Annotated in this window: 82 protein-coding genes and 1 tRNA gene (1 of these 83 running past the window's edge); 53 read left to right on the top strand and 30 right to left on the bottom strand. The window is 45.4% G+C overall.

The annotated features are described in order from the left end of the window. Window positions 1–681, bottom strand: the start of a protein-coding gene (locus VNM22_10345) for a sodium-translocating pyrophosphatase (GenBank protein ID HWP47550.1). It extends 1,386 nt beyond the left edge of the window; the window shows 681 of its 2,067 coding nt (coding positions 1–681); the start codon lies at window positions 679–681; its stop codon lies beyond the left edge, outside the window. A gap of 473 nt (window positions 682–1,154) precedes the next feature. Here VNM22_10345 and VNM22_10340 point away from each other — a divergent pair, with 473 nt between their 5' ends. Then, window positions 1,155–2,438: an AMP-binding protein gene (locus VNM22_10340; GenBank protein ID HWP47549.1), complete on the top strand. Its 1,284-nt coding sequence runs from the start codon at window positions 1,155–1,157 to the stop codon at window positions 2,436–2,438. A 62-nt stretch (window positions 2,439–2,500) separates the two neighbouring features. Here VNM22_10340 and VNM22_10335 read toward each other — a convergent pair whose 3' ends face one another. The 7 genes from VNM22_10335 to VNM22_10305 all read right to left on the bottom strand — a co-directional run bounded on the left by VNM22_10335 (window position 2,501) and on the right by VNM22_10305 (window position 10,023). Further along, window positions 2,501–4,063 (bottom strand): DegQ family serine endoprotease, encoded by a 1,563-nt coding sequence (locus VNM22_10335; protein ID HWP47548.1) that lies wholly within the window; start codon window positions 4,061–4,063, stop codon window positions 2,501–2,503. Window positions 4,064–4,149: 86 nt separating this feature from the next. Then, window positions 4,150–5,205: a sigma-E factor regulatory protein RseB domain-containing protein gene (locus VNM22_10330; GenBank protein ID HWP47547.1), complete on the bottom strand. Its 1,056-nt coding sequence runs from the start codon at window positions 5,203–5,205 to the stop codon at window positions 4,150–4,152. A 59-nt stretch (window positions 5,206–5,264) separates the two neighbouring features. After that, window positions 5,265–5,834 (bottom strand): zf-HC2 domain-containing protein, encoded by a 570-nt coding sequence (locus VNM22_10325; protein ID HWP47546.1) that lies wholly within the window; start codon window positions 5,832–5,834, stop codon window positions 5,265–5,267. A 4-nt stretch (window positions 5,835–5,838) separates the two neighbouring features. After that, on the bottom strand, window positions 5,839–6,432 hold the full coding sequence (locus tag VNM22_10320) for a sigma-70 family RNA polymerase sigma factor (protein ID HWP47545.1): 594 nt from the start codon (window positions 6,430–6,432) through the stop codon (window positions 5,839–5,841). A gap of 270 nt (window positions 6,433–6,702) precedes the next feature. Next, a complete protein-coding gene (locus tag VNM22_10315) occupies window positions 6,703–7,002 on the bottom strand; it encodes a hypothetical protein (GenBank protein ID HWP47544.1) in 300 nt (99 codons plus the stop codon). Window positions 7,003–7,083: 81 nt separating this feature from the next. Continuing rightward, window positions 7,084–8,319: a molybdopterin-dependent oxidoreductase gene (locus tag VNM22_10310; protein HWP47543.1), complete on the bottom strand. Its 1,236-nt coding sequence runs from the start codon at window positions 8,317–8,319 to the stop codon at window positions 7,084–7,086. 84 nt (window positions 8,320–8,403) lie between these two features. Next, window positions 8,404–10,023: an AAA family ATPase gene (locus VNM22_10305; GenBank protein HWP47542.1), complete on the bottom strand. Its 1,620-nt coding sequence runs from the start codon at window positions 10,021–10,023 to the stop codon at window positions 8,404–8,406. Between the two features lie 245 nt (window positions 10,024–10,268). Here VNM22_10305 and VNM22_10300 point away from each other — a divergent pair, with 245 nt between their 5' ends. From VNM22_10300 to VNM22_10290, 3 genes are all read left to right on the top strand, one after another. Next, window positions 10,269–11,714 carry a 4-hydroxyphenylacetate 3-hydroxylase N-terminal domain-containing protein gene (locus tag VNM22_10300; protein ID HWP47541.1) on the top strand — a complete coding sequence of 482 codons (1,446 nt, stop codon included), beginning with the start codon at window positions 10,269–10,271 and terminating at the stop codon, window positions 11,712–11,714. A gap of 65 nt (window positions 11,715–11,779) precedes the next feature. Continuing rightward, on the top strand, window positions 11,780–13,864 hold the full coding sequence (locus tag VNM22_10295; protein ID HWP47540.1) for a PAS domain S-box protein: 2,085 nt from the start codon (window positions 11,780–11,782) through the stop codon (window positions 13,862–13,864). A gap of 80 nt (window positions 13,865–13,944) precedes the next feature. After that, window positions 13,945–15,306: a sigma-54 dependent transcriptional regulator gene (locus VNM22_10290; protein HWP47539.1), complete on the top strand. Its 1,362-nt coding sequence runs from the start codon at window positions 13,945–13,947 to the stop codon at window positions 15,304–15,306. 48 nt (window positions 15,307–15,354) lie between these two features. Here the strand turns inward: VNM22_10290 and VNM22_10285 are convergent, their stop codons facing one another. Further along, entirely contained in the window at window positions 15,355–17,019 is a 1,665-nt protein-coding gene (locus VNM22_10285; protein HWP47538.1) for a PEGA domain-containing protein, read from the bottom strand. Window positions 17,020–17,032: 13 nt separating this feature from the next. Further along, the gene (locus VNM22_10280) at window positions 17,033–18,355 is read right to left on the bottom strand and encodes a hypothetical protein (GenBank protein HWP47537.1); all 1,323 of its coding nucleotides are present in this window, start codon (window positions 18,353–18,355) and stop codon (window positions 17,033–17,035) included. Between the two features lie 440 nt (window positions 18,356–18,795). On the opposite strand from VNM22_10280, the gene VNM22_10275 reads away from it, so the two are divergent. Next, window positions 18,796–18,924, top strand: a complete 129-nt coding sequence (locus tag VNM22_10275) for a hypothetical protein (GenBank protein ID HWP47536.1) — start codon at window positions 18,796–18,798, stop codon at window positions 18,922–18,924. 303 nt (window positions 18,925–19,227) lie between these two features. Here the strand turns inward: VNM22_10275 and VNM22_10270 are convergent, their stop codons facing one another. From VNM22_10270 to VNM22_10255, 4 genes are all read right to left on the bottom strand, one after another. After that, window positions 19,228–19,755 carry a hypothetical protein gene (locus VNM22_10270; GenBank protein HWP47535.1) on the bottom strand — a complete coding sequence of 176 codons (528 nt, stop codon included), beginning with the start codon at window positions 19,753–19,755 and terminating at the stop codon, window positions 19,228–19,230. An 8-nt stretch (window positions 19,756–19,763) separates the two neighbouring features. Continuing rightward, a complete protein-coding gene (locus VNM22_10265; GenBank protein ID HWP47534.1) occupies window positions 19,764–20,618 on the bottom strand; it encodes a protein phosphatase 2C domain-containing protein in 855 nt (284 codons plus the stop codon). A gap of 123 nt (window positions 20,619–20,741) precedes the next feature. Beyond that, entirely contained in the window at window positions 20,742–22,343 is a 1,602-nt protein-coding gene (locus VNM22_10260) for a tetratricopeptide repeat-containing protein kinase family protein (GenBank protein ID HWP47533.1), read from the bottom strand. Window positions 22,344–22,418: 75 nt separating this feature from the next. After that, the gene (locus tag VNM22_10255) at window positions 22,419–24,317 is read right to left on the bottom strand and encodes a hypothetical protein (GenBank protein ID HWP47532.1); all 1,899 of its coding nucleotides are present in this window, start codon (window positions 24,315–24,317) and stop codon (window positions 22,419–22,421) included. Window positions 24,318–24,798: 481 nt separating this feature from the next. Between VNM22_10255 and VNM22_10250 the strand changes: the two genes are divergently transcribed. The 10 genes from VNM22_10250 (at window position 24,799) to VNM22_10205 (ending at window position 41,608) form a co-directional block, all read left to right on the top strand. Continuing rightward, on the top strand, window positions 24,799–26,880 hold the full coding sequence (locus VNM22_10250) for a radical SAM protein (GenBank protein ID HWP47531.1): 2,082 nt from the start codon (window positions 24,799–24,801) through the stop codon (window positions 26,878–26,880). A gap of 135 nt (window positions 26,881–27,015) precedes the next feature. Then, a complete protein-coding gene (locus tag VNM22_10245) occupies window positions 27,016–27,987 on the top strand; it encodes a radical SAM protein (GenBank protein ID HWP47530.1) in 972 nt (323 codons plus the stop codon). A 149-nt stretch (window positions 27,988–28,136) separates the two neighbouring features. Further along, on the top strand, window positions 28,137–29,939 hold the full coding sequence (locus VNM22_10240) for a hypothetical protein (protein ID HWP47529.1): 1,803 nt from the start codon (window positions 28,137–28,139) through the stop codon (window positions 29,937–29,939). A gap of 76 nt (window positions 29,940–30,015) precedes the next feature. Further along, window positions 30,016–33,672 (top strand): BadF/BadG/BcrA/BcrD ATPase family protein, encoded by a 3,657-nt coding sequence (locus VNM22_10235; protein HWP47528.1) that lies wholly within the window; start codon window positions 30,016–30,018, stop codon window positions 33,670–33,672. Window positions 33,673–34,540: 868 nt separating this feature from the next. After that, window positions 34,541–35,623, top strand: a complete 1,083-nt coding sequence (locus VNM22_10230) for a substrate-binding domain-containing protein (GenBank protein ID HWP47527.1) — start codon at window positions 34,541–34,543, stop codon at window positions 35,621–35,623. Continuing rightward, window positions 35,620–36,171, top strand: coding sequence for a molybdopterin-dependent oxidoreductase (locus VNM22_10225; protein HWP47526.1), 552 nt, complete (start codon window positions 35,620–35,622; stop codon window positions 36,169–36,171). Before VNM22_10230 ends, VNM22_10225 begins: the two co-directional genes overlap by 4 nt. Window positions 36,172–36,372: 201 nt before the next feature. After that, a complete protein-coding gene (locus tag VNM22_10220; GenBank protein ID HWP47525.1) occupies window positions 36,373–37,497 on the top strand; it encodes a porin in 1,125 nt (374 codons plus the stop codon). A 69-nt stretch (window positions 37,498–37,566) separates the two neighbouring features. Then, window positions 37,567–38,427, top strand: coding sequence for a substrate-binding domain-containing protein (locus VNM22_10215; protein ID HWP47524.1), 861 nt, complete (start codon window positions 37,567–37,569; stop codon window positions 38,425–38,427). A gap of 670 nt (window positions 38,428–39,097) precedes the next feature. Further along, window positions 39,098–39,868 (top strand): heme-binding protein, encoded by a 771-nt coding sequence (locus VNM22_10210; GenBank protein ID HWP47523.1) that lies wholly within the window; start codon window positions 39,098–39,100, stop codon window positions 39,866–39,868. 447 nt (window positions 39,869–40,315) lie between these two features. After that, window positions 40,316–41,608 (top strand): divalent metal cation transporter, encoded by a 1,293-nt coding sequence (locus VNM22_10205; protein ID HWP47522.1) that lies wholly within the window; start codon window positions 40,316–40,318, stop codon window positions 41,606–41,608. 6 nt (window positions 41,609–41,614) lie between these two features. Here the strand turns inward: VNM22_10205 and VNM22_10200 are convergent, their stop codons facing one another. Continuing rightward, on the bottom strand, window positions 41,615–42,760 hold the full coding sequence (locus VNM22_10200) for a radical SAM protein (protein ID HWP47521.1): 1,146 nt from the start codon (window positions 42,758–42,760) through the stop codon (window positions 41,615–41,617). Between the two features lie 129 nt (window positions 42,761–42,889). Beyond that, on the bottom strand, window positions 42,890–44,320 hold the full coding sequence (gene pyk, locus VNM22_10195; protein HWP47520.1) for a pyruvate kinase: 1,431 nt from the start codon (window positions 44,318–44,320) through the stop codon (window positions 42,890–42,892). Between the two features lie 175 nt (window positions 44,321–44,495). Between pyk and VNM22_10190 the strand changes: the two genes are divergently transcribed. Next, window positions 44,496–44,768 (top strand): hypothetical protein, encoded by a 273-nt coding sequence (locus tag VNM22_10190; protein ID HWP47519.1) that lies wholly within the window; start codon window positions 44,496–44,498, stop codon window positions 44,766–44,768. Window positions 44,769–44,818: 50 nt separating this feature from the next. Here VNM22_10190 and VNM22_10185 read toward each other — a convergent pair whose 3' ends face one another. Continuing rightward, entirely contained in the window at window positions 44,819–45,238 is a 420-nt protein-coding gene (locus VNM22_10185; GenBank protein HWP47518.1) for an EamA family transporter, read from the bottom strand. A gap of 643 nt (window positions 45,239–45,881) precedes the next feature. Here VNM22_10185 and VNM22_10180 point away from each other — a divergent pair. The 15 genes from VNM22_10180 (at window position 45,882) to VNM22_10110 (ending at window position 71,476) form a co-directional block, all read left to right on the top strand. Continuing rightward, window positions 45,882–49,046, top strand: coding sequence for an efflux RND transporter permease subunit (locus VNM22_10180; protein ID HWP47517.1), 3,165 nt, complete (start codon window positions 45,882–45,884; stop codon window positions 49,044–49,046). A gap of 249 nt (window positions 49,047–49,295) precedes the next feature. Beyond that, window positions 49,296–49,973 carry a uracil-DNA glycosylase gene (locus tag VNM22_10175; GenBank protein HWP47516.1) on the top strand — a complete coding sequence of 226 codons (678 nt, stop codon included), beginning with the start codon at window positions 49,296–49,298 and terminating at the stop codon, window positions 49,971–49,973. A gap of 138 nt (window positions 49,974–50,111) precedes the next feature. Further along, window positions 50,112–50,993, top strand: a complete 882-nt coding sequence (gene aroE, locus VNM22_10170) for a shikimate dehydrogenase (GenBank protein ID HWP47515.1) — start codon at window positions 50,112–50,114, stop codon at window positions 50,991–50,993. 217 nt (window positions 50,994–51,210) lie between these two features. Next, on the top strand, window positions 51,211–53,025 hold the full coding sequence (gene pilB, locus VNM22_10165; protein ID HWP47514.1) for a type IV-A pilus assembly ATPase PilB: 1,815 nt from the start codon (window positions 51,211–51,213) through the stop codon (window positions 53,023–53,025). Window positions 53,026–53,027: 2 nt separating this feature from the next. Continuing rightward, window positions 53,028–54,122, top strand: a complete 1,095-nt coding sequence (locus tag VNM22_10160) for a type IV pilus twitching motility protein PilT (protein ID HWP47513.1) — start codon at window positions 53,028–53,030, stop codon at window positions 54,120–54,122. Window positions 54,123–54,194: 72 nt separating this feature from the next. Further along, entirely contained in the window at window positions 54,195–55,409 is a 1,215-nt protein-coding gene (locus VNM22_10155; GenBank protein ID HWP47512.1) for a type II secretion system F family protein, read from the top strand. A gap of 181 nt (window positions 55,410–55,590) precedes the next feature. Then, complete coding sequence (locus tag VNM22_10150; protein HWP47511.1) at window positions 55,591–57,324, top strand: ATP-binding protein; 1,734 nt, start codon at window positions 55,591–55,593, stop codon at window positions 57,322–57,324. Window positions 57,325–57,400: 76 nt separating this feature from the next. Continuing rightward, window positions 57,401–58,795: a sigma-54 dependent transcriptional regulator gene (locus VNM22_10145; protein HWP47510.1), complete on the top strand. Its 1,395-nt coding sequence runs from the start codon at window positions 57,401–57,403 to the stop codon at window positions 58,793–58,795. A gap of 199 nt (window positions 58,796–58,994) precedes the next feature. Continuing rightward, a complete protein-coding gene (locus VNM22_10140; GenBank protein HWP47509.1) occupies window positions 58,995–60,809 on the top strand; it encodes an O-antigen ligase family protein in 1,815 nt (604 codons plus the stop codon). A gap of 247 nt (window positions 60,810–61,056) precedes the next feature. Continuing rightward, window positions 61,057–61,524: a prepilin-type N-terminal cleavage/methylation domain-containing protein gene (locus VNM22_10135; protein ID HWP47508.1), complete on the top strand. Its 468-nt coding sequence runs from the start codon at window positions 61,057–61,059 to the stop codon at window positions 61,522–61,524. Between the two features lie 161 nt (window positions 61,525–61,685). Then, the gene (locus VNM22_10130) at window positions 61,686–64,115 is read left to right on the top strand and encodes an STT3 domain-containing protein (protein ID HWP47507.1); all 2,430 of its coding nucleotides are present in this window, start codon (window positions 61,686–61,688) and stop codon (window positions 64,113–64,115) included. Further along, window positions 64,060–66,279: a YfhO family protein gene (locus VNM22_10125; protein ID HWP47506.1), complete on the top strand. Its 2,220-nt coding sequence runs from the start codon at window positions 64,060–64,062 to the stop codon at window positions 66,277–66,279. Before VNM22_10130 ends, VNM22_10125 begins: the two co-directional genes overlap by 56 nt. 68 nt (window positions 66,280–66,347) lie before the next feature. Continuing rightward, window positions 66,348–67,775, top strand: coding sequence for a 30S ribosomal protein S12 methylthiotransferase RimO (gene rimO / locus VNM22_10120; protein HWP47505.1), 1,428 nt, complete (start codon window positions 66,348–66,350; stop codon window positions 67,773–67,775). 90 nt (window positions 67,776–67,865) lie between these two features. After that, window positions 67,866–70,811 (top strand): hypothetical protein, encoded by a 2,946-nt coding sequence (locus tag VNM22_10115; protein ID HWP47504.1) that lies wholly within the window; start codon window positions 67,866–67,868, stop codon window positions 70,809–70,811. A 77-nt stretch (window positions 70,812–70,888) separates the two neighbouring features. After that, window positions 70,889–71,476, top strand: a complete 588-nt coding sequence (locus VNM22_10110) for an NUDIX domain-containing protein (GenBank protein ID HWP47503.1) — start codon at window positions 70,889–70,891, stop codon at window positions 71,474–71,476. Window positions 71,477–71,509: 33 nt separating this feature from the next. On the opposite strand, the gene VNM22_10105 is transcribed toward VNM22_10110, so the two are convergent. Then, window positions 71,510–72,187, bottom strand: coding sequence for a response regulator (locus tag VNM22_10105; GenBank protein ID HWP47502.1), 678 nt, complete (start codon window positions 72,185–72,187; stop codon window positions 71,510–71,512). A 282-nt stretch (window positions 72,188–72,469) separates the two neighbouring features. On the opposite strand from VNM22_10105, the gene VNM22_10100 reads away from it, so the two are divergent. From VNM22_10100 to VNM22_10075, 6 genes are all read left to right on the top strand, one after another. Continuing rightward, window positions 72,470–73,057 carry a hypothetical protein gene (locus VNM22_10100; protein ID HWP47501.1) on the top strand — a complete coding sequence of 196 codons (588 nt, stop codon included), beginning with the start codon at window positions 72,470–72,472 and terminating at the stop codon, window positions 73,055–73,057. An 85-nt stretch (window positions 73,058–73,142) separates the two neighbouring features. Next, window positions 73,143–74,216, top strand: a complete 1,074-nt coding sequence (locus VNM22_10095) for a type IV pilus twitching motility protein PilT (protein HWP47500.1) — start codon at window positions 73,143–73,145, stop codon at window positions 74,214–74,216. A 162-nt stretch (window positions 74,217–74,378) separates the two neighbouring features. Next, window positions 74,379–74,452 (top strand) — tRNA-Arg (locus VNM22_10090). 347 nt (window positions 74,453–74,799) lie between these two features. Continuing rightward, on the top strand, window positions 74,800–76,164 hold the full coding sequence (locus VNM22_10085) for a sugar ABC transporter substrate-binding protein (GenBank protein ID HWP47499.1): 1,365 nt from the start codon (window positions 74,800–74,802) through the stop codon (window positions 76,162–76,164). A 72-nt stretch (window positions 76,165–76,236) separates the two neighbouring features. Continuing rightward, complete coding sequence (locus VNM22_10080; GenBank protein HWP47498.1) at window positions 76,237–77,103, top strand: sugar ABC transporter permease; 867 nt, start codon at window positions 76,237–76,239, stop codon at window positions 77,101–77,103. A gap of 6 nt (window positions 77,104–77,109) precedes the next feature. Then, window positions 77,110–77,979 carry a carbohydrate ABC transporter permease gene (locus tag VNM22_10075; protein ID HWP47497.1) on the top strand — a complete coding sequence of 290 codons (870 nt, stop codon included), beginning with the start codon at window positions 77,110–77,112 and terminating at the stop codon, window positions 77,977–77,979. Between the two features lie 19 nt (window positions 77,980–77,998). On the opposite strand, the gene VNM22_10070 is transcribed toward VNM22_10075, so the two are convergent. Continuing rightward, window positions 77,999–79,612, bottom strand: coding sequence for a ParB/RepB/Spo0J family partition protein (locus VNM22_10070; protein ID HWP47496.1), 1,614 nt, complete (start codon window positions 79,610–79,612; stop codon window positions 77,999–78,001). Window positions 79,613–79,615: 3 nt separating this feature from the next. Next, window positions 79,616–80,932 carry a histidinol dehydrogenase gene (gene hisD, locus VNM22_10065; GenBank protein ID HWP47495.1) on the bottom strand — a complete coding sequence of 439 codons (1,317 nt, stop codon included), beginning with the start codon at window positions 80,930–80,932 and terminating at the stop codon, window positions 79,616–79,618. Between the two features lie 377 nt (window positions 80,933–81,309). Between hisD and VNM22_10060 the strand changes: the two genes are divergently transcribed. From VNM22_10060 to VNM22_10050, 3 genes are all read left to right on the top strand, one after another. Beyond that, on the top strand, window positions 81,310–81,792 hold the full coding sequence (locus VNM22_10060; protein HWP47494.1) for a ThiF family adenylyltransferase: 483 nt from the start codon (window positions 81,310–81,312) through the stop codon (window positions 81,790–81,792). A 75-nt stretch (window positions 81,793–81,867) separates the two neighbouring features. Further along, the gene (locus tag VNM22_10055; GenBank protein ID HWP47493.1) at window positions 81,868–85,098 is read left to right on the top strand and encodes a WD40 repeat domain-containing protein; all 3,231 of its coding nucleotides are present in this window, start codon (window positions 81,868–81,870) and stop codon (window positions 85,096–85,098) included. 414 nt (window positions 85,099–85,512) lie between these two features. Next, window positions 85,513–86,277 (top strand): class I SAM-dependent methyltransferase, encoded by a 765-nt coding sequence (locus VNM22_10050; GenBank protein HWP47492.1) that lies wholly within the window; start codon window positions 85,513–85,515, stop codon window positions 86,275–86,277. Between the two features lie 76 nt (window positions 86,278–86,353). On the opposite strand, the gene VNM22_10045 is transcribed toward VNM22_10050, so the two are convergent. From VNM22_10045 to VNM22_10010, 8 genes are all read right to left on the bottom strand, one after another. Next, a complete protein-coding gene (locus VNM22_10045) occupies window positions 86,354–87,169 on the bottom strand; it encodes a vWA domain-containing protein (protein HWP47491.1) in 816 nt (271 codons plus the stop codon). 5 nt (window positions 87,170–87,174) lie between these two features. After that, complete coding sequence (locus VNM22_10040; GenBank protein ID HWP47490.1) at window positions 87,175–87,975, bottom strand: hypothetical protein; 801 nt, start codon at window positions 87,973–87,975, stop codon at window positions 87,175–87,177. 20 nt (window positions 87,976–87,995) lie between these two features. Beyond that, window positions 87,996–89,651 (bottom strand): phosphate ABC transporter substrate-binding/OmpA family protein, encoded by a 1,656-nt coding sequence (locus VNM22_10035; protein HWP47489.1) that lies wholly within the window; start codon window positions 89,649–89,651, stop codon window positions 87,996–87,998. Window positions 89,652–89,804: 153 nt separating this feature from the next. Beyond that, window positions 89,805–90,881, bottom strand: a complete 1,077-nt coding sequence (locus tag VNM22_10030) for a glycosyltransferase (protein HWP47488.1) — start codon at window positions 90,879–90,881, stop codon at window positions 89,805–89,807. 69 nt (window positions 90,882–90,950) lie between these two features. Further along, window positions 90,951–92,015, bottom strand: a complete 1,065-nt coding sequence (locus VNM22_10025; protein ID HWP47487.1) for a glycosyltransferase family 4 protein — start codon at window positions 92,013–92,015, stop codon at window positions 90,951–90,953. 108 nt (window positions 92,016–92,123) lie between these two features. Continuing rightward, window positions 92,124–93,317, bottom strand: coding sequence for a glycosyltransferase family 4 protein (locus VNM22_10020; protein ID HWP47486.1), 1,194 nt, complete (start codon window positions 93,315–93,317; stop codon window positions 92,124–92,126). A gap of 82 nt (window positions 93,318–93,399) precedes the next feature. Continuing rightward, window positions 93,400–93,876, bottom strand: coding sequence for a hypothetical protein (locus VNM22_10015; protein HWP47485.1), 477 nt, complete (start codon window positions 93,874–93,876; stop codon window positions 93,400–93,402). Window positions 93,877–94,306: 430 nt separating this feature from the next. After that, window positions 94,307–95,218 (bottom strand): decaprenyl-phosphate phosphoribosyltransferase, encoded by a 912-nt coding sequence (locus tag VNM22_10010; protein HWP47484.1) that lies wholly within the window; start codon window positions 95,216–95,218, stop codon window positions 94,307–94,309. A 322-nt stretch (window positions 95,219–95,540) separates the two neighbouring features. Here VNM22_10010 and VNM22_10005 point away from each other — a divergent pair, with 322 nt between their 5' ends. From VNM22_10005 to VNM22_09985, 5 genes are all read left to right on the top strand, one after another. Further along, a complete protein-coding gene (locus tag VNM22_10005; protein ID HWP47483.1) occupies window positions 95,541–97,379 on the top strand; it encodes a glycosyltransferase family 39 protein in 1,839 nt (612 codons plus the stop codon). Window positions 97,380–97,537: 158 nt separating this feature from the next. Continuing rightward, the gene (locus tag VNM22_10000) at window positions 97,538–100,588 is read left to right on the top strand and encodes a DEAD/DEAH box helicase (GenBank protein ID HWP47482.1); all 3,051 of its coding nucleotides are present in this window, start codon (window positions 97,538–97,540) and stop codon (window positions 100,586–100,588) included. A 250-nt stretch (window positions 100,589–100,838) separates the two neighbouring features. After that, a complete protein-coding gene (locus tag VNM22_09995) occupies window positions 100,839–101,189 on the top strand; it encodes a hypothetical protein (GenBank protein ID HWP47481.1) in 351 nt (116 codons plus the stop codon). 224 nt (window positions 101,190–101,413) lie between these two features. Continuing rightward, on the top strand, window positions 101,414–101,968 hold the full coding sequence (locus tag VNM22_09990; protein HWP47480.1) for a TlpA disulfide reductase family protein: 555 nt from the start codon (window positions 101,414–101,416) through the stop codon (window positions 101,966–101,968). An 85-nt stretch (window positions 101,969–102,053) separates the two neighbouring features. Next, on the top strand, window positions 102,054–102,767 hold the full coding sequence (locus VNM22_09985) for a pyridoxine 5'-phosphate synthase (GenBank protein ID HWP47479.1): 714 nt from the start codon (window positions 102,054–102,056) through the stop codon (window positions 102,765–102,767). A 74-nt stretch (window positions 102,768–102,841) separates the two neighbouring features. On the opposite strand, the gene VNM22_09980 is transcribed toward VNM22_09985, so the two are convergent. Then, window positions 102,842–103,099 (bottom strand): hypothetical protein, encoded by a 258-nt coding sequence (locus tag VNM22_09980; protein HWP47478.1) that lies wholly within the window; start codon window positions 103,097–103,099, stop codon window positions 102,842–102,844. A gap of 296 nt (window positions 103,100–103,395) precedes the next feature. On the opposite strand from VNM22_09980, the gene VNM22_09975 reads away from it, so the two are divergent. From VNM22_09975 to VNM22_09960, 4 genes are all read left to right on the top strand, one after another. Further along, on the top strand, window positions 103,396–104,124 hold the full coding sequence (locus tag VNM22_09975; GenBank protein ID HWP47477.1) for a TlyA family RNA methyltransferase: 729 nt from the start codon (window positions 103,396–103,398) through the stop codon (window positions 104,122–104,124). Window positions 104,125–104,354: 230 nt separating this feature from the next. Next, window positions 104,355–105,647: a glycosyltransferase N-terminal domain-containing protein gene (locus VNM22_09970; GenBank protein HWP47476.1), complete on the top strand. Its 1,293-nt coding sequence runs from the start codon at window positions 104,355–104,357 to the stop codon at window positions 105,645–105,647. A gap of 10 nt (window positions 105,648–105,657) precedes the next feature. After that, window positions 105,658–106,404 carry a DUF3943 domain-containing protein gene (locus VNM22_09965; GenBank protein HWP47475.1) on the top strand — a complete coding sequence of 249 codons (747 nt, stop codon included), beginning with the start codon at window positions 105,658–105,660 and terminating at the stop codon, window positions 106,402–106,404. Next, a complete protein-coding gene (locus tag VNM22_09960; protein HWP47474.1) occupies window positions 106,391–107,761 on the top strand; it encodes an MmgE/PrpD family protein in 1,371 nt (456 codons plus the stop codon). The genes VNM22_09965 and VNM22_09960 overlap by 14 nt, the downstream gene beginning before the upstream one ends. A gap of 87 nt (window positions 107,762–107,848) precedes the next feature. On the opposite strand, the gene VNM22_09955 is transcribed toward VNM22_09960, so the two are convergent. Continuing rightward, the gene (locus tag VNM22_09955; protein HWP47473.1) at window positions 107,849–110,488 is read right to left on the bottom strand and encodes a methyl-accepting chemotaxis protein; all 2,640 of its coding nucleotides are present in this window, start codon (window positions 110,486–110,488) and stop codon (window positions 107,849–107,851) included. 199 nt (window positions 110,489–110,687) lie between these two features. Between VNM22_09955 and VNM22_09950 the strand changes: the two genes are divergently transcribed. From VNM22_09950 to VNM22_09935, 4 genes are all read left to right on the top strand, one after another. Continuing rightward, window positions 110,688–110,945: a 2-hydroxymuconate tautomerase gene (locus VNM22_09950; protein HWP47472.1), complete on the top strand. Its 258-nt coding sequence runs from the start codon at window positions 110,688–110,690 to the stop codon at window positions 110,943–110,945. 94 nt (window positions 110,946–111,039) lie between these two features. Further along, window positions 111,040–111,594 carry a type 1 glutamine amidotransferase domain-containing protein gene (locus VNM22_09945; GenBank protein HWP47471.1) on the top strand — a complete coding sequence of 185 codons (555 nt, stop codon included), beginning with the start codon at window positions 111,040–111,042 and terminating at the stop codon, window positions 111,592–111,594. A gap of 135 nt (window positions 111,595–111,729) precedes the next feature. Then, on the top strand, window positions 111,730–112,989 hold the full coding sequence (locus VNM22_09940) for an MFS transporter (GenBank protein ID HWP47470.1): 1,260 nt from the start codon (window positions 111,730–111,732) through the stop codon (window positions 112,987–112,989). Window positions 112,990–112,992: 3 nt separating this feature from the next. Next, on the top strand, window positions 112,993–115,242 hold the full coding sequence (locus VNM22_09935) for a radical SAM protein (protein ID HWP47469.1): 2,250 nt from the start codon (window positions 112,993–112,995) through the stop codon (window positions 115,240–115,242). Window positions 115,243–115,343 lie beyond the last annotated feature (101 nt).

Below are 115,343 nucleotides of genomic sequence, written 5' to 3'. Positions count from 1 at the left end.
ATCTCCCACGTTATCCCCGACCAGATCTGCAATAACAGCCGGATTTCTCGGATCATCCTCAGGAATTCCGACCTCTACCTTTCCAACCAAATCTGCTCCAACATCCGCAGCCTTGGTGTAAATACCTCCTCCCAATTGAGCAAATAAGGCGACAAAACTGGCCCCAAATCCGTAACCCACTATTAAAAAAGGAACCTTTTGAGGATCCGATAAACCGCCATAGAGAAGGAAAAGCCCCCCGACTCCCAGAAGACTCATGGCAACGACCGTAATTCCAGAAACCGCTCCACCTCTCAAGGCAATAATAAGCGCATTATTTAAACTGGTCAACGCCGCATTGGCCGTACGGATATTGGCACGCACTGAAACATACATCCCAATATACCCGGCCAGGGCGGAACACCCGGCTCCTAAAAAAAAGGCAAAGGTCGTTTTAACCGCCAGGTTCCAGTCCTCTTTCAAGAATCCATAGAGCAGAAGGATCAGCAGGCCTAAAGCCCCACTGAGAATTGCAATGGTTTTATACTGCCTCTTCAAGAAAGCTTCTGCCCCTTCACGTATAGCATTAGATATTTCTTGCATTTCATACTTGCCAGTACCCTGAGCTAAAACAAACCGGGCCAGATACCAGGCAAAACCTAATCCAAGGATACTAATGGCTAAGACTATCACCAAGGTCATAATAATCTCCTTATGTTTCTCCTTATGTTTCTCCTTATCGTTACTACGATATGTGAGTAGCTATTGAGTTTTATTTAAATTAGAAGATTTTTGAATTTAAACACCCAGGTTATTTTAAGACACCCGACGCAGGACAAGAAACAGAGCAGCTTTGTGCAAAACCCCTTATATTATACATCCTTTACCTATAAGAGTCTAGAATTTTGTTTAAGAATTTTGTACCCCCCTTTATGGGATTATGGAAAGACTCCATCTCTTACCACGCCTGTGGAAGCCTTTGTGAAAAACCTTGACTTCAAACAGAGATTTGGATACACCTATCTACAGGCTGAAACCGTTTTATTTTGTAATCATGGAAAAACGCCGTGGGAACGACTCGAAAATGGGAATCAGGTATATTTTTTAATCTTAATTAAATCGAAGAAATCATTTTTTCTTTGAAAACTGGTTTCAAAGATGGGAAAAGAAAAAATATGTTAAAATCCGATCGAACTACAGGTTTCTATGACCCGGCTTTAGAAACTCTTCCCCCCAAAGAGCGAGAAGCTTATGTGGTTCAGAAGCTTCGAGAAATTATGGGTTATGCCTACACCCATGCACCGGCTATCAGGGCCAGATTTGAAGCAGCTCGTCTGACTCCGCAGCATATCCAGACGGTAAAAGACCTGGAGAAGGTCCCAATTACAAAGAAAGATCAGCTTCCCCAACTTCAAAGGGAAAATCCTCCTTTTGGGGGATTTACAACCGTTCCGTCTCATCAACTCAAACGGATTTATGTTTCTCCAGGACCTATCTATGATCCTCAAGGGCCTGAAGAGAGGTATTGGAGGTGTGAAAAGGCCTTGTATGCAGCCGGGTTTCGGAAAGGAGATCTGGTTCAAAACACATTTGCTTATCATTTAACGCCTGCCGGACTTATTTTAGATGAGGCTTTGGTGGCAATGGGGTGTACGGTTATTCCGACCGGAGTAGGAAATACAGAACTTCAGGTTAAAATTTTATACGATCTGAAGGTTACCGGTTACACCGGCACCCCCAGTTTTCTGATGACCCTTCTCAGAAAAGCAGAAGAATTAGGTTATCAACCCCGAAAGGATCTTACGCTGGAAGTTGCTTTTGTTGCCGCCGAAATGCTTCCGGAATCTCTGCGGACGGAGCTGGAAGAAGGCTATCATCTTCTGGTTCGACAGGGATATCTGACTGCAGATGTGGGAACCATCGGATATGAATGTCGGGAAAAATCCGGTATGCACGTACCTGAGGAACTGGTGGTAGAAATCGTAGATCTGGAAGCCGGGAATCAGCTAGGGCCTGGAGAGGTTGGCGAAGTGGTGGTAACCAACTTCAATAAAACCTACCCCCTGATCCGATTTGGAACCGGAGATCTCTCTTATTTTACCGATGAGCCCTGTCCCTGTGGGAGGACCTCCCATCGCCTGGTTAAATTGGTAGGGCGCGCCAGTGAAACGACCAAGGTGAGAGGGATGTTCATTAGACCCGGTCAGGTGGATGAAATCTTAGCCAAACACCCGGATATCGCCAGGGGACAGGTAGTCATTACGCGTGTCCATCATCAAGATGAACTGAAACTTCGGGTAGAGCTTAAACCTGGCATACTGGAATCGGACACTTTAAAGAGTCAATTGGAACAAACCGTACGGGAGGTCATGAAATTGAGGGCTACGATTGAGTTGGTACCTGGAGGGACCCTTCCTGAGGGAGGAAAAAAAATTTTAGATGAAAGAAAATGGGATTAAGTTCAACAGAGGGAAAGAAGGAAGGGGAGAACGGGTCTTTATTCTCCCATTCTCCCCTATTTTTACTTCTTCTCCTCTTTGGTTCCTTCTTTCAGGCCTTCATCGAGTTTGATAACCCGATAAATGCTGTTTTCTCCCCGTTTTACCAGCAAGAGGATCATGTTATCTTTGGAGGATTTAAGGGCTTCTTGATACCCTTTAAGGTCTTTAACTTCAATCCGATTAATTTCCTTGATAATATCACCCCTTCGGATTCCGGCCTCTGCGGCAGGTCCCCCTTCCTCAACCTCGGAAACCAGAACTCCCTTTTCGTCTTTGGGTAGGTTGAGTCCTTCGGCCAATTCCGGAGTCAATTCCTGTACGGCCATACCGAGCTTTTCTTCTTCAATGGTATTACCTTCCTGGCTTGTAGCAGCTTCTGCAACTTCTTCGGGGAACTCTCCAATATTTACTTTGAAGGTTTGTTCTTTCCCATCCCGATTAACCTTTACCTCGACACTCCGACCGGGCTCGGCCCGGGCTGCCAGTTTAGGCAAGTCACTGTATTCGTTAATCTTTTTGCCGTCAAATTCAATCACCACATCCCCGCGCTTAATCCCTGCTTTATCTGCCGGGCTATCGGGAACCACATTAGCCACCAGAGCTCCCTTATGTTCGGCCAGATTAAAGGATTCTGCTAACTCGGGAGTGACCTCTTGGATCATAAGTCCGAGCCATCCTCGGGTTACTTTACCCTTGGTTTTTAGATCCTCAATGATATGCTTGGCCTCATTAATAGGAATGGCAAATCCAATCCCCTGCCCACTGGCCATAATGGCGGTATTGATCCCGATAATTTTCCCTTCCATATTGACAAGGGGACCTCCACTGTTACCAGGGTTAATGGAGGCATCGGTCTGGAGAAAGTCATCGTAGGGGCCTGCACCAATAACACGTCCCTTTGCACTGATAATCCCGGCAGTAACGGTATAATTCAATCCAAAGGGATTTCCCACGGCTATGACCCATTCACCCACTTGAATGGCATCGGAATCCCCAAACTCTAAGACCGGAAGATCTTTTTTAGTATCGATTTTAAGAAGCACAATGTCCGTTTTCGGATCTTTCCCGACGACTTTAGCCGTATACTCCGAATCATCTGCCAGCTTAACCTTGATTTCATCGGCATCTTTAACCACGTGATGATTGGAGACGATATAGCCCTGCTTGTCAATAATAAAACCGGAACCTAAACTTCTCTGTTTGAACTGCTTGGGAGGGTTCCCCCCAAAAAATCGGTTAAAGAAATCCTCACCGAAGAAATCTTTAAATTCTTCTGAACCCCGGAATCCTCGGAATTCTTTCCGTTTCAGGGTATGGCTGGTACTAATATTAACCACGGTAGGTTTAACCTTATTGGCAATCCCTACAAAGTCATGGGGAACCAGGACTCCGGCCATAGATTTTGTTCCTGCATCCGGGGTGGGTTTATCTGCAGCCGGCGATGTGGCCGGTTTGTCGGATTTTGATTCCTGAGCGATACTTAGCAAGGGGAGACTATTAACAGTCAGAATAGCCGTCGTTACACTGACCACGAAGCATAAAAGACCGATTAACCAAATTTGTTTTAAATTTTCCTTATTCATAACTTCCTTGTCTATTAACTGTTGTCCGTTGCCCCTCTTAGGAACTTATACCCCCTGAACAACGGACGACGGGTAGTAGACAGCTTTTAAGGCAAAACTGATCGAGCCACTTTTAATAACTCATCTTCTGAGATTTCTCCTATTAAAGTAACATAGGTGTCCTGTAATTTCCAATTTAAGATCTTTAGTAGTCCTTGGTCATATAATACTCCTTTTTTGTCATTAATGTTCACTTCTCTGGTAGGGAGAGGGGTACCGGAAAAAGATAGTACAGACTTGTCCTGGAAAATGGATAGAGAGCTCAATCCGTCGGAATAAAGTAAATGGACCCGCTCTCCTTTATCCACTTTAATATGGGTGATCCCGGTGAGGGTAAACCCTTCAGGAACATAACCTAAGGGGTGCAACTTAAAATCGATATGTTTTTCTGCTTCAGCCAGATTGGCATATCTGGCTTCTACAAAGGTCTTAACAGGAGTCCCTTCGGGAATTTTGAGAGAGAAAATGTCATTTCCAAGAACAGATCCAAATTTAATTTCCGAGAAAGTCGATAACAGAATGAGATTTCCATTCAGGTCGTAAATCTCAGTCCTTAGGGGGATTCCATATTCTCTATCCACCCATACCTTACGAGCCGGCCGATTGGTATCCTTGGGTTCGAAGAAAATACCGATACTATTTCTGTTAATGATTTGTCCTTGCCTCTCTATGTAAATCTTGTAGTTCTGTTCGATGAGCTGCTCCTTTTCCTTGAGATCTTTCACCACATCCTCGAAAACAGGGGAATTTTTACGAATGACAAAAGCTTCCGATGGAATATAGTGCCAGATATGTTGTCCGTCATCCAGAATGACCTGGGTTTTCTTTTCCTTCAAGGAGAAGATTTCTCGCTTTTCCTTGTTAGCGGGTCCATGGATTACCTGAATACTCTTAACATCTGGTTGACAGGAGGAGTAGTTAACCACAATTTTGACCCCCATATAGCTGATATCCTTAGTTCTGGACTCCCCCAGGGTTTGAATAATGCTATCCAGTTCTTCCCTTTCCTCAGCCCATACCTTATCGGCAATGAAAAGGGTTATTAACCAACTGATCAAGAAAAAGAAAGCGTTTAAAATCGTTAAATCCCATTTCCACTTCATGGACTCAATCTGTCTACCGTATATCTTAGAAGTACCTGGTAATCTCTCCAACATCTGGCTCATCGGTTCATATATCCCACGAATACGGTGTTATCCGTTAGAGGAGTTCGCAACCCCTCCATGGCATGCTGATAGAGATAATCATCAATATTATTGAAATCCGTATTTCCCGATTCGTGGGCAGGCGGGGAATCTAGTTTAGCCTCGACATAATATATATTCTTCTGAGTCTTTGGTTTCATCTCAACATAATAGGTGTTCTTTGAAGGTTCCTGAACTCCCATTTGCTGAAAGTAAAAGATTCCGGCAAGGAGAATCAGAAACAGAACTGCCGCCGTGGCCCAGACAGAAAGAGGATATTTCGAAGTCCATGATAAACCTTTCTTTCCAAAGACCGGAATTTCCTTGTGGACACTCTGCAGGATTTTTTGGGAAAATCCTAAAGAAGGGACCAGGGCTTTCGTTGCTGCATATTGTTTTAAAAGATTTTTTAAGGCACTGATTTCCTTAAGATGTTGATGACACTTTGCACAGGCAGTCAAATGCTGGGTAAGCAATACCACCTCGGCCTCTCGTAACTCCCCATCTGCATATCCGGTTATAAGCTCAAAATATTCCTCACAGTTCATACTTCTACTCCGTAAAATAATCCTTGAGCCTTTCTCTTAAAGCTGCCCTGGCTCTGGCTAATCGAGACCGCACAGTCCCTATGGGGCAATTCAAAACCTCTGCAATCTCCTGATAAGATAAGCCTTCCAGATCATACAGAACCAGGGCCTCTCTTTGATCGTCTGGAAGACTTCCTAAAGCTTCATCAACCTGCGCCAATAACTCCCCTGTTAACAAAGCAGTCTGTGGATTCACTCGCTGGTCCGCTATCTCCAACAAAGAAGGCTCAGCCTCCGACCTCCTATCTCCTATAGGTATAAGAGACCCACGAGAAGAGGCTAAATAGTTCTTACACTTATTGATGGCAATCCGATATAGCCAAGTAAAAAAAGAAGAATTTCCCTTAAATTCTCCTATTGCCTTGAAAGCCGAAATAAAAACCTCTTGAGCCAAATCCTCAACAATCTCAGGATTATTGGTCATACGATGAATCAGACTAAAAATCTGCCTCTGATATCGAATGACTAAGGTCTCAAAAGCCAGCGAATCTCCAGCTTGACATCTCTTTACCAGGCTCTCATCGGTTACCGGCTTTGTGGGTTTCCTCGAATTCAACACGTACGCGATCCTTTTTTCTCGTACTAACTATGGTGAATTCATTAGATTAGACCTGGGAACCAGGCTAAAGTTCCTGTAGCCGAGAAACTTTTAAAGATTTGTAAAGGTTACTTACATCAACCTGTCCGACCGCATTCAAGGTCATTATTATAACAGTATACAACACCTGGGGATACTTATCAACAAGGGTAGCTTTGACCCGATCCTCAATCCTGAATCTTTATCCCCGGAAAACAACCTTAAAATCCCTTAATGACCGATTGGCTTAACTTATGGGGATGACTCCTTCTTTCCATAATAGGTTGTCAAATATTCTATAATCTGAGGGACATCGTCTTTATTGATGGGTGCTCCCATGACCTGAATCATTTTATTAACCGAAGCCTCCCACCCTTTTTTATCCAGGAAAGGTGAATTGATCAGGATATAATCCAGGCTATGGCAGATATTACAATGGGCTTCCACAAGCTTTTTTCCGGGCCCTTCTTTAAGTTTTATTTTTTCCTCTTGAGCCAAAACGGGAGCAGCGAGAATGATCCATAGAATCAAAAGAAAAAAAAGACTTTTCACAGGATCCTCCTTTCCAGAAGTTCGTTTTCCACCAGAAAACGAAGTTTTTATTCCGCGTAAAAACCGCCTCCCATGGGTTTTTTAAATGACTTCTATGTTTATACGCTGAATGACGTTATGGTGATAGCCGGCCGGATTCAGGATGAGTTCAAACGTTTGTGTCTGTCCCAGACGGTTACTGGCCTTGGCCATAACGGTATATTTACCCTTCTCAGTCGGTATAAAGGGATAATTCCAGGGTCTCCAGGAAAACCTTCCGGCGTCGGTCCCCAATTCAGCCTCTTGCCAGGTCTTTCCTCCATCGGTGGAGATCTCTACCCGTTGAATACCGTAACCCCCATCCCAGGCTATTCCTTTAACTTCGATGGGTTGTCCTGACTTGAACTTCTGTCCTTCTTCCAGATTTGTTATCAGGGAGCTGACGACCATCTCGGTGATGGGAGTATTAATCTCTGTTTCTTGAGAGATAAATCGATCTACAATGGGAAATTTACCTTTGGGAATTCTGTAGGCTGCCTTCATCCAAAAACCATCAAAGGGTCGGGTTATAGCCTGAATCTCCGTAAGCTGTTTAACCCAATAGGTACCGGTCCAGCCGGGGACTATTAATCGGGCAGGGAATCCATTCCAGTGGGGAAGCGGTTCCCTGTTCATCTCCCAGGCAATAAGGGTATTTTCATCCAGGGCTTTCCAGACCGGGAGACTCTTCTTAAAATCCGGAGTTTTTTCCAAAACGGCCCCATCGGCACCGTTAAATGTAACTTCGAGAGCTTCTTTTTTAATACCGGCTTTGACCAAAATATCTTTAAGCCGGACTCCCTTCCACCTGGCGTTTCCCATGGCGCCATAACCCCATTGAACTCCCGGCACGTGGGGCTTGAACAATCCCCTTCGATTGCCCGAGCACAAACATAAAGCCGCCATCTCCACCTGCTCAAAATCTCGTTGGAGGTCTTCCAGGGTTAATTCCATGGGTTTTTCTATGGCTTCCCCTCCGATGCTGAGTTTCCATTGCTTGCTATCCACTTGAGGGATATCGGCCAGATGGTATCTTACGAAAAAGACCTCGCTGGGGGTAAACAGTTCATTAAAATATTGAACAGGGGTTTCATAGTTAGGAGGACGGTAGGTTCTCTTGATAAGAGGTTTTTTCCCGGGTAGAGCTTGAAGTATGGCCTCCTCCAAAGCTCCTTGTGGAAGCTCCGGCGGCCCCATCTGAGAACTCTGGGCCAGAAGGGTTTTTGGCAGGAGGATACCGCTTTTAGCCAGAACTAAACTTCCCGCAATACTTTTCAGGAACTTTCTTCGGTTGATCATAGAACGGTTCTTACCACCAGGATACCAGATTCATCAGCACCCAGAGTTCCCATGATAAACCTGGTGCCCAGGGGGTATCTCCTATTAACTACGAGGGATCTTTCCCATCTGCCGGGTCAACTCGATGGCCTCCAAAAAATGAGCCTGGGTAATACGCAAATCTGGATGTTGAACAAGGATTACTTCGGAATCCTCAAAAAACTGCTCCAGAGCCATCAATCGCGCTTTTTTACAAACGGCTTCGATATCCGATCCCACGAAACCTTCAGTCTGCTCGGCCAGTTGATGCAAATCCACATCCTTCAGATGAAGTTGGGCCAGGTAGATTTTAAAAATTTCCTCCCGCTCTTCCAGAGTTGGAATGGGAAACTCCAGAATATAGTCAAACCGGCCTGCCCGTAAAAGAGCAGGATCTACCAGGTCAATCCGATTGGTAGCCGCCAGGAAAATAACCTCATTAAAATCCTTGAGGGTATCCAATTCCCGGAGGAGCTGGTTAACCATTCGTTGCGTGACCCCACTTTCGTCTCCTCCGTATATACGCCGAATCGGGGCAATGCTATCAATTTCATCGAAGAATAGAATACACGGAGAAGTATGCCGGGCCATCTTGAAGACCTCTCGGAGTCCTTTTTCAGATTCTCCCAGCCATTTAGAGAAAAGCCTGGGTCCGTCTACCGTAATCAAGGTAAATCCACTTTCACCGGCCAAGGCCCTTGCCAGGAGGGTTTTTCCCGTACCGGAAGGGCCCGTAAAAAGTAGACTTTTGGGAAAAGCTATTCCGCTGGTTTCATAGAACCGATGATAGCAAGAGGAAAGTCGGATGATGGCCTTGAGCGTCTTCTTCACGTAGGTTAATCCTCCCACGTCCTTGAATTGAAGTACGGGTCTTTCGGCCAGAAACTCTCGTGTGGCTCCGGGTTCGATCTCCTTGAAAGCTTCGATGAAGTCTTCCATGGTAACCTGAAAATCCAGAGCGGGACCCTCCAGCCGAGAAGGGGCCTGGCTATTAATCTCCGGTAAAATCCTGCGAAGGGCAATCATACCGGCTTCTTTGGCGATAGCTTCCAGATCGGCCCCTACGTATCCGTGGGTAATCTCGGCCAGTTTATCCAGATTGACATTGGGAGCCAGAGGCATGGATCGGGTATGAATCTCCAGGATCTGGCGCCGCCCGATTCGATTGGGAACCCCGATGACCACCTCCCGATCAAATCGCCCCGGACGTCGCAGGGCAGGATCCAACACCTCCGGGATATTGGTTGCGCCAATCACCACCACCTGACCCCGGGTTACTAAGCCATCCATTAAAGCCAGAAGCTGAGCCACGACCCGCTTTTCTACCTCTCCCGCGACATTAATCCGTTTGGGGGCAATGGCATCGATTTCATCGATAAAAATTACACTGGGCGCATTACGGCGGGCCTCTTCAAACCTCTCCCGGAGTCTGGCCTCGCTTTCTCCATAATACTTGTTAATGACTTCGGGACCGTTGATGTGGATGAAATGGGCTCCTATCTCATTGGCAATAGCTCGAGCAATGAGGGTCTTTCCGGTTCCCGGTGGGCCATGAAGCAGAACCCCTTTGGGGGGTTCAATCCCCAATCGGGCAAAAACTTCGGGATATTTCATGGGAAACTCGATAATCTCCCGAACCCGCTGAAGCTCTTTTTCCAATCCACCAATATCTTTAAAAGATGCCATAACCTTTATGTAATATGCCGGGTTTACATGGAACAGGCAAGAAAAATCGTTCGTGGATTGATTATTTCCTTGAGAACCCTTAAAGAGTCTGTAAAAATTACTTCATAGCGGTTTTTTAACCTTTACTCCAGGTAATATTAAATTGACAGGATGAAAGGGCTTTGTTAAATAAAAAGCTTAAGTGGAAATTTCAGGTCATTGTTATCACTTCATAACCTGTAAGGTAATTAGAAGGAGAAGAAATCATGGCACTTAGATCTGCTGAACAATATATAGAAAGTTTACGGGATGGTCGTATGGTTTATTACCGGGGGGAACAGGTTAAAGATGTAACGACCCATCCCGATATAAGAGTGGCTATTGAGCATGCTGCCGGGGATTATCACCTGGCAGAAGATCCCCGATACAAAGATCTGATGACCTATCAGGATCCGGAAACGGGAGAAATCAGCAGCCGATATTTTAAAATCCCCAGGAATGCAGAGGATCTTCTGAAACGGCATGAAATGATTTTAACGGGAACCCGAGCCGGTCATGGAGTGGTTCCCATCATCAAGGAAATTGGAACCGATGCCATTTTTGCCCTTTATATCATTGCTAAAAAGATGGACGATCAGCTCGGGAGTCACTATCTTGAACGGGTTCAAAAATATCATCAATACTGTCGGCAAAATGATCTAAGCATGGCTACGGCACAGACAGATGTAAAAGGAGATCGAGGTCTGCGGCCTTCAGAGCAGGAACACCCGGATTATTATGTTCGAATCGTCGATGAAACCAAAGACGGTATTATAGTGCGGGGAGCAAAGGTTCATACCACCTCGGCGGTTGCCGTAAATGAGATCCTGGTAATCCCTACCCGGGCTCTAGGGGAAGGGGATAAAAATTATGCCGTGGCCTTTGCCATCCCGGCCAATACCAAAGGACTTAAGATGATTGTGAGTCCCTTTGGCAGTGTACCTCCCAGTGACTTCCATCATCCGGTAAGCACCCATCATCGGTTGATGGAATCTCTGACCATTTTCGATGATGTCTTCGTTCCCTGGGAACGGGTCTTTATGAAAGGAGAATGGCAGTTTGCAGGACCTTTAGCCACAACTTTCGTCCAATTCCATCGTTTTACGGCTATTTCCTATAAACCACCACTCTGTGAACTGTTCATTGGCGCAGCCGAGCTTATGGCCGAAGCCAATGGGGTTAAAAAGGCTTCTCATATTCGAGAAAAAATCACCCAGCTCATCAGTTATACAGAAACGGTTCGGGCCCTTACCCGGGCTTCTGCCTACGAATGCCATGTGGTAGATCCGGGAATTGCAGTTCCAGATACCCTCATTACCAATATCGCGAAATATTATTTCGCCAGTCATTACCACCAGGCGGTCAGCTGGCTTCAGGACATTGCCGGGGGTCTTCTGGTAACCGGACCTTCTGAAGAGGACTGGCTCAACCCGGAAACCCGTCCCTATATCCAGAAATACCTGGGTGGGGCTAGGGGAATCTCTACCGAGAACCGATTAAAACTATTTAATCTGATCCGAGACCTCACGGCCTCTGATTTTGGGGGGTATCATGAAGTCCTGGCCATCCATGCAGAAGGCTCTTTGGAAGCCCAAAAAATAACTATTTATCGGGAATATGATCCAAAACCCTGTATTGAATTTGTTAAAAGGGTCGCCCAGATTCGAGACTAATACCTGCTCAAAGTCTAAAGTCCAGAGTCAAATTCATCTAGGATTTTAGACTTTGGGCTTTTATAATGAAAAAGTCCACCAAAGGATTTAAGGACCTGGTTAAAGCCTATGAAGAGCTTAGCAAGGAGTATCTGGAAATCAAGAAGTCCGTGGAGAAGTATCGGATTTTGGCTGAGCAACTGGAACGCGAGGTTAAGGAGGAGAGCAAACGACTCAGGGAATTTGAAGCCAAGTATAAAACCCTGGTAGACAGTGCGGGAGATGCCATCTTTACCGTAGACTCGGAAGGAAATTGTATATCCATGAACCGTATAGCAGCCCGTATTATTGGCGGGAATCCCACCGATTTTGTAGGAAAAAATATCTATGAACTCTTCTCCAAAAAAGAAGCTGATTTATACATGGCCCATATTCAAAAAGTTTTTGGAACCGGAGAAGGCACTATTCACGAGCACACCTATAAGATTCCGGGTAAAGAATTCTGGTTTAGTACCAGCTTGGATCCAATCCGGGACGAGACGGGTCAGGTTATTTATGTTTTGGGGATTTCCCGGGATATTACAGAACGCAAGCGAATTGATAAGGAAAAAGAGGTTATCAGCAATGTAAATAAAATCATCGCCTCAAGTCTGGATATTAAAGACGTTTATGAAGCCATCGGGGCCGAGTTAAAAAAAGTTTTCGATTTCGATCGGATGACCGTGAGTCTTTTAGACGAACAAAAAACGGGCTTTCAGATTTATGCCCTGGTCAAGTATTATGAAAGTTTAGAATCCGGTGACTTGCAAGAGGGTACTTTCATTCCTAAAGCCGAGACCCATCTGGGGGAAGTGGTCGATACCGGTAAACCTGTTTTGATCCAGGATGTGGCGGAGAGCCCCTATTGGGGGATGACCAAGTTGTTGAAAGAAGGGATTCGCTCCAGTGTCACGTATCCCCTCTTTTGTCGAGGAGAGGTCATCGGTACCATCAGTTTTGCCAGCCGAAAGGTAAATAACTTCTCAGAAGATCAATTTGACCTGGTTAAACAGATAACCCCCCAACTGGCCATTGCTATTGAAAATACACGCCTGTTCAATAGAATTAAAGAATCCGAGGAGAAGTATCGATCCCTCATCGAGAGTACGAAGGATTTTATTATCTATATTGTTTCTCCCGATGGAAGCATTACCTATCTCAACCCTGTCGTGGAGAAGATATTGGGATATCGACCGGAAGATTACTACCGGAACAAGAATTTATGGGTTAGCCAGATTCACCCAGAGGATCGGGATCGCGTTTTTGATGCCCAGAGAAAGGTCTTTGAAGGAAAGGGGAGAAGCCTTGAATTTCGAATGATTCACCAAAACAAACGAGATGTCCGATGGTTATACTCTTCGGCCACCGTTCTTAAGAATGACCGGGGTGAGAAAGCTTCCCTGGTAGGATTTGCCATGGATATCACCGAGCAGAAAAAATTACAGGAACAGGTTCGAAGATCGGAATGGCTTGCGTCCATCGGAGGACTGGCCGCCGGTCTCGCCCATGAGATCCGAAATCCTCTGGTCGCCATCTCCAATTCGGCCAAGCTTCTTAAACGCGATGTAGATTTAAACGAAGAAGATCTGGAATTAATGGGAGTGATCGTGGAGGAAACCGACCGTCTCAACAAGATTGTTACCAATTTCTTACAGTTTGCCCGTCCTCGAGAACCTGTATTTTTGGAAAGTGATATTCGGGAGGTTATGGAAGAGGTTCTTCGACTCCTCAAAAAGGATACCCGATGGAATGATCGTATAAAAATCCACCTGCGGTGTGAGCCTGAGTTACCCAAAGTTCGTTTAGATGCCGATCAGATGCATGAAGTTTTCTGGAATCTGCTGATTAATGCACTGGAAGCAATGCCGGATGAGGGAGTTATCAAAATCGAAATACTGACCGTTTCCACGCGAGATTTCCAGGGGCTTCAGGTGAGAATCTCTGATACCGGTATCGGGATTGCTCCAGAGGAAGTTGCCAATATTTTTGAACCTTTTCACACCAGTAAACCCCAAGGTACCGGTCTCGGTTTACCCATCGCCCATCGGATTGTAGAAGCCCATAAAGGAATACTGGAGGTAGAGAGTGAAATAGGGAAAGGGACGACCTTTATCGTAACCCTTCCTTTATAAGACCAGAGGCGAAAGGTAAAAGATAAAATAAAAACCTTTGTTTTTTGTCTTTCACCTTTCGCCTCTGGTCTTCTTAAAGCGTGGCAGAAATTTTACTGGTTGATGATCAAAAGAGCATCCGAACGACTCTGAAAATTACCTTAAAACGGGTAGGTTATCAAGTCGAAGAGGCTTCTTGCGGAGAAGAAGCCCTCCGTCTTCTGGAAAGGAAAACCTATGATCTGGTTATTACAGATTTGAAAATGGAAAAGATCGATGGGATTAAGGTTCTCCAAAAGGTCAAAGAGATATCCCAACAAACGGAAGTCATTGTGATAACCGCTTATGGTACGGTGGATTCTGCCGTGCAGGCCATGAAAATAGGGGCTTATGACTATATTGCAAAACCCTTCGAGCCCGAGGAAATCGTACTGGTTGTTAATAAGGCATTGGAACGGAAGACCTTGACCGAGCGGGTCAAACTCCTGGAAGAGCAGGTTCGAGAGCGATATAAATTTGAAAATATTGTGGGGAATTCGCCTAAAATGCTGGATATCTTGAAGCTGGTCACCCAGGTTTGTCAAACCGATAGTACCGTTTTGATCCTGGGAGAGAGTGGTACAGGTAAAGAGCTTATTGCCCAAACCATTCACAATAATAGTCCCAGGAAAGACAAGCCTTTTGTGATCGTCAATTGTAGTGCCTTACCCGAAGGGCTTCAGGATAGTGAATTTTTTGGCCACATCAAAGGGGCTTTCACCGGAGCTATTAAAAATCGAAAAGGTCTTTTCGAAGAAGCCCACCAGGGAACCATTTTTTTGGATGAAATCGGAGAAATTTCTCCGGCCATCCAGGTCAAACTACTTCGATTTCTTCAAAGCGGAGAGATCCGTCGGATTGGAGATAATAAATCTTTCCATGTAGATGTCCGGCTTATTGCGGCTACCAATAAAGATTTACAACAGGCCATTCAAGAAAAAACCTTCCGAGAAGATCTCTTCTACCGACTTAACGTCATTCCCATCAAACTTCCAGCTCTACGAGAGCGTAAAGATGATATCCCGCTCCTGGTAAATCACTTTCTAGAAAGATATCGTAATAAGATGCATAAACCGATTCGGTCTATCTCCCAAGAGGCAGTGGATCTATTGGTTAGATATGACTGGCCGGGCAATGTTCGGGAACTGGAAAATGTGATAGAACGAGCTGTGGCTCTGGCTACCGGGGAAATTATCCTACCTGAAAATCTCCCCCGGCATATTCAGGGCCTGGAACAGACCTTCCCCTCAATCCCCTCTAAGCCTTCAAGTAAGCTGGTGTCCCTTGCAGAGAATGAGAAAAACTACATCCTGGAAGTTCTTCAACAGTGTGGTGGAAACAAGAAAAAAACGGCCCAAATTTTACAAATTTCTAAGAGCACACTATGGCGGAAGTTGAAGGAGTATGGATTACAGGAACGGTGAAAATCTAGAAAAGTCCCTATTGCCTTTGAGCGGGAAGGCCACAAAGAGTCATTTATCTCGAAGATCCATTTTCATTAAAAATAAGGTTTCATCTTCTTCCTCTAGAATTTCTGATTTAGATTTTTCGAGGGGTCCCGCCGGGGGATTTTTCCTGATCCCCTCAAAAGGCGGTCTGGGTCTGGACGGATATCTGGATTTTGATTTGAGGGTCATCACAATCGCCACAAAAGCCAGACAAAACGCGACGGAAGCCAGAGCCAGAAGAGCATAGGGAATGGTAATGGAAATCTCAGGCCATTGGGTGTTGGGTCTGGACTCTTGAACGGCTTGTGCCGTTGGGATTGGGAGCGGCGTAGAAGTTGGAAGGGGGGTTGGCGTTAGAGCAGCTACAACGGGAGTTTCAACTAAAACGACTTCTTCCGTAAGTTCATACATGGGTTTATACAGGGCCCGGTCTCCCCTACCCCTGGCATGAATCCTGAGATAGTAAAGGCCGGGGGGTATAAAAGTCTCGGGGGTAAAACGAATCATTTCCGTATGATTGAAGTCTCGGGTCCCTGTACCCAGAAGTTTTGTACTGTTATCCGGACCATAAACCCCCACTTCGATATTGGCTTTCAGGTTATCGAGGAGTTGAATCTCAAAGGTCCATTTTCCCTCCCTGGGAATTGTTACACTAAACCAGTCCGTGCAATCCCCTTTGTCATAATCCACCTCCGCGGCCTGATCTGATTTCATAAAAGTTTCCAGATTAATAGCCCGGGCGGGATTTCGATCTGCCGAGGAATCATAATCGCAATCATATTCCCCCAAGGCGTAGAGGTACTTATTCAATTGATTAGGTTGAACGGTTATCCTGGTTCGATACCCGGGATACCCTCGTTTTATAATCTCTACCTCGTAAACACCCTCTTTTACAATGAGGTTTAACGGAGTTTCCCCTCTTTTTTGACCATTTAAGAGAACCGTTCCTTCAGAAGGAACACTATCGATAAATAAGGTTCCTGTCAGTACCAGGGGTGTAGGAGTTGGAATGACAGTCTCTGGAATCCGGGGGGTGGGAAGGGGTGGAACCATAGGAGGGGGTTTTTGAACCGGGGTTAAATCCACTTCCAGAATCGTAGGAGTTGGAATCTGGGTTGGAACCAGAGTCGGAACCGGAGTGGGAGTTGGAACCTTGATGGGTACCGGTGTCGGGGTCTCCGGAAGAGGTAATCCACGCTCCGGGCTATTTTTTTCTTCCTTTAAGTCCGTATAGCGTCTCTCCAGGGAGCGCTTCTTTATCTCATCTACTTCGGCTAAATACCGATAAACCTCCACCCTGGGTTCTACCTCAAAGGCTAAGGCTTTATTCAGGTATTTTTCAGCTATTTCCGGCTGTCCAAGACGAAGGTAAGCAATCCCCAGTTGAAGGTAAGGATAATAATCGGTCAGAATCCAATTCCCCGGCGTTACGACCCGCTTTCTTGGCTGTGGGTTTTCGGCAACGGCTTTCTCAAAATTTTCTACGGCCTCCCGCCATCTCTGATTTTTCATGGCCTGAAGCCCATCTTGGTAATAGTCATACCACTCCTTGGCGGCCTTTGCCACTTGCCCCCAGGTTATTAAAAAAAGGACGATCAGGAAAGTTGCTTTACGCATTGTTTTTATCCGTTGCTGTTGTAGACGATTTGGGTCTATGGTTTGGAGTCTATGAGAAGTCACAACGGACATGGACCGGAGGTCCTTAAAACCGATAAAACGCCGTGATAACCCCTTCAGAAATAGAATTCGCTAAATTAACGGCTCCATCAATACGGAGTCTCCCCAGAGAAATTCCCCCACCAAAAGTAACGTGGGTTTGATCCTCCCGTTCTGGAAAAAGAACCAGAAAACGAAGATCATTTCCCTGGAAGGTAATGCTATGATCTGGATCGGTAAAGAATCCTCCCCTCAAAGAAATAAGGGTTGTTCCGGAAAAAAAGCTATACTCCACCCCTCCGTGGATTTGAGTGGCATCCTGAACAGTAAATTCTTCAGGACTGGCACCGGCCAGCGTAATTTGGAAATTTTCCAATAAATCCGAATATTGAATGTGAATAATATCCAGGGAGAAGGTGATGGTATCATCTGAAGTTAACAGACCTCCTTGACGATAAGAAGCTCCTGCCCCATAAACATCCGGCACCTTGACCGTATAATCTACAGTGGTACCTGTTTGCCCTGGAACGATACTAAAATTGATGGATTCGGTTAAATCGAATCGAGGTCCACTTCGAAATACCCCTCCTACCGACAATTCTTTGAGGGGTGTTTGGGTTCGGTAAAGCTTCCATAAGCCACCCAAAATAAGGCTCGGGGCCGTAGCGGATTCATCGACTGTTGAATTAAAAACCTGATTGATCCGGGTGGGATCAAATCGGGTTAGCTCGGAATCTATATTGAGCGTCGATGCCTGGATCGTTACCCCAATGGAAAAACCCCGGGCCAGTTCGACTCCCATGGAACCCCCCAGGTTGGTTATTTTGAAATCCAGGTGGCTGCTGACCGGAAATATCTCAACATCGCTGGCTCCCGTGATAGGAATCACAATGCGACCTATTTCAAAATCCTGGGTAAAATTTGCCAGCTCTTGCCGAAATACAGCCAGAGAAAAGCGCTGGGTTGAAGCTGGATAAGCAAAGCTTAAAAAGGAAGGAGAAGTAATCGTTCCGCTGGTGAAATCTTCTGTAAAAATCTGGATTGTTGGTTGACCATTGGGATTTAAGGTTGGAGTCCCTTCCACAGGAACATCTAAGGTTGTAAAACGGGTGAATCGAATTTCGGTTAAAAATTCGGGTCGTCGGGGTATGACAAGCCCGGCGGGATTCGCCGCCGAAGCCGTGGCATCATCTGCCGTGGAAAGAAAGGCACCACCCTGTCCCAAAGCCCTGGCTCCGGGAAGATTAAAGTTAAATTGAAGTTGTGAAGAGGTCTCTTCATTGGTTAAAGCGAAAGCCTGAACGATAAAACCGGCTATAATTATCCCAGGAAAAATAATACCACCCCAAAAGTTTTTCACGTATCCCATAATGTTTCCTTTCACCTTATCCTACTTTTAAAATGGTATCAATTTACCTTAAAGGCAAATTTCTTTTTCGATACTTCTACAGATTGGTATTACCCCTGCCGGAGCCGGGGGATTTTTAGATTCTGGGATGGCCGCCCATAGGCCACTTCCCTGAAGCTTGAGTAAATCCCACTAGGGTCAAAGACCGATTTTTTGAAGAATATGGGGAACAGACCCCGGTCGATTAAAGTTTAAGTAAATTAAGAAGTACTAATTATTACTGCGACCGGGACCATTATCTTCTTCCCCTTCATCGTCCTCATCATCTTGGGGGGTTTCGGAGTTTTACTGGGTTTCGGAGTCTTACCCGGTTTAGACGTTTTGGTGGGATCTGGAAGGATTACAGGTGTTGCCGATGGAACCGGAACAGGCACTTTTGAGGGTAGAGAGATAGGAGTCGGTTGGGTAAAACCGTCGGTGTAGCCGTTGGCAGAGTCACGGGAGTTAAAGTAGGGAAAGGGGTTGGCTCACCGGAAAGAGTGGAGGTTGGAACGGCAGTGGGCATCATGGGGGGTACAGATGTCGGATGAGGAGTTGCAGTCGGCGTGGATGTGGGAATTGGAGTTGAGGTAGGAACCTGGTTGGATTGGGAACCGGGATCGGAGTTGAAGTGGGGGTAGGTAAAGGAACTTCAATGGGACCTGGAACCAAAACCGAAGTAGGACTTGGCATGGGGGTAGGAACAGGGGTTCTTCGGGGTATGGGAGTTGGCCGGGGCGTGCTAACCGGAGGAGGAGTAGAAGAAATTCGGGGGGTTGGTGTAATTCCGGAACTGGGTGTTTCCCCCCTAGGGGATGTAAAGAGAGGCGCCGAGGATTCAACGGGCGTGGGAGTCAGTAAGCCAACCTGGGAGCTTTATTCAGGAGCTTTCTCTCTTCTTTCTCCTGGGAGTCTGGGGTGGGGGTTGTTTCAGGAGAAGGGGTAAGCGAAGGAGTTGGAGATCCGGTTGGTGTCGGCGTAGGCCTGGGTATTATCATCAGGACAATATTTCCCGTTGCAATAACCTGAGTTCCTACCGGTGAACTCGCATCGATGACCTGGACCGATACCGTATCCTCTCCCGGGGTAGTCGGGGCCTGATAAAGGACTGTACTTTCGTTTCCCGTAATCGTTCCCCGTTGGGCAGACCAATTAAAAATCAGATTCTGGGGAGGTATCGAAATAGATTCTAAAGTGACACTGATCACAGAAGTTCCTTCGGCTTCTACAGTTCCCGGATTTGCCGTCAGAATACCGGAAGATATGGGAGCCCCGGGGGGTATGGGTATGGTAAAACTATTTTTATCCTCTCCACAACCATTCAGAAAAAGAAGAGGAAAAATCAGGCTGGATAAAGTAGCTAAAGAGAAAATGCGCATCATGTGAGATTTTATTCGATTTTAATCGCCACAATGGTCACATCATCTTCCCGCCCCATCTTATCCGCAGCTTTTACAAGCCTTTCACAGGCTTCCTTTGGACTCATAGAAAGCAAAACAGGGGCCTGTACGTTTGAAAAGGCCCTTCTATTTTCCTCCCTGAGGATCTGGCCTCTAAATAATTCTTCCATTGCCCCTTCATCCAGCACATCGGTAAGCCCATCGGAGCAGAGCAAGATCCACTCTGGAGGAGAGAGCCTTTGCTGACCGACTTGAACTTCCAGTTGGGGACTTACGGCAATAGCCTGGTAAAGTGCTCCTTTATGATTTTTTGTAATATCTTCCTGGTTTAAAAAACCTTCCCGGATCCCACGGGCTATTAACGTATGGTCCTCGGTAAGCTGTTGGATTCCCAGGGAATCATTAATTCTATAGAGGCGGCTGTCTCCAATATGGGCCCAGTAGAGGGTTTCCTCCTTTAAGATAGCGGCGGTAAGGGTCGTACCCATTCCCCGGTATTCAAATTTAGAACGGGAAAGGATCCTGATCTCTTCATGGGCCTGGCGAAAGATTTCCCTGAGCCGATCCAGGATATCCGGGGAGGGATCCGGGTGACCGGAATAATACCGCTTCCAAAGAAGCCGAATGGCCTGGTTACTGGCTACTTCCCCGGCATTATGGCCACCAAGCCCATCGGCAATGGCAAAAAGATATCCATACCGGACATACTCCTGGGTTCGAAGACTAAAAAAGCCATCTTCCCATAAAAGAATTTTATCTGAGATCTCTTTAAAACACAAAAATCGATCTTGATTGATCACCGTGTCCTTACCAGGACAGGATATGGCAAAACAAGAAATCTTCATGGATCCATCCCTCGTTGTCCGTTGTTTTGTAGAAGTCCTCCTTTCCTCGCCCTGAAGCCCGGCTATAATCTGTGCAAACAAGCCATCCGGATCTTTACTACAAAGCTATGACAGACAACTTACCTAAATCTCATCTCCCAGTGGCATAGAAGTCATTTTTCTCTCCATTTTCATCTGTTTAAAGCACTGTTCGGCTTCATCGGTTTTTCCAATTTGTTGATAAAGCGAGCCCAGATTATTGAAAAAAATGGGCTGTAGAGAAGGATGTAAAGGTCTTCCCACCTGACACAGGATTTCTATGGCTTCCTGGTGTCTGTTCAACTCAGATAAATAAAACGCGTAATTGATGGCTGCTTTAGCCCCTATATCTTTCTTCTGAGAAATCGAAAGGGTATGATCAAACAGGTTAAAGGTAAACCAGGCTTTTTTGAAATGGGTTCCCCAGGAGGGATCCTTTAAGAGATAATAACTCTTTCCAATCCCCAGCAAAGCCTCTATATAAACTTTCAGGTTACGTTGAATATGGTTGAGCATGGGGTTATCCCGAAGAGATATAAAGTCATTACTTTTTGCCTCTTGCTCTACTTCTCGAAAGTGGCGGGTGATCCGTTCAAGCCAGTAAAGGCACTTGGTATAGCCGGCAGGTTCTCCTATTCGGAAGAGACTTTTTCCTTGTTTGAGGAAGTAATTACAGAAAATGGTTAGAAGGGTCTCGATATCCGGGCGATGGGACGGTAAGAGGTGGAGGCTGTCAGCAATGCGGGTGTCCAAACCTACCTCCTGGAGCAGATCTTTAAACTTCTCTCTTTTTTCTTCATGCTTGGGAATGAGGCCTCGCTTATCGTACTTCTCGAAGCAAGCCCGCCAGTTTTGGGAAAGATCCGGGTCGCTTGTTTCAGTATACGTTTCATAAAACAAAATAAAGAGTTCGAAAGACTCCGCAATATCTTTAAAAAAAGTAAAGGGTCCTCCGCGGTCATCTGGATGCTGAGCCAGTTGAAGCATTTCATAGAAAAGGGCCCCCAAGGAAAAAATATCGCTCCGGTCGAAGTATCGAATCCGTTCATTACGGATGGAGGTGAATTTTTCGAAACCACTATAAATGGTTTCAGGAGGATGGTACATACCGATATTGGAGAGGGCACTGTGGGACTTCCGTTTATAAGCCCGGACATGACCCAGGTCCAATACCACCAGATGATCTTTTTTCCCTGAAGGACCCATGCTAACCCGAAGGTTATCGGGAAACAGATCTTGATGGTATTGACCTCGAAGGTGGATGCTATGGAGGGCCGAACAGAGCTGGAATATAAGATGAATGGCCAATTCGGTATGGTCTATTCGGAAGTTATCAATGGCACTTTTTTCATAACCTAAATCTTCCCCCTCTACAAATTCCATGGCCAGGAAAAGGTAAGGATCTCCTTGAGAAAACTGAAAAGTTTCATCTTCATAAAGGGGTGCGTATAAATGGGCGATATTGGATTTAAACCGGTAGGCCTCTAGATTTTGAATTTCCTGTTCGTAGAACTTCAGGCGCTGTTCATCTTTTCCTAATCGGTTAAACAGATCATTACTTAGAACCTTTACGCAGACCGGTTGCTGGGTGGCCGTATCCTCGAATTGATAGACGGTTCCAAAGCCACCCCGACCCACTTCCCTTACGAATTTGAGTCGATTATGGGATTTGCGTCGGATAAATTCTTCCGCAGTAATACCGGTCATTAAAACCAACAGGAGGGTGTAGAAATGTGAGGGGGATTTCTATCTCCCCACACTTCCTCACCCCTCTGTTCCCCGCTAGTTCTCCCACGGATCTTTCAACTTCGCTTCGGCTTCATCGTACCCCAGGAGTGAAGAAGGACCCGGTCCATTATACTCGAATTCATAGGGTCCGATGACAATTCGTTGGTTTTTGCGTAGTTCCATAGACTCCCCGGGTAAAATGATATTTCCATGGACATCAGGTTTTGCCCATAGAAGTTCTTTTAAAAAAATCCCACCGGGAGACAGGATCCAGATAGGTCGGGAAGTACTTAAGTTTGTTATCTCGACCAGTTTCCGGCTTTTAGCTTTGAACTGGGCATGTTGTTCCGATATCACATCCATATCATCCTCTAACCAAAAGCTATTACGGGTCAAGGAAGGCCCATCTCCCAGAATACACTTATTTTCTTCATAACTTTCCTGAAGGATATTGGCCAGCGGATAAATCCTTCGTTGATCCCGGTTAATCAAGGTAAATCGGGCTTTCCACCGGGGGTGGAGAGACGTCCGCATAATTCGCAGGATCGATTGGCCCAGTTGAATTTCCTGCCCGAAGGCCAACTTTTCCGGTTTTCTTTGACCGATCTCGATCCAGAAATAGGGTTCTTGATAGTAAATTTGTGCGGCCACATCTGGAAGTTTAGGATCCTGGAGAGAAATAAACCCGGGACCACTCTGACTTCCCGAAAGGGTAATAGGACGGAGCTTCGTAACCTGTTTGGTTAACCGGTAAGGGGGATGCTCTACCAGGGGGGAGAGGATTTCCAGACGTACGACCCCCTCGCTTTGAAACTCTTCAAAAAGTAGCTCCGTGGTTCCAATTTGCAGAACATCCCCATGGGTTAAATGTTTTCCTACGAAGATTTCCTCTGGTCCTATCTTAACCGGAACTTTTTCGGATAAGGTTTTAAGATAAAACCTTTTCTTGGTCGGTTCATAAAAAATGACCACGGGGGAGTTTTCATTTTCAAACTCTGGGAGAAACCACCGGAGAAAGGGACCTGCCTGATACGAACCGGAGGGAATTTCCCCCAAGAATACGCGGGGGTATTCATAGGTATCCTGGGTGACGATATAAAAAGCTCGTTCTTCGAGATAGGCAACTCTCCGCTCCCGGTATGAGGGGACTTCCAGATCGGTAAATTCAAACACATAGGTTGTTCCCCCATAATAGGCCAGGATTCGATCTCCGTGGATTAATCGATCCCCCTTTGAAGAAAGGGAAATAATTTTCCCCTCCCGTTGAATTTCGGTTTTTCCCTCAGATCCGGTGTGAAAAACCTGGAAGTTCTTTCCTATTCGGTTGATGGAAAAATGATCCCTGGCCAGGGTCTCAATTTGAAAATTATTCTCCCCCACGTCTGCTCCTACAAAGAGATTTCCCTGGGATTTCAAAATAGGATATTCATTGGTTTCCAACAAAACATCTTTAGGCTCTATAAGCCGCAATTTTGCCGCAACCTCCTCGTCGGAAGGAGACCTTCGAACGGCTGCAGTAAAGCCCGTATCGGGAAGGTAGAGATTAAGTTGCCAGTGAACCTGAATCCCCTCTCGATGATCCTCTTCGCGATACTGGGCATGACCCCGGACAAAGGCCTGATATCTTTCTTGAATGGCCCTTTCAGCATCCTCTTCGAGTAAATTAAGGTGCTTGCGGATTTCTTTACCTACCGAAATGGTCACACTATCCGGAAGTTGATAGTAAACCCTGGGGAGATTCTGATCCCGCTCACGCTCAATTTTGGTTTCTCGTTGATTGGCCCGTAAGAACTGTTCTAACCCCCGCTTCCAGATTTCTAATCCAATATAGTAACCCCCCTTTTGAAGATGTCGGGGCCGAATTTTACCCAGAGGTCTGATCTTCTTGATCTTTACTTTTTTTTGATCGGGTTCTCGAATCAGGCTTTTTAGAAATTTCGTAAGGAATCCCATGATATTTTGAATTTAATCACAGCAAACCGGGGATGTCAAATGATTTAACACAGGGATTTGGAGAGAAAGAGAGGATTTCATTTTGAAACCCATTCGGTTTTATTTTGAACTAAAAATTGAAAAATAAGGGATTTAAAACCAGGCTGGTTCCTTCACTTAATTTTAGAAACTAACCTAATTCCGGCCCTCTTATACCTCTTTTTATATTTTAATCTAAATTTGGCACAGTATTTGAGTATAAAAGAGTGGGGGAATTTTTGTCTTGACAAGATGAGATAGATTACGTCGATAATTACGATGATGATGAGGAATCCTTTCCAAATCATCGCCGTAATCATAAGCGTAATTTTATTTGAATCGTCAAGTAAGTACTTACCATTTCCGACTTGTGGCACCTAGAAGTCGCAAATCGGTTATGAATTTACCCCACGTCCCTACGTGGGAGTAAGCAACTAATAATAATATAATAAGGAGAAAAAATATGATTGTTGCCCATCAACGTAAGCATAAACCGGTGAAGTATGTAGAAAAGGGATTAACCTATGTGGCCAATGCAGCCTGGTTTGTGTTTGAGAGGCTTAATCGTATCAGACCTAACCCTTCCTTCATTCCCCGGTGGTCTGACAAGCCGCTCTTAAAGTCTTATCAAAAAACCAGACCGACCCTGGGATGGCCGAGAACCACGGATTCTTTATGTCCGAGATGTGTTCCTGAAATCAGGGAGCAGATTCTCAACGGTAAACTTCCTCAAGAAATTCTGCGTACGGAAAGGATTGGGGAGATTAAGGCTCAGATTATTGAGCGAGATGGTAAGATTTTGATGGTTAAAGATTGTCCAAAGCATGGGCACTTTGAAGATGTCCTATCCATTGATCCCGCCTTCACCCGGCATCTGGAGGAGGTATTCCCCGGTCGAGATATTCGGGCCCATAATGATGAGGCACTTCATAATCATGGAAGCAGTACCATCAAGAGTGGGCGTGGGGCCGTTTTAACCATTGACCTGACCAACCGCTGCAACATGATGTGTGATCCCTGCTTCATGGATGCAAATCAGGTGGGATTTGTCCATGAATTGACCTGGGAAGAAATCAAAACGCTTCTGGACAATGCTATTTCTATTAAGCCCCGTCGTCAGTTATCGGTTCAGTTCTCGGGTGGAGAGCCGACGTTATCTCCCCACTTTATTGAAGCCATCCGTTATGCCCGCAAGTTAGGGTATAACAGTGTACAGGCCGCCACCAATGGGATTGAGTTTGCCAAGAGTCCGGAATTCTGCAAGCAAGCCGCAGAAGCCGGTTTACGGTATGTTTATCTACAATTTGATGGAATCGGCAATGCCGCCAACTCACACCGGCGGGTGGGTAATCTTTTTGATGTAAAATTGCGAGCGATTGAGAATCTGCATAATGCAGGGGTTGAGATTATCCTGGTGGTTACCATTGTGAACGGCATCAACAATGAACAGGTGGGAAGGATCATCCAATTTGCCCTGGATAACCCGAAAAAGATCGCATTTTGTGCCTTTCAACCGGTATCTTTTACCGGTCGAGATGAAAACATTACCGATGAACGGCGCATGGCCCAACGGTATACCCTGTCCCATCTGGCACACGATGTGAAAAATCAACTGGGTATTGGAGAACCTGCCCGGGATTGGTTCCCCATTTCGTTTATAAGTACCTTTTCTGATTGGTCAGATCTGGTGCATGGACCTCAAGCAGACTGGGGGCAGGTGAGTTGTGGGTGTCATCCCAACTGTGGGGTTGGAATGGCCATCATGGTAGATAAGGAAACCAAAGAGGCGGTACCGGTTACGGCTTTCTTGAACGCAGATCGTTTAGCCAGAGACATAGCCAAGGTAAATGATGCAGCCCGAGGGAAGTGGTTATCGATTTTGGGGATGGCCCTGTCCCTGATCCGGAACTACGATCCCTTCCAGGCTCCTACCCATTTCAAGCTGACGGATCTGCTGGTGAAGTTCGATAAGTCCTTCGGGGCAACGGGAAGAAATTACGGTAAGGTAACCGCCGATCGGACCATGGAAGACATTCAGAAGCGGCGGAGCGATCGTTGGAATTTCCTGTTTATAGCCGGAATGTGGTTCCAGGATTTGTTTAATTATGATTTTCGACGAACCGAGCAATGTATTATTCCCTATGCTACGCAAGAGGGAGAGATTTCGTTTTGTGCTTATAACACCGGAGTAGGCTGGCGGAAGATTGTCGAGAAAATGCATATGACAGCCACATTGGCCAAATGGTATGAGGAGCATGGGCGGCATGAAATTTTTACCGGTGGGAGAAAGGTGAATCTGGAGAGTACCGAGCACTCCCTGGTTGTAAATCCAGAACATGTGGCAGCAGGGGCCCAGACCGACCTGGATGAATTAGGTATTGCCAAGAATGCCCGGGAAGAAAAGCGAAAGGCCCGGGAAGAGAGACTGCGCCGGGAGAGGGAAAATGCACAAATGGCCAAACTGTACCGCCAATACGTTCTGAAGGAACCCGTGGCGCCAGAAGTTGGAACCTCCTCGTTAATTCAGATTGAGCTCGACCAATAAAATAAGGGAGAAGTCAGCTCAGGGGGTTAAAGTTTACGGGGAACTAAAAGGGGAAGGTTTTGAAGGTTAGTTCACTTTAAGAACTTTAACCTACCTTAGCCACTTTTTACAATGAAGGGTGAGTTATCGCCGTTTGTGAAAAAGCTGCGTCTGGTCTGGAGTTACTTGAAAGGAAACCCGGTTTGGTGTTCATGGCAGGTTACCTATTGGTGCAATTACAAATGCTCTTTTTGCTATTACTGGCAGGAACGCCCCAAAAACGAGGCAACCTTAGAGGATTTTCGAATAGGAGCGGAAAAGCTGGCGCAGTTTGGTTCTCTCATGATCAACATTGCAGGTGGAGAACCTTTTCTTCGGAAGGATCTACCTGAAATTATTTCCATTCTGGCGAAGTATCACTTTCCCTTTGTAACCACCAATGGATGGATGATTACCCGTGAATTGGCCCGAAGGGTTTATGAAGCCGGTTTATGGGGGGCCAGCGTCTCGATCGATTATCTGGACCCCAAAAAACATGATGCCATGCGGGGGCGAGAAGGCTCCCATGAACGGGCCGTGAGGGCTTTGAAGTTTTTCTCTGAGGAACGTATTCGGAGATACCAACGGGTTAATCTGATGACGGTCTTGTTCCATGATAACCTGGACGATATTGAAGGATTGATCCAATTAGCGGCCAAGCACAATGCCTATTTCATGGTTCAACCCTATAGTACCATGAAAACCGGGGAACAGAAATATCGTTTCGGAAAGGAGGCCACAGAACATCTGCTGAAATTGAAGAAGAAGTATAAAAACTTCCTCTCTAACCCGGTGTTCTTAGGTAACTTTGATCAATTCCTGACTACCGGAGGTATCTCGGGATGCCACGCCGGAAGATCCTTCTTCAATATCGATAATTTCTCTCAAGTATCTAAATGTGTGGAACATCGTCAGGCTTCTATAGGTAAAATTACGGAGTTACCCATTGAAAAAACCCTGGCTGCCTTGAAGCGAGAAAATGAAATGAATACCTGCGACGCTTGCTGGTATAACTGCCGCGGTGAGGTTGAAGTCCTTTACTCGATTAAGGGTTTGTGGAGCTCCCTTCCTACGTTGTTATTTACATGATCCAACCGGAGGTATGGGAGTATGAAAGTATGGGAGTAGGGAGGTATGGGAGTATGGGAGCATAGAAGTTTTATCTCCCCCACTCCCCCACCCCCACACTCCCATACTTCCTTCCATGCCCCCATACCTTCTCTTTTTAGAGGTGTAGAATGGCAGATTCTTCTCATATGAGCTTACCGGTCATAGAACAAAACGGAAATCCCAACGGTCACCCCTACAAAAAGGACCCTGCTCCAGGTCATTCTCTGGAAGATTTAATTCAACAAAGGTTGAATGAAGAAAGAGCCCGGTTAGAAAGGGAAGCAGGTATTCAGAAAAAGACCGTTCAACACTTTACAAGACCCCAAGAAAACCCCTTTACCCGGGACCAACGAGGTCATACGACCATTCTTTTTGGTGGATTAACCTGGAAGCACGAACACCTGGTCCATGGAGCCCTGGAAGGACTGGGCTATAAACCCAACTATCTACCCACCCCGGATGTAAAATCCTTCCAACTCGGGAAGGAGTATGGCAACAACGGTCAATGCAATCCCACTTACTTTACCGTTGGAAACCTGGTGAAGTATCTCCAAAATTTAGAAGCCCAGGGTCTGTCCAAAAAGGAAATTATCGATAACTATGTGTTCATTACCGCCGGGGCTTGTGGACCTTGCCGGTTCGGAATGTATGAGGCCGAATACCGACTGGCGTTACAAAATGCAGGATTTGATGGGTTCCGGGTTTTATTGTTCCAGCAATCCGGTGGGTTAAATCAGAGTGAAGTGGAAGCCGGACTTGAGATGAACGTTAAGTTCTTTATGGGATTGCTAAACGCCTTCAATATCGGGGACTTAATCAACGAGGTCTCCTACCAGATTCGGCCTTTTGAGGTCAAACCAGGCGCAACCGATCTGGCTCTGCGGGAAATTATGGATTACATGCACGAGGTTATGAAAAAGAAGGAATATTGGGAAATCAAGGGGATTTTGGGAAAAATTCTCAATAAAATGCCCAATTTGATGGATACCGCAGAGATGATTGGAAAGTTTTTAAACCAATTGTTCAGTGATTACTATACCGGTGCACTTAGAAACGTTCGGGATCGCTTCAACCAGATCGAAGTCGATCGTACCCGGGTGAAACCCATTGTAAAAATTACCGGTGAATTCTGGGCCCAAACCACGGAAGGCGATGGAAATTTTAATATGTTCCGATTCCTGGAACGGGAAGGTGCAGAGGTTCTGGTAGAACCCATTGCTACCTGGATTAATTATATGATCCATCAAGCCAAGCAAGGGATTCGGGACCGGAAGGGCCTGATAGAAGGGGAACCCACTCCAGAGTGGTGGGAATATCATAAACGGGTCAAGGCGCTCAAGAATTGCTATAGCAAGCTGGCCCAACTGACCATCGCCGAGAAAATCTTTGCCCGGGAATACAACCGACTCCGGGAAGCTTTGGGCGGAACGGCCCACGGGTTAACGGATCAATACGAACTCCAACGAATTGCCCATCCCATGTATAATTCCCGTGCAGGCGGAGGAGAAGGTCATTTGGAAGTGGCTAAAAATATCTACTACCATAATAAAGACCTCTGTCACATGGTTCTCTCGCTGAAGCCTTTTGGGTGTATGCCCAGTACCCAAAGTGATGGGGTTCAATCCGCCGTGATGGGTATGTACAAGGATATGATTTACCTCCCCATTGAAACCTCCGGTGAAGGTGAGATCAATGCCCATAGTCGGGTTCAAATGGCCTTGGGTGAAGCGAAAGTCAAAGCCAAAGAAGAATTCAAACGTGTTTTGGAGGCTACCGGCTATACTTTGGAAGAAATCAAAGCTTATGTAGAAGACCATCCCGAACTGAAACGGCCTATGTACAAGATCCCCCACTATAAAGGGATCATCGGTACGGCAGCTCGGTTCGTTCACCACGTTGCAGAATTGATGAGGGGTGAAGGTCGGAAGTAGATGGAGGAGTCTAGGGGTATGGGATCTAAGACCCGTGCTCCCTATACTCTCTAACAGGTTAGAGGAGGAAAAAATAATGGGCGGCTGCTGTTCTCAGGAATCCAATGGAGCCAGCAAACTTCTACAAATCGAAGGTATAGAACCTGGGCCCACAATCCAGGCGATTCCCCCGGATAAGAAAGAAAATATATCGGATCGCCATTTAATGATTGGTTTAGATGTCGGCTCTACAACGGTCAAAGCCGTGGTTGTAGATGTTGCTACGGATGAGATCGTCTGGAGCGACTATCAACGCCATGAAACCAAACAACCGGAAAAAGTCCTGGAATTCTTGAAACGAATTGAAGCAGAATTTCCTATTCCGACGGAGAATTTTCGTATTTTTGTTACCGGAAGTGGGGGGGCCAACGTAGGTCGTTTTATCGGTGCCAAGTTCGTTCAAGAAGTCAATGCCGTTTCCCTGGCCGTAGAAAAACTTTACCCAGAGGCCGGATCTGTGATCGAGTTGGGGGGGCAGGATGCTAAGATTATCATTTTCAAAGAAGATCCAGAGACTGGAAAAAAGAAAAAAATCCCTAGTATGAACGATAAATGCGCTGGAGGTACCGGGGCGGTCATCGATAAAATTAATGCTAAGCTTAGAATCCCACCGGAGAAAATGGCTGAACTGGAATATTTCGGACTAAGACTTCATCCGGTAGCCGGTAAATGCGGAGTCTTTGCAGAAACGGACATTAACGGCCTCCAGAAATCGGGGGTTCCTCCAGACGAACTCATGGCCTCTCTCTTTGAAGCCATTGTCCAGCAAAACCTCTCGGTCTTGACCCGGGGCAATACGCTCCGTCCCCATGTTCTACTGCTGGGGGGTCCCAATACCTATATCAAAGGGATGCAGGATTGCTGGAAAGCCAATATTCCCAAAATCTGGGAAGAACGAAAAGTTCCTCTCCCGCCCGGCGTGAATCCCATGGACCTGATCAAAGTTCCCAAGAATGCTCAATATTTCGCCGCCATTGGGGCCGTTGAGTTCGGAAAACAAGAAGATCCCCAGGTTGGGGTTTATAAGGGAACCAAAGAGCTGGAGTATTACATTAACTACGGACGGAATGAAGAGAAAGCCAAAAAAGCCGGTGGGGGTGGACTTAGTAAGAGCCCGGAAGAACTGGCGGCCTTCAAGGAAAAGTACAAGAAGAAAAAGTTCGTACCTAAAACGTTCTCTGCCGGTGAAATCGTCGAGGGATTTCTGGGTATTGATGGAGGATCTACCTCTACCAAAGCGGTTCTCATCGATAAAAATAAAGAAGTTTTGGTCAAGGCCTATCAACTCTCCAAGGGAAATCCTATCCAGGATACCATAGAGATCATCGGGAAGATTCGAAATCAGGTGGAATCCCAAGGGGCTACCTTGAAGGTCCTGGGAGTTGGAACCACCGGCTATGCCAAGGATATTCTGAAGGATGTTCTGGGTGCCGACGCTGCCATTGTAGAAACTGTTGCCCATACTGAATCGGGTCTCCACTTTTATAAGAATGTAGACGTGATCTGTGATGTGGGGGGACAGGATATCAAGCTCATGATCCTGAAAGACGGTCGTGTAAAGGACTTTAAGCTGAATACGCAATGCTCCGCCGGAAATGGATATTTCTTACAAAGCACTGCAGAGGGTTTTGGCTTTCCAGTTGAGGAATTCGCTGACCTGGCCTTCAGCGCCAAAGATTTTCCGGAGTTTGGATATGGATGCGCCGTATTTATGCAATCGGATATTGTGGACTTCCAACGACAGGGATGGAAAGCCGAAGAAATCATGGCCGGACTCGCCAACGTCCTTCCCAAGAACATCTGGCTCTATGTCTCCCAAATTCCCAATTTGTCTTCCCTGGGAACCCGCTTCCTTCTCCAGGGTGGAACCCAACATAACCTGGCCGCCGTAAAAGCCCAGGTGGATTTCATCGAATCCCGATTCAAAGATAAAGGGGTCAAGCCGGAGGTCATTGTCCATGAACATACCGGAGAAAGTGGGGCTATCGGAGCCGCTTTGGAAGCCCATCGGCTCTGGACAAATGGCCGACAGACTACTTTTATCGGTCTGGATAAAGTTGCCCAAATTACCTATAAAACCACCCGGAATGAAGATACCCGATGCTATTTCTGCAAGAACAAATGCCTCCGGACCTTCATCGATGTCAAGACCGGCCTGACAGAAAAGGATCCCTTAACCCAGGAATCTGGAAATGAGATGGGCCCAAAAGTTGAAAATAAGAAACCTTCCAAGGTGAAATCCAAAGTTCCTCTGGAACCGGGTACCCAACGGCTCATTATCGCAACCTGTGAGAAAGGAACGGTCGAAGACTTGAATGAGATGAAGGAAATCAAGAAGGGCCTGGATGCTGTTAAGAAAGAAAATCCGAATCTCTGCGAAATAGCCGCCGAAAAGGCCTGGGAATCTTTCAAACCTGAGATTGTAGCCGATCCGATTCCCATCTATGCTTTTACAGAGAAAACCCGGAAACGGATCCGGTTGATGGAAAACCGCCGAAATATTCGAATTGGTATTCCGAGGGTCCTCAATCAATACTCCCAGAATCCGCTGTTCAGCGCTTATTTTGAAAGCCTGGGAATTTTACCGGGTAATCTGGTCTATTCCGATTATACCAGTGAGCAACTCTACAAGGAAGGAGCCAAGCGAGGTTCCATTGATCCCTGCTTCCCCAGCAAGGTTGCGATTCCCCATATCCATAACCTGCTCTATGTACACCATAAGAAGAAAAAACTGGATTATATTTTCTTCCCCATGATCGATTCCCTCACCTCGGATTTGAAGTATACCCAATCTAACCGGGCCTGTCCCACGGTTACCGCAACGCCTGAGGCTGTCAAAGCGGCCTTTACCAAAGAGGGGGATCTCTTCAAGGAGATGGGGGTCGTATACCTGGATACCTTCCTGAATATCCCAGAAAGAAAGCTCTTTACCAAACAGATGTACGAGCAGTTTAAAGATATCCTAGGTCTCTCCGAAGAAGAAAATGAGCGTGCAGTGGAACAGGGATTTAAGGCTCTGGATTACTTCAATAATGTCATTCTTCGAGGAACAGCCCGGGAGGTCCTTAAGCGGCTGGAAGCAGAAGATAGACTGGGTATTGTGGTTCTCGGCCGCCCCTATCACAATGACCCCGGCATTAATCACGATATCCTGGAAGAGTTCCAAAAACTCGGTTATCCGATTCTGACCCAAGATTCTCTCCCCATCGATGAGGATATCCTGGAGCGACTCTTCGGTGAGGAAGTCCGCAAAGGTATTATCAAGCATCCCATGGATATCTCCGATGTATGGAAGAACTCCTATAGCGAGAATACGAGTCGTAAGATCTGGGCCGCTAAGTATGTGGCCCGTCATCCCAACCTGGTTGCTCTGGAACTCTCCAGCTTCAAGTGTGGCCATGATGCTCCCATCTATACCGTTATCGAGCGTATCGTGGAGAAATCCGGAACCCCTTACTTTTCCTTTAAGGATATCGATGAAAATAAGCCTACCGGCTCTATCAAAATTCGAGTGGAAACCATCGCCTACTTCTTAAAACGTTATCGGGAAGACATGATCAAAGAAAAGCAGAAGCGGAGGAAGATCGAAGAGCAGTTGAAAGCCTATGAAGCCAGACTACGGGTCGAGCTAAGCCAACAACATGCCCCAGAGGAAACTCCGGTGGAAAGGGAAACGACGGTCATGGTGGGATAATGTAGACGACCTTTCTCCAGGGGGAGCCAGCGCTCCCCCTTCTTTTTCTATTCCTCTAAAAAGTAACCAAAACAAACCTTTTCAAAGCCCTCCTGCCCATTGACACCCATTTACCGTTATATGGGATGCGTGCTCTCCAAACCCCTCCATTTCTTTCTCGGGATAAATTCCGTAAAGTCCTCTTTTTCCCTATCGATAGCTCCATCGTTTTGTTTCCGGTGAGTTTTACTTTCCATAAATCCCTACAGGGGTTTATAGTATATTGATTGTTACCTTGTTATCCTTATTTTGCTTAACGTTTAAGGGGCCCTCACCCCCCAACCCCCTATACATGCCAGGATAAGAAGATTAACCCCGGCGGAGCAACCTGTTTCACAGGCCGCCACCTGAGAGCGTGAAAAAAATTCTGAATGACTGAATCCCCTGGCTTGCGTCGGGGGCTACTCCCTGTTGGCCCCTGACAGGGTTTTTCAGCTTAACCTGGCGCGTATGCCCTGGACCCCTCTCCCACGCTACGGGAGAAGGGAGTTTCGGAGGGTCCATCTTCTTTGATTCTCTGGGCGCATGCCTGCTTTCATCTCGTCTTGAAAGTATTACTCACCTGGGTCAGCCTGGTCGGTAAAGGTTTTTAACCGCTTCCGCCTCTTTGGGTTTTTTGTCCTCAATTTCAATAAAAAACGGTCTGATCTGGGGGCCCTGGGTTGGCATTTTCGGATCGAATTGATATGCTTATATAAGCATATTAAATTTTTTATAAAAAACACTTGATAATTGATTTTTATTAACCTTCTATATAGCAATAGAGGGGAAGAAATTAATATGCTTTTTAAAGCATATATTTCATAACCCTTTGAACCCTGAGAAAGTTATGGAAGCTAAATCGGATATCTGGCTTGAAATGGGAGGGAAGATCATTCTCAATGATCGATCTGCAAAGCTTCTTACAGCAATTGAAGCGTCGGGTTCTTTAAAGGAAGCCGTGGAACAATGCAAGATGTCCTATCGGAACGCCTGGGGGTTACTTCGAAAAATGGAGGCGGCGTCGGGGATTAAATTCGTACAGATGCGATGGGGTGGAGGTGGAGAGGCCCACTGCCGACTTACCCCAGAAGGTAAAGAATGGCTTTCCAAATATCTGGTCTTTAGGGAAAAGGTGGAGAATTTTGTTCAGGATGAATTTACCCGCATATTTAAACGCCTCAAACTCTCCACGACTACCAGTGTGGTTAGTTCCGGGTTGTTGTCCGTCCTGCTTTCACCCTTTGAAAGGCAATTTAACATAAAAGTAGAGGTCTATCCGGTGGGTACCGGAAAGGCGCTAGAGTTGGCTGCAGCAGGACAGGTGGATGCCGTACTGGTTCATGCCCGGAAGTTAGAAGAGCGATTTCTTCAAGAGGGTCATGGGGTTAATCGTCGAGATATCATGTACAATCAGTTTGTCTTAGTAGGACCTCCTCAAGATCAGGCCCAGGTTAGCCTGGCTAAAACGGCCGTAGATGCTTTCAAACGGATAGCCAGGCAACAGGCCCTTTTCCTATCTCGAGGGGATGATTCCGGAACCCACTGTAAAGAGAAAGAAATCTGGGAGTTAGCCCGGATAAATCCTCAAGGTAAGTGGTATGTAGAGACTAAAAAGGGTATGTTAGAGACCCTTCAAATGGCCCAGAAGCAGGGAGCTTACACCCTTACAGATCGAGGTACCTTTTTAACCCTCCCACAACAGTCCAACCTGGCCCTCCTCTTCGAAGGAGATCCTGTCCTCTTCAACCCCTACAGCATCATAGCTGTTAACCCACTCAAACATCCTCAGGTTAAGTATGTGATGGCTATGGCTTTAATCGGCTGGTTAACCTCCCAGGAACAGAGAATTATCCAGGAGTTTGGGAAAGATAAATTCGGACAGCCGTTATTCTATCCAGTTCTTCTTTCCCAGGCAGAGCACCATCCATGAAACAGACAAAATTCAAATTTATCTCTTTGTATGGTTCCTGTTTTATTATCTGTCTGATCATTTTCCTTTACCCCATTATAGCCGTTGGACAGACCCCGGAGCCGAATTCACCTGTGGCCAATTCCCTTCTGATGGTGGTCGGCGAAGTAGAACATCCCCTTAGGCTAGAGGAATCTGATTTGGCAAAACTCCCCCGTCGTACGGTACAGGTCAGGGATCATGAAGGGAAAGAGGCAACCTATGAAGGAGTTCCCCTGGTAGACATTCTGCAACTTGCAGGTGTGAAATTCGGCAGGGAGTTACGTGGTAAACAGCTTGCCAGATATTTGCTTGTTCAAGCCGCAGACGGGTATCAAGTAGTTTTTGCATTACCCGAACTCGATCCGTCATTTACGGATCGTCTGGTCCTTCTTGCAGACCGACGAGATGGTCGGCCACTGTCGGCTCCAGAAGGGCCTCTACATATCGTTATTCCCGATGAGAAACGTCATGCCCGTTGGGTGAGGCAGGTGACCACCCTTAGGATTCTTCCCGCAGGTCGAGAGTAGGTGATAGGGAATAGCAACCTGCGGTTGGTAGGATCGGATAAAATTCAAACGACTTGGCCTGAATTCGATCCCAGATAGTTCACAAGTCAACAGCTCAAATTGAGTTTAGTCGGGGGAGTCTTGAAAACAGACCTCAGGATTTCGCGTACTTTTTCAGACTGCTCCAGGTTAAGCTCAATATAAGATATAAAAAGGACAGACATGCAAAGTAAATGGATTCCCCTTGCTGTACCGGTTGTTTTATGGATTACCTCTTTACTGGTTCTGGCTGCAGAGGAGCCCAAGCCAACGATTAATATCTTTCCAAATCAAGCAGTTAAACTCACCATTGGAGGATATGCCCATTTTCAATTTTCCACCAGTTCCGTAGAAGATCAGGTAGACAGCTCTTTTGAAGTTCGAAGGGCTCGATTGACTGCAGATGCCGTCCTGAGTGATTGGCTATCGGGAAGAATCATGATTGATGCAGCTTCAAGCACGGATATACTCCGAGACGCCTACCTACTCCTTAATTTCGATCCCCGGTTTAATATCCGCATTGGTCAGTACAAGCGGCCCTTTTTTTTACTTGAAATCCTCTCTGCGACAACTCACCTCCCCATTGAGCGGGGGGTTCGTATCCGAGGTTTAGGAAGAACCGCGCTGTTCGATTTACTGGATATTCTGAACTATACGAACCGGGATATCGGGGTTCAGTTTGAAGGAAAGTTCGAAAGCTCAACGCCCATCCGCTATGCTTTAAGCATTACCAATGGAGGACCTGCCAATAGATTAGACACGGACAATGGCAAAGAGTTAATTGCTCGGGTGGTCGTCTCCCCTCTCAAGAAGTTCGATGTGGGCTTTGCCTTCGCCAATAATAACTACGAAGGCGTTCCAATTGCTTCAAATCCCTTGCCGCCCACTGAATCGGCCAATGCCCAGGCCTTTGGAATTGATTTCCTTTATGAACAGGGAAAAACTAAAGGGCTCTATGTGCAGGCGGACTTGGATGTTGCCGATAATTACCAGGGACCCAAAGTAGGAAATACAAACGTATTCCTGACCCAAGATGTTCCTACCTTATTTGGATTTCAAGTCAACGCAGGATATCGGTTTGAGCTCCATAACAGATGGATGAGCTTCATAGAGCCACTTTTTCGGTTTGATTATGCAGACCCCAATCGAGATAAAGACGATGATGCGTCTTATCTTATAACCCCGGGGGTTAATCTATATTTACAGAAATCGGTTCGACTCATGTTTAACTATGATATCGTCTCGTTTCAATCGGAAGCCCAGGAGACAGAATCTGCCTTCCGATTCCAAGCCCAGTTTGTATTTTAATGTTTAAAGTGTAAAGCAGAAGCAATCCCTACCTGCTTCTGCTTTATATATTTCCAGGAGGAAGTTCCTATGCGTAGACGTCGTACTTTCCTCTTCCCCTTAATTACAGTCTTTATTTTCCAGATTCTCATAGGATTTTCCCAGGCTCAACCTTATCCGGAGCAAAAGGATCTTATCCTGGCCACCACTACCAGTACCCAAGACTCCGGACTCTTAGACGTCTTAATCCCCGTCTTTGAAAAAAAGACGGGATACAGGGTAAAAACCATTTCGGTCGGTTCAGGGCAGGCCATGGCTCTGGGAGAGCGGGGAGAAGCTGATGTGTTGTTGGTTCATGCTCCCGAGGCCGAGAAGAAGTTTATAGAAAACGGATTTGGGGTGAACCGACGCCTGGTCATGTATAATGATTTCATCTTTGTAGGGCCTCCGGAGGATCCTGCCGGACTCAAAGGCACTTCATCGGCTTCGGAAGGGTTGAAAAAAATAGCCGATACCGGAGCCTTGTTTATCTCCCGAGGGGATAACTCCGGAACCCATCAGTTAGAGAAAAAACTCTGGAAAAGCATCGGAATCACTCCGGCAGGCCAGGCCTGGTATCAAGAATCCGGCCAGGGAATGGGCCAAACGCTGGGAATTGCCTCAGAAAAAAAGGCCTATACTTTAACGGATCGAGGAACTTACCTGGCACTGAAGAAAACACTCAATCTGGATATCCTTCTACAAGGGGATAAATCCTTGCTAAACATTTATCATGTTATCGAAGTTAATCCGATGAAGTGGCCTAAAGTAAATGCAGCAGGAGCTAAAGCTTTCAGTGATTTCATGGTTTCTCCTGAAGCTCAAGACCTGATCAGAACTTTTGGAGTAGAGAAGTTCGGTCAGCCTCTTTTTTTCCCTGCCGCAGGAAAAAAAGAAGAAGAACTGGGATAAACGCAAGGAATGGTCTTCTCCTGGTAAAAAAGATATTCCTAAAAAGAGCTCTCCCGGTGGAAATAGAAGGCTTTCTTTCTAACCTTTCTAGAAAGAAAAGATGAATCCTGTCCGGGGAAACGACATATTCCATCGGTCTTTCCGGCATGTCTTTATGAGAAAGAATTTTGTCTCCCGGCAGAGTTAAGCGTTAAGTCATTAATAAATCAGAGGATCAGGTGAAAAAGTCCGGTATTTTGTCTCTTTTAGAAAGACAAAAGGGAGGGAAATGGGACAGGCTAAATTCCACAGACCTATTTTAAAATCCCCTATCCATGGGTTGTTTTTATCAAGGGGAGATTTTTTCAGTTCCATGGCCTGAAACATGCAAGAAAGCGTAGAGAGTTGAACAGAGAATCCGGTGGAGATATTTTGTCGTTAGGGTTCTGCAGAATTAAGATCCTGAAAACATGCCGGGGTTTGTGAAGGGGACCGATGTGTTATTTTTCTGACTATAGGTCCAGATAGGGAATCCGGAAACCCGGGGCGAAGCGAGAGAAACAAAGTCGTCTCTGAACTTCAAGGGATTGCTTCGTGGAAGCTACCCTGGGATATCCAAGGGCTCGTAAAGACAACTTTAGAGGGATCAAGATTAACTTTACAAGGTAGTAAATACCAGGAGGTAAAGGCCATGATAGCAAAATTATTTATATTCAATTTTGTCTTTTTCTTGTTTGTCTTTTTCTTGATTAATTTCATCACACCCGCAGGGATTCCAGATGCCTTTGCGGCTCCACACGTGGAGCTTACAAAGGCAGATTGTGACTTGATTATAGCAGCCGCAGAGGCACAGGCCAACGTTGAAGCTTCTGCATTGCGAGTACCCTCCGGTACAACCACGAAAATGCATATTGCCTGTGTAGATAGGGATGGGAAGATCATTGAATTTAGATCTATGCCCGATGCCTGGGCAGGAAGCATTGATATTGCACGGGCTAAAGCAAACACGGCCCGGGCCTTCAGCAGTAATGAAAATGCTCTTTCCAGCCGGAGTATTGGATGTTTATCCCAGGCAGTAACTGCCACCAATCATCCCGGAGCGACCCCTGCTTTAGGCGTTCTATGGATGATTGGAAACAGTAACCTGGCTCCTGCCGTTAAAGGCAATGCAAAAACAGAAGGATTTGTGGGGGGAATCATTCAGTTCCCAGGAGGTCTTCCTCTATACAAAGACTCCAACGGAGACGGTATTAATGATACCTTAGTAGGTGCCATCGGGGTGAGTGGAGATGGAGTTGAAGAAGATGAGGACGTAGCCGAAGCCGGGACGAAAGCCGATCAACCAGGCGCTGCATCCGATTATCAGGCTCCTTCTGCCTTACAGACCGCAGCTCCTTTCTTTATAGATCCTGCACCGGCTACTACCAGCACGGACGGCGATCCCTGCACCCTGGGCAAATAGTCAACCCTGAAACGTAAAACCCCGGCCAGGGGGAAGTATTTGCTAAGGGCCAGGACACCATCCGGTGACCCACCGGCAAAAACTTCCCCCTACCTCATCCTCCCGGGTCCTTTGAGCAAAACCATCCTTTCCGGATTTTGGGATGGCTTCGTCGACCATAACCGTTAATTCTCTTAATTGCAAAATAGCTTCAGAGGATATACCCTACCCTATCCCCACTTTTTCAAGTTTCAAGAAAAGATGATTTGAGACGAAGACTTCTCCTTGAAATCCCAGACAATGACCGCGAATCGACCTGCCTCCTAGCTTAGGTTAAAATTTCCCTCGTCAGAGAGACGGTTTTGTTTTAAAATATGGTAAAATATAAAAATAGTAGCAACTGTTATTTTATCTTCCAGGGGGAAGGTTTTTTTAAAGTCAAGGGCCTGTTTTCGAGGGTGTTTTCAAATGGCCAGGAATAAAAATAAATGGATAAAAGCCAAAGCGATGGGTAAAAGCTTTTTCCAGCAATTGGGTCCAGGGCTTATCACCGGGGCTTCAGATGATGATCCCAGTGGAATTGTTACTTATTCTAAAGCGGGAGCCCAGTTCGGTTGTGGGATGCTATGGACAATGTTATTTTCCTATCCCTTGATGAGTGTAGTTCAGGAGATTAGTGCCCGGGTTGGTCGGGTTACCGGTCGGGGGATAGCGGGAAACATCCGTCATTATTATAGTCCCTGGTTCCTATATACCCTGGTGCCTTTGCTCTTCCTGGCCAATGTCATTACGTTGGGTGCAGATATCAGTGCCATGGGAGCTACTCTACAACTTGTGATCGGTGGACCTTTGCTTTTATATGTGCTGGTTTTCTCTTTAATCTCGCTCATCCTTCAAATTTTTATACCTTATACGCGATATGTTAAATACCTCAAGTGGCTTACCCTGGCTTTATTTTCCTATATTGCCACCGTTTTTGTCGTCCCTATTCCATGGGGTCAGGCAATTCGGGCAACCTTCCTACCATCTCTTTCCTTTGAACCTGGAAACATTACCATGTTCATTGCGGTACTTGGTACAACGATCAGTCCCTATTTGTTCTTTTGGCAGGCTTCTCAAGAGGTTGAGGAGGTAAAGAATACTCCGGGGGATCGACCGCTTAAGAAGGATCCCCGGCAGGCTCCAGAGCAACTGAATCGGATCAGGTTCGATACTTATATGGGAATGGCAGTTTCCAACGGAGTGGGGTATTTCATCATGCTGACCGCTGCAGTCTCCCTTCACACCCAGGGACAAGCGGATGTTGAGACGGCGGCCCGGGCGGCTCAAGCCTTAGAACCGGTTGCCGGTCGTTTTGCTTTCCTCCTTTTTGCAGCGGGTATTATAGGTACAGGTTTATTGGCAGTCCCGGTTCTAGCAGGCTCGGCGGCCTATGCAGTCGGAGAGGCCCTTAAATGGCCGGTGGGTCTTGAGCGAAAGCCTTTGGAGGCAAAGGGATTTTATGGAGTTCTCACAGTTGCAACGCTCCTCGGTCTGGTTATGAATTTCTTTCATATTAATCCCATTAAGGCCCTGGTTTGGGCCGCAGTCATCAATGGGATCATTGCCGTACCGATCATCATAGTGATGATGTTTATGGCCTCAGATCCTAAAGTAATGGGCAAATTTACCCTCTCCTTGCCCCTCAAAATCTTAGGGTGGATAACAACCCTTATCATGCTCGCAGCTACCCTTGGTCTGTTGGCAACCTGGGGGAAATAGTCAGGTTTAATCCCGGGAAGCCCGAAGCCAGGAGAATGCTTCACCCGCCCGTTTGAATTTAAAGTAGTTCTTAGGAATCTCCCAATATAAGGCTCTGGGACTCGTCTTAAGCGTGTTGTACAGAAAGCAAATATGTGTACAATCACAGTGATCTTTTTTCATTTCAGATACTTCATCCTGTCGGATTTGAGATTCCCAAAGCCGACGGAAGTTACAATCATAATCCCGCAGATTGCCTATAGGTTCTCGCAGTTCACAGATCCTGAGTCTTCCATCAAAATCCAGGACGGCAGAGGTTGTGCCTGCTAAACACGGTATTTTCCAGCGTTCGTTATGATCAGTATTGTTAAATTGAGTCTCATACGTGAAGAGATAAGTTCCCAGATAGTACATATTAAAAACAGACTGGGGCAACCAACCCGGCTTTTGTCGAGACCGGGCTAAATAATAGCGGTGGAGTTCCATGGCGTTTTGATAAATTGCCTTCAAACTTTCCATGGGCACATCCCGTAAACTGGTTTCCATAGCATTTCCTCGAATAATCTGAAAATAATGACCGTCTACCTCAAAATGGTCCCGAATGAAATAACCCAATTCAATGAGCTGATCATGGTTTTCCTTGCAGATAACGGAATTCACAAAGAGATGGAAACCGGGATATTTATGGCGGAGAGGAGAAAGGGCCTGAAGACTTTCCAGGGCTTTTTTGAAATTACCCGGAACCCCTCGAATCCGATCATGGGTTTCACCGTATCCATCCAGGGCCATGTTGATATGCAGGCTAATCTCCGGATTTAAGGCAAACATCTGCTCCACCAAATGTACTAGGCGATGGGTTAGAAGCCCGTTGGTTGGAATTCGTACTGAACGGACCTGATTGTTTTTACAAAACAGGTCGGTAATTTCCACCAACTCTTCCCGCAAAGTCGGCTCACCACCGGAAAACCAGAGATCACTAAATTCGGGCATGGTTGCAGAAATTTTTTTGATCTCCTCAAAGGTCAGGTCACCTCGTTGGTTAAGGCTATCCCAGTAGAAACAGGTTCGGCATACTGAGTTACAACGGGATGTTACAAAGAAGATGAGCATATTAAAGATTTTTTTCGAGGTTATAGTTTGAGTGAACTGGGAAAGGACTTTGAGAGGTTTCATGGATTTCGATTACCCCTCGCAAATGCGCAAAGCCTGCCTTGTGCTTATGGAAATGGTAGGGATTTTTCTTTATCCTCTCCACGCCTCTGCGAGAAGCTTTTTGTGAGCTGAGAGATACTTATAGACTGCTCAGGATAATACTTTCACTTTGATCAGATTGGTCGTACCCGGGACTCCTACGGGTACTCCCGCCGTGATAACAACTTTTTCTCCAATTTGGACGAGCTGAGATTTCAACGCCGCCAGGAATACCTTTTCGATCATATCGTCGGTGTTTTTCATTTCCTCCGTCAAGATAGGTTTTACACCCCAGACCAGGGATAATTGTCGATAGGTTTTTGCTACGGGAGTCGGGGCCAGGATCTGTTGTCGGGGTCGATATTTGGCAACCAGGCGGGCGGTATTACCCGTCTGGGTAAACGTAATAATAGCACTGGCGTCAATATCTTCCGCCAGGTGACAGGCGGCGCGGCTTACCGCTTCGGGTAGTGATGGGGTACTCTCTTCTTCCAGGCAGTGTGACAGCCGTACATCGGGCCATACATCGGAGAGAAAACCTGATTCCACATCTTCGGCAATCTTTACCATCATCTCTACGGCTTCAATCGGATAATTTCCACTGGCAGTCTCTTCGGACAACATAACGGCATCGGTTCCATCTAAAATAGCATTGGCTACATCGGTTACCTCTGCACGGGTTGGACGGGGACTATCGACCATGGAACGTAACATCTGGGTGGCTGTGATGACCGGTTTACCCAACCGATTTGATTTTTTAATCAACATTTTCTGTACCATAGGTACCTTCTCCAAAGGGGTCTCCACACCTAAATCTCCCCGGGCCACCATAATCCCATCTACGACCTCCATAATCTCATCAATATGCTTTAGGGCCTCATGTTTTTCAATCTTGGCAATAATGGGAATCGTGGCACCATGTTGTTGAATGAACCGTCGCGCTTCCAGCACATCTAGGGCACTACGAACGAAAGAAAGCGCCACGTAATCAACTCCCTGCCGAATTCCAAATATCAGATCTTCTTTATCTTTTTCGGTTAAACTCGGGGCCTGGATGGAACTGGTTGGAAAGTTAATCCCTTTGTGGGAACTGAGGGGCCCCCCTACAACGACTTGGCACTTGATATCCGTGTGGGAAGTTTCCAGAACCTTTAACTCCAGAGAGCCATCGTTGAGTAAGAGGGTATCTCCCGGTTTAACTTCATGGGGTAAATCAGGATAAGTAATGGAAACCTCCCGGGCATCTCCGGGGACTTTTCGGCTTGTGAGGGTGAATAGGGCCTGTGGTTTGAGTTGGACCACTCCGTCTTTTAAGGGACCAATTCGAATTTTCGGTCCAGCCAGGTCCTGGAGAATGGCAAGGGGTCGCTCCAGCAACCCGGCAAGATGTCGAAGATCCTGGATAACCTTTCCATGCTCGGCTTGGGTACCGTGGGAAAAGTTCAGGCGGGCCACATTCATCCCGGCACGGAGCAATCGCTCTAACACAGCCGGGGAACTAGAGGCTGGACCGATGGTACAGACGATTTTTGTCCTGGGCATATCCTTCTCCTGAGCAAAACTATCTTGACATTTATACGCTTGTTGATTACCTCTTAATTAATAATACCCTTAACTTTATTTTGACAATAAGTTTTCCCTTATAGAGGACAGGTTAATGACTTTCTTTTTTCAAGGATTATTCATCCCAGATCAATAAAAGGAGTTTGATAGGCTTATGGAATCGGATAAAACTTTATTCGAAATTTACCGCGAGCGCAGTTATGATAAAAAATATCGGGTTGTTTATTTTACAGAGCTTAATGAGCATAACAAAGAGCAGGAGATCAATCGGGCCCTGGCAGGAGATTCTTTTTACGAAGGTTTCCTTCGCAATTACCGGAAAGAAGAAGCCAAGGCAATTATCAATCAATTCTTACAAAGGCTAAACAATGGAGAGCAGGTAGACCCGGCAGAACTCGATACGGCTCTGGCCGAGTACATGCCTTAGGGAAATGGGTTCGCTTCCACAGGAAAAGGGGTCTTTCCGGGCTTAAAAAATCAGAGGGAGAGAAGAAACACCGAAATAAGAGCCAGGATAATTCCGATCCCCTGGGTTAGAGAAATGGTCTCGTTGAAAAGGATCAGACCCAGAATAATGGAAATAACCGGATAAAGCGCCGTAAAAGGGACGATGATCGAGGCTTTTCCCCCCTGGGATAAAGAAAGGAGAAAAAAGAAAACTCCCAAACTCCCGGAAATCCCGGATAAAATACCGAATAAAGCACCTGCCGAATGGATTTCTGTGTGGGAAGAGCGAAAAAAAAGAAACAGGAGGAAGGTCGTTGCGGTGGCTCCTACGGTACTAAATAAATAGGCCCACACAGGATCCACCCATTTAAGCGAAGATTTTTGAAAAATGGGAAAAACACCCCAGAGTAAGCAAGCCAGAATAGAATAAATAACCCATGCTTTGATCATATGGTAGTTTCTTAACTTTACCTGAGAAATTTTTCAGACTTTTAAACCATTTCCAGGTACAAGTCCTTATGAAGATAAGACTCTCTCTCGCCGGCCATCCATAATACTACTTTCCATTACATTTTTCAATAAAATAAACCCAACCGTAACTGTAACAAGTTAGTAGATGTCACTTTTTCTGTCTGAATACCCTCTGGCTCCCTCCGGGGGAGGGGCTGACGTGGGATTGCTGCTGCTGAAGTCCCCCCTGGAGGGGGGGATAGGGGGTGTTTCTTTTTCCACCGACTAAATTGATACGGATACACCTAATCCGGCTATTTAGAGTTAAAAACTTACCCCTTGACTTTCAAATTAAAACTTCCTTTATTTTAAAAAGTACCTGATAAACCGGAAAAAACAAAATAGAGCTATTAAAAATATCAAACAACCGGCCGGAAGAACCTCACCGGCTGAGGAAGACGGGGTTTATAAATTTCTCTTCCTTTAGGCTTGAAATCCTAATACCCTTTCTAGGTAGAAACATTGCCTACCTCTCCCCTTCCCCCTCTCCTGAAGGAGGGTGAGAGGGGTGGCCCTGTTTAAGGGCGATTCGGTCTGATCGCTCTGCAGATTAATGTTTATTGAGTAAGAAGGAGTTTGAGTTATGCAAAAATTGGCTGAGATCTGCATTCACCGTCCTGTTTTTGCGACCATGTTGATTTTGTCCTTGACGGTGGTTGGGATCTTTTCGTTTTTTACGTTGGGGGTTGATCTTTTTCCAAAGGTGGATTTACCGATGATTACCGTGACCGTGTCTAATCCTGGAGCATCGCCTCAGGAAATTGAAACCGAAATCACAGAAAAGATCGAGGCAGCCGTCAATACCATCAGTGGAATTGATGAACTACGCTCGACCTCGGTGGAAGGGGTTTCTCAGGTTTTTATTTCCTTTGTTCTGGAGAAGAATGCAGATGTTGCAGCCCAGGAGGTGCGTGACAAAGTAGATTTAGTTATTCCCGACTTACCGGATACGGCTGAACGTCCGGTAGTACAGAAGTTTCAGACAGATGCTTCACCGATTCTACGGGTGGCCATTTCGGCACCGCGTTCACTGCGAGAAGTAACCGAAATTGCCGATAAACAGATCAAAAAAAGGATCGAGAACGTCAATGGAGTGGGTGAAGTTCAGATTATCGGTGGAGCAGCCCGGGAAATCCAGATCTGGGTTGATCCAGATAAGATGCGGGCTTACAATCTAACCGCTGCCGAAGTCGCCAATGCTGTACGCAGGCAAAACATCGAGATACCCGGAGGACGGGTCGATCAGGGTGCACGGGAGTTGACGGTACGAACCATGGGGCGTATTACCAACCCGGCGGACTTTAATAACCTTGCCATTGCCACCCGAGGTTCTTATGTGGTTAAATTAAGCGATATAGGATATGCCGAGGATGGAACAAAGGAACAACGAACGGTTTCGCGTTTGAACCAACAGCCTGCGGTAACCCTCCTTGTTTTGAAACAGTCAGGTACTAACACCGTCGCCGTAGCCAATGCTGTTAAAGAACGATTAGCCGAGATTTCCCCCACACTCCCTCCTGATGTGCGGGTTGAAATCGTCGGGGACCAATCTGTTTTTATCAAAGCAGCCGTTGAAGCCATCGAAACCCACCTGGTGGAAGGGGGACTCCTGGCAGCCCTGGTTGTTTTTCTCTTCCTTTGGAATCTACGCTCGACCTTGATTGCTGCCGTTGCCATTCCTACCTCTATTATTGCGACTTTCGGTGCCATGGCGGCCATGGATTATACCCTGAACCAGATTACCATGCTGGCACTCACGTTGATGGTGGGTATTGTGATTGATGATGCCATTGTCGTGCTGGAAAATATCTACCGATTCATCGAAGAGAAAAAGCTTCCCCCCTTTCAGGCTGCCATCGAAGGGACTCGGGAGATCGGCCTGGCCGTTATGGCCACCACGCTTTCGCTTTTGGCGGTCTTTTTGCCGGTGGGCTTCATGGGAGGTATTGTCGGGCGGTTTATGTCCTCGTTTGGATTGACCTCGTCCTTTGCTATCGCCGTTTCCTTGCTGGTCTCGTTTACACTGACGCCTATGCTCTGTGCAAGATTTATTAAATCTTCGGAGAAAGCCCAACCCCCGGGGAGTGGATCCAAGGAGTCCTTTTTTTACCGTCCCATTGATCGAAGTTATATGGGGTTATTGAAGTGGTCCCTACGACATCGATGGGTGATCATAGGGTTGTGTTTGCTGGTAATTGTCAGTATTGTTCCCTTGTTTAAAGCGGTCGGCAAAAATTTCCTGCCGGTAGATGATCAATCTGAATTTGAAATAACCCTGCGTACCCCTGAAGGATCTTCCCTGAGCTACACGTCCGATATTGTTGAAAGCATTGCGACAGCGGTACGTCAGTTACCCGGGGTTACCCATACCTTAACCACCGTGGGGGGTGGAGCTCAGGAGCTGGTCAATACGGCTACGATCTATGTGAAACTCAAACCGATCCAGGCGCGGGAACTTTCGCAACAGGAACTCATGGAACAGGCCCGCGAACTCTTAAAGAATTACCCCGGCGAACTCCGTACGAGTGTACAGCCGGTCTCCAATATCGGAGGCGGGGGAGCGCGTAATGCCGACATTATGTTTGTCATTTACGGTCCGGAGCTTCAAAAACTGACGGTTTATTCAGAAGAATTACTTCAGAAGATGAAAACCATTCCAGATGTGGTAGACGTGGACTCCTCACTGATTGTCGGTAAACCCGAATTGCGTGTGGTCATAGATCGGGAGCTTGCAGCCGATTTAGGGGTGAGTGTTAACGATGTGGCCCAGGCCTTGAACTTACTGATCGCCGGACAAGTGGTTTCTACCTACAATGAAGGAACTGATCAATACGATGTGCGTCTACGTGCCATGGGAGAGTATCGGACAAGTGCCAGGGATCTGGAACGTATAACGGTCCCTTCCAGCAAGCTTGGCCCGGTAAGTCTGGACCATGTGGTACGGGTTGTGGAGGCTACAGGACCCTCGGCCATCGATCGTCAAAACCGGGAACGCAATGTCACGCTTATGGCCAATGTTAAACCGGGCGGGTCTCAGGCTGCGGTAATTGATCAGATGAACCAGTTCGTGAAGCAGATGAATCTGGAGCCCGGTTATACCACAGGTCTGGCCGGTCGGTCCCGGGAACTGGGACGCACCGGTTATTACTTTATGCTGGCCTTTGCCCTATCCTTCATCTTTATGTACATGGTATTGGCCGCACAATTTGAATCGTTCATCCACCCGGTAACCATCCTCCTTACCTTACCCCTTTCGATTCCCTTCGGGATCCTTTCTTTGCTGGTCATGGGACAAACGGTAAATATTTTCTCCGGCCTTGGAATTTTGCTCCTTTTTGGAATTGTGAAGAAAAACGCCATTTTACAGATAGATCATACCAATGAACTCCGGGCAAAGGGTATGAAGCTGATGGATGCCATTCTGCAGGCGAACCGGGATCGTCTACGTCCTATTTTAATGACAACTATCGCCCTTGTGGCTGGGATGATGCCTTTAGTCCTTTCAACTGGACCGGGTTTAGGCACTAACCGGTCTATTGGCGTCCTTGTGGTGGGAGGTCAATCCCTCTGCCTGTTGTTAACCCTCTTAGCCGTGCCGGTCTTCTATTCCCTCTTTTCCCGCTCCAGGGATTTTGGCAAAATCCGGGTTCGTGAACGTGTGAGCGAGCGAATCAAAGCCTTCGCCCAGGCTCAGATAGAAAAGGTGGGAAAGAGCGAACCGCACCTGAGACCCTACAATGAATCTTGAGAAGTGTTGGAACTTTTGAAAACTTCTTTTTCTTCGTCGGTCTAAGGTTAAATCTAAATAGAAATGCCCTATAACATAACTGGCAGGGCGACCCCTCCCAGGTCGCCTCGCCGGGGTTAACCTTCTTATCCTGGCGCCTGTGGGGATGGAAGGTGAGGGAGGGGTTTCTTCTTCTACCTACTGAAGAGGTACAGATACCACTAGTCTAGAGGATTGACTTCTTTTAAAGAATCTCTTAAGATGAATACTATGGACCCCAAATTGTACCGGGAATATGTAGCCTTACTTTCTCAAATCAAAGACCATCTCATTTTCCATAAAAATATGGGACTTACCCATCTTCAGATTCGGCGCTCTCCAGTTTCCTCACAGGTCCGTCTCTCTTTAGAGGAGGTGGAACAACGTTTAGGGGACTGCCGGCGATGTAAACTTCATAAGGGACGGCATCACATTGTCTTTGGAACCGGAAATAAACAGGCAAAGCTGGTTTTTATCGGTGAAGCTCCCGGTTATGAGGAAGATATCCAGGGCAAACCCTTTGTAGGTAAAGCCGGACAACTTCTTACCAAAATCATAGAATCCATTGGGTTGACCCGTGAAGAGGTTTACATAGCCAACGTAGTAAAATGCAGACCTCCTGGAAACCGAAATCCAGAGCCCGATGAAATTGCTTCCTGTGAACCCTTCCTCATTCAGCAGCTAGAAGCCATTCGGCCTAAGCTCATCTGTGCCCTGGGAACTTTCGCTGCCCAAACTCTTCTCAAAACCAAAGTACCTATTTCTAAACTACGTGGGAAATTTTATTCATACAAAAATATGAAACTTATGGTCACCTTCCATCCGGCTTATCTGCTCAGAAATCCTCAAGATAAACGATTAGTTTGGGAAGATATGAAGGCCCTACGGCGGGAATATGATAAACTCTAAAGTCCAATTATTTGACGCCCAGGGGAAAGGATCGAAGAATCGTCCGGGAAGGAATCCGGTTCTCCCCCCTTTTTCAATGGCCCTTAGTTTGCATAGGCGATTTTACGAAGAGGTTTTGTTTAAATTTGGTAATGAAACATGGGAGACATCTCTGGTTCTACAAAAATTGTAGGAATCTTCGGGGATCCTATTCATCATACTCTCTCTCCACAGATGCATAATGCTGCCTTTCAGGCTTTAAAGTTAGAGTATGTGTATCTACCTTTTCGGGTAACCCCTGAAAATCTATCAACCGCGATAAGATCCTTGCCCAGTTTAGGGATCCTGGGGGTTAATATAACTATTCCCCATAAGGAGAGAATCTTAGATTATTTAGATGAATTGGATCCCGAGGCTCAGGTCATTGGGGCTGTAAATACCGTTGTGGTTCAAGGTCAAACCCTTAAAGGTTATAATACAGATGGTAAGGGTTTCATCGAATCCCTTCGGGTTGAAAATGTCGAACCCAAAGGAAAGAAAATCCTCCTTCTAGGAGCCGGCGGAGCTGCCAGAGCGGTAGGGATGCAATTGGCTTTAGAGGGGGTTTCGGCTATTTTTATTAGCAATCGGACGTCTGAAAAGGCTGAACGTCTGGCTCGTGATATCCAAGACCGGACTTCTCTGGCGCAGGTACAGGTTCTGGAGTTTAACCCTCGGACCTTAAAACCCTACCTCAACCAGGTGGATATCATTGTCCAGACGACCTCGGTAGGCATGTCTCCTCCAGGAGTCTCTCCGGTAGATATTATCGGGGTTTCCGAGAAACAAACGGTATGTGATCTGATCTATAAACCTCCTAAAACAAAATTCCTGGAAATGGCGGAAAGTCAAGGAGCAAAAATCATCAACGGGTTGGGTATGTTGGTTTACCAGGGTGCGCTGGCCTTCCAACTATGGACCCAAATCCCTCCTCCCATAGAAGTTATGAAGGCAGCTTTACTCAAATCATCAAAAAATCCTTTGTCATCCCCGGTTATCTGAAGATGAAAGGCATCTTAAAGAAGACCCGGGGTGTAAGGGGGGAGAAATTTTCTTGACAATTCAGCTTAATTACAGTAATAAAAACGACCAACTGTCTTTCAATTATCTTTCTCTAAGTTGGATTAAAAACTCTCATTCCTTCAAAAAGATAACAAACCTAACAGGTCAGTAAAGAACCTGTCTGTATTTTATTCTGATTAAAAGGGGTAATACTTAAATGGCCGAGAAAATTGGAGAAATTCTCTTAAAAGCAAATTTAATTACACGACAACAATTGCAACAGGCTGTGCAGGAACAAAAGAACTCGGGAGGTCGTCTGGGTTCCGTTCTGGTTAAAATGGGGTTTGTGAATGAAGACTCGATCCTTTCCTGTTTAAGTAGTCAGTTTGGAGTTCCTGCCATCGATTTAGATACTTTTCATATTGAAGAGTCGGTTCTTGAGACTATCCCGGTTTCCGTAGCTAAGAAGTATATGGTCATTCCCATCAGTCGTGTGGGAAATATCTTGACCCTTGCTATGGCAGACCCCTCCGATGTTTTCGCCATGGATGATATCAAGTTTATGACGAATTACAACATCGAGCCGGTCGTTGCCTCTGAAAGCTCTATCATAGAAGCAATTAATCGACATTACGGTAAAAAGGATAAAAAAGCAGCCGCCTCTGAAGGACAAGAAGAAAAGAAGGTCGAAGCGATTAATTATAAGGATTTCTCCATGACGGAAGATGAGATCGAGGGGGATACCATAGAAATGGAGATGAGTCCCACCGTCGATATTAATGAATTTGATAAAATTGTTAAGGGAGCCATAGAAAATGTCGAGGTGGTAGAAGAAAAAGAGGAGGAAGGGGTTATTACCGAGGTGGATGCCCCCATTGTAAAGCTTGTGAACGGGATCCTTCTCAATGCTGTACAAAGGAAAGTCAGCGATATCCATATCGAGCCTTATGAAAAAGTTTTCAGAGTTCGGTATCGACTGGATGGGGACCTGTATCCGGTCATGAGTTTACCGCTTACTTTAAAGAATTCCGTGGTCTCCAGAATTAAAATTATGTCCAACCTGGACATCGCGGAGAAACGGCTCCCCCAGGATGGGCGTATCAAATTGAAACTGGGTAAGAAAAAAGAGATCGATTTTCGGGTTTCTACGCTTCCCACCCTGTTTGGAGAAAAAATTGTTTTACGGTTACTGGATAAATCTACCTTACAACTGGACTTAACCAAACTCGGGTTTGAACCTCAATCCCTGGAAGACTTTAAGGAGGCAATTCGTAAACCTTACGGAATGATCCTGGTAACCGGACCCACGGGAAGTGGTAAAACAACGACCCTTTATTCGGCCTTGCAGTCGTTAAATACCACCGATGTAAACATTGTGACGGCTGAGGATCCGGTAGAGTTTAATCTTATGGGAATCAATCAGGTGCAGATGCGGGAAGATGTGGGTCTTACCTTTGCCAGTGCCTTGAGGGCTTTCCTGCGCCAGGATCCGGATATTATTCTGGTTGGGGAGATACGAGATTTTGAAACGGCTGAAATAGCCATCAAAGCCGCTCTTACCGGGCATTTAGTCTTGAGTACCCTTCATACCAATGATGCCCCCAGCACGGTGAATCGCCTTTTAAATATGGGGATAGAGCCTTTTCTGGTAGCGTCTTCGGTCTTATTGATTGTGGCGCAAAGATTGCTGAAGAAAATATGCCAAAAATGTAAGGAACCTGAAAAACTTCCTATGGATGTCCTCATTCGAGCTGGATTGAGTGAGGAAGAAGCCAGAACCATTACGCCTTACAAGGGTAAAGGGTGTGAAATGTGTAATAAGACGGGGTATAAGGGGCGTATTGCTCTGTATGAGGTCATGGTCGTCAAACCCAATATTCGGGAGTTAATCCTGAGGGGAGCCTCGACCGATGAATTGAAAGCTCAGGCTATTCAAAACGGAATGTTAACCCTGAGGGCCAGTGGACTTGCCAAACTTAAAGAAGGGATTACCTCTCTGGAACAGGTTTTAAGTGTTACCTTAGGAGATTAAGTATGTCCGATCTGCATGAGTTACTCAGAATAATGTTTGAACGGGGTGCTTCGGATTTACATATTACCAGTGGTTCTCCTCCCCAAATCCGTATAGATGGGAGCCTGATTCCCATCGATGGGGAAGAACCTCTCACCCCGGCAGATACCAAGCGGCTGGTCTATAGCGTTTTAACCGATTCACAAAAACATACCTTTGAGGAAAATAATGAGTTGGATTTTTCTTTTGGTGTGAAAGGACTCAGTCGCTTCCGGGGTAATGCCTTTCAACAACGGGGGGCCGTAGCGGCTGCCTTCAGAACGATCCCTTATAAAATCCCCTCTTTTCAAGAGTTGGGACTCCCCCCCTCCGTTTCCAAATTAGCTGAAAAACCCCAGGGTCTTGTCCTCGTGACAGGTCCTACAGGAAGCGGTAAGTCGACCACCCTGGCGGCTTTGATTGATAAAATCAATACCGAACGCCACGATCATATTATAACTATCGAAGATCCCATCGAGTATTTACATGAACATAAAAATTGTATCGTCAATCAACGAGAGGTTCAGGCTGATACCAAATCCTTTAAGGCAGCCCTTAAATACGTATTAAGACAAGATCCAGATATTATCCTGATCGGCGAAATGCGGGATCTTGAAACTATTGAATCGGCTTTGGTTATCGCCGAAACCGGACACCTGGTTTTTGCTACCCTGCATACCAATTCCTGTGCCCAAACTATCAATCGAATCATCGATGTGTTTCCACCTTATCAACAATCCCAGGTCAGAGCTCAACTGTCCTTTGTCCTGGAAGGGGTTATCACGCAGCAACTGATCCCTAAGGCCAGTGGGCGAGGTCGTGTCTTGGCCGTTGAAGTCATGATCCCTAACCCGGCTATTCGAGCCCTTATTCGGGAAGATAAAGTCCACCAGATTTATTCCCAGATGCAGGTTGGACAGGAAAAGACCGGGATGCAGACCATGAATCAATCCCTCCTCAGCCTGTTCAAAAGACGCTTGATCAGTAAAAACGAGGCTTTTAAGAGATCACCTAATCTAGATGAATTCGAGCAAATGATGGCTCGGGAAGGTGCCGTTATGGATCGTTTATCCGTATAGGTTCTAAGATCTAAGTTCTAAGTTCATAGAATCCCTATAAAACTAGAACCCGACCTTTAGAACTTAACAACTATGCCGGAATTTACATATAAAATTAAAATAGCGGGTAGGAAGATTAAAAAAACCATTGAAGCTCCCAACAAGGAAGCTGCCATCCGGCTTATAAAAAATAAAACAGGGGCAGATGTCAACTCGGTTAAACCTAAATCGAAGCCTATCGAAATTCCTTTCCTGTCGTCGATGATGAAGCCTAAAATTAAGACGAAGGACGTGGTTATTTTTACCCGGCAGTTTGCAACCATGATCGACGCAGGGCTCCCTCTGGTCCAATGTCTGGAAATTTTAGGGAATCAGCAAGAAAATCCAACCTTCGCCGAAGTTATTAAAAAACTCCGTGTGGATGTGGAAGAAGGCTCTACCTTTGCAGATGCCTTACGAAAACACCCGAAGGTTTTTGATAACTTGTTTACCAACCTTGTAGAAGCTGGAGAAGCCGGTGGTATTCTGGATACCATCCTGAACCGATTAGCCGGATACCTGGAAAAAGCCCAGGCTTTAAGGGCCAAAATCAAATCGGCCATGATTTATCCCATTACCGTGATCACCGTAGCCATTGTCGTCGTGGTGTTCTTGCTTATCTTTGTGATTCCTACCTTTGCTTCGCTGTTTACAGGATTAGGAGCTCCCTTACCGGGTCCCACTCTGTTTGTGATGGCCTTAAGTCAATTTTTAGTCAGATTCGGACCTTTCCTGGCGGTTGGTCTGGTTGTGGCCGGCTACCTCTTCAAAAAATACTATGCGACCGAAAATGGTCGCCGCACGGTCGATGCGTTTATTTTGAAACTCCCCATATTTGGAGACCTGGTTACCAAGGCTTCCGTTGCCCGATTTACCAGAACTCTGGGTACCCTGATTAGCAGTGGGGTGCCTATACTGGATGGATTGGAGATCACAGCCCGTACCGCAGGTAACGCCATTATCGAGCTGGCCGTAATGGAAACAAGAAACAGTATTAAAGAGGGAAAAACTATTGCAGAACCCCTGGAACTGACCGAGGTTTTTCCACCTATGGTCGTTCAAATGGTCAGTGTGGGCGAACAGAGCGGGGCTTTAGACAGCATGTTGGCTAAAATCGCCGACTTCTATGAGGAGGAAGTAGATCGCGCCGTAGAAAATTTAACCTCCTTGTTGGAACCTTTGATGATTGTTTTCCTGGGAATTACCGTGGGAGGGATCGTTATCTCTATGTACCTGCCTATCTTTAGTCTGATTAAGCATATCGGATAATAAATCCTTTAGATTTCTTTCTGCAAGTCATAGAAAAAAGATGATTCTCCCTTCTCAGATTCATGGGGGTACAACAAACTAAGTTTATAAATTCTTCTCATCGAAGAAATAAATTGATTTTTTATGGTGAGCATAGCCCACCCTCTAAGGAGGGTGAGTGTAATTGCTCTACCCAATATGAATGAGCCGGAATATAGATGACTCTAAAAATGAAACAGGATTTAATAAAATAAAATGGCTGATTTTTCTTCGAATCGTGGTCATTACGTTAACTTTGGGTTCTGCCCTGCTGTTTCAACTTCAAAATGCAAACCCGGCTGCACTGGATCCTCTCTATAACTTCATTATCTTTGCTTACCTCTTCGCAGTTTTTTCAATTATTCTTCTAAAAATCATTCGAAATTTTTACATTCTGGCCTACTTTCAAATTATCAGTGATTTACTTTTTGAAACCGGATTTGTTTATGTAACCGGTGGAATTAAAAGTTTTTTCTCTTTTACCTATATTTTTTCGATTATCGCCGCCAGCATTATCTTGTTCCGTAAAGGCGCCTTTGTGATGGCTTCCCTGAGTAGTTTATTGTACGGGACTTTAGCGACCCTCCAGTATTATGAAATTATCCCTATCTATGGACCTCCAGGATTCCCCTTTACAACCTTAAATATCAGTTCCTTCTACTATAATATCTTTCTCAATGTCTGTGCTTTTTATCTCGTAGCTTTCCTGAGTAGTTACCTGGCCGAATCCCTAAAAATAACCCATGAACAACTGCAAGAAACTTCCAGTGACCTCAACGAACTTCAAGTATTCCACAAAAATATCCTGCAGAGTATGAGTAGTGGTCTCTTAACAACCAATCTTGTAGGGAAAATTACCTCCTACAATCGAGCTGCCGAGGAAATAACCGGATATAAATTTGAAGAGGCCTATGGGGCCGATCTGGATCAGATATTGCCCGGAGTCTGTGTTAAAGAAATCTTTGACATGATGGAAAAAACGAACCAATCCTCGTACCGCTTTCAAAAAATGGTTAAGTCTAAGGACGGCACTACTATGTATCTGGGGATGACGGCCTCTATTCTTAAAAATATTCGGCGGAATGAAGTAACAGGGTTAACCATTATCTTTCAGGATCTTACAGAACTCCGAGAAATGGAAGAGCAGGTTAGGCGGTCCGATCGTCTGGCTGCATTAGGAGAGTTAGCCGCAGGAATAGCCCACGAAATAAGAAATCCCCTGGCTTCTATTAAGGGATCCGTTCAGATGCTAAAAGCCGATCTTAAGCTGGAAGAAGAAAGCCGAACCCTCATGGATATTATTATTCGTGAGTCCACCCGCCTCAACAATATCATTACCGATTTTTTGGTGTATGCCCGTCCGACTCCTTTAACCCTTAATAAATTTGACATCATCCGCGAGATCATTGATCCTACACTCGTTCTCCTCAAAAATAGCCCGGAATGCTCAGATCTCATTCATATCGAGAAAATCTATCCCCAGGAACCCCTCTGGGTCGTATGTGATCGACAACAAATGCGTCAGGTTTTATGGAATTTGTGCCTCAACGCTGTTCAAGCCATGCCAAGAGGAGGAATTCTCCTGATCTCTGTAAAGAAAATCGAAGGAAACCTGGATGGAAAAGATATCTCTCCATCTAAAAAATTAGCTCCTCCTGAAATTAAAAATAGCCGACGCTCCTGGTGTACAATTACCATTCAGGATACCGGTTATGGAATAAAGTCGGAAGACTTAGAAAAGATCTTTGTTCCGTTTTTTACCACTAAGGAAAACGGAACAGGGCTGGGATTGGCTATCGTACATAACATTATCGAGAATCATCAGGGGATTATTAAAGTAAAAAGTAAAATTAACGAGGGTACAATTTTTGAAGTAAGTTTACCTTGTTCTGAATAAATACGATTCCCCCTTAGCAATTCTTGAGGATTCAACCGTGATGAATTGCTAAGAAGGAGTTGTTCACCGAATTTCCATGGATGAGACCTTTTCAATTCTAGTCGTAGATGATGAGCGGAGCATGAGGGATTTCCTGGCCATCATGCTAAAAAAAGAGGGTTACCAGGTGACGGTGGTGGAAGATGGAAATCAGGCCATCAAAGCCATTCAAAAAGACATTTTCGATCTCGTCATTACCGATATTAAAATGCCCGGGGTAGATGGACTCCAGGTCCTACAAACCATTAAAGAGTTATCTCCTGAAACCCTGGTCATTATGATTACGGCTTTCTCTTCAACCCAAGACGCGGTTAAAGCTATGAAACAGGGGGCCCTTGATTATATCTCCAAACCTTTCGAGGTGGAAGAAATCAAGCTCATCGTTCGAAATGCTTTGGAACGCAAAAGGTTATCTGAAGAAAACAGGTACCTTAAACGAGAACTGGAGTCCAAGCATACCTCGGCAGCTATCATTGGTGAAAGCCCGGCCCTTCAGCGGGTTCTAAAAATGATTGAGAAGGTCAGCTATAATCGAAGTACTGTACTGATCCTGGGAGAGAGTGGGACCGGAAAGGAACTCGTAGCTAGAGCCATTCATCAGAACAGTCCCCGACGAAACAAGCCTTTTGTTACGGTAAATTGTGGAGCCATTCCAGAACACCTTCTAGAAAGCGAGCTTTTTGGACATATGAAAGGTGCCTTTACAGGAGCCATTGCAAACAAGCAAGGGTTATTTGAACTGGCAGATGGAGGAACCTTCTTCCTGGATGAAATTGGAGAGACAACCCCAACCATCCAGGTAAAGCTCTTGAGGGTTCTGCAAGATAGACAATTTAAGCGGGTCGGGGGAACCGTAGATATTAAAGTAGATGTCCGAATTATCGCTGCATCCAATAAAGATCTGGAAAAAATGGTTCAGGAGGGCACGTTCCGGGAGGATCTTTTCTACCGACTCAACGTAATCCCCATCTATATTGAACCCCTCAGAAACAGAAAGGAAGACATTCCCTTGTTGGTTAATCATTTTCTGAGAAAGTATGGTGAGGAACTGGGTAAAACCTTTTCAGGCATAACCGATGAGGCTATGAAGGTGCTCATGGATTACGACTGGCCCGGTAATATCCGAGAATTAGAAAATGCCATTGAACGTGCCGTTGCTTTGGAATCCGGTTCTGTCATCTCGGTAAATAGTCTACCGGATAGTGTACGGGGATTATCCACCCGGATTAAACCTTTCATTCCGGATATCCCCCCGGAAGGGGTCGATCTGGAAAATATTGTAAATGAAGTCGAAAAGGGCCTTTTAATGAAGGCTCTGCAAAAATCCGGTTGGGTGAAAAAACAGGCTGCTAAAATGCTCCACTTAAGCTTTAGATCCCTTCGGTACCGATTAGATAAGTTCGATATCGATAAGCCTGAGAAACCTTTTTAAACTCCAGACTTATAGAAATTCATCGATGGGTATGAGCGACTACAGGTTGCTCTTACGTTAAAATCTACACGTGGAAGGTTTTACATCGGAAAATTTGCCGGCTACCCGGCCCTCCCCCACAGATCCACTCCTGATCCTTTTGGTTTTAATCCCCATAGGAATCCTTCCCCTATACCCTTCCGAAGAAATCGGCCCCTTCATGGTACGAGCTTCTATCTTAGGATATGTCTGTATAAGAGGAATGCGGGGCTTAATTCAACCGGATACCTCAAAGGATCCTATCCTTTGGAATAAATTTCTATTCCTGGGGTCAGGATGGGGGCTTCTATCCTTTCTCTGGAGCCTAAGCCCCTCTACCAGTCGATCGACTTTTCTCGATTTTTTCCTTTACTGCGTCCTCTACGATTTGATAAACCAATCTTATTTTTCTAAACACCTAATAAAAAGGATTTGTCAGTTCCTGGTTATTATAGCCGTCCTGGTATCCTTAGATGGCCTTTTTCAAAAATTCTATCGCTACCCTGCTTACCTACCTTATCTGACCGAATATGCTCAAGAGTTCGATCCCTTCACTCTGGAGATGATGAAAAATCGGGTGGCCGATTTATCCGGGAGAATCTTTTCTCATTTTTTATTGCCCTCCCATCTGGCCGGATATCTTATCCTGATCATTCCGGTTAATTGGGCCTTGATCCGGCTGACGCCAACTCTATGGAAACGCATCGGTTGGATTCTTGCTCTGGGAGTTAATTTTATCGGATTATTTTTAACAAAATCCTATGGAGCCTGGCTTTCTTTGCTATTTGCCCTGACCTTGACTTTATCCTATTCTTTCCTGGGTTCCCCGGCAGGGTCCTTTCTAAACCTCAAAAAAGAATCCTTTCTACCCCTATTTAAACCAACAGGGATCGATAAAAAGGGGATTCTTAAAAAGGCTGTGAATCTTATGGTTTTTTGTCTGGGGATCTTTATGGTCCTGACCTTAATTGGCTATAGCCGGGGCATCTATCTTTGGGATTTAAACGACCCTCGTCATCCGGCCTATTTAAGGCTTCTAAACTGGAAAAGCGCCCTTTCTATCCTTATGGATTATCCATGGACCGGAGCCGGATTGGGTACTTTTAAAATTATATACCCTCAATACATGCTCCCCGGCGCCAATGAGGCTAACTTCGTCCATAATTCTTACCTCCAAATCGGGTCAGAACTCGGCCTGCCCGGACTCTTAGCCATCTGTTATGCTGCCGGAGTCTGGATACTCCGAGGACTTACCAGATTAACTGCTCTTGGCGATGGGGATAACCGGATTTTAGTTCAGGGTCTTTTTCTGGCCGGACTATGCTTTTGTTTTCATAATCTTATGGATTACGATCTCTATGTGCCTTCCCTGGGATTGATGGGGTTTATGCTGCTGGGGCTGGGGGGGAACAGGAGTGTGGGAGGATGGGGGTGTAGGAGGATGGAAGTATGGGAGGGTGGGAGGATGGGAGGATCTTCTACAGATCTTCACCCCCCCATCCCTCCACACTCCCATCCCCCCATCCTCCCACCCTCCCATACTTCCATACCCCTTTATATTCTTCATCTCTCCCTCGTCGGTCTGAGTTTGTATCTTTTCACCGTCAACACCCAACTCTATCTTACCCGGGGTTACCTCCAGCAGATTAAGGAGAGTTGGGAGCAGAAGGATCTTGGAAAGGCTTATGAGACGGCTCAAAAAGCCCTCTTTTATAATCCGAAAAGTCCTTCGTTGCAAGAAATCTCCGGGGTGTTACTCCTGGAGTTGAAAAGACCCGAAGAAGCTACTCAGGCCTTTCAAAAAGCTATTGAACTGGACCCTAGAGTACCCAGGTTTCATGCTTATCTGGCAGAGGCGTACCTTCTGAAAGGAGATCTGGCCGGTGCTTACGTTGAAACGAAAAGGGCCGTGGAGTTATTTCCCTTACGGATTTCTTATCAGAAGAAATTAGAAGAGGTAACGGCTCTTTTAGAGAAGTATTCGATCAGGAATTAGATGGAGTCGAAAGTCGACAAAATACGTCACTCAATTTCTACAATAATTGTCAGATACCCTCCCCTTATTCCTTCAATTCTTTTTCCTTTAACGCCTATCTCTTCCCCGTGAATTCCCAAAGGAGAGCTTTTCCAGGAACCCTGCTACAGATCTTTTTTCCCCTGGCATATATTCTGCACTCCATAAAGCTGTGTTGTTATCGGTGAGAAATTAACTTTGTTCCCTTTTGATAAGGAGGAAATATTGTATGCTAATGAAATTGAGAAAGAACGAACACGGCTTTACTTTAATCGAATTGTTGATTGTCGTGGCCATTATCGGTATCATCGCAGCTATAGCGATCCCTAACCTCTTGGATGCCACCCAAAGGGCCAAGCAACGTCGAACCATGGGTGACATGAAGACGATCGCCAATGCAGTGGGTCAGTACATGCAGGACGCAAGCATTGCCATTCAATACTCCGGTAACCCGGCTGCTTCAGGTAGTGCTTTTATCTCGAGCTTAGTCCCCACATATATAGCTGCGATTCCCGATCAAGATGGATGGGGGAATACATTCGTCTATACGACCACAGCGAAAGATGCCTACACCCTTATAAGTCCTGGGCGAGACGGTGCCATCAATACTCCGTCTACTCGTAATGATCGGAACTGGGACCATGACTTGATGATCAGTAACGGAATCTTCATCGCATCCCCAGATTCAGGAACTTAATTTTATATCTTTATATCCGGCACAGCAGGTTTTTGCTGCTGTGCCTTCTTTAAATTTTGTTAGAATGATCTATCCAATAACAACTAAATACTCTTTCTGGTAAAAACGCCATGTACGACGTTTCTATAGATGATACGGAGCCATGACGTAAACCCAGGTTTTTGAAACGCACTGTTCAAGAATCTATAGATGACTTCTTAATCTCCCCCAGACCTCCTTCCTTTTCTCAAAGGAAGTTAGCGACAAGACTCGTTTTAGTTTTTATCCTGGCCCTCTTCATCCGACTTCTTCCCTATCCCGCGGTTTTTAAAGGGAATACCGTATTTTTTGATGGACCGGATGCTTACTATCACATGAAACGGGTTCTCTTGACGGTCCAATACTTTCCAACGGTACCTGCCTTTGATCCTTATACCAATTATCCCCATGGCGGATACATTATCTGGCCGCCTCTCTTCGATTTTTTTATTGCCTTGATTGCCAAGGTAGTTGGACTGGGAAATCCTTCTACCTATCTTACCGAGGTTGTTGGAGCTTTGGTCCCTCCGATTATAGGTGCTCTGACCATTTTTCCGATTTATCTATTAGCCCGGGAAATTTTTAATTCTACCATCGGCCTCTACAGTGCTCTATTTCTCGCCGTACTTCCGGCTCATGTTACCATTTCGACCATCGGAATGACGGATCAGCATCTGGCTGAGGTTTTTTGTTCAACCTTTACGTTTGTAGCACTCCTCAGACTGATCTCTCGCTTCGAAGACCCGGAGGTAGGGGGACGCGTCCCCGCGTCCCGACTCCTGGGGATTGGAATGGCCGGTTGCATTCTGGTCTGGCAGGGATCCGTAGTTTTTATAGGGTTTATAACCCTTTACCTTCTGATCTATCTGGGATATCAAGCTTTTAGAAAAAAGCTTGATACCTCTCTTCTCCGTGAAATCGTCAAGGCTTATCTCCTTGCCCTTCTGTTCATAGGTACCGTAACCTTCTGGTATCTCTGGAATTCAGGTCGGTTTACCATCCTCTCCTATGTCACGTTTTCCTGGTTCCATTTCTTTTTTACCCTCCTTTGCCTGATTCTGATCCTCCTCCTGTCCCTGATGGGTTCTTTTAGACAGAAGCCAAAGGAACAGAGGCGAAGGATGATTTTACCGGCTATTTTGCTAAGTCTTTCTCTCCTGGCCCTTACGCTGCTCCTGGGATCATCTATTTTGAAAGGAGCTATCTATCTGGCCAATAGAACCGATGAAACCGTTTTAAGGGAGAATGAAGTTATCCAGTCTTCTTCAAAGGCCTGGATACAAACTATTTCAGAATACAAACCCCTTTTCTTTATCGAAGGTTCCTTCGATACTTCCTATGCAGAAAAAGTTCTCTCTCGAATTTTTTATTTGGTACCCTTTTTCTGGGTCTATTTCGCCGTAAAGGTTAAAAAAAGCCCTTCAGGTGATTTTTACAGACTTTTTTTTCTCCTCGCCTGGACACTTTTGAGTGGATTCATGGCCCTCTTTCAGCATCGTTATACGTACCTGTTTTCTGTAGTTTGTTCTATTTATCTCGGATTTTTTGTTGAAAAGTTTTTTCGCCTTCTGCAAGCCTATGGGAATTTATGGAAAACAAAGAGTCCCTTTTTTCAGATTTTGGTTGAACAAAAAACAGGTCTTGGGGTACTTTTTGCTATGGTTATCTGGATTCTTTTCCCGGGTTTGCAATATCTGTCCGGGCTTTCTAAGTTGCCTGTGGGGCCTCCCCGAGATATCTATCAGACCCTTCTCCAACTCAAACAACTCTCTCCGGAACCTGGGGATTTTTACAGTTTGCGCCAACAACCTCAATATGGAATTCTGGCCAATTGGTCTTTTGGTCGTTGGATTAACTACATTGGACACCGACCTGCAATAGCCGACAATGACGGTTACGCCTTTGAAGAATCCACCCGGTTTTTTTTGGCAGAGGATGAAGATACGGCCAATCAAATCTTGACCGAAAAAAAAGCCCGTTATATCCTGGTTTCTGATCTTCTTCGGGCCTTTCCTCGTTATGCAGCAGCCATAGGGTTAAATCCGGCCACCTATTTTGAAATGAAAACGTTGCCTCAAGAGTCCGGGCAGACCCAGCTCGCTATTCCCACTGAACGATTTTATTCTTTGATGCAAACAAGGCTCTATGAGTTTGATGGAACCGCCATTAAGAGAGAAAAATGGATTCCTGCGCTGGAACACTACAGGCTCTTATACGAGTCCGACACGATTTTATCTGAAGGAAGGCCACGACCGGTTCACTGGATTAAGGTGTTTGAGTATGTACCAGGCGCTCGTATTATCGGTAAAACCAGGGCAGAGATTCCTGTATCCATCCTTCTCAAGGTTCAAACGAATCAACAACGGATATTCTCCTATTTGAATGTTACCAGGAGCGATATGGCGGGAAATTTCAAGTTTACCGTTCCCTATTCAACCGATAAGTCCATAGCTTCTATTCATACTTCTGATTTTTACCTGCTAAAATGTGACACAGGACTTCAGCAAGTTCAAGTCGATGAAGAAGCCATTAGACGTGGAAAAGACATTATTTTGGAAAGGGCCTGTGAATAGACAGGGCTCTCCTTTAGCTTTTTTCCTTTTACTCTTTACCCTCCTTTTGTTTTTTCACAAACCTCTTTTTTTGGGGAAAGTCTTCCATCAAAAAGATATTCTTCCCTTTTTTTATCCTATGGTTTCCTTTAATAAGGAAGCGATTCAAGCCGGATACCTTCCTCTCTGGAACCCTTACGTCTTATCTGGTGTTCCCCATTTAGCTACTCTGGAACCGGCCGTTTTCCACCCTGTAAGTTTTATTTTCTATTTCTTATCTTTTCCCTATGGATATACCTTACTCCTGGTACTGACCTACTTTCTCTCCTCAATGTTTATGTACCTTCTGGCCAGAAATTGGGGATTATCTCTGGAAGCCTCTCTTTTTTCGGCCATTATTTTCACCTATGGGGGTTTTACCATTTCCTCGATTAGCTACTTAAACATTTTATTTCCCCTGTCCTGGCTTCCTCTGGTTATCTATTTCTTTGAAAAGACCCTACAGGGTCGATCTATCCTTCCTCCCTTGGGAGCTGGTATGGTTTTGGCTCTTCAATTGCTGGGAGGAGATTTCGTCCCTGTCATGTTAACCGGCCTGGCCCTTGTAGGATACGCAGGTCTCTATGTCCGGGAAAGGGGCAGGGAGATCATTCTGAAGCTAATCGGGATAGTTAGTTATGCCCTTGGTTTCTCTATGGTACAGTTCTTACCTACGCTGGAATTGGTTCAATTTGCTTTAAGGAGCCAGGAGGCAGACTATGCGTATTTAACCAAATTTTCTTTTCATCCCATAAGAATTCTGGAATTTTTCATACCGAATCTTTTAGGCACCTTGAATCCTCCAGAGTCTTTCTGGGGAAGATCCTTTTTTTCCGATGGAATCGTTTTATTTCCCAGTGTATATTTGGGAGCTCTCCTTTTGCCATCCCTTTTGTTGGGGATCTTCTCCCAAAGAAGCAAAACTACCCTTTTTCTGACCCTCTCTTTTCTGTTCTCCTTAATCCTGGCCATGGGTAAATACACACCTTTTTATTATTTCCTTTACGAAACGATTCCCTTATTTCGGATGATCCCGAACCCGGAGAAATATCTTTTTTGGACAACCTTTGCCGGAGCTGCTTTGGCAGGATTTGGAGCAGATCAGGTTTTGAAGCGATGCCGTGTAGGTACCGGTTATATTGGTACCTTTCCCAAAATCCGTTTTATTTTCCCGAGTCTTCTTCTGCTGGTTATCCTGGATTTATACCGGGTCAACAGCCGGGTTATTTCCCTGGCCGATGAGACACTCTATCTGGAGAGACCCCTTCTGGTTTCTTATTTAGAGCAGGAGAAATCAGAAGACGAACCATTCCGCATTTATCGTCCCTCTCCCCTTACGGATATATTCGGTACAGCATCTTATCGTAATATGTACGGACAGAGGGATACCCTGGAATCCAATATCGGCATGCTCTATCATATTTCCGATGTAGAAGGATTCGTACCTGCAGGACTGGCCCATTACCATACTATCCTGAAAGCTATTGAGCTCACCCCTTTACCTCTGAGGATTAAACTTCTTGAAATGCTCAATGCAGCCTTTCTGCTGACCTTTGAACCCCTAGAAAACGAAAACCTGGAAGTGGCTTTCCTCTCTGAAGAACCCAGGTTTTGGGTTTATCGCCTTAAAAAATTTGCTCCGAGGGCAAATTGGGTAATTCCTGTGGCTTACCTGGAAAGTAAAATAGATGTGCTCAATAATATGATCCAGGAGAACTTTGATCCCGTTCATCACGTCATTTTAGCACCCTCTTCAAAATCCACCGTTCAAAATGGGGAGCTTTCTACACGTGAATCTGCGGTGCTGGAATCCGAGAAGTTGAATCCTGTCCTTATCAGAGAATATCATCCTACTCGGATAACCCTTCAGACGCAGCGTCCTACAGAGGGTTTACTCCTTTTACGAGAGACCTTTTATCCCGGCTGGAAAGCCTTTATCGATAAGACAGAAGTTGAGATCCGGCGGGCAAACTATATACAACGGGCCGTGAAAATCCCGAAAGGAGAACATGTGGTACAATTTCGATATGAACCCACTTCATATAAGCTGGGATTATTTTTAACCTTACTGACCCTTCTGATTTCAGGGGTTTGGATCTGTGCCCATTTCTTTCAAAAGGTGAGGATCCAGAAGCGCGCCGAATAGTAAAGAGCTTGATATTCCTCTCAGGGCCTCACGAAGCATGAAAATCGTAAGACGATTTTCGTAAGAAATTGTTACAGTTACATGGTAAAGAATTTCGCTTGAAAAAAGCCTGGAAAGTTTGTATTCTTTTAACGATGAAAAAGGTTGGGATTATCACGTTAGGATGTGCCAAGAATACGGTAGATGCCGAAGTTATGGCAGGCTTCCTTCGGGAAGCGAATTATGAGCTGACTTCCGAAGCCAATGCAGACATTATCATTGTAAACACCTGTGGCTTTATTAACCCGGCTAAAGAGGAATCTATCGATACCATATTAGAAGTCGCTCAATGGAAGGAAGCGGGTCAATGCCGATATCTCATTGTAACGGGTTGTCTGGTCCAGCGGTACCCCAAGGATCTGGCCAGAGAGCTTCCAGAAGTCGATGTCTTCCTGGGGCTGGACGATATCCCTCACATCGCCAGGGTTTGTGATGAGTTAACAGGCAAACATTCTTCTGAAGAGCGGACCCACCGTTTATCCCTTAACCTTATTTCTCAAGGAGCTTACCAATCCACGTATCTTTATAATCATACTACTCCACGGGTCAATTTAGGGCCTCCCCACACGGCTTATGTTAAGATTGCCGAAGGATGTGATTATACCTGTACGTTTTGTGCTATTCCTTCTATGCGCGGACGGTTCCGAAGTAGAACGATTTCATCGGTAGTCGAAGAAGTAAAACGCCTGGCAGACCAGGGGGTTAAAGAGATTAACCTGATTGCCCAGGATACAACCGCCTATGGAAAAGACCAGGGAAAAGAGGTAACCCTTTCCCGTCTTCTGGAAGAATTGGTCCGGGTGGATGGAATTGAATGGATTCGATTTTTATATGCCTATCCGACGACCCTTAGAAAGCCCCTTATGGAAACCATCGCCCGGGAACCTAAAATCTGTAAGTATATAGACCTTCCCTTACAACATATTGACGATGCCCTACTCAAGGCCATGAATCGACCCAGCTCTTCTAAAAAAATAAAGGAATTAATTCAAACTATACGGGAAACAATTCCAGGAGTTTCGCTAAGAACTACCTTTATTGTAGGATTTCCCGGAGAAACCGAAGAAGCCTTTGAACGACTGGTGGAATTTGTTCAAGAAACGCAATTTGATCGGGTGGGGGTTTTCAAATACTCTAAAGAAGAAGGAACCGTTGCCGCAACCCTTAAAAACGAGGTACCGGCTAAAGTTAAGGATAAACGATACCGACGGCTGATGAAGATACAGGCGGCTATCTCCAGAGAGAAAAATAAAGCCCTGATAGGAACCAAGCAACGTGTTCTGGTTGATGGCGTGTCCCCGGAAACCCCTCTCCTGTTGGTAGGACGGATGCAGAATCAGGCCCCCGAAATTGATGGCGTCGTTTACCTCAACGAGGGCCAGACTGAGCAGGGAAGACTGGAAGACGTGGAGATTACCAACGCCTATACCTACGATCTGGCCGGAAGAATCCTTTAATAAACGATAGCCGGTCAGATTCTCACCTCTAACCCTTCTCCCGAGGTTTTGGGAAGGGAGACAAGCTGGTTCTTTCCTGGCACTCAATACATGTTTGCCCAACTGGATTTAAAGTCCGTAACCTTCCTTCGCGAAGAAGCTAAAAAATATGACTTAACGCTCTGGCAGGCTATTGTCCTTATAGGAAGTTTCTTTTCGGGATTGGGGATCCTCCTCATTCTCCAAGAGATTCTTCCCTTCGAGTACCACTCTTATAAAGGAACCGTAGGCTTTGCTGCCCTCCGCCTCTACCCTGAGCAGCGTGAATCCTTCCTGTATCTGTTAACCCTCTTAATCGTTCCCCTGATAACTTTCTTCGGCTATCTGCTTTGGTTTCCTCTAACCGCCTTTCAACAGAAATTCTGTTCTATAACCCCCCCAGAAAATTTAAAACTTACGGCATTCAGTTACGCCATCTGGTTTTTAGTTCCCCTACTTTTTTATGCACCTTATCGTAATGAAGAATTCTTTCTAAGCCCCATCGTTCTCACCCTGGGTCTCGCTTTTATCGGCATAAACCTTCTGATACCCTTTTTTTATGAAAACTATAATAAAAAACGGGATCTCTTCTTGATATCCCTAGGGGTTTTTTTGCTTGGAACCTGTCCCGGTCTCTTTCTTCTTGCAATGCCCGGTCGAAGACGTTTCGATTCTTCAAGTATTCTGGAAGTATACAGCTTCTGGATCCTGCTGGCTATGGGAGGTTCGAGCTGGATCGTTTGGTGGCTTGTTTCTCATTTTATTGCCCAACGTAAATCCCAATCCAGATCTGAAGTTCTCCCTCAGATCGCTCTAACCTTTTTACCTTTTGCTATTTTATCCCTGGAAACCCTCTTCTGGGCAGAATATATCCAGGATGGTAAAGTCTTGGAGTGGTATAACGTCCCTTATCACAGGTCCCTCTTAATCCTTGTAACCCTTGTGGTTTCCACGGCCATTTGGATTTGGGTTATCCGGAATCCAGGAACAGGGGATCCTAAAGGACTTTTTTTGAAAATCTTCTTCTGGGGTTTGTTTCCGATCCTCATTTATTCTCTTTTCTTTCATCCCAATATTCAGCGAGACGTGGATTTTTTTCATGAAGGGGAAAAGTTGGTCCCCGCCCGGGCTTTTCTGGATGGAAAAATTCCCTATAAAGATATCTTTTTCGTTCACGGCTTGTTTGCCGATATCGGAATGCCTCTCCTTGGATTCAAGCTTTTTGGGCAATCCCTTGAAGGATTCCGAATTCTGGAAAATATTATAAGTCCTTTAGCCGTCGTTTCTTATTACTATCTGGGACTCTTATGCCTTCCTTATGAAGGGGCGCTTTTATTGGTTTCTCTGATTTTAACAGGGCTATTTCCTATCCTTGCCACTGAGAGAACCCTGATTGCTAACCTGAGCCTTTTATGGACCGTTGCGTATCTAAGATATCATCGAACCTGGTATTTATGCCTTTCGGCTTTTACAGCCTTTTTAAGCTTTCTTATTGCCAACGATACAGGGTTCGCAGTTATTCTGGCAGAAGGAGGCCTAGGGATTCTCCTGGGATTGGGAATGTGGAAAAAGGAGAGGGGAAAAGGATGGAAACCGGTTTTTATTTATACCCTAACCCTTTGGATCAGCTTTGTCCCCTTTGCCATATATCTTATCAAACTAAAGGCCTGGGAGCCCTTTATTTCTACTTACAAGGAAATCTTCAGAGCCTATGATCACTGGAGTTCCCTTCCTTTTAAAACGCTCATTCTGGGTATTAACGATCATTATGATTTTTGGGAAGGCTATCTCCTCCCCCTTCTTATTTTATTGGTCCTCGTTCTGTTAAGATTTAAACTAAGGGCCGGACAATGGACTTCACCTGAAGATTGGATTCTAATCCTTCTTTTATTAGTTAATATTGTTTATTATAAACGAGGATTGGATCGCTCAGATTCCGGACATGCTTTGATGGGAAGCCATTTCGGGTGGATTTTATTGTTATTTTTACTCACCAAAGCGGTTCGGTTCCATCCAAGGTATGCCTTGATTTATCTCTTCTTAGCAGCCTCTTTATTTATTCCAACGCCAACCCGACGGGAAGGAAAAACAACCTTGCCTGATCAACTGAGTCGATTTTCTACCAAAAACTCTATTCAGGTAACAGGACGTATCAGGGTCTCAGAGCCCAGATTGGGTCAACTCTTTCTCTCACCCGAACAAGCCCATACTATGGCACAGGTACTTAATTTTTTTGCAAAAATGACCCTCCCAACGGATTATATCTGGGACTTTACCAATCATGGAGCCTTTTATTTTCTTGCAGATAGAAAGAATCCGACCCGTTATGCTCTGACCCAGCTTGTTATTACCGAGGAGCAACAGAGGGAAGTGATCCGGGATTTGGAGCAGCACCCTCCCAAATTTATTATCTTTCGTTCCCAAACCCATTGGGACGAGATAGACGGAGTAGATACCTACTTACGACATTATCTCCTCTCCCATTATCTGCTCCGGCATTATAAACCGGCTGCCCGGATAGCTAACTTTATCCTTTTAGAACCCGGTACCATCCAGGCCGTGGAAGAATCTTATGGATCTTATCTCTTTCATGCTGTGGATTTTGGTTATGTTCCCTTTTTGTGGGGAAGAGATCGACTGGAAGAAATTTTACCCGGTCATCGGATCCTCAAGGAGTGGAAATTCCCGGGGGATGGAGTACGTCTGGTAAATCAAGGAATAGAATGGGAGGTGGACGGACTAGATCCAAAACCTGTCACTTATTTTATTGTAAATATGAGGGTCCATCAAGGAAAGCAAGGGCAGCTACTCTGGGCCGTCGATCAAAGGGGTTTTAACAGCCAAAGCAGTCTTGTTTTCAGTCTCCGGGCAGATGGAACCTTTCATCCCTATGTCATTCAGCTATCCTCTTTACCGGCATGGGTTTGGGTTAATAAAATTACAGGACTCCGCCTGGATTTAGGAACTGGGGGAGGATTGGTTGAAATCCAATCCATTCAATTGATGGGAGAACTCTAAAAAATCTCTGTCTGTTGTCCGTTATGAGTTAGGGAAAAAGTAAAAATCAACGGACAACGGATGGTAGACTACAGATTGTGAAAGTTGAAATAAAACAGATCCAACGAGAGTATGACGGTTATTTTAAGTTGGATAAAGTGATTTTCCGCCATGAAAAGTTTGACGGAACTATGAGCGAGGTCGTCGAGCGTCTGGTTCTTGATCGGGGCCATGCAGTGGCCATTCTTCTTTACCATCGAGAAAAAAATACCGTTTTGCTGATTAAACAATTCCGTTGTGCTGCTTACTTACACGGAGGACCTGGCTGGTTGATCGAGGTTGTAGCCGGAATTCAAGACAAGGGGCGAGATCCTCTTACGACGGCCCGGGATGAAGTTCTGGAAGAAGTGGGTTACCGTATACAAAACCTGATTCCCCTGTGTAAATTTTATCCAACTCCCGGTAGCAGTTGTGAAACGATTCAGGTCTATCTAGGGTATTTAGATGAGGCCGAGCGGATTAACCCGGGGGGAGGTCTGGCTTCTGAGCATGAAGATATTCAACTCCTGGAATTACCTTTCGAAAAGGCCTTACAGATGATAGAAACCGGGGAGATCTGTGATGGTAAAACCATTATTGCTTTACAAAGTTTGTATATACGACAAAACCTGCTCCAGAAAACGTAAAATTTTGTCCCCATGGGTCCTAACAATTACACACTACTCCAACCTGACTTTAGTGTCGGGATCTCCGGTAATTTCGATTAATTTACTTAACATCATTTTGATTCTGGAAGTGTGATAGGAAATAGTTTGAGCCCGCGAGAGGAGCACCGGGTCTTGATGGGTTTTAAGCGCATTTTCCAGATAAGTCGTACAATTCAGAATGGTATCGGTAGAGTGGCTAATCTCGAATTCCAGGGCCGTGCATAGTTCGCGGATTACGGCAAGTTTCTCCGACTCGGAAGCCTGAATTTGTAACCTGCGCATAGCCAGGAGGGATCTTACTCGAATTAACAACTCATAGGGATGGAAGGGTTTTATAATATAATCATCCGCCCCACTTTCAAAGCCCCGGGCTTTATCCTCCAGACCCGTTTTAGAAGTTAGCAGAACAATGGGTAAAAGCCTGGTTTCTTGTTTGTTTCTCAGAACTTTACAGAGTTGAATCCCATCTATGCCGGGGAGCATGGTATCTACGATGATCAATTCAGGGCGATCTTCTTCAACCTTACTTATGGCAGCTTTTCCGTCTTCAGCGGTAATAACCTCAAATCCTTTAGATTCTAACAAATTTTTAATGTCCCTTCTTATTTCAGCTACGGTCTCTGCAACCAGAACCTTACCTTTTTCTTGATCCTTTAAATTGAACTTACCTGTTTGCCCTGGATCACGCATAATTTATCCTCCGGAGTTGTAATAAAACCTTATCAAGACCATATACTTTGGAGTTTTTCTACCTATTTTTAAATGAACATGGACCCTAAAGTCAAGAATTAAATTTAGAGCCATAAAGTTTAAGAAAGGAATCCCTTGACAGGTATAGGGATTTCTGATAATACAATTCCATCGATTTGACAATCTGGGACTTTATTTAGAGTGGCTGGTAGTTTCATAAAAAGAGATCGCCTCTTAACATTAACAAACCGTTTATACCCTCGAACAGGAGACAGATAACTTATGCAAAGGATAGAGAGATTTTGGGTGTTGGTTTTATTTTTAGTGGTCGGTTGGGTAAGGATTGTTTCTGCTGAAATAGAGATAGGGTTTAAAACCGGGGCTTATATTCCCAGCGAGGCTCCTTTTAACAGTGAATTTGATACCGATCTTCTGTTAGGTGGGGTCCTCGGATTGGATAGTAACTTGGGGTTGCAATTGGGAATTAGTGTGGAATATTATTCGTCCGATAGCAAAAGCTCTACGCTGGGGGGAGATGTAACGGTTGTTCCTCTTATTTTTAGTGCCCAGTATAACTTTCTTCCCAGGTATAGCACGACCCCCTATGTAGGGCTCGGATTAGGTCCTTATTTTTTTGATAGAGATTTTGCCAGTGGAAAAAGTAATTCCAGTACGGAGTTTGGAGTCAGAATTTTTGGAGGAATTAAGTTCTTTGAAGATCGACCGGTTAATTTCTTCATAGAAGGGGGTCGGAATTTTGTGGATTTTGATGGCGATAATGCCGGCAGCTTTCAGATAACCGGAGGAATTCTTATCGATTTGAGTCCCACTACACTTTCTAAACCACCCCCGCCGCCACCCCCTCGCTAAAATTATGTCCCAGATAGCCCAGCCCTATCCGGTTAAGGAATAAAGGAAGCGTGTTTAAATAATCTTTACATGGGGAGTAAAAATTATGGCTTCTTCACAAGTTGATAAACTTCTCATCTCCCTGCTGAAGGAAGATGTTTCGGATTTACATTTTAAAGCCGGAAGCCCCCCTTTGTTACGTGCGAGAGGAGAATTGATTCCGGCTAACTTTAGAAAATTAACGCCACAAGATACCGAGATTCTGGCAAAAAGTTTATTAAGTCCCAGAGAATGGGAAGGATTCCAATCTAAATCCGAGTATGATACTTCCTACAGTATCCCTGGAATTTCCCGGTTCCGGGTTAATCTCTTTCGCCAGCGCGGGAGTATTGCCCTGGTTTTCAGAGTTATTCCCTATACCATTCCTTCCATCGAAGAACTGGGACTCCCCCCAAAAGTCAAGGAATTAGCCCTGGAACCGCGAGGGCTTATCTTGGTCACCGGCATTACCGGAAGTGGTAAATCCACCACGCTGGCTTCCATGATTAATTATATTAATACCACCAAAAAAGCCCATATTATAACCATCGAAGATCCTATAGAATTTTTGTACGAAGATAAACTCTGCTCCATCAATCAAAGGGAGGTGGGAAAAGATACCGAGAGCTTTTCAACGGCCTTGAGGGCCGCTTTACGACAGGATCCTGATATCATCCTGGTCGGGGAAATGCGAGATACTGAAACCATCAGTATCGCCATTAAAGCCGCCGAAACAGGCCATCTCGTTATGAGTACCTTGCATACAACCGATGCAGGGAGTACCATTAACCGTATTATTGATTCCTTTCCCCCCCATCAACAACTCCAAATTCGACTCCAACTCGCAGCCAATATCAAAGGGATCATCTCCCAGCGTCTGCTGCCTCGAAAAGATGAAAAAGGGCGGGTCGTTGCCGTGGAACTCTTGATCAGTACCAAAACTATTCAGGCTTATATCGAGGAACCTGAAAAGACCTCTCTTATCAAGGAAGTGATTGAAGCCGGACGATCCCAGTACGGTATGCAGTCCTTTGATCAGGCCTTAACAGAGCTTTACAATTCGGGAAAAATTACCCTGGAAACCGCACTCAGTGCATCGGATAATCCCGCGGATTTCAAGAGAGCTTTGTTATTTGACTAAAACCCCGACTTAAGGAAGTTAATCCTTTCGGCGGGGCCTGTTTAAAAGGATTTCCCTGGGATCTCGTAAGGTATTTCGTAAGGTGTTAGGGAGATATTTTTCCGTTGACGGTTCCGGTTTCTCGAAGTAATATATTGAAAGATATTATTGGATTAGAATTAGGCCCCCGTAGCTCAGCCCGGATAGAGCAAGGGACTCCGGATCCCTGTGGGGAGGTTCAAATCCTCTCGGGGGCTTCCTTACTTTTTCCACGGTTTAAACTTTCCCTTTGTAACTCCCCTTCCAATCCAGGTGATATTCCAGATTTGTAATCCTCAAGACGACTCTTTTCCTTTAAATGAATCCTACAAAACTTTTCAGTCCCAACGAGAAAATATTGACAACCGGAGAGTTCCTATCTCAGAATATTTATTAATCAGAGTTTTTTAGGCCTTATATCCTTTCGTGTTGAGAGGGGATCGATCAAGGTAACCTAAGGAGGTGACCTGGTTGAAAGGTAATCCATTATGGGGGATTGTTCCACCCTGGATGTGACCTTTTCACGGGGAGTTCATTTTACCTTCCTTTTAAAGAAGGGGTTTCCATGAAAAAACGACTTTTTCTTCAAACCATCCTCTCAGTCTGGTTAGGTTTTATGGGGGGAAATCTGGATCAAAGCTGTACGGTGGGGGCAGCAGAAAAAATCCTTCGCGTCTGGACGACGGAAGTCAATCCGGACACCGTTGCCATAATGAATGAAATAGGGAATCAACTAACGGCCAAATACCCGGATGTAAAGGTTCAGGTAGAAGCATTGGGGTGGGGGGATTTGAATACAAAACTCTTTGCAGCCATTGCGGCAGGAGATCCCCCGGATTTAACCGAACTTCAACCCTATGCCACCGCGTCTCTTTACCAGAAGGGGTTGTTACGTCCTATAGATGAGGTGATCCAGGCCATTGGGGAGGAAGATATTACCCCGCTGGTCCGAAAGCTTCAGTATTTTGATGGCCACTATTACGGGATTGCCCATGTGATTGGAGCGAATTTATTTATTTATCGGAAGGATTTGTTTGAGAAAAAAGGGATTAAAATTCCGACCACCTGGGCTGAGCTTGTTGAAGCGGCTAAGCAATTGACGGAAGATACCGACGGAGATGGAAAGATAGATCGTTATGGAATTACCCTTCCGGGAGAGCGTCTTTATATGGGCTTTGTTCTTCCGGCGGAGTGGCTGGCCAGCAATGGCGGGCGATGGGTGGACCCGGAAACCTGGCGTCCGGCCTTTACAGAAAAACCCTTTATTGAAATGCTCTACTTTGTAAAGGAATTGAGCAAATATTGCCCTCCCGGCTGGTCGGGGCGTGGTTACCTGGATACAATGGCCCAATTTGCCAGTGGGAAAGTCGCCATGGTCGTCATGGCTGGCGCCCGTACCATCGGATTTATCGAGAAATATGCCCCCAAAGAAATGCAAAATCAAAATTACTTTGCAACCGGTCTCAAACAGGTAGGTCCTTCTGGAAAAGTGGGAATTACCCCTCTGGATGGGGAAAATTGGGCTATCTTTACTTCTTCTAAATACGGAGATCTCGCCGTCGAATATCTCAAACTTTATTACCAAAAGGATAACTACATTAAACTCCTTCATACTGTTCCCATTCATTTGAGTCCGATTCTTTTATCTGTAGCGAAATCGCCGGAATATTTGAATAACCCCACGATCCAGAAGTGGAGCCAATGGCAGGAGACGGCTCAGAAAATTTTTGATGAAAAGTTAGCATCCCCTATCGGAATGGTCTCTGAAGCCGATGCTACCCTTCCCTTCCTGGCCGAGCTGGATGGCTCAGGTATTGTAGCCGATTTAATTCAACGGGTAACCGCCGGGGGGCAGCCCGAAGAAGAGGCGGCGAAAGCTCAAAAAGCCGCCGAAGAACTTATCGAACAACTGGGATACAGGAAATGGTAATCAGAAGTCAGAAGAAAAGGAGTTGAAAGAATTCTTTGATTCTGACTCCTGACCCTTTAGGTTATACACCTTATGAGAAGATCCACGGGTTTTCTTCTCCTTCTCCCATCCCTGCTGGTTATCGGAACTTTAACCCTCTATCCGGTGGTTTATAATGTCTGGCTTAGCCTTCTAAATAAGCATGCATTTCTTCCAGGAGAGAAGTTTGTAGGGCTTCGAAACTATGAACTGGTCTTGAAAGATCCCCAGTTCTGGATGAGTTTTAAACTTGGAGTCATCTACTCCCTTGTCACGGTGGTTCTCCAGCTTGTTATTGGAATTGGAGCTGCGTTACTCCTCCATGAGAGTTTTCCGGGACGTAACTTCTTTCGGGGTGCGATTCTGTTTCCTTATCTGGTTCCTACCATCGTTGGAGTTCTCCTCTGGAAGTGGCTCCTTCACGATACCTATGGACTGGTTAATTACACGCTACAGGCACTTAATCTGATTAAAGACCCCATTGGGTGGTTTGGGCAGGATACCATTATGATCTCCCTGATCCTGGTCAGTGTCTGGCAATTCTTTCCCTTTGTATTTCTTACGATTCTGGCCCGATTGCAGATTATTCCGCCGGAGCTCTATGAAGCCGCTAAAGTGGACGGAGCTTCGGCCCTTCAGCGATTTTTTTACATTACACTTCCTCAACTCAAAACCGTTCTCTTTATTATCATTCTCCTCCGGGGAATCTGGATGTTTACCAAGTTTGATACAGTCTGGCTCATGGGCGGAGGCGAGGGCGTTGGGCTTTATATTCGGACCTTACCCCTGTATGCCTACATGAAAACATTTACCTACTGGCAGGCGGGAATTGGGGCAACGGTAGCCATGGTGATGCTCTTAATCATGGCCGGAGCGGCGGCGATTTATTTTAAAATTTATAAGGTAGAAGAAGGAATATAGCAAAGGATGGGTCGTAGGCTAAAGTGTTGGATTTATCTGAAAAAGGGATTTAAGTTTCCCTGGCGTATCCTGGGACTCTATGGAGGAAGTATTCTTCTCCTCCTGTGGAGTATTTTCCCTCTGATCTGGATGCTCATGACCTCATTTAAACCTACGGAAGAGATCTTTATCTATCCACCTGAATTCCTTCCCAGGCATATGACGTTGACCAATTTTCATGCGCTGTTTTCCCGGTCTCACTTTCTTTCCTATTTTATAAACAGTATGAAAGTCTCCATTTTGACCACAGCCTGTGCCTTAGTCCTGTCTGTTTTAGGAGCCTATGGTCTCGTCCGATTCCGATTCCGTGGGAAAGAACTCCTCGCCCAACTCGTGCTTTTAACTTACCTGTTTGCTCCTATTATGATTATCATTCCCTTTTATATCCTTATCCGTAAGATAGGATTGGTTAATACCCATACCGCCCTGGTTCTGGCCTTAACCTCCTTTAGCCTCCCCTTTACTCTCTGGCTGCTCCGATCCTTTTTTCAAACCATTCCCTTAGAACTTGAAGAGGCCGCTCTGGTGGATGGAGCAACTCATTTGCAAGCTGCTTTTTACATCGTCCTTCCTCTTGCAGCTCCGGGAATTATAGCCACCGCTATCTTTACACTCATTCTGGCCTGGAACGATTATATTTTTGCCCGTATTCTCATCACCTCAGATCCTCTCAAGACCCTTCCGGTAGGTGTTCAGGATCTTTTTAATCAAACCGTTGTAGATTGGGGTATGATCATGGCCTCTGGGGTCCTTATTACCATCCCGGTACTTCTTTTCTTCATTTTCATCCAGCAATACCTGATCGAAGGATGGGGGGCCGGAGGAATTAAAGGATAAAATAATAACCATCCTTAGATTACTCGACCACTGCCGGTAAAGTCTTTAATCCTAATTCTTGGGCGATGGTCAATCTCCGAAACCCGTCCAGTAAAACATATACATCTCGTTCTTTATCGTAGGCAACCCAGATCGGCTTCGGAATTTTCCCCAGGGTTTTGGTCTGTTCCCGAACTTTTTGAGTTATCTCCGGATTCAATCGGGTATTTTGATGAATGGCCAACTCCACAGAGATTTTTTCAATGGGAATTTCCACAGGGGTTTTTTCAAGTTGTGGGGGAGCCTGTCCAGATGCTTCTCCAACTTCCGGTTGAAGGATGGCATCGTGGATTCCATGTCGGAATACGACAACCCCCATATTTTCTTGTAAATTAACTTTAATCTGGAAACTATCAAGCCATTCGATTACGCCTCGGATGACTTCACCTCCCAGTGTTGTAAAGGTTACAAGATTTTTTTCTTCCAGACAGCGCTCCAAATCCTTATCCGGAATTAGATAACGGTCAATGGGTTTGATAGCCGGAACCAAACCTTTCGCCTTGACTTCTTCATTGACCAGAATCAACTCTTTGATCTTTTCGGCCTGGCTGGCTTCGTAACAATGGGTAATATGCAGTTTGGGAATTATTTGCTCTCCCAGGCGAAAATCATACTTTTGTATTTCTGTGATAGGGCTCACCAGGGATTGTCCATTATAGAGTACAAAAACGAGGGGGGTTTGATGTTGCAGGAGCTGTTGGAAGTACCAACTTCCCACCCCTTCCTTTCTTCGGCGAAGGAGAAGCTTTTTAGGTTTTAATTCCCTTAACTTCAAATACTCCTCCAAGGTAAAGCGGCCATCTACAATCTGATAAGTAATACTCGGATCCAGGTTATATTTTTCTGCCAGGGCCAACGCGGCTGCTTTGCGTTCTTCCCGTTTTCGTCGCTGTTCTTGCCAGGCAGCACGTTTAGCCGCCAGTTCTGCCTGCTTGGCCTGATATTCTTCCAGGGTTAATTTTCCATCTACAATTTGATAGGCCCCGGTAAAACTGATTTTGTACGTATTAACTAACTTACGAGCTGCCTCCTTTCGAGCCATTTCTTCAGGAGTCAGGAGCTTTGATTTACGTTTAAATTTCTGTTTCTTCTTAAAAGGCTTCTTCTGGACCGGTGTAGTTGAGGCTGATGGAGATTTGGGAGCAACAGGATGTGGAAACACTGGCCTTACGGTTGCCTTCTTACCTTCCTCGACAGGGGACTTCAGCACCTCCCGACCTATCTTCGGTTTTTGAGTAAAAGGTCTCTTGGTAGGGCTTTGATGGGAACGTAACTCCGGTTTCCGGGTCCTTAACCCTGTAGTTTCCTGGACCCTCATTTTCCTATCTGAAAAGCTCGGATTACGAAACCCATAGGGACGACCCGAAGGATTACCTTTGGGTTTAAGCTCTATCTTCTCATACTCCCGTATAACCGTCCCTTCTGCTACTTCCTCATTGCGGATTCCCAACTCCCTCAATTTATCCTCAGCAAATTTGATGGCAGCGGGATCCTTGGCTCTTTTTTTCAAATCTTTCAAAAGTTTAACGGCGGTTTCTCGATCTCCTTTTTGAAGAGCCTCATTGATTTTAATGATTTGGGTTAATTTACCCATAAATCAGTCCTTTTCAGATTTGAACCTTCGTTCCCGAACAGCCATAGCATGGGTAAAAAATCCTTCATACTCCGCTAAGGCTATAACAGGATCTTTAAGAGTTTCAAATCCTTCTCGGGTTAAATAACTAATAGAACTTCTTTTGAGAAAGTCATAAACCGATAAAGCCGAGTATGTCCGGGCAAATCTTGTGGTGGGAAGAACATGATTCGTTCCCAGGGCATAAACCGAAGCCGAAATGGGAGTATATTCTCCCAGAAGGATCTCCCCAGCGTTTTTAACTTTTTTCATAATCTCAAAAGGATTTTCGCACAAGATCTCCAAATGTTCAGGAGCGAAGTCATTGACAAAGGCGATGGCCTCATCTAAATCTTCCGCAATAATAATACCCCCATAGGTAGAAAAGACAGCTTCACAAAATTTCCTCCGCCATTCGGGTACCTTTTCTAAAAGAGAAGGAAGGAGTTGACGAACCGCCCGACCTACTCTTTCAGAGCAGGTAATCAGGTAAGCAGATGAATCAGAGCCATGCTCTGCCTCGATTAACAGGTCCAGACAGGCCAGATAGGGATCTGCCGTATCATCGGTCAGTATAAGAGATTCGCTGGGACCGGCGGGTATTCCTACATCGACCTCATCTCGCAAAACTCGTTTTGCTGCCGTCACATAGGTACTACCGGGACCTATAATTTTAAGGACCTTAGGAAGGGTTTCGGTACCATAAGCCAGGGCTCCCATGGCCTGAACCCCTCCAACTCGATAAATATTTTTAATTCCACAGAGATCCGCCGCAACCAGAGTAGCTGGGTCCACAGAACCATCCTTTAAAGGGGGCGTACAAACAACAATTTGAGGAACTTGAGCTACCACGGCTGGAATTCCCAGCATGATCATGGTGGAAGGAAAAAATCCCCTCCCCCCGGGAACATATAACCCTACCGATTCAATAGGCGTAATCTTTTCACCTGCCTGGATCCCGGGAAATAACTCAGTCATCCAGAATAACTCCGGCATCTGTTTCTGATGAAAAGCTTGAACATGGGCAATGGCCGTTTCTATAGCCTTAAGAACAGAAGAAGAAAGTCGCTGATAGGCAGATTTAATCTCTGCTTCGGAAATTTTGAGTTGATGGGGGGATAGATCGACCCCGTCATACTTTTGGGTATATTCGATGACGGCCAGATCACCGCGCCTTCGAACCTCTTCAAGAATGGGTTTAACTAACGCGGCATACTCTTCGGCATCGACTCGGGTTCGTTCCAATAATCGGTCTCGTGCTGACCTGGAAAGGTCCTTGAGGTGATAGAAATTAATATTCATATTGTATATTCACTCAGACTATATCAAACGCCTACGTCCTAAAAAGTTAAGGTGTTTTCCATGTGTTGATTCGATTCTCTGATCTCTAAAGGAGAAGATTTATTCTTTTTTTCTATCACGTCCTATTTTGGCTGTCAATGGAAAGTTTTGGGTACTTGACAAGCTGAGCGATCTTGCTTAAATTAACTGCAATTTTAAAATAACCCCAACGAAACTTTTTATAGAGAAAATGTCTAATAAATAAAAATAAATAAGTGACCTTATGATGATGATAGGAATAAAAAATATCTGGCTATGAGATCGACTCCCAAGAGCTGGATAGGGATTATCTTCTCCAGGAAGATGGGTTAAAAAGAGCGGTCGAACGCTATCTGAATTTGCAAGAGGGTATACTCCAGAATTACGTAATAGATACCTATCCTTCAACGATTGTATTACGTCCTGAAGCGCGATTTGGTTGGTTAGTAGGTCAAACGTCCTCGTTTGAAGTTACCCCGATAAATGCAAAGTCTCTACTCAAGGGTTCCGATCTGGTTGTGGATACCTTTGATAACTGGACTTCACGGATAGCCATAGGCAAGGAATGTTCGGCATTGGGTATTCCCTGTATCCATGCCGGTATGAGTGATGATGGATTTGCCGAAGTAAAATGGAATGAGGTTTATAAATACGGTTCGATTATCGCGGACGAGGCGGCTGCACTTCCAGAGGCTCCCTGTAATGTCGCGCTTTCTCGTTCTCTGATCCTCATGGTCGTTTGTACGGTCGCAGAAATTATCGCTATCTTTATTCGAGATGGACGCAGATTCAATCGAGAGATAACCCTGGCCGATATAAGAGTTTTCGATCCGGGCACCTAGGTAGGTTAAGCGTCCTCGCTTGACTCAAACGTGGGTGTCTCACCCATCATCAGTGGTATTATCAAATAATTGCCTATGAATAGCATTAAATTACCTGTTCTTGGAACATTGCTGATTCTGATCTTTGTAATAAGTTGTGGAACTCCTTCAAAACCCATTAAACCCCCCGCTCAGCCTTCACAGGTTAAATCAACCCCATCCCTGCGTCCCAGAGCTCAAGAGCCTCTTTTTAAACTGGGACGTGGGGCGGAATTTAAAAATCTTCAGTATCTACCGGAAGGTAAGTATTTAGTAGGCTTAACTCCAGATCGATTAGAACTCCTGGACGCCCAGACTTTACAACTCGTTCGTACCTTTAACGCTTCTTCAGAACCCTATACCGCCATGGCGGTGGATCGAAGTGGAGATCGAGTAGCTATTGCCCAGGGAAATAATATTGTTCTCTGGAATTTGAAAAGCGGAAACTTGCTTAAAACTCTACAGACAGATCAGAAAGTCCTGGCCCTTTCCTTCAGTCCTGATGGGCAGCTTTTAGCTTCAGGGGGTTATGATAATCTGGTTACACTCTGGAATCCAGACAGGGGAGAAAAGATAGGGAGGCTAAAAGGACATACAGGATGGATCAATACCCTGGCCTTTCATCCAGAAGGAAAGTTACTGGCTTCAGGGGGAGATGATGGAAAAATCCTACTCTGGAATACGGGTGGGATCCAGAGTGCCACATCCCTGCTGGGAACTTTAGAACAATATGGATCCGAGATTTATAAAATAGCTTTCAGTCCTAACGGCCAACTTTTGGCCTCTATCGATAGAAATGGAACCCTCGTTTTGTGGGATCCCATGAACCGAAGGCAGGTTGCCACGCTTACAGAAACTTTCCTTCAACAGGCCAGGAACAATACTTCGATGGTTACCTCTCCAGACTGCGGAAGTACTCAACCCTGTCTTCCTCCTTTATCAAGTCAGAACGGAAATACTTCTTTACCTACCAGTTCTTTGATGGATCGTTCTTCTGCAAGGATTTTATCTGCCGATTTCAGCCCAGACGGCCATACTCTGGTTTTAGGGAGTACGGATAAAAGCCTCATTTTATGGAATATTTTGGAGAATCAGGTAGTGAAGACCTTTTCAACAGATTACGACCTTCCTCAGATTGTAACCTACAGTCCGGATGGTCGCACGTTGGGAGTTGCCGGGGGGGCTATAAGCCTGTGGAATGCAGAAGATGGTCAGGTTCTTCAGGTCAGTCAATCTCACCCGGGTTCAATTCAATCTCTTTCCTTTAGTCCGGATGCCCAGACCCTCGCAGCCGGAAGCTCAGATAAAAAAGTGGCTTTATGGAATCTGGCCGACAGGAAGTTACTTAAAGTTCTGGAAGGCCATGATACCCCGATAACCTCCCTTGCTTTTAGTAAAAAGGATTCCAGCGGTCGTTACTACTTAGCTTCTGCAGGTACAGGCCCGGATCATCCTATTTTTCTTTGGGATCTGGAACGTGGAAAACTTTTAAAATCCTTTAGAGGCCCTCACCATCGGATTCATAATCTGGTCTTTCGACCCGATGGAAAACAATTGGTTCTGGTTTCGGATACCGTCTTACTGTGGGATATCCCAACAGGAGATACCTTTGTGATCCTTAACCAAGACCCCCTTGAAAATGCCCCCCTGACTTTTAGTCCGGATGGAAGGTTATTGGCCCTGGTTACAAAGGATAATCAGATTGTTTTGTGGGATGTAGAGGTGAAGAAAGTGGTAAAAAAGCTCGCCAGGCATAAGGACCCTGTTCAGGTTCTTCTTTTTAGTCCAAGTGGTCAGGCATTGATTTCCTCGGATCACTCAGAAGTAGTACTCTGGAACGTCCAGAATGGGAACGCAATTTTGACCCTTCCAGAGTCCGAACTTCCCACTAGGCTTCTGGTGTTTAGCCCGGATAGTAAATTTTTAATCTCTCCCACGGGCCCCCAACAGAATTGGATAGCCCTTCGAAGCATCGAAAATGGCCAGGTCTTAAAGACCCTTAAAGGGCATGAGACCCCTATTACGGGTCTTGTATTTAGTTCGGAGAATCTGCTGGCTACCACCAGTTATGGCAAAATTATTTTCTGGAATGGAACTACCGGGCAGCCTTTGAAAACATTTGAGGCAAGCCGCCCCTTTGATTTTCTTTCCTTTAGTCCGGATGGTAAAGTCTTTGCGTCGGGGGGATATGATAAAATCATTTTGTGGGATGTAACTAAAGGGAGTACGCTTACAAGCTTAGAAAGTTCAGGTTTTACAGGTCCGGTCGTCTTTAGTCCCGATGGGCGATTCTTGGCCACCCTTTTACAGGATCAGGTAACTCTCTGGGATAGTCAGCGGGGGAGTCTCATTAAAACTTTTGAAAAATCCGAGGTACCTGTTTCTTCTGTCACCTTCAGCTCGGATGGTCAGATTATCGCCGCAATGGGTAATCCGGGCTATAAGACCTTTGCCTCCTGGGAGGTAAGCAGTGGTAAAACGCTTACCGTTTTAAGCGGTACAGATCACAAAATTACTTCCCTGGCCTTTGATCCGGTACATCGCTTATTAGCTACAGGAAGTGAGGACGGCTTACTCCTTCTCTGGGATGTAAGGGCCGTAGATATTGCCAAGGTATTGGCCGGTCCTTCCAGTGATATTGTTTCCCTGTTTTTTAGTCCGGATGCTCAATTGCTGGCTTCTCAAAGTCAGGATTCTATTTTGTTCTGGAACAGGGAAAGTGGAGGGGTGGACAGAATTTTGCAGGTCTTCCCCCTGTATGGTTTTTTCTTTAACCCGGTCCGGAGTAACTCACGGGTAGAGTTGACGGATATAGGAAATATCCAATATGTTACCGTCAGTCCCGATTTCAAAACCCTGGTTGTGATTAGTCGAAACAACTCAGTCCTGCTCCTGGATGCTCAAACCGGCCAGGTTATAAAAACTTTACAGCGGGAGATCTATTCTTCCCTACCCTTATCTTCTATAATTTTTAGTCCTGACGGTAAACTCCTTGCCTTAAAGGATGAGCTGGGTAAAGTAGCCCTGTGGAATGTAGAAAGCGGTCAGGTTCTTCACACAGTGTTCAGTACCGGAAGGGTTCTATTTAGTCCGGACGGGAGGATATTGGTTTCTGAAGGGGCCGATGAAAATCATTCTCTAACCCTTTGGGATGTAGCCGGTGGTCAAATAATTAAAACGTTGTCTGAATCAGGGTATGTCACTTCATCGATCGCTTTCAGCCCCGATGGTAAGCTTCTCGCCGTAGGAGAAGGAACAGGGACCATCAGTATCTATGAAGTCCCCTAAGGGATTTGCTACCCATTTGCATTTCAAAAAATACCCTGATCCCCGGGCCCCATCTCTTTCAAGGATATTTTTTGGACCTGATCCGCCCACTCCCCTACGTACCAGGATAAGAGCGAGATACCTGAAGGGTTCCTTTCCTGACCTTCCTCCGCAGGAGCGACCTGTATCGGCAAAGCTCCAGGGCTAAACGACCAGGAACCGGCCTGGTGAAATTTGAACTTTTCCCGGGCAGACCCTTGACAGGGATAAAAGGAAATCATAGGATCATAAAACGAACGAAAGAGCCTGTAGATGAACCTTTACCTTAAAACAAAGGAAAAAATGTTCAGCCTTAAAGGTACCTGGAATATCCTCAAACCTTACTTACCTGCTAAAGCTCTGCCGATTGTTACCTTCCTTTACCGAAGGTGCTATATGAAACTGCTTTGCCGATATATGGGTTTGTGGGATCAAAGATATCTTCGATCGGTCTACCTGACAGGCGGGCAGGCTGGATTTGCTCCTATCCCGCCGGCATCTTTACGATATCGCGTGCATGGGGATCCCTATATTAAAAGTTTCTTAGAAGTAGGTAAACGGTGTAGTCAGGATATTGAGGCCGCTCTGTTGAGGATAGGTAAAAATTTGAGTTCCTTTCAACATATTCTGGATTTTGGCTGTGGTTGTGGTCGTATCCTCCTCTGGTTTGCAGATCGTTCCTTATCTACCCATTTCTATGGAACGGATATCGATCGAGAAGCCATCGCCTGGTGCCACCATAACCTTCATTTTGCCAGCTTTAGCCTTAACCATCCCCTACCACCTCTGGAGTATGCTTCGGAGAAATTTGATTTGGTTTATGCCATATCCGTCTTTACCCATCTCAATGAAGATTATCAGTTTCGCTGGTTACAGGAACTCCGTCGGGTAATCAAGTTTGAAGGTATCCTCCTTTTAACCGTTCACGGTTATCATTTTTGGAAGAATCTTCCCTGGGAGGAGGTGAACAAAATAGAAAAAGCCGGTTTTGTCTTTAAAGCCTTAAATAGTTGGAAGGGTATATTCCCAGACTGGTATCAAACGGCTTATCACACGCAAAAATATATTCTTGATCAGTATTCTGCGTATTTCGAGATATTGGATTACATTCCGGGGGGATTGAACGCGCATCAGGATATCGTTCTGCTTCAGAAAAGGTAAATCTCCCTTGCTTAGACCTCCTCAAAGTATCCTTCCCAATCTGGAACCGTCAAGACCCTTTGGAAACCATCCGGCGTTACTTAGCTTCCAGCAAAACCTGTTCCACAATGGAGCTTAAAACCCCTTCCAGAGATTTCTGGTCTCTGGACTCTACGACAATGGCACCGGCCTTTTTAACGCCTTCAAACACGCTGGCATTGACATCGAAGGCGATGAGGAACACATCAACATCTGCCGTTAGAACCTGTCGATTGTTTCGATCCTGTTTGATGGCATCAACGGCCAGTTCCGGAGAAATCCCTCGATTATTTTCTCCATCGGTCATTACCAGAATTGCCTTGGTTTCAACTCCCGATTTGAGGATCTCTTTAAATGCCAGGAGGATGGCATCCCCGATAGCAGTGTTACCCGAGGGTTGTAAGGGTTGGATCATCCTTTCCAGTTTGTCTTGGTCGAAGGTCTCCAGGGGTTGTAAGAGATTCACACGGTGATCAAAGGAACAAAGTCCCACCTCGACTTTCTTTTCTGGATGGGATTGGACATAGGAGGCTATTTGGGTAAAAACCTTCCGCATGGCCTCTTTAGAGATATCGATTTTCTTTTTGTTCCCTATCCACCCTCCCATACTTCCAGAAATATCCAGACAGAAAAACAAACCCAGTGTATCCCTCTGAAGGGTTTCGGAAGTCGGTAGAGGAACCTCAGACAGATCAATCTGATAGGGTGTTGGGGTAGGTCCAATGGCTTGAACTTTGGATTCATTGGATTTAGGAGTTGGGGTTTCTGGGGGTTTTTTAGGGGAAGGATTTTGTTCACATCCCGTCAGGAGCCCTGTGTATCCCCACAAAAGGAGCATTATGAGCCCAAGTTGTTGAAATCGTAGGGTTTTCACAGATTTTATTTTTCCATAAGCGGTCGATGGGAGGGGTCTTCCAACATCGCCTGCATCTCTTCGGCAATTTCTGATGAGATCCGGAGTTGTTGACTCAAATCTGCAATTTTATCGCTCACATCGGACCCGAGTAAACTCGAAACAGCCTCCTGGCTTGCCTTATCTTGAATCCGTGAGGAGATGGCCAGATCCCTCAGGTGAAGAATCTGATCTTCGATCAAACCAAGCTGCGCTTCCATTTCTCGTATCTTCGAATTCACCTTTTTTTTAAGTTCCAGACGTTGCTGCTGCAGGGTTAAACGCTCAGATAAAGCGGTACGAACCCGGGTGTTGGTTTCCTGTTTAAGCATTTCTTCCAGCCTGCTGATTTCATCGGTGATGGCTTCCTCGGACATGTAACGGGCGGCCTCTTCAACCTTTCTTAAAAGAACCAGTCTCTTAATAAAATCCAGGGAAAGCTCATCAAAATTAATCTGCTCCTGATATTCTGGGTCGGTTAATTGTTTTTTTACCTGCTCAATATAGGCGACTACCCGCATGTACCGGGCTTTATCCTTATCCGGAAGCAGCTTTAAGAGATTTTCCTTTTCTTTCTCCAGAGCCGTTATCCTTTGCCGTTCCAGCTTATCTTTAAAGAGTTGATCGAACCAGGTTAATCCTAAAACCTCTCCAATAGGAAGAATGGCAAAAGCCCAGGGTGTATAAAGAGCCCCGGCCAGACCGATCACCCCCCGGATCATCCAAAAGTAGGGATCCTTGAGTAAGATAGAATATTTTTCTTTGAGATCTTTGAGGACCGGCGACATAAAATTTCTTCTCTAACCCCTTATTCCAGGGTAAATAACTGGACTTCCACCCGACGATTTTCTTCTGGCTGTGCACCGGGTAATGGCTCATCCCAACCCCGCCCTTCCGTGTCAATTCGCTTCGGGTCTATGGGATAGTTTTTAACCAAAGTGGCTTTTACAGATTCGGCGCGTTGCTTGGACATTTCAACAGCCCGTACCGCTTGCTTACGATAAAAGGCCTCTCCTTTCTGTTTAAACTCTTCGACCTTGGTGTTATCCAGATGTCCTCTCAAGAGTAAATAAGATCCCGGCGAGATTTTAAGCAGGGTTGCAAGATCTTTTAATGTCTGTTGGTTTGTGGGATTCGTCAGGTCCAGGCTACTCGTGTTGGGATCAAAGTAAAACCGAATTTGCTTGGTCAACAAGGGATTCCTCTCCAGGGCCTCGGCTTTCTCCGTACTTTTAATCGGAGCCAGTTCAACGGTTTGTCCCTGGAAAAGCCCTTCCCGGGCAAGCTCTTCCAGATAAGTTTTATTGACTAACTTCTCCGGTGCCACAACATCCTTAATCACTTCTTTCCCATAGGCGTATACCGCCGAATAATATAACTCATTAAAACTTCCGATTTGCCCGGGCTCTGAAGAGAAAAATAATAGGTTCTCGGCATGATTCGATAAATGAACGTCTTGTAGGGATTCCCGTAGTTCTTCCAGACTCATATTAAAAGCCTTGGCAACAACCGGTAAAGTATTTTCTGGATCTTTACGAATCATCTCCACGCCCATCAAGATTCCTTCCACCAGTCCCTTCATAATCTTCGGATTCTGTCGGGCAAATCCGGCATTTACAATCAAAATATCTGCAACAACCAACAGGTTCCGATTCGAGGTCAATAGCTTGATCTTATCCGGATAGGCCTTGGGGACTTCGATGGTTTTCGGGGACCAGGTTACCGCTCCACTAATCATTTGATCTCCCTTCTCCACACTTTCTACAAAGGCATCGGCTGCATCAAAGGCCGTTTCTGTGAAGAGCAGATTAACCCGTTCCGGGTCTATGGGGTCTTTCAATCCTTTCAGAGGTTTAACCTGTAATCCGGCTTCTTGGGCTAAAAATCGAATGAAAAAGTCTGACTCTGTAAATTGGGCTACCGTGAGGACTTTCCCTTTGAGCTGATTGATACTGTTGATTTCCTTCCGGGTCAGGATCCCATCCCCTCCCCGGGAAAAGTCCAATTGTATCGGAACCTCTACCTTTAACTGGTTCGCGTACAGGGCTAATACATCCACTGTGGTGGCACTGATGGCATTTTTCCCACTATTAATTGCCTGCCAGGCCTCGGCTTCAGCTTCGCTGATTGCGATCTTGAGCTTGAATCCGTACTTTCTGAAGAAATAGGAATCTGGATTAGGATTAAGTCCTCCATTGGCTACGATCAAAGGAGCATAGCCCGGCCAGACACTAAGCTCTACATCGACCGTATCTCCCTGGGGTTTATAATCCCCAGGAGGACCCAGACGGGGAAGTTCTTTGCTGGCCACGATCTTCCCCTGCTCCAAGGAACCAGACGCTTTCTCCTCAGAAGTCCCCTTAGTCTTATCAAGATTCTGAATCAACTCCGGGTAAAATTTATTAATGATCAGAAAGCCTGCAATTATCAGACAAATTAAAGTAATAAGAAATTTCTTTAACATCTCTGTCCGTTCCTTTCTAGAGGATTTAACCTAATTATATCCTACCTGCCGACAGAGTCAAGATATAATACCCGGTTAGATTGAAATATTCTCTAAAACCCAACCCGGTTCCCCTGAAGCCGGCTATACAGTTGATTTAGCGTAAAGTTGATGTTAAATCACGGTTTTGAGGTAGTTAAGGAGTATCCCCTTTACCCGTTCCCTTGAAAAAAACATCAATCGTTTTCTTTGGGCCTGAATAATGGCTTCCCGTAAAGCCGGGTCGGTTATGAGCAGATGGATCATCTCGGCTATTTCTTCATAACGCTTTTCGTTGATAAGGACTCCAGAAGATCCGAGGGTGAAGGGGACTGCCGTGGAGCGGTAAGCTAAAATGGGAAGATCGAAAACCATACTTTCCAGCAGAGGAACGCAAAATCCTTCATGTTCGCTCAGGCATAAAAACACGTGGGATACTTTATAAAAAGCTATCAACTCTTCTAAAGAGACATGTCCGACAAAGTGAACTTCAGATAGTTGAAGTTTTTTCACCAGGCCTTGTAAAAATTGAAGGTACTTTTCCATGCCTTTATATTTACCGACCAACAGCAGTCGCGAGGAGGGATAAATGTATTTCTGGTAAAAGTAGAAAGTTTTGATAAGGTCTTCGTGTTTTTTGTTGGGCGAGACCCGTCCAACAAAGAGAAGATTAATGGTTTTCTCTGTACCCACCGTTTTAGAGCCGAACTTTTTCAAAATAGTGGAATCAGGTGGAACTTTATATTTATCGAAATCAATGAGTAAAGGGAGTACTCCGGTCTTTTTAAATCCGTAGGCTTCCAGTTCCCTACGATTAAATTCCGAATCTCCCAGGGCCAGATCTGTACAGTCCGCAAGAAGCTTGATCTCGTGACGACCGGTTACGGTCATCTGCACCAGTTCCGGATAGTAGCCTTCAAAAAAGTGGGGAGGGGTAATGTTGTGATAGATAAGGATTTTCTTCCCTTGAGCTTCCTGGAAGACATAGGTAATGGGAGAAGGGACTGCAAAATGGTAGATGTGGACGGTATCAGGCGTATCGTAAGTCTTAAACTCCTTAAAATCTATTACCTTATCCCGAAGGGGGTCGTCAATATGAATCCCCAGGATATGATTTTCAATTCCTATCTCCGAAAGTGCCTTACTTATCTCAAAGGCGCTATCTCCTACAGCATCACCACTATGGACAGACGGGAGAAGTTGGATAATCATGCTAACCCCGGAATACAGAACGTGGGGATTTTTAGGACGCAAAGAGAGAAAACCAATCCCTTGCGTCTTTCAACCCACTACCTGCCGGATATACTTTCTGAGGATCTCTTCGAGTCTGGATTTATGGAAGAAGGCCAGTCGTTGCGTCTGGGATTCGATTACTTTTCTCCTGAAATCGGAATCCTCCACCAGGAGATGGATCATTTCGGCAATTTCTTCGTATTTTTTGGAATGAACCAGGATACCTGAATTGCCCAGGGTATAGGGGATACTTCCCGCATTGTAGGCGATTATGGGAATTTTAAAATACATGGACTCGACCAGGGGAACACAAAATCCCTCGTGTTCACTCAGGCAAAGAAATACATGGGCGATGTGATAATAAGCCAGCAGCTCTTCAAACGGAACCTTCCCGGTGAAATAAACATCGTCCAGTTTTAGCCTTCTTATCAACTCTTCCAGCATGAAGTCATATCTCTCAATCCCGTTGAGCCCTACCAGGAAGAGCCGGGATTTGGGATTGATATATTTTTTATAAAAATAAAAAGACAGGAGAACATCCTCCTGTCTTTTGTTGGGTATGATCCGACCTACAAACAGCAGGTTAACATAATCATCCCGATACTTTTCCACGATGGATAGCCGGGGAGGGGTCTTGTATTTGTCAAAATCTATGATAATCGGTAAAACTCCGGTTGATTTAAAACCCATTTCCTCCAGCTCTAATCGGTTAAACTCGGAGTCTCCTAAAGCCAGTTGACAGACCTCTCGATAATCTCTCAGTTCATCCCGGCCTCTTTTAAGAACTTCGTAGGTGAAATCTTCAAATCCCCTCAAAAATTCCGGAGGCGTAATGTTATGATAGATCAGGATCTTTTTATCGGGTAATGTCCGGACCAGTTTTGAGATAGGAGATCCTACTGAGAAATGATAAATCAACAGGTTATCCGGCGAGCTATACTTCTTGTATTGAAGGTAAGGTTTCGCAAATGGGCGCATCTCTTGGTGGATATCATCGGCAAAGATGTGAGAAGGGTATCCCCACCTACGAAGAATCTCTTGAATTTCCAAGGTATGATTCCCGATGGCATCTCCAGAAGTTAGACAAGGAAGGATTTGATGAATCTGTCTCATTACCGCAGTCACTGATCCATGGGCAGTAGAGAGTAGGCCAGAAAGCTTCTCGTCCGAGAAGTTCTTATTCTTATTTTTAAAGGCAATAGTTTTTGTTCTTGAAAGCTTTCACAGCCCAGGATCTCCTACCCCCTGGCTTTTAACAGCCGTAATCAACTTAAGATATTTTTCTTCAACCGTATCCCAGGCATAGTTGGTGCGTACATACTGACGCCCGTATTCACCCATTTTTACTCGAAGTTCGGGTTGAGAGAGGAGCAGATCCAGGCAAAGGCTGAATTCTCCGTAGTTGGTATAATAGAGTCCTCCCTGGCTTCGTAAACAATGGCCTACCAGAACCTCCGAGCAACCATTAACCAATACCGGTGTTCCAACGGACCAGGATTCCAATACACTCAAAGACAGACTTTCGTACTCAGAAGGGTTAACTAAAACCCTGGCCTGTTCCATAAGCTTATATTTTGCCCTTTGCCCCACATACCCCACATGGGAGATTTGAGGGTGTTTTGGAATTGGCATGAAATTATTTCCCACCAAAACCAGTTTTATGTCTCTGCCGGTATCCTCCACATAGCGGATAAAATAATCCAGAAGCTCTTTGCAGCCTTTCATGACATCAATCCTTCCTATGTAGAGAATATAAGGACCCGTTATGGAGGGACTCTCGAAACTCTCAACGCCGGAATCTTCCAGTTCAGAAACCCCACTTCCCACGACTTCACTGGGAATATGGGTATTACCGAATACCCGCTGGACTAAACGTTTTTCCTCTTCTGTATTGTAAATGATAGCCCTGGGGAGATGAAAAATCGGTTTAAAAATGTCAAGATAAAGGTGAGGTTCGTCATGGGCGGTTGGAACTAAGAGGCTTTTATCCGGAACGATTTGAATTCCCAGGTAAGTGGTAAAGTAACTGTAAGTAAAGAAGATAAATAAATCATATTCCTCTCGGAATTCTTTAAGATATCTTATTAAATCAAAGGTAAGCGGCCCCTGAAGCCACATCCATTCTATCTGATCCGGCAGAGAAGGTTTTTGGTTTGCAATACGTTTTCGAACAAACGTATTGAATCGGTTCATATCTCGGGGTAGATGGGTTGAGAACCTGCGGACGAGGACCCCGTTAATCTCCACCGGACCCAATGGATAATAATCCTTCCAGGTCAGGTAATCCACTGCACAAGTTGTCAAGACCTCTACCTGGAAGTACTTTTTCATCCGTTCTGCGATGGAACGACAAAGACTTTCAGAGCCCCCCTGCACCTCCAGGCCGTATCTTTGGACAACAAAGGCGATTTTCATAGAGAAGCCACCGGAACCCAGAGAATCCGGGGTTATTAAAAATTTTTATATAAGGCCCTCAAGTCCTCTGGATTCTGATAGCTTAAATCTTACGTTTCAGCTCCTCCATCTCCTGCAAGAGTTTTTCCTGCTTTTCTTTGAGTTCTTTATTTTCCTGTACTAGTCGAGAAAGTTCATCCATCAGGACCGAAGCAAATCGAACGGAGGCGGCATTAAATTCGGTTTGTCGGATAACAAAGGGATGGGCAATAAATCGAAAGATACGAAATCCTATTTTTTTTAAAGCAACGATAAAAGGTCCCAGAATCTTGCGGTGGGAGGTGATTAAGGCCGCACTATTGGCTATATCCCAGTTATGATGCAAACGTCGCAAATGCAAGGCCAGCTCTCCATAGGATCCTTCTTTCTGGGGCGAAATTTGGTTTTTCAGTTCGCTCACTTCCCGGATCTCTTCATCGGTATAAATTCCGGCCTTTTTTTTCTCCAAGACCCGCTCCTGGATTTGCTTCATGATCTTTGCAACATCTATCTCTTCTGTGTTAATCGAAAAGGTCTCCATAATAATCAGTACGTTGTTTACTTAGTTTTGGCCTTATAGGGCTGCTTTCACTCCCCAACCCCCTCTCCCGCAGCGTGGAAGAGGGACCTGGGGTAAGGGCCACTTAAAAGTTAAGCCAAAACTAAGTAAACAGTGTATTAGTACGTTGTTTACTTAGTTTTGCTTGACTTTTAAGTGACACCCCCCGGCCCCCATACGCGCCAGGTTAAGGCGCCTCCGCCCTGTCCCTTCCCCGTTTCACAGGGGAGGAAACTTCGCTTCAAAGTTCCTTCCCCTGCAAAGCGAGGGAAGGCGAGTAGGTTAAACGTCTCGTTTGACATTAAGGGGGCCTTCCTCATGGACCTCACTCTTATCCTGACGCCTATACCCCTAACCTCCTCTTCCAAAGGGCTGATTCGTTCTTTCACGAAACAGCGGAGGGTTCTGCCGATCAATGGACATAGTAAATCAAAATTACCGTGGTTAGCATCCATAAGATCACATCAATGAGCATCGGCTTATCTGTCAACAAAACTAAGGAAGGATCTCCTCCCTCCTCTCGTTTATGAATCAGGTAAAGATAGCGAAAGATCCCGTAAAGTACGAAGGGGATCGTCAGATTCATATACGGGGTATGCAATTTTTCTTTGGTCTCGGGGGCCATGGTATATAGGGAGTAGGCCATCACCGTTGAAGCCGTTACCACGGCGATCATTTGATCTAAAAGCTCCGGGCTGTATTCTTCTAGAATCTTTCGATGATTCAGGGCTCCGTCTCCTAAAAGGACTAACTCGTGCCTTCGCTTTCCAAGACCCAGGAAAAGGGCCAGAAGGATGGTACAGATAAAAAGCCAGGGAGAGATTACCACCTGAATGACTACTGCTCCTGCGACCGCCCTTAAAACAAATCCCATGGAATTAATCAATACATCCAGAATAACCGTGTGTTTAAAATAAAATGAGTACAGAGTTGAGAGAATTAAATAAAGTACGGCAATATAGCCAAAACCGGGGTTAAGCATAAAAGAAACCAGGAGAGACCCCGGAATCAGAAGAATCAGGGCTAAAATGGCTGAAGAAATGGTAAGTTCCCCCGAAGCGAGGGGCCTTTTAGATTTCAAGGGATGATTTTTATCCCTCTCCAGATCTTTTATATCATTGATAATATAAACGGCTCCAGATAGAAGGCAGAAGACCACAAAAGCAGCAAAGGTTTTTACAAATAAAGGAGGCTTAAATAAATTCAAAGAGAAAATGAGACCTGCAAAGATGATGAGGTTTTTCGTCCACTGCTTGGGACGCATGGTCTTTAGAATGGCTTTTAGAGCCATTAAGTCGGTTCGCTTTGTTTTTACCGTAATCACAACTTATCTCTCCATTTTCAATAAATGCTCTTATGTTCGAAGACTATGGCAATAAGCCGACAGGTGTCAAGTAAAAAGTGCTTGACGGATACCCCTTTAAAAGGTATACCTTTTCAAATTAAAAATAATACCGAGTCTGGCATTGGAGGCAATGGTAGGTGCGAAACAAAACAATCTGTTTGGTTAGGGGTAGAAGCAAAGCAATCGTTTATCCCTTCCCTTAGGCTTCGGCTCGCAGTGTTTTCCGTCAGGACAGATTCCTTCCGGACCTGGAAAGGTATTTCTTTCCTGGGAGGCAGAAGAGTTTATAAATACCTGAGCCATGGAAATTGAAAAAACGAAGAATTCCTCCCTTCGTGAAGAGGCCTGGTGTATAAGCCTGCTGGGTGTAACTTTTTTGGCGTTATCCATCTGGAGCTGGCGTAAATGGCCGGACATCCTGGTAGATTTTGGGCACGAGCTTTATATTCCCTGGCAACTTTCCCAAGGAAAGGTATTGTATAGGGATATATTTTGGTACTTTGGTCCCCTCCCTTCTTATCTCAACGCCCTCTGGTTCCGTCTCTTTGGGGTTTCCCTGACAACTTTGATAGTCTGTAATCTGCTCATTCTGGCCGGAGTGACCGTTTTGATTTATCGGATTTTCAAAGCCATGTTTAACTACTTTATAGCAACCTTATGTAGTCTGGTTTTTCTTTTTATCTTTGCCTTTTCCCAGTATGTTCCCAATGGGAATTATAATTTTGTTTGTCCCTATTCCCATGCCCTCACCCATGGAACTGCCTTGACGATGGGGATGATTTTCTTCTTTATCCGTTACCTGCTTGGGCGACATCCGGGTTTCATAGGAGGGGCTGGGCTATGTCTGGGGTTAGTTTTCTTAACCAAGCCGGAAGTAGGTCTGGCAGCCTTTGCAACTGCGGAACTTGGACTGGTACTGATCGGTAACTTTACCCAGGCTCCGAAGTCACAAATCCTGAAAGTGATGCTTGGATTCCATGCAGTAGCCCTGTTACCTTCGCTGTTGTTCTTTATTTTTTTCTCCCGGTATATGCCTCTGGGTGAGGCAGTTCGTGCAACGGCTGGAGCCTGGACGTCCCTGACGGGAAGTCCGGTCCTCAATCGTACCTTTTATCTCAGGAGTTCCGGGCTGGATCAGCCTGGGTCCAATTTTTTTCTCATGTTAAAGGTATTGGGAGGGATGATCCTTTGGATAGGAAGCTGTTTAATAGCCGACAGGAGTTTGTGTCCTTTATGGACCCGCCGGGTGATTCCGGTTATTCTCCTCAGTATTGGTTTTGGCGGTTTACTCATAGTAAAACCCGGGCTGATACCCTGGTTTAGCCTAGGTCGGGCGCTCCCACCGATCACTTTAGTAGTGGGCGCAGTCTGTATCATCCTTTGTTTGAGGAAGCATACCAGGCCTGATGTTAAAATTCGGATGGGCGCAATGGCCCTGTGGGCCATGTTTGCCTTTGTACTCCTGGGGAAAATCATTCTAAATGCTCGCCTGTTCAATTACGGCTTTGTCCTTGCCATGCCGGCTACCCTTCTACTGGTGGCCGTGCTCCTCGGTCTTCTTCCAGAGTTACCTGGTAAGAAATACAAACCAGGAGATCTCTTTCAAGGTCTCATGATAGCTTTAATCATAGCTGGAATAGTTTTCCATTTTCAGGTATCAAACAGGTTTTATCGCTACAAAGATTTTGCCGTGGGGGAAAATGGAGATACCATCCTGACCTATAGCCCCCGGGTGGATCTTACCGGAGTTGCTATGGTACAGGCCCTTCAACGGATTGAAGAGTTAATACCCCGTGACATAGGATTTGTCGCCCTTCCGGAGGGTGTGATGCTAAACTATTTATCCCGCAGGATAAGTCCAACCCGATATATCTACAACATGCCCATAGGTCTTGAAATGAACGGTGGAAGCGAACAGGTTCTGGAATCCTTTAAAGCCCATCCTCCGGAGTTTATTATTCTTGTCCACAGCGATAGCAGTGAGCATGGTGTGGGATATTTTGGTAGGGATCCCAACTTTGGAAAGCCTATCCTGGATTGGGTGAAGAGTTCCTATATCCCTTTAGAACGGATCTTTTATGAGCCGCTTACCGATCATCATTTTGGAATTAAGATCCTAAAAAGGATGGACGCTTCCTGAATGGGAGTGTTAATTTAGATTTATAAGACGAGATGCTTTCCTGGGTTCTGTTGAGGGTTTAGCCGAGGCTTGTGCCAAAGAAACAAGGTCTCATGCCCGGAATGAATAGGTTAAAGGCCTGTGGAGTGGCTGCTTGATAAAAAACAGGCGTTTTTTTGATGGATAGATTTCGTATGGAATACGATCTCAGGCGTTTTGTAGAAAAACTAAGTCAGGGGGAGGAGTATCGGCAGATCTTGACCTATTACCATTTCATCCCTTCCCAAAAGGCCCGCTATCGGGATATATTTCAGACACTCCATCCTGATTTATGTAAAGCCCTCAGGGAGGAGGGAATCCACTCGTTTTACAGCCATCAAGCCGAAGCTATAGAACAGATTCAGAAGGGTCGACATCTTCTGATAGGCACTCCTACGGCCAGCGGTAAAACCCTGGTTTATAATGTTCCTGTCTTCCAGAAGATCTTAAGTAATCCGACCACGCGGGCTTTGTTTATTTTTCCCCTGAAAGCCTTAGAACAAGATCAGCTCAAAATCATTCGAAACCTGAGTAATCGGCTTGGGGGAGTTATAAAAGCAGAGATTTACGATGGAGATACCCCGGCTTATCAGCGAGAGAAAATCCGATCTCAACTCCCTCATATTTTGCTGACCACACCGGATATGCTCCATTTGGGAATCCTGGCATATCATTACAAATGGCGAGAGTTCTTCAGCCATCTGCGGTATGTAGTGGTCGATGAACTTCATACCTACAAAGGTGTTTTTGGTTCCCATGTTCTCCATGTTTTCAGGAGGTTTAATCGAATCTGCCGTTATTATCAAGCTGATCCCCAATTTATCTCCGCTTCAGCGACCATAGCTAACGCCGATGAATTGGCTGTGCAACTCTTTGGCAGTTCCTTTGAGGTCATTTTAGAAAGTGGAGCCCCTCGTCGAGGTAAGCATTTTCTATTTTTAAATCCCACTTTCAGCAGCCCTTATACCGAGGCTGCCAGGTTGATGATTCTGGCCCTTAAAGCCGGGCTTAAAACCATTGTTTTTACCAAGGCTCGGAAAATTACCGAGCTTATCTATACCTGGATTCTTCAATCCCATCCGGAACTTCAGAATAAAATTAGCTCCTACCGGGCGGGATTTCTACCCGAGGAGCGTCGAGAGATCGAACAAAAACTCTTTCGGGGAGAACTCATAGGAGTTATTTCTACCAGTGCTCTGGAAATGGGAATTGATATCGGTGGTCTGGATTGTTGTATCCTGGTAGGGTATCCCGGTAGTATAGTCAGTACCTGGCAGCGTAGTGGACGAGTAGGACGTGGTGATAACGAAGCCCTTATCGTTTTATTAGCCCTTCCCGATGCTTTGGACCAATACTTCATGCATCATCCGGAAGATTTCTTTCATCGCAGTTATGAAAAAGCCATTGTGGATCCAGATAATGAGATTATTTTGAAATCTCATCTCCTCTGTGCTGCTGCCGAACTTCCCCTTCAAGGTGGAGAGGCTTTCTATCAGAATGAGAAAGTCCAACAAGCCCTGTCCGATTTGGTTAAAGAGGGAAAACTCCTCCAGAGTGAAACGGAGGCTAAATGGTTCTCCTCCTCCAAAAATCCCCATCGATGGGTCGATATTCGATCCATTGGAGAAGGTTATATGATCCTTTCGGCGAAGGATCGGAAAATCATCGGGCATGTCAACGGAGGTCGAGTTTTTAGTGAATGCCATGCGGGAGCTATTTATCTCCATCGGGCTCAACAATATCGGGTCATTGAATTGGACCTGGGTCAAAAGAATATCTATGTAGAACCCGTAAATGTAGATTATTTCACAAAACCGTTGGGAGAGAAAGATACCCAGATCTTGAGTTGTGATCAGAGTAAGTTAGTTGCCAATTTTAAGGTTTGTGAAGGTCGGTTAAAAGTAACCGAACGGATCATAGGATTTGAGAAACGTCGAATCTTTGGGCAGGACCTCCTGAGCGTACACCCCCTGGATTTACCCCCCCAGAGTTTTGAAACCCGCGGGTTTTGGATTGAGATCGAAGAGCCAGTGGTGGAGATGGTGGAATGGCAAATGCTCCATTTTATGGGGGGGATTCATGCCGTAGAGCATGCGGCCATTTCCCTTTTTCCTCTATTTGCCATCTGTGATCGAAATGATATCGGGGGTATCAGCTATGCCTATCATCCTCAAGTTGGCAAGTCTGCCATTTTTATTTATGATGGTTACCCGGGGGGAATTGGATTAACCCGTAGGGGTTATGAGATGATCGAAGAGCTTTTGAGCCGTACCCTGCTGACTATTCAAGAGTGTCCTTGTGAAGAAGGATGCCCTTCGTGTATCCATTCCCCTAAATGTGGGAACGGGAATAAACCTTTAGATAAGCAGGCGGCTGTGCAAATTCTAAAAGCCCTGATGGCGAAACAGGAAGCAGGGAGCAGGGGATCAGGGCCTGCTCTGCAAGGAAGTGAAGGGACGGGTCGAGATCCTTTCCCCTCTGAAAGGGTGGAACAGGGTGAAAGTGCCTGCCAACCAGAATTCTTACAAAAAACCCTGCTCCAGAAAGAGGGATCGGAAACCGTAAAGAAGATGGTGAGTTACAGAGAAAGCCTGGAGCAAAAAATAGATAGAAACCGGTTGATTACAGTTACTCCCCGGCTTTTATCTTCGGCCCCTCGCATAATCTATTTCGATATCGAGACCCAGCGGAGTGCCGAGGAGGTAGGAGGCTGGCAGAACAAACATCTTATGGGACTGGCTATTGGGGCTATCTATGACAGTCTGGAGGAACAGTTTTATTTGTATACCGAAGCCCAGGTTCCGCAACTGATTGAAAAGCTGAAAAAAGCCGATCTCATCGTAGGATTTAATATCAAAAATTTTGACTATGCAGTGCTCCAGGCTTATACCTCCTTTGATTTCAACCAACTGCCTACTCTGGATATTTTAGAAGAAATTTATAAGAAGTTCAAATTTCGATTATCTTTAGGGGATTTATGCGAAAAGACCTTGAATCAGGGTAAGTTGGGAGATGGATTACAGACGGTGCAGTGGTTTAAGGAAGGAAGATTGGATAAGGTTATTGAGCATTGCCGTCGAGATGTTGAATTAACTCGAGATCTTTTTCAGTACGGAATGGAAAAAGGATATCTTCTTTATGAAGATAAGGAAAAAGGGTTGATGCGATTAGCTGTGGAGTGGTTTAGATAGTAGGTTAAACATCCTCGTTTGATAATGTGGTTTAGCCCTCTGGGAGAAATTTAAAAGTTTCCCTTGAATTCCCCGACTATTTTGAAATATTCTTTTTCTCAGACAACTTTTGAATTATATGGAAAAGGACAATACAAAATCCGAAAGGGGGAGAAAGTGGGAGTGAGGGCCTGAGTAGCTACCTTTAAATAAGGCCACATCGAATGAGTTATACGACCCCTTCCAGGGGAGTAGAATCATTCCTACTAATATGTTCAAATTAAAGAGTTGTGGTTTATTCATTCTAATTTTTATGACAGGAGTTTTATCAACTGAGATTCTCTATGCCGATGGAGCCATTCAGAATGTAAAGCTTTTCAAAGAAGGGGACACGACCCGGGTCGATTTCGAACAACTCATCTATAATACCGATAGCTATGTTTTTCAAATTGTTATAGAGTGGGGAATAAAGAATCGGGTGAAACCCGAACTTCATAATTTGCTCATAGATCGGTGTATGCGGGTCGGGAACTATAAATTAAGTGATAAGATTGTGGGAGCAGAAGTTGAGAAAGTCTCCATCTATTTTGACCCAAGACCTGAAAGCTGTTCGGCTGAGTAATCCGGTATGGGGGGTTTTCCACCTAACCTTCTAACCCCCATAGGGGTCAGGTTAAGGTGCCTATGGTGTGAAGGGGTAAGGGTAAATAAGGGTAAAATGGTTACTTAACTTTTTACCGGGTACTATACGTATAAGTTCCGTTAAAAATAGAGGATTAGACCCGGGGAGTTCCCTTGACAGGAGTTTCTTTTCAGGATAACTTCCTAGATAGAGGAGGTAAAAAAATGAAAAAGTTAAAAATCCAAACCCTTGTCGGATATATCATGATAGGGATAGGGTTTTTGGCCCTGACCCCTTTAATAACAGAGGCGAAGACCTTATCAGAAGCCTTTGCAGCATTTAAAGTTACGGAACTCAAGGAGAAACCTCTGGCCCCAGATTTTCAACTCAAGGATTTAAATGGGAATGTGGTAAGCTTAAAGGATTACAGAGGAAAACCCGTTATGCTGTATTTCTGGGCTACGTGGTGAGGAATATGTAAGAAGGAGTTACCTTCTGTCAATAAGGTTTACAACGAATTTAAAGATCAGGGAATTGTCTTTTTATTTGTCGATTTTAAAGAGGATCTCAACACTGTAGCAAAAGCCGTTAAAGAACGGGGTTATGATTTTCCTGTACTGCTGGATGAGACGGGGGAGGTTACTAAAAACTATGGGGTTCGAGGAACTCCTACGGTTTTTTTAATCGATCGTGAGGGAAGAGCTCTGGGAAGTTCGGTAGGAGATCGTAACTGGGATAGCGAGGAAGGTCGTGAAATCCTTAAATTGCTGTTACAATAGGTAAAAAATGCAGAAACCAAGGGTTAGAATCCAGAAATCCCAAGGATCTCTGGATTCTGACCCTTGATTTCTCCTCTTGAAGCTTGTGGTTAAATTAGGGGTTAACATCGATCATGTTGCTACCCTTCGCCAGGCCCGACGGGGGATTGAGCCGGAACCTGTTACCGCGGCCCTTTTAGCGGAACTGGCCGGAGCCGATTGGATTACAATCCATTTACGGGAAGATCGTCGGCATATTCAAGATCGGGATGTGGATCGGCTTAAGGAGGTTCTCCAGATTGGACTTGATTTTGAAATGTCGGTAGCTCCGGACATTGTAAAAAAAGCGTTGGCTACCCGCCCCCATTTCGCAACTTTGGTACCTGAAAGGCGAGAAGAAATTACCACCGAAGGAGGTCTCGATGTTCTGGGACAAAAAGAGATCATTAAGGGAGTTCTGGAAACCCTTAAAGGCGCCGGCATAGAGGTCAGTTTATTTGTGGATCCGGATCCTGAAGTAATTCAGGCTTCCGCAGAACTGGGAGCAGATGCCGTCGAACTCCATACGGGAACCTATGCCAATGCATTAAAAAAAGAAGATATTCAGCAAGAATTAACCAGACTTACCAATGCAGCCAGACAGGCTGCGCAACTTGGACTCCATGTCTTTGCGGGACACGGCCTTAATTATCGTAATGTAATTCCCATTGCACGTATTCCAGAAATGGAAGCCCTCAATATTGGTCATAGTATCATTTCACGATCCATTTTTGTGGGTATAGAACGGGCAGTCCGGGAAATGATTCAACTTATCCGGTAAAGTTTATTACCAACGTATATGCAGGCAAAAGGCCTGCGCTCCTGAAGGGAAGGTTGATGGAAATAAAAAACTTTTCAACTTTCCCTTATGAGAAAACCAACAGAAGGGATCGATTTTTCCACATCTCCCTCCCAAAAAGCCAAAATTTTATCGATAGGAATATACACGACAATTTCCTTGGCTTTTCGCTCACCTTTGACTTTCAACTGGACAAGTTCATCATTTAAAATAGCCATCACATGGCCTTGATAAAAATGAGCCTTACCGAGTTCTATCACCACCTGTCTATCCTGATCTATGAGTTCTTTGAGCTTGCTAATTAGAGATTTCATCCTTATTTCTCTGCCATTATCATGACGAGGGCACCGAAGGAAGCAAAACAAAGGCTTCGATGTTATCCCCCACTAAACCGAATTGCTTCTCCACGAATTCATCCCTTCAACGGGCTCAGGGCAGGTTTTGAGCTGAATTGAAGGGTTCCTCGCCTGACATCTTTTTCCGATCGTTGATACCTTGAGTGAACGAATAGCTTAATCGGAATATATTTTATAGACTCTACAGAATTCGGTCAACAGAAAAACGGTAAAAACCATTGACAGGTTGGTTATCTGTTTATAGGGTATCTACTATGAAACAGCGATTAGATAAGTTGTTAGTCCTTAGAGGATTGGCGCCAACGCGAGAGCGGAGTCAGAGTTTAATCCTGGCCGGAGTTGTTCTGGTTAACGAACAAAAAATAGATAAACCCGGGACTCTGGTCGATGAAAACGCAAATATTCGTGTGATAGGAGCAGACCATCCTTATGTCAGCCGGGGGGGATTAAAGCTGGAAAAAGCACTCCAGGAGTTTAAAATTTCGGTTCAGGATAAAATTGCTATAGATGTCGGCGCTTCCACCGGCGGGTTTACCGATTGCCTCCTCCAACATGGGGCCAGGAAGGTTTATGCCGTGGATGTAGGTTACGGACAATTAGCCTGGAAACTCAAACAGGATCCCAGGGTCATAGCGCTGGAGAGGACCAATATTCGCTATGTAACTCCGGACCTGTTTAAGGAAAAAATGCAACTGGCCGTCATTGATGTTTCTTTTATCTCTCTGACAAAAGTCCTGCCGGTTATTTTGGATCTACTCGAGCCAACGGCAGAGATTATCGCACTGGTTAAACCGCAGTTTGAGGTAGGAAAGGGAGAAGTGGGAAAAGGGGGGATTGTCAAATCCCCTGAAAAACATCGACAGGTTTTAGAATCTCTTCGACAATTTGCCAAAAAGTTGGGTTTAGAAGTCCGGGGTGTTATCCCGTCACCCATAAAGGGAACTAAAGGTAATGTAGAGTTTTTGATGTTTTTAGCCCGCTGAAGAGATTTTAACTATTACTAAAGGCTTATGAAAGCTGAAAGGGACCCAGAGGCCCAGAGATGGAAGGATAAAGAAATCATCTCCAGGTCTCTTCCCATGTTGAGGAGGGGGGAGGCAGGTTATAAAAAACTTACCCCTGGAAAGCTCAAGGGGTTGGGGAGTGGATCCTTTGATGAGGAACTCCGTAAGTCAATACCCGTGGGCTTCTGCGTCCCTGCGTTCTGATGGTTTTGTGGTACTTAATCTATAATTTCTTGGTGGTTCCCCTGCTTTACCTTACTTTTCAGATAGGTTACTACTTCAACGAGAAGATCCGAAAAGGCCTGGAAGGTAGAAAGAATTTGTTTATAGATCTGGCGGCCAGGCGGGCTTTGTGGAAAGACCAGGGAGATTTCAAGATCATCTGGTTTCATAGTGCTTCCCTGGGTGAATTTGAACAGGGAAAGCCTCTTATCGCCGGATTGAAAGAACGGTATGGGGAAAAAATCAAAATTGTCGTCAGCTTCTTCTCCCCTTCGGGTTATGAGCCTGCGCGAAATTATCCCTTAGCCGACCTGGTCTTTTACCTCCCTTTAGATACCCCTTTTCAAGCGAGGAAGCTGATTCACCTGCTTCAACCCGATATATGGATTTTACTAAAATACGATGTCTGGCCCAATCATGTCTGGGCCGCTGCAGAATTGAAAATTCCCATTTTCCTGGTATCTGCCTCTTTACCCCCGTCCTCTAAAAGACTCTATCCCGGAATTAGATCTTTGAATCGATGGGTTTATCGCCACTTACAGATGATTTTTGCCATATCCCCGGCGGATGCCCAAAGGTTCCAACAGATGGGCCTGGAAGCTACGCGGATTATAACCGTTGGAGAAACGCGCTATGACCAGGTCTATTTGAGAAGCCAATCCGTTCAGAATCAGAAGGATTTGCTTCGAAGGTTTTCCTTTGAAGGAAGAAAGCTCGTCGCCGGGAGTACCTGGGAAGTTGATGAAAAGTATCTGATAAAGGCTTTTAAGGTCCTTTCTCCCCAATATCCCGATTTACGGTTGATTTTGGTGCCCCATGAACCTTCTCCCCGACGACTGGGATCAATCTCTCAAGAACTGAAAAAACACGGCCTGGTTCCGATTTTTACCTCTCAAACCAAGAACTTAGAGGCTCCAGATTCCAATCAGGTCATTATCGTAGATCAGATAGGTATCCTGGCCGGCCTTTACGCCGTTGCAGATATTGCCTTCGTGGGGGGAGGGTTTGGAGCCGGTATCCATAATGTGATGGAACCGGCAGCCATGGGTAAGCCGGTACTTTTTGGCCCGGCTATTCACAAAGCTCTGGAAGCCATTCGGTTGCTGGAGCGTGGAGGGGGTAAGGTGGTAAAAAACGATCTGGAATTAATAAGCTGGCTTTCCAGATTGTTGGATCACCCTGCTTTACTACAACGAATGGGAGAAGCTGCCAGGAACCTGATTTTGGAAAATCGGGGAGCTACCGATAAAATTCTGAAATATCTGGAGGCGTACTTGTAAAGGACTTTACATGCAAGTGTGGACATGGCTATTTTTCCTGAGTTTCGTATTCCATCCCCTTGAAGATCCTTCTATAAAAGGGATTAAAGAGTCAGAGTGGCGTGTCACTCTAAAGAAGGATGAAGATCTATCTCAGAAGAATAGACCTTTTAAAAAAAAGCTAACCCGATTGGGCTTGGATGTTTTATTTATAGGTGGAGTTACTACAGGGGTTGTTTTTGCTCGTGAAAATATACAGAAAGCTATTCAAGAATCAGGGGCTTTTGAAAATGTTGTTGATAATTTTAGAAATCCTGTTCTTCGTATAAAGAAAGGAACCCGTTTGGATGATGATCCTTTTCTCATTAACTATATCGCACATCCTCTAGCCTATGCTGGAATGGGCCTCTATTTAAAGGAGCGGGGTTACAGGGATTGGACGGCGCTTCTTTTTACTCAGATACACAATATTGCTTGGGAATTTGCCATTGAAGGGAGTGCCTTCCCGCCTTCTGGGAAGGATCTTGTAACGGATTATTCGGCTTCTATAGTTGGCATTTTTGTTTTGGATCGAGTTTCCCGTTATGGAGAGAAAAAATTAAACACAGAGAGTAGAAGGTTTTATCATTACCTGTTTTACTATATGAATCCTTTTAATGTCTTAAATGATAAATTATTGAAAAAACCAGCTACCCAGGCGTCGAGGATTCCAAAATGGATCAAGCCGGAGATTTTCTTGACCCCTGAGTGGTTAGTTCTTCCCCATGAACACAACTAAAGATCTGGTCCATTTTTATCATCAGCTCAAATTTCGGAATTTGCCTGAAGAAGTTGTGGAAAAGGTTAAAGATCTTTGTCTGGATTTCTTAGGAGTTGTTACGAGGGGTTCTGTCTCGGATTCAGGGATGGTTTCTCAAAAATTTGTTAAAGATCTGAACCGTCCGGGAGAGGGCACCATTATAGGAACCGATCTTAAAGCGGCCGGAGAGTATGCCGCTTTGGCCAACGGCGTTGCTGCCCACAGCCTGGAGTTAGACGACGTAGAGAACGAATCTTCCCTTCATCCGGGGGTTGTGGTATTTCCGACGGCCTTCGCCGCAGGAGAAATGGTGAATTGCAGTGGAGAAGCCTTTATCGAGGCGGTAGTGGCGGGATACGATGTGATTATACGCCTTGGAAAAGGGATTAATCCGGCAGAGCATTATCGGCATGGTTTCCATCCAACGGCGACTTGCGGAGTTTTCGCCGCTACGGTAGTTGCCTCCAAGATCTTTAACCTTACCGAGGACCAAATGCACCATGCCTTTGGAATTGCCGGAAGTCAGGCAGCAGGTTCCATGGCTTATCTCCAAAATGGAGCCTGGACCAAGCGATTTCATCCCGGATGGGCTTCCCACAGTGGGATTTTAGCAGCCTTACTGGCAAAAACCGGATTTACCGGCCCCCATGAAATAATCGAAGGAAAATTTGGATTTCTTCACTCTTATTCGGATAAGCCGGATCTGGAGAAGGTCTTTGAAGGTCTGGGAAAGAATTTTGAGATTATGCGCACCAGTTTAAAGCCCCATGCCTGTTGCCGTTACATGCAACCGCCCATCGATGGCGTTCTGGATCTTGTAACACGCTACCATCTGACCCCGTCCGATATTCGACACATCACGCTAGGTATTCTATCTGCCGGACGACTCCTGGTTGCAGATCCCCCGGAGCAAAAAGTAAATCCCCAGAACATCGTTGATGCTCAATTTAGTGCACCCTTCGGAGCCGCTGTTGCCGTACTAAAACGAAGGGCCTTTTTAGATGAGTTTTCCGTGGAGAATCTTCATCATCCCCAAATCCAGGAACTCATGAGAAAAGTCTCCTGTGTAACCATGCCCGAACTGGAGGCCGAATTTCCTAAGAAATGGAAAAGCCGGGTTATCCTGGAAACCCAGGATGGGAGGAAGTTAGAGAGCCAGATTGAATATCCCAAGGGAGATCCGGAAAATCCCCTGAGTCGAGAAGAGATCGTTACTAAATTTAACACCCTGACCCGGGGAATTTTCTCAGATTCCCATCAGAGGGAAATCGTTGATCACGTTAAAAAGCTGGAAGGTTATTCCCATTTAAGGGATTTTACCAAGCTCCTGGCCTAGCCTTTCAGGAGTATGGGAGTATGGGGGTGTGAGGGTATGGGGGTATGGGAGTACTTCCACACTTCCACACCCCCCATACTCCCACACTTATTCAATCTTATACTGACTTACCGTTTCTAGAAGACCCTTGGAGTGTTCCAGGAGGTCATCGGCAATCTGGGTGGTCTTTTTAATACTTTCCAGATTCTTCTCTATGACTTCACGGATGGCCTGAATGGCCGAGACGATTTGGGAGGCTTCCCGGGTCTGATCGGTGGTAATATTTTTTGCCCTGAGGGCAATTTCCGTAACCGTGTCCATAGCCCGGATGACCTGGGCAACTCCTTTGGTCTGTTCCCCCATGGCCATCTTGACATGGGCTGCCAGGTTTCTCATATTTTCTACGGCCGTAATAATTTGTGAAGAGCTTTTCTGTTGTTCGCCGGTGGCTTTGGTTATCTCTGCAATCATGTGGGTTACATTTTCCATATATTGCATAATTCGTCGGCTACTGTCAGCCTGTTCTTGAGTGGCCTGGGTAATTTTGGAGACGGTTGAGGCTGATTTTTCGGCCCGCGTAATAATTTGCTTTAACATCTCCCCGGTCACATCTGCCAACCTTACCCCCTCTTCAACTTTTTTGATTCCCTCCTGCATAGCCTGAATAGCCATAAGGGCTTCTTTTTGTACATTTTTAATTAAATTCCCGATTTCTTTAGCCGATAGGGTCGAGCGATTGGCCAGTTCTCGGACTTCTCCGGCCACAACCGCAAAACCTTTACCGTGTTCCCCGGCCTGGGCTGCTATAATCGAGGCATTGAGGGCGAGTAGGGAGGTCTGCTCGGCAATATCATTGATCACGTCCAGGATGGCTCCAATTTCTTCCGTACGATCCCCCAGGGTTTGAATAACCTGAGCCGATCTTAACACCACATCTTTAATTTCCCGCATCCCTTCTAAAGTGGATTGCATGGAGTTTTGGCCCGCTACGGCAGCCTGGGTGGTTTCTTCCGATAGTTTACGGGAGTGATCTACATTGGAAGAAACTTCCTGGATAGATGCATTAATTTTATCGATGGCCTTATAAGTCGTCTCGGCATTTGTTAAGAGTTGATGGGTGTTCTTACTGACTTCCCTCACCGACATCATCATCTGTTCTATAGAAGAAGCCGTTTCATTGACCGAGGAGGATAAATCTTCCATTAATTCTGTAACTTCTTCGAAGGTCGCCTTCATTTCCAGCGTGGAAGCTGAAGTCTCTTCAGAAGCCGATGAGAGATTTTCTGCATCCCGTGAAAGTCCCTGGATAGACTGATCCAATTGACGGGTAGAAGTAAAGATCTTTTCTACAGAGTTAAGCTGTTCTTCTGCTCCTATGCCGACCGTTCTGGCCTGGCCTCGAAGGGCTTCGGCGGTGGTGGTAAATCGGGTGGATGACTCCCGAATACGACTCGTTGCGGTTCTTAAGGTGGCTAACATGGCGTTCAAAGCCTTTCCCAGCTTTCCTATTTCATCCTCGGTTTTAACGGGAAGATTTCTCGTAAGATCTCCATTTCGAATGGCTTCCGCAAAAGTAACCATCTCTTTAAGGGGCATGATGATGAATTTACGTGTAAACAGACTTACTCCGACCCATACAACACCCAATGTAATTACGATGATCCAAAGGGTTTTAGACCATAAGGTATTTACTGCACTGAGGATATCCTTTTGGGGAACATAAAGACCTATCGTCCAATCCGCCATCTGGCTTTTACGAGAAATAATTAAATTGTCCTGATAAGCCGTCCATCCTGTGTTCATTCCTCTTTTCTCCATCAGTGACGTGGAGGATTTATCGGAAGTGCTTGAGTTATCATTATAATCTGCTTCTTTCATAGAGGGTTCCAGAATAGCCTGAACGAGAGAGTTATCCAGTTGGGTATCTATCAGGCTTTTATCGCTATGTCCGATCACCCAGCCCTTCGAGTTAATAATAAAGGCTTGACCATGCTCGGGTTTCAACCGTTCCATCTCCTGGTATAAGAAATCCGGCGTGGTAGTAACCATGAGAACTCCTCGCACTTGATTTTGAACCAGATGGGGCATTGCGATAACGATTAATTTTTTTTCAACGACTTTCTCTGGGTGTTTACCTTCGGAAGGTTTGTATTCCTTTAAATACAACTTGACCGGACGAGGGTCTGAGATGTAAACCCTTCCATTTTTAGCTTCCTGGAACCATACTTCGTCAGAACGATTCAGCTTGGTGAGATCTTTAGCCGTAAAATCTTCATCATTGGATCCTCCAGCATAGATATGCTGCTTAACTACCCCATCGAGCCCCACGTACTCTTCTGAGGGAAATACTCCAAAATCTCTAATCTTCTGGTTACCAGGATGAACCAGCATAATCCCAAAGTTAAGGAGATCTCCTTCCTGAGTAGGGGGTTCAAAGGCCAGACCGTTACCTTTTTGTAAAGCATAAACTTCATTATCGACACTGGTTCTGTTAGAACCTACTCCCGTGAAACCCGAAAATAATAGCAGGGTACTACTCCCTCGAATACTCTCGATCCGTTTAATCCGATCGGCTAATCGCTCATCGATTCTTTCCTTGGAGTTCCAAACCATTTGCTCGTACTGCTTGCGGGAATTTTCTTGAAGCGCCCGGCTGGCAACGGTAAAGGAAATAAATCCCAGAGCAATGAGAGGAACCAAAATAAAAAATATAATGAGTACAAAAAATTTATAGCTGATCGTCTTCATAATTTCTCCCGTTTATTCCTGACTTCTCTCGTTAAGATAGGCCATATATCAAGCTTATCTCATCTCATTTCCAGCTTAAAATGTCAAGGAGTTAATGGGATAAAATTTAATTTGCCTGGAGTAAAAGCGATTAAAAAGTTTTCAATAAAAATTTTGAAGGCGAAAAATTGGTTGCAAACCGAAACAGGCAGTTTAATATATAAAAGTTGACAAGATAAATCTGATAAAGTTTAAACCCGGAGGAAATTTTTTAGGGAGGGATAAGCCTATGCCATTGGTTTTCATTTATCAAATGGAAGGAAGAACTCAAGAGCAGAAGCGAAGGGCTATGGAAGGGATTACGGAGGTGATCTGCAAAGAATACGGGGTAGACAAAGAAGCCGTTACCGTTATCATTCAAGAGAAATCAAAAGAGGACTGGGCCCGTGGGGGTAAATTTTTCTCCGAACGGAAGTAAAACAGAAATCGGAAGTTAGAAATTTTTGTTATTCGGACTCCTGAGAACTTAACTACGGAAGTAAAACAGCAGTCGGAGTTAGAAGTCAGAGGTTTTGGTATTCGGGCTTCTGACTCCTGACTATGGGATTATGGAACTTTCAGGAAAAAAAGTTTTAATCTTTGCAGCAGATGAATATGAGGATCTGGAGCTTTGGTACCCGAAGCTTCGCTTAACCGAGGCCGGGGCGAAGGTCACGGTAGCCGGATTAGGAGAGAAAGTATATAAAGGACGTAAAGGATATCCGGTGGAAGTAGACACCGATGTAAGCCAATGCCGGGCAGCAGATTTTGATGCGGTGGTTATCCCAGGGGGTTTTGCTCCGGATCGGTTACGCAGATCCGAACAGGTATTGACCATCGTACGAGATGCCTTTGAGACCGGCAAGGTGGTGGCCGCTATTTGCCATGCGGGATGGGTACCGGTTTCAGCCGGAATCGTTAAAGGAAAGCGGATGACCTGTGTATCCGCCATTAAAGACGATGTGAAAAACGCCGGAGCCGAGTATGTAGATCAACCCGTTGTGGTAGATGGCAATCTTATTACTTCTCGGGTTCCTGCGGATCTTCCGGATTTTTGCAGGGAAATTATTAAAGCGCTGGCGAAATAAACTTAACTCGTCTATCGTCCTCTGTTCTTTGCGATAGAGACCCCAAGAACCCAGAGATAGATAGTTATTTTCTCTGGATTCTTGGGGTCTCTGGGGCTTAGATAAACAACGGACAACGGACAAAAACGGACGTACATGAAATTTTCTAAAGACAAAACAGCGATTTTAGCAGGCTTAACGTTGTGTCATACCTTTAATGACTTTTATAATTGGGTTTTACCTCCGTTGTTACCGGCCGTGATAAAAACTTTTGGCCTCAGCCATTTTCAAGTAGGACTTTTATCTTTTACCAGTATTTTTGTCCAGGCCATCCTTCAACCTACGGTTGGCTACTTTGCTGATCTGCACCGAAAGCGTAAAGCCATTCTCATGATGGGTTTCGTCCTTTACGGGATCGGTATCGCTTCCCTTGGATTGGCTCCGGCTTATTGGGTTTTTTTCCTGCTCTGCCTGGTTATCGGGGTAGGAGCGAGTACCTACCATCCCCAAAGTGCCAATTTCTTATCGAAATATTTTCGAGGAAATCAAGGAAAGGCCCAGGGAATCCACGGAATAGGTGGGAGCCTCGGTTTTGTTTTGGCCCCCCTTACGGTAGGGTTTCTCGTGGATCATTTTGGCTGGCGGAAAAGCTCTTTTCTGCTGGTTCTTCCCGGGATTTTTATCATTCCTTTGATCTGGAAGCTTTTGGAAGAGCCAGAAGCCCGGGGGAACAGGGGATTTACCAGAAATCTCCCCTCTGCCCTTATCTTATTGTCTGTGGTATACGGACTGGATTCCATGGTCCATAGCGGATTTACAACTTTTTTACCCACGTTTTATGTGGAAAAAGGCGCAACCCTTTCCCATGCAGGTATTTTAACTTCCTGTATGTTCATTGCGGGATTGATTGCCCAACCCATCGGCGGTATACTCTTCGATAGGTTCGGAGGACGTTTTGTTTTCTTAACATCCTTTGGTTTTTTGACCGTGTTTACCTTTGCTTTTCTGAACACCCAGGGAACCCTTGCAATTATATTTTCCATTTGCGTGGGCTTTTTTACCCTTTCTCTATTTCCAGTCGGAATGGCCTTTGCGGCAGAACTTACAAAGGGTGAAAAAATAGGAACCACCGTCGGTCTGGTTTTCGGTTCTGCTCAAATCTTTTCTTCTTTTTCTCCTATGCTGGTCGGTCGCCTCGCAGACCGGGTAGGTCTCGGAAATGCCTTCTTTGCCCTCACTGCCGTTGCTTTCCTGGGAGTTATTCTGTCCCTGTTCTTACCTGCCCGCCGCAAAACCGGTACCGTCGGTAGTTCGTTATCGGAAGCCTATAGCCCCTTCGCTGCAGCTAAGGCTCAATCCCCGGCTACCACCCGGGATAAGTCCTGGACAACGGATAACGAACCGATGAATTATTGAGTTATGAAAACGCTTTTAATTTATCCACCGACTTCAGACCCCACTCAGCCTTATCTCAGCCTGGCTTATTTAAGCGCTTTTTTGAAGGAACGAGGGGAAGAGGTCCTCATCAAGGATGCCAATATAGAAGCCTATCATTTTATTTTGGAGCCGGGCTTTTTAAAACAGCTTTATGAGAAATTCCTGGATAAATTAAATTTTTACGAGCCAGGTCAGGGAAGGAAGAAGTCCCATGCCTTGAGCTTTGAAGAACAGAAGGAGTATTTTGGTCTGTATCTTATTTATCCTGAGATCGAAGACATCCTCGAACATATCCAGGAAGCAAAGGAGGTTTTAAAAAACCCGGAAACTTTTTTTGATCCGGAAAAATACGACTGGGCCGTTTGTATTATCAACAAGGCTTTAAAATTTCTCTCGGCGGTTTATTATCCCCTGGAATTGACCTTCACCCAATACAACGTTCCCCTTTACATGACCTCCTATGCCGAACTCCAGCGCGAGATCCGGCGCAGGAAAGATTCCCAGGACCCTCCGGATCCCTTCATGGTCTATTATCAGGACCGACTGATGCCGTTCATAGCCAGTGAGCAACCCGATGTGGTCGGTATTTCCATAGTCTTTCCTGCCCAGTTACTCCAGGCCCTGGTCCTCTGCGACCTGATCAAACGGACTTTTCCTCATGTTCATGTGACGGTTGGGGGGCCTGCCATAACCCAAATGGCGATTCGAATAGAAAAGCCGACCCTTACCAGGCTCTTTGCCCATCTGGATAGTATCGTTGTCTATGAAGGAGAACATGCGCTTTATAACCTTCTAAGCTGCTTACAGGAAGGTCGACCTCTCCAGAATTTACCCCATGTGATCACCTATGATCGGGAGAAGGACCGGCTATTTTTGAATCCAGATCCTTATCTGGAAGATATTAACGCTTTACCCTGTCCGAACTATGAAGGGTTTCCCCTGGATCTCTATTTAACACCTCAGTTGGTTCTTCTCTATGCTCCCACCCGGGGGTGCTATTGGGAAAAGTGTGCCTTTTGCCATTACGGACTGACTGATAAAGCCACAGCCCCCTATCGGGAAAGAAAAGCCGAGTTGATCCTCGAAGATCTACAAACCCTTTCGGAGAAGCATCAAACCTGTTATTTTTATTTCTCCGATGATTTAATCTCTCCCCGGCTCACACTCAAGCTTTCTGAGCTCCTGATCCAAAAAGGGTTAAACATTAAGTGGAGCAGTGATATGCGGTTGGAGAAAACCTTCACTCTGGAACGGTGCCAGACCCTCAAAAAGGGTGGTTGCGTCTCGGTTGCCTTGGGACTGGAATCGGGAAATCAACGGATCCTGGATCTGATGGACAAGGGTATTCGGGTAGAAGAAGCCGAAAAGGTGGTCCGGAACCTTTCTGCCGCCGGTATTGCTCCGCAAATCATGACTTTTCTGGATTTTCCTACCGAAACACGCTCTGAAGCCGAAGATACGTTGGATTTTATCGCCCGGAATCTGGACCACGTAAGCCTGTTTGTCGTAGGTACCTACGACCTGGAGGCCGGTTCAAGAACCGCTTTGGAGCCGGAACGGTACCACATCCAGGAAATCTACTATCTCCGGGGAGATGAATTCAAGACCCACTGCTGCTATCAGATGGATAAACCCTACAAGACCGACGAGGATCGTCTTCGGTTAGATGAACGGATCGACGAACTCTCCCGATACTTTAAACTAAGAACTTATCCCTGGGCCGGAACGGTCAGCGTGGCCCACAGTCAGCTTTATTTTGACCGTTATGGAAAAGATATCTTCAAGATTCTCCGGCAGTCGTTAACGACCCATGGAAGTAAACCTCAAACTCCCTCTATCCAGAGCCGGGAGTTTCAGACCTTGACGCCCCGGATAAAACCGGGAATCCAACTCAAGCGGCTTACCTTCAACTTGAATGAAATCCATGATTATCTCTCCCATTCGGAAGCTCAACTTCAGGAAATCCTGGTAGAAAAGAATCGAAGTGTTGAGCGGGCCCTTTATGAGAAAGTTGTGCAGGATTTACCCAGAGTTTATCCGCTCCCCAGCTGGTATCTTTTCAGAAAAGGACAGACAGCTTTATATATTTCCGAAGAAGTCCGGGAATTACTTTATCTATGTGATGGAACAAAAACTATTCGGCAAATCCTAACGAGAATAGGAAAAAAATATCGCCGCAGAACCTTATCCTATTTGAAAGAGCTTTACGCGCAAGGTATTTTGGAGGGATAGCCTGGGGGCGGGGTTCGTGATACCGGGTCGGTAAGGCTGAGCCGGGAGTGTGACCCTCTGCCTCCTCCCCTTCCTCCTCTCCTGTGTAGGGGCGGGAGGCC

It is taken from the genome of Candidatus Limnocylindrales bacterium (assembly GCA_035559535.1).
Taxonomy (GTDB): Bacteria; Moduliflexota; Moduliflexia; order Moduliflexales; family JAUQPW01; genus JAUQPW01.
This window is presented reverse-complemented; position numbering and strand designations above follow the sequence as displayed.

What these genes read in the sequence shown, in the direction of transcription:
- VNM22_10340 (HWP47549.1), top strand. Translation starts at nt 1,155, where the DNA reads ATGTTAAAATCCGATCGAACTACAGGTTTCTATGACCCGGCTTTAGAA.
- VNM22_10335 (HWP47548.1), bottom strand. Translation starts at nt 4,063, where the DNA reads ATGAATAAGGAAAATTTAAAACAAATTTGGTTAATCGGTCTTTTATGC.
- VNM22_10330 (HWP47547.1), bottom strand. Translation starts at nt 5,205, where the DNA reads ATGAAGTGGAAATGGGATTTAACGATTTTAAACGCTTTCTTTTTCTTG.
- VNM22_10325 (HWP47546.1), bottom strand. Translation starts at nt 5,834, where the DNA reads ATGAACTGTGAGGAATATTTTGAGCTTATAACCGGATATGCAGATGGG.
- VNM22_10310 (HWP47543.1), bottom strand. Translation starts at nt 8,319, where the DNA reads ATGATCAACCGAAGAAAGTTCCTGAAAAGTATTGCGGGAAGTTTAGTT.
- VNM22_10305 (HWP47542.1), bottom strand. Translation starts at nt 10,023, where the DNA reads ATGGCATCTTTTAAAGATATTGGTGGATTGGAAAAAGAGCTTCAGCGG.
- VNM22_10300 (HWP47541.1), top strand. Translation starts at nt 10,269, where the DNA reads ATGGCACTTAGATCTGCTGAACAATATATAGAAAGTTTACGGGATGGT.
- VNM22_10295 (HWP47540.1), top strand. Translation starts at nt 11,780, where the DNA reads ATGAAAAAGTCCACCAAAGGATTTAAGGACCTGGTTAAAGCCTATGAA.
- VNM22_10285 (HWP47538.1), bottom strand. Translation starts at nt 17,019, where the DNA reads ATGTCCGTTGTGACTTCTCATAGACTCCAAACCATAGACCCAAATCGT.
- VNM22_10280 (HWP47537.1), bottom strand. Translation starts at nt 18,355, where the DNA reads ATGGGATACGTGAAAAACTTTTGGGGTGGTATTATTTTTCCTGGGATA.
- VNM22_10270 (HWP47535.1), bottom strand. Translation starts at nt 19,755, where the DNA reads ATGATGCGCATTTTCTCTTTAGCTACTTTATCCAGCCTGATTTTTCCT.
- VNM22_10265 (HWP47534.1), bottom strand. Translation starts at nt 20,618, where the DNA reads ATGAAGATTTCTTGTTTTGCCATATCCTGTCCTGGTAAGGACACGGTG.
- VNM22_10260 (HWP47533.1), bottom strand. Translation starts at nt 22,343, where the DNA reads ATGACCGGTATTACTGCGGAAGAATTTATCCGACGCAAATCCCATAAT.
- VNM22_10255 (HWP47532.1), bottom strand. Translation starts at nt 24,317, where the DNA reads ATGGGATTCCTTACGAAATTTCTAAAAAGCCTGATTCGAGAACCCGAT.
- VNM22_10250 (HWP47531.1), top strand. Translation starts at nt 24,799, where the DNA reads ATGATTGTTGCCCATCAACGTAAGCATAAACCGGTGAAGTATGTAGAA.
- VNM22_10240 (HWP47529.1), top strand. Translation starts at nt 28,137, where the DNA reads ATGGCAGATTCTTCTCATATGAGCTTACCGGTCATAGAACAAAACGGA.
- VNM22_10235 (HWP47528.1), top strand. Translation starts at nt 30,016, where the DNA reads ATGGGCGGCTGCTGTTCTCAGGAATCCAATGGAGCCAGCAAACTTCTA.
- VNM22_10230 (HWP47527.1), top strand. Translation starts at nt 34,541, where the DNA reads ATGGAAGCTAAATCGGATATCTGGCTTGAAATGGGAGGGAAGATCATT.
- VNM22_10225 (HWP47526.1), top strand. Translation starts at nt 35,620, where the DNA reads ATGAAACAGACAAAATTCAAATTTATCTCTTTGTATGGTTCCTGTTTT.
- VNM22_10220 (HWP47525.1), top strand. Translation starts at nt 36,373, where the DNA reads ATGCAAAGTAAATGGATTCCCCTTGCTGTACCGGTTGTTTTATGGATT.
- VNM22_10215 (HWP47524.1), top strand. Translation starts at nt 37,567, where the DNA reads ATGCGTAGACGTCGTACTTTCCTCTTCCCCTTAATTACAGTCTTTATT.
- VNM22_10210 (HWP47523.1), top strand. Translation starts at nt 39,098, where the DNA reads ATGATAGCAAAATTATTTATATTCAATTTTGTCTTTTTCTTGTTTGTC.
- VNM22_10205 (HWP47522.1), top strand. Translation starts at nt 40,316, where the DNA reads ATGGCCAGGAATAAAAATAAATGGATAAAAGCCAAAGCGATGGGTAAA.
- VNM22_10200 (HWP47521.1), bottom strand. Translation starts at nt 42,760, where the DNA reads ATGAAACCTCTCAAAGTCCTTTCCCAGTTCACTCAAACTATAACCTCG.
- pyk (HWP47520.1), bottom strand. Translation starts at nt 44,320, where the DNA reads ATGCCCAGGACAAAAATCGTCTGTACCATCGGTCCAGCCTCTAGTTCC.
- VNM22_10190 (HWP47519.1), top strand. Translation starts at nt 44,496, where the DNA reads ATGGAATCGGATAAAACTTTATTCGAAATTTACCGCGAGCGCAGTTAT.
- VNM22_10185 (HWP47518.1), bottom strand. Translation starts at nt 45,238, where the DNA reads ATGATCAAAGCATGGGTTATTTATTCTATTCTGGCTTGCTTACTCTGG.
- VNM22_10180 (HWP47517.1), top strand. Translation starts at nt 45,882, where the DNA reads ATGCAAAAATTGGCTGAGATCTGCATTCACCGTCCTGTTTTTGCGACC.
- VNM22_10175 (HWP47516.1), top strand. Translation starts at nt 49,296, where the DNA reads ATGGACCCCAAATTGTACCGGGAATATGTAGCCTTACTTTCTCAAATC.
- aroE (HWP47515.1), top strand. Translation starts at nt 50,112, where the DNA reads ATGGGAGACATCTCTGGTTCTACAAAAATTGTAGGAATCTTCGGGGAT.
- pilB (HWP47514.1), top strand. Translation starts at nt 51,211, where the DNA reads ATGGCCGAGAAAATTGGAGAAATTCTCTTAAAAGCAAATTTAATTACA.
- VNM22_10160 (HWP47513.1), top strand. Translation starts at nt 53,028, where the DNA reads ATGTCCGATCTGCATGAGTTACTCAGAATAATGTTTGAACGGGGTGCT.
- VNM22_10155 (HWP47512.1), top strand. Translation starts at nt 54,195, where the DNA reads ATGCCGGAATTTACATATAAAATTAAAATAGCGGGTAGGAAGATTAAA.
- VNM22_10150 (HWP47511.1), top strand. Translation starts at nt 55,591, where the DNA reads ATGAGCCGGAATATAGATGACTCTAAAAATGAAACAGGATTTAATAAA.
- VNM22_10145 (HWP47510.1), top strand. Translation starts at nt 57,401, where the DNA reads ATGGATGAGACCTTTTCAATTCTAGTCGTAGATGATGAGCGGAGCATG.
- VNM22_10140 (HWP47509.1), top strand. Translation starts at nt 58,995, where the DNA reads ATGGTACGAGCTTCTATCTTAGGATATGTCTGTATAAGAGGAATGCGG.
- VNM22_10135 (HWP47508.1), top strand. Translation starts at nt 61,057, where the DNA reads ATGCTAATGAAATTGAGAAAGAACGAACACGGCTTTACTTTAATCGAA.
- VNM22_10125 (HWP47506.1), top strand. Translation starts at nt 64,060, where the DNA reads ATGAAGAAGCCATTAGACGTGGAAAAGACATTATTTTGGAAAGGGCCT.
- VNM22_10115 (HWP47504.1), top strand. Translation starts at nt 67,866, where the DNA reads ATGTTTGCCCAACTGGATTTAAAGTCCGTAACCTTCCTTCGCGAAGAA.
- VNM22_10105 (HWP47502.1), bottom strand. Translation starts at nt 72,187, where the DNA reads ATGCGTGATCCAGGGCAAACAGGTAAGTTCAATTTAAAGGATCAAGAA.
- VNM22_10100 (HWP47501.1), top strand. Translation starts at nt 72,470, where the DNA reads ATGCAAAGGATAGAGAGATTTTGGGTGTTGGTTTTATTTTTAGTGGTC.
- VNM22_10095 (HWP47500.1), top strand. Translation starts at nt 73,143, where the DNA reads ATGGCTTCTTCACAAGTTGATAAACTTCTCATCTCCCTGCTGAAGGAA.
- VNM22_10085 (HWP47499.1), top strand. Translation starts at nt 74,800, where the DNA reads ATGAAAAAACGACTTTTTCTTCAAACCATCCTCTCAGTCTGGTTAGGT.
- VNM22_10080 (HWP47498.1), top strand. Translation starts at nt 76,237, where the DNA reads ATGAGAAGATCCACGGGTTTTCTTCTCCTTCTCCCATCCCTGCTGGTT.
- VNM22_10075 (HWP47497.1), top strand. Translation starts at nt 77,110, where the DNA reads ATGGGTCGTAGGCTAAAGTGTTGGATTTATCTGAAAAAGGGATTTAAG.
- VNM22_10070 (HWP47496.1), bottom strand. Translation starts at nt 79,612, where the DNA reads ATGGGTAAATTAACCCAAATCATTAAAATCAATGAGGCTCTTCAAAAA.
- hisD (HWP47495.1), bottom strand. Translation starts at nt 80,932, where the DNA reads ATGAATATTAATTTCTATCACCTCAAGGACCTTTCCAGGTCAGCACGA.
- VNM22_10055 (HWP47493.1), top strand. Translation starts at nt 81,868, where the DNA reads ATGAATAGCATTAAATTACCTGTTCTTGGAACATTGCTGATTCTGATC.
- VNM22_10050 (HWP47492.1), top strand. Translation starts at nt 85,513, where the DNA reads ATGAAACTGCTTTGCCGATATATGGGTTTGTGGGATCAAAGATATCTT.
- VNM22_10040 (HWP47490.1), bottom strand. Translation starts at nt 87,975, where the DNA reads ATGTCGCCGGTCCTCAAAGATCTCAAAGAAAAATATTCTATCTTACTC.
- VNM22_10035 (HWP47489.1), bottom strand. Translation starts at nt 89,651, where the DNA reads ATGTTAAAGAAATTTCTTATTACTTTAATTTGTCTGATAATTGCAGGC.
- VNM22_10030 (HWP47488.1), bottom strand. Translation starts at nt 90,881, where the DNA reads ATGATTATCCAACTTCTCCCGTCTGTCCATAGTGGTGATGCTGTAGGA.
- VNM22_10025 (HWP47487.1), bottom strand. Translation starts at nt 92,015, where the DNA reads ATGAGACAGATTCATCAAATCCTTCCTTGTCTAACTTCTGGAGATGCC.
- VNM22_10020 (HWP47486.1), bottom strand. Translation starts at nt 93,317, where the DNA reads ATGAAAATCGCCTTTGTTGTCCAAAGATACGGCCTGGAGGTGCAGGGG.
- VNM22_10015 (HWP47485.1), bottom strand. Translation starts at nt 93,876, where the DNA reads ATGGAGACCTTTTCGATTAACACAGAAGAGATAGATGTTGCAAAGATC.
- VNM22_10005 (HWP47483.1), top strand. Translation starts at nt 95,541, where the DNA reads ATGGAAATTGAAAAAACGAAGAATTCCTCCCTTCGTGAAGAGGCCTGG.
- VNM22_10000 (HWP47482.1), top strand. Translation starts at nt 97,538, where the DNA reads ATGGATAGATTTCGTATGGAATACGATCTCAGGCGTTTTGTAGAAAAA.
- VNM22_09995 (HWP47481.1), top strand. Translation starts at nt 100,839, where the DNA reads ATGTTCAAATTAAAGAGTTGTGGTTTATTCATTCTAATTTTTATGACA.
- VNM22_09980 (HWP47478.1), bottom strand. Translation starts at nt 103,099, where the DNA reads ATGAAATCTCTAATTAGCAAGCTCAAAGAACTCATAGATCAGGATAGA.
- VNM22_09975 (HWP47477.1), top strand. Translation starts at nt 103,396, where the DNA reads ATGAAACAGCGATTAGATAAGTTGTTAGTCCTTAGAGGATTGGCGCCA.
- VNM22_09965 (HWP47475.1), top strand. Translation starts at nt 105,658, where the DNA reads ATGCAAGTGTGGACATGGCTATTTTTCCTGAGTTTCGTATTCCATCCC.
- VNM22_09960 (HWP47474.1), top strand. Translation starts at nt 106,391, where the DNA reads ATGAACACAACTAAAGATCTGGTCCATTTTTATCATCAGCTCAAATTT.
- VNM22_09955 (HWP47473.1), bottom strand. Translation starts at nt 110,488, where the DNA reads ATGAAGACGATCAGCTATAAATTTTTTGTACTCATTATATTTTTTATT.
- VNM22_09940 (HWP47470.1), top strand. Translation starts at nt 111,730, where the DNA reads ATGAAATTTTCTAAAGACAAAACAGCGATTTTAGCAGGCTTAACGTTG.
- VNM22_09935 (HWP47469.1), top strand. Translation starts at nt 112,993, where the DNA reads ATGAAAACGCTTTTAATTTATCCACCGACTTCAGACCCCACTCAGCCT.